General features: G+C 75.3%; 112 protein-coding genes, 4 tRNA genes and 1 pseudogene (1 of these 117 running past the window's edge). 89 read left to right on the forward strand and 28 right to left on the reverse strand.

All coding sequences use genetic code 11. The annotated features are described in order from the left end of the window. Window positions 1-120: 120 nt before the first annotated feature. Window positions 121-279 (reverse strand): hypothetical protein, encoded by a 159-nt coding sequence (locus ACI79D_RS15190; RefSeq protein ID WP_456919256.1) that lies wholly within the window; start codon window positions 277-279, stop codon window positions 121-123. Between the two features lie 258 nt (window positions 280-537). Between ACI79D_RS15190 and coaE the strand changes: the two genes are divergently transcribed. After that, window positions 538-1,134, forward strand: a complete 597-nt coding sequence (coaE, locus tag ACI79D_RS15195; RefSeq protein ID WP_456919257.1) for a dephospho-CoA kinase — start codon at window positions 538-540, stop codon at window positions 1,132-1,134. Window positions 1,135-1,279: 145 nt separating this feature from the next. On the opposite strand, the gene ACI79D_RS15200 is transcribed toward coaE, so the two are convergent. The 4 genes from ACI79D_RS15200 to ACI79D_RS15215 form a co-directional block, all read right to left on the reverse strand. Next, window positions 1,280-1,351 (reverse strand) — tRNA-Val (locus tag ACI79D_RS15200). Between the two features lie 32 nt (window positions 1,352-1,383). Continuing rightward, window positions 1,384-1,454: transfer RNA gene (locus ACI79D_RS15205), tRNA-Cys, on the reverse strand. A gap of 43 nt (window positions 1,455-1,497) precedes the next feature. Continuing rightward, a tRNA-Gly gene (locus tag ACI79D_RS15210) sits at window positions 1,498-1,570 on the reverse strand. A gap of 68 nt (window positions 1,571-1,638) precedes the next feature. Next, window positions 1,639-2,088, reverse strand: a complete 450-nt coding sequence (locus ACI79D_RS15215; protein WP_456919258.1) for an SsgA family sporulation/cell division regulator — start codon at window positions 2,086-2,088, stop codon at window positions 1,639-1,641. Between the two features lie 128 nt (window positions 2,089-2,216). Here ACI79D_RS15215 and ACI79D_RS15220 point away from each other — a divergent pair, with 128 nt between their 5' ends. The 23 genes from ACI79D_RS15220 (at window position 2,217) to ACI79D_RS15330 (ending at window position 23,121) form a co-directional block, all read left to right on the forward strand. Then, window positions 2,217-2,855, forward strand: a complete 639-nt coding sequence (locus ACI79D_RS15220; protein WP_456919259.1) for a sigma-70 family RNA polymerase sigma factor — start codon at window positions 2,217-2,219, stop codon at window positions 2,853-2,855. Beyond that, window positions 2,852-3,730, forward strand: a complete 879-nt coding sequence (locus tag ACI79D_RS15225) for an anti-sigma factor (RefSeq protein ID WP_456919260.1) — start codon at window positions 2,852-2,854, stop codon at window positions 3,728-3,730. The genes ACI79D_RS15220 and ACI79D_RS15225 overlap by 4 nt, the downstream gene beginning before the upstream one ends. A gap of 134 nt (window positions 3,731-3,864) precedes the next feature. Next, window positions 3,865-4,215 carry a TIGR02611 family protein gene (locus ACI79D_RS15230; RefSeq protein ID WP_456919384.1) on the forward strand — a complete coding sequence of 117 codons (351 nt, stop codon included), beginning with the start codon at window positions 3,865-3,867 and terminating at the stop codon, window positions 4,213-4,215. A 25-nt stretch (window positions 4,216-4,240) separates the two neighbouring features. Then, window positions 4,241-4,312, forward strand: a tRNA-Val gene (locus ACI79D_RS15235). Window positions 4,313-4,400: 88 nt separating this feature from the next. Then, on the forward strand, window positions 4,401-4,844 hold the full coding sequence (locus ACI79D_RS15240) for an HNH endonuclease (RefSeq protein WP_456919261.1): 444 nt from the start codon (window positions 4,401-4,403) through the stop codon (window positions 4,842-4,844). Beyond that, window positions 4,841-5,392, forward strand: a complete 552-nt coding sequence (locus ACI79D_RS15245) for an MOSC N-terminal beta barrel domain-containing protein (RefSeq protein ID WP_456919262.1) — start codon at window positions 4,841-4,843, stop codon at window positions 5,390-5,392. The genes ACI79D_RS15240 and ACI79D_RS15245 overlap by 4 nt, the downstream gene beginning before the upstream one ends. A gap of 107 nt (window positions 5,393-5,499) precedes the next feature. Continuing rightward, entirely contained in the window at window positions 5,500-7,524 is a 2,025-nt protein-coding gene (gene thrS, locus ACI79D_RS15250) for a threonine--tRNA ligase (protein ID WP_456919263.1), read from the forward strand. Then, window positions 7,521-8,105 carry an HIT family protein gene (locus ACI79D_RS15255; RefSeq protein WP_456919264.1) on the forward strand — a complete coding sequence of 195 codons (585 nt, stop codon included), beginning with the start codon at window positions 7,521-7,523 and terminating at the stop codon, window positions 8,103-8,105. Before thrS ends, ACI79D_RS15255 begins: the two co-directional genes overlap by 4 nt. Then, window positions 8,106-8,750 carry a phosphatidylinositol phosphate synthase gene (pgsA, locus tag ACI79D_RS15260; protein ID WP_456919265.1) on the forward strand — a complete coding sequence of 215 codons (645 nt, stop codon included), beginning with the start codon at window positions 8,106-8,108 and terminating at the stop codon, window positions 8,748-8,750. Further along, window positions 8,747-9,736, forward strand: coding sequence for a phosphatidylinositol mannoside acyltransferase (locus tag ACI79D_RS15265; protein WP_456919266.1), 990 nt, complete (start codon window positions 8,747-8,749; stop codon window positions 9,734-9,736). The genes pgsA and ACI79D_RS15265 overlap by 4 nt, the downstream gene beginning before the upstream one ends. After that, on the forward strand, window positions 9,736-10,968 hold the full coding sequence (locus tag ACI79D_RS15270) for a glycosyltransferase family 4 protein (protein WP_456919267.1): 1,233 nt from the start codon (window positions 9,736-9,738) through the stop codon (window positions 10,966-10,968). The genes ACI79D_RS15265 and ACI79D_RS15270 overlap by 1 nt, the downstream gene beginning before the upstream one ends. A gap of 11 nt (window positions 10,969-10,979) precedes the next feature. After that, complete coding sequence (locus ACI79D_RS15275) at window positions 10,980-11,531, forward strand: hypothetical protein (RefSeq protein ID WP_456919268.1); 552 nt, start codon at window positions 10,980-10,982, stop codon at window positions 11,529-11,531. A gap of 50 nt (window positions 11,532-11,581) precedes the next feature. Beyond that, on the forward strand, window positions 11,582-12,490 hold the full coding sequence (gene pdxS, locus ACI79D_RS15280; protein ID WP_456919269.1) for a pyridoxal 5'-phosphate synthase lyase subunit PdxS: 909 nt from the start codon (window positions 11,582-11,584) through the stop codon (window positions 12,488-12,490). After that, window positions 12,487-13,149 carry a pyridoxal 5'-phosphate synthase glutaminase subunit PdxT gene (gene pdxT / locus ACI79D_RS15285; RefSeq protein WP_456919270.1) on the forward strand — a complete coding sequence of 221 codons (663 nt, stop codon included), beginning with the start codon at window positions 12,487-12,489 and terminating at the stop codon, window positions 13,147-13,149. Before pdxS ends, pdxT begins: the two co-directional genes overlap by 4 nt. Next, window positions 13,146-13,898 (forward strand): YebC/PmpR family DNA-binding transcriptional regulator, encoded by a 753-nt coding sequence (locus ACI79D_RS15290; protein WP_456919271.1) that lies wholly within the window; start codon window positions 13,146-13,148, stop codon window positions 13,896-13,898. The genes pdxT and ACI79D_RS15290 overlap by 4 nt, the downstream gene beginning before the upstream one ends. A gap of 154 nt (window positions 13,899-14,052) precedes the next feature. After that, a complete protein-coding gene (gene ruvC / locus ACI79D_RS15295; RefSeq protein ID WP_456919272.1) occupies window positions 14,053-14,619 on the forward strand; it encodes a crossover junction endodeoxyribonuclease RuvC in 567 nt (188 codons plus the stop codon). Beyond that, on the forward strand, window positions 14,616-15,257 hold the full coding sequence (ruvA, locus tag ACI79D_RS15300) for a Holliday junction branch migration protein RuvA (protein WP_456919274.1): 642 nt from the start codon (window positions 14,616-14,618) through the stop codon (window positions 15,255-15,257). The genes ruvC and ruvA overlap by 4 nt, the downstream gene beginning before the upstream one ends. Further along, window positions 15,254-16,378, forward strand: coding sequence for a Holliday junction branch migration DNA helicase RuvB (gene ruvB, locus ACI79D_RS15305; protein ID WP_456919276.1), 1,125 nt, complete (start codon window positions 15,254-15,256; stop codon window positions 16,376-16,378). Before ruvA ends, ruvB begins: the two co-directional genes overlap by 4 nt. A gap of 162 nt (window positions 16,379-16,540) precedes the next feature. Continuing rightward, the gene (gene yajC / locus ACI79D_RS15310; protein ID WP_456919277.1) at window positions 16,541-16,891 is read left to right on the forward strand and encodes a preprotein translocase subunit YajC; all 351 of its coding nucleotides are present in this window, start codon (window positions 16,541-16,543) and stop codon (window positions 16,889-16,891) included. Window positions 16,892-16,905: 14 nt separating this feature from the next. Continuing rightward, window positions 16,906-18,597 (forward strand): protein translocase subunit SecD, encoded by a 1,692-nt coding sequence (secD, locus tag ACI79D_RS15315; RefSeq protein ID WP_456919279.1) that lies wholly within the window; start codon window positions 16,906-16,908, stop codon window positions 18,595-18,597. Continuing rightward, on the forward strand, window positions 18,594-19,991 hold the full coding sequence (secF, locus tag ACI79D_RS15320; RefSeq protein ID WP_456919280.1) for a protein translocase subunit SecF: 1,398 nt from the start codon (window positions 18,594-18,596) through the stop codon (window positions 19,989-19,991). The genes secD and secF overlap by 4 nt, the downstream gene beginning before the upstream one ends. Then, window positions 19,988-20,575, forward strand: a complete 588-nt coding sequence (locus tag ACI79D_RS15325) for an adenine phosphoribosyltransferase (RefSeq protein ID WP_456919281.1) — start codon at window positions 19,988-19,990, stop codon at window positions 20,573-20,575. Before secF ends, ACI79D_RS15325 begins: the two co-directional genes overlap by 4 nt. Before the next feature lie 89 nt (window positions 20,576-20,664). Then, the gene (locus tag ACI79D_RS15330; RefSeq protein WP_456919283.1) at window positions 20,665-23,121 is read left to right on the forward strand and encodes a RelA/SpoT family protein; all 2,457 of its coding nucleotides are present in this window, start codon (window positions 20,665-20,667) and stop codon (window positions 23,119-23,121) included. 103 nt (window positions 23,122-23,224) lie between these two features. Here the strand turns inward: ACI79D_RS15330 and ACI79D_RS15335 are convergent, their stop codons facing one another. The 3 genes from ACI79D_RS15335 to ACI79D_RS15345 are packed head-to-tail and all read right to left on the reverse strand — an operon-like array spanning window position 23,225 to window position 25,319. Next, window positions 23,225-23,788: a DUF3105 domain-containing protein gene (locus ACI79D_RS15335; RefSeq protein WP_456919284.1), complete on the reverse strand. Its 564-nt coding sequence runs from the start codon at window positions 23,786-23,788 to the stop codon at window positions 23,225-23,227. Further along, the gene (locus ACI79D_RS15340) at window positions 23,788-24,501 is read right to left on the reverse strand and encodes a peptidylprolyl isomerase (protein WP_456919285.1); all 714 of its coding nucleotides are present in this window, start codon (window positions 24,499-24,501) and stop codon (window positions 23,788-23,790) included. Before ACI79D_RS15340 ends, ACI79D_RS15335 begins: the two co-directional genes overlap by 1 nt. Next, on the reverse strand, window positions 24,498-25,319 hold the full coding sequence (locus ACI79D_RS15345; protein ID WP_456919287.1) for a peptidylprolyl isomerase: 822 nt from the start codon (window positions 25,317-25,319) through the stop codon (window positions 24,498-24,500). The genes ACI79D_RS15340 and ACI79D_RS15345 overlap by 4 nt, the downstream gene beginning before the upstream one ends. Before the next feature lie 165 nt (window positions 25,320-25,484). Here ACI79D_RS15345 and ACI79D_RS15350 point away from each other — a divergent pair, with 165 nt between their 5' ends. The 6 genes from ACI79D_RS15350 (at window position 25,485) to ACI79D_RS15375 (ending at window position 31,758) form a co-directional block, all read left to right on the forward strand. Next, window positions 25,485-26,180 (forward strand): MBL fold metallo-hydrolase, encoded by a 696-nt coding sequence (locus tag ACI79D_RS15350; RefSeq protein ID WP_456919288.1) that lies wholly within the window; start codon window positions 25,485-25,487, stop codon window positions 26,178-26,180. Next, the gene (hisS, locus tag ACI79D_RS15355; protein ID WP_456919289.1) at window positions 26,177-27,445 is read left to right on the forward strand and encodes a histidine--tRNA ligase; all 1,269 of its coding nucleotides are present in this window, start codon (window positions 26,177-26,179) and stop codon (window positions 27,443-27,445) included. Before ACI79D_RS15350 ends, hisS begins: the two co-directional genes overlap by 4 nt. An 82-nt stretch (window positions 27,446-27,527) precedes the next feature. Beyond that, window positions 27,528-28,517: an aldo/keto reductase gene (locus ACI79D_RS15360; RefSeq protein WP_456919290.1), complete on the forward strand. Its 990-nt coding sequence runs from the start codon at window positions 27,528-27,530 to the stop codon at window positions 28,515-28,517. Window positions 28,518-28,542: 25 nt separating this feature from the next. Beyond that, window positions 28,543-30,330 carry an aspartate--tRNA ligase gene (gene aspS, locus ACI79D_RS15365; RefSeq protein ID WP_456919291.1) on the forward strand — a complete coding sequence of 596 codons (1,788 nt, stop codon included), beginning with the start codon at window positions 28,543-28,545 and terminating at the stop codon, window positions 30,328-30,330. Between the two features lie 35 nt (window positions 30,331-30,365). Next, entirely contained in the window at window positions 30,366-31,457 is a 1,092-nt protein-coding gene (locus tag ACI79D_RS15370; RefSeq protein ID WP_456919293.1) for a pyridoxal-phosphate-dependent aminotransferase family protein, read from the forward strand. A gap of 1 nt (window position 31,458) precedes the next feature. Further along, window positions 31,459-31,758: a hypothetical protein gene (locus tag ACI79D_RS15375; protein WP_456919294.1), complete on the forward strand. Its 300-nt coding sequence runs from the start codon at window positions 31,459-31,461 to the stop codon at window positions 31,756-31,758. 18 nt (window positions 31,759-31,776) lie between these two features. Here ACI79D_RS15375 and ACI79D_RS15380 read toward each other — a convergent pair whose 3' ends face one another. Together ACI79D_RS15380 and ACI79D_RS15385 are read right to left on the reverse strand one after the other, a co-directional pair. Then, on the reverse strand, window positions 31,777-32,232 hold the full coding sequence (locus ACI79D_RS15380; RefSeq protein WP_456919296.1) for a CBS domain-containing protein: 456 nt from the start codon (window positions 32,230-32,232) through the stop codon (window positions 31,777-31,779). A gap of 79 nt (window positions 32,233-32,311) precedes the next feature. Then, on the reverse strand, window positions 32,312-33,169 hold the full coding sequence (locus tag ACI79D_RS15385) for an aldo/keto reductase (RefSeq protein WP_456919297.1): 858 nt from the start codon (window positions 33,167-33,169) through the stop codon (window positions 32,312-32,314). 34 nt (window positions 33,170-33,203) lie between these two features. On the opposite strand from ACI79D_RS15385, the gene ACI79D_RS15390 reads away from it, so the two are divergent. The 15 genes from ACI79D_RS15390 to nusB all read left to right on the forward strand — a co-directional run bounded on the left by ACI79D_RS15390 (window position 33,204) and on the right by nusB (window position 47,299). Next, window positions 33,204-34,547, forward strand: a complete 1,344-nt coding sequence (locus tag ACI79D_RS15390) for a replication-associated recombination protein A (RefSeq protein WP_456919298.1) — start codon at window positions 33,204-33,206, stop codon at window positions 34,545-34,547. 157 nt (window positions 34,548-34,704) lie between these two features. Continuing rightward, a complete protein-coding gene (locus tag ACI79D_RS15395; RefSeq protein ID WP_456919299.1) occupies window positions 34,705-35,130 on the forward strand; it encodes a DUF948 domain-containing protein in 426 nt (141 codons plus the stop codon). Next, window positions 35,130-35,417: a hypothetical protein gene (locus tag ACI79D_RS15400; protein ID WP_456919300.1), complete on the forward strand. Its 288-nt coding sequence runs from the start codon at window positions 35,130-35,132 to the stop codon at window positions 35,415-35,417. Before ACI79D_RS15395 ends, ACI79D_RS15400 begins: the two co-directional genes overlap by 1 nt. A gap of 53 nt (window positions 35,418-35,470) precedes the next feature. Beyond that, window positions 35,471-38,158 carry an alanine--tRNA ligase gene (gene alaS / locus ACI79D_RS15405; RefSeq protein ID WP_456919301.1) on the forward strand — a complete coding sequence of 896 codons (2,688 nt, stop codon included), beginning with the start codon at window positions 35,471-35,473 and terminating at the stop codon, window positions 38,156-38,158. A gap of 6 nt (window positions 38,159-38,164) precedes the next feature. Further along, window positions 38,165-38,845 (forward strand): Holliday junction resolvase RuvX, encoded by a 681-nt coding sequence (gene ruvX / locus ACI79D_RS15410; RefSeq protein WP_456919302.1) that lies wholly within the window; start codon window positions 38,165-38,167, stop codon window positions 38,843-38,845. Window positions 38,846-38,931: 86 nt separating this feature from the next. Continuing rightward, window positions 38,932-40,407 carry an endolytic transglycosylase MltG gene (gene mltG, locus ACI79D_RS15415; RefSeq protein ID WP_456919304.1) on the forward strand — a complete coding sequence of 492 codons (1,476 nt, stop codon included), beginning with the start codon at window positions 38,932-38,934 and terminating at the stop codon, window positions 40,405-40,407. Next, window positions 40,400-41,224: a shikimate dehydrogenase gene (locus ACI79D_RS15420; RefSeq protein ID WP_456919305.1), complete on the forward strand. Its 825-nt coding sequence runs from the start codon at window positions 40,400-40,402 to the stop codon at window positions 41,222-41,224. Before mltG ends, ACI79D_RS15420 begins: the two co-directional genes overlap by 8 nt. A 5-nt stretch (window positions 41,225-41,229) precedes the next feature. After that, on the forward strand, window positions 41,230-41,895 hold the full coding sequence (locus ACI79D_RS15425) for a prepilin peptidase (protein WP_456919306.1): 666 nt from the start codon (window positions 41,230-41,232) through the stop codon (window positions 41,893-41,895). Window positions 41,896-41,977: 82 nt separating this feature from the next. Beyond that, a complete protein-coding gene (gene aroC / locus ACI79D_RS15430) occupies window positions 41,978-43,156 on the forward strand; it encodes a chorismate synthase (RefSeq protein WP_456919308.1) in 1,179 nt (392 codons plus the stop codon). After that, window positions 43,153-43,722 (forward strand): shikimate kinase, encoded by a 570-nt coding sequence (locus ACI79D_RS15435; RefSeq protein ID WP_456919309.1) that lies wholly within the window; start codon window positions 43,153-43,155, stop codon window positions 43,720-43,722. Before aroC ends, ACI79D_RS15435 begins: the two co-directional genes overlap by 4 nt. Before the next feature lie 11 nt (window positions 43,723-43,733). After that, window positions 43,734-44,780 carry a 3-dehydroquinate synthase gene (gene aroB / locus ACI79D_RS15440; RefSeq protein ID WP_456919311.1) on the forward strand — a complete coding sequence of 349 codons (1,047 nt, stop codon included), beginning with the start codon at window positions 43,734-43,736 and terminating at the stop codon, window positions 44,778-44,780. Next, window positions 44,777-45,211 carry a type II 3-dehydroquinate dehydratase gene (gene aroQ / locus ACI79D_RS15445; protein WP_456919312.1) on the forward strand — a complete coding sequence of 145 codons (435 nt, stop codon included), beginning with the start codon at window positions 44,777-44,779 and terminating at the stop codon, window positions 45,209-45,211. Before aroB ends, aroQ begins: the two co-directional genes overlap by 4 nt. After that, a complete protein-coding gene (locus ACI79D_RS15450; RefSeq protein ID WP_456919313.1) occupies window positions 45,208-46,308 on the forward strand; it encodes a M24 family metallopeptidase in 1,101 nt (366 codons plus the stop codon). The genes aroQ and ACI79D_RS15450 overlap by 4 nt, the downstream gene beginning before the upstream one ends. Then, window positions 46,309-46,869, forward strand: a complete 561-nt coding sequence (efp, locus tag ACI79D_RS15455) for an elongation factor P (RefSeq protein ID WP_456919315.1) — start codon at window positions 46,309-46,311, stop codon at window positions 46,867-46,869. It begins immediately after the preceding gene. A 22-nt stretch (window positions 46,870-46,891) separates the two neighbouring features. Continuing rightward, window positions 46,892-47,299, forward strand: a complete 408-nt coding sequence (nusB, locus tag ACI79D_RS15460) for a transcription antitermination factor NusB (RefSeq protein ID WP_456919316.1) — start codon at window positions 46,892-46,894, stop codon at window positions 47,297-47,299. 105 nt (window positions 47,300-47,404) lie between these two features. Here nusB and ACI79D_RS15465 read toward each other — a convergent pair whose 3' ends face one another. Continuing rightward, entirely contained in the window at window positions 47,405-47,563 is a 159-nt protein-coding gene (locus ACI79D_RS15465) for a hypothetical protein (RefSeq protein ID WP_456919317.1), read from the reverse strand. A gap of 162 nt (window positions 47,564-47,725) precedes the next feature. Then, a complete protein-coding gene (bldD, locus tag ACI79D_RS15470) occupies window positions 47,726-48,277 on the reverse strand; it encodes a transcriptional regulator BldD (protein ID WP_135142216.1) in 552 nt (183 codons plus the stop codon). Between the two features lie 218 nt (window positions 48,278-48,495). Between bldD and pyrR the strand changes: the two genes are divergently transcribed. From pyrR to ACI79D_RS15535, 13 genes are all read left to right on the forward strand, one after another. Beyond that, window positions 48,496-49,194, forward strand: a complete 699-nt coding sequence (gene pyrR, locus ACI79D_RS15475) for a bifunctional pyr operon transcriptional regulator/uracil phosphoribosyltransferase PyrR (RefSeq protein ID WP_456919319.1) — start codon at window positions 48,496-48,498, stop codon at window positions 49,192-49,194. After that, window positions 49,191-50,111 (forward strand): aspartate carbamoyltransferase catalytic subunit, encoded by a 921-nt coding sequence (locus tag ACI79D_RS15480; RefSeq protein ID WP_456919320.1) that lies wholly within the window; start codon window positions 49,191-49,193, stop codon window positions 50,109-50,111. Before pyrR ends, ACI79D_RS15480 begins: the two co-directional genes overlap by 4 nt. Next, a complete protein-coding gene (locus tag ACI79D_RS15485; protein ID WP_456919322.1) occupies window positions 50,108-51,394 on the forward strand; it encodes a dihydroorotase in 1,287 nt (428 codons plus the stop codon). The genes ACI79D_RS15480 and ACI79D_RS15485 overlap by 4 nt, the downstream gene beginning before the upstream one ends. After that, window positions 51,391-52,560 carry a glutamine-hydrolyzing carbamoyl-phosphate synthase small subunit gene (carA, locus tag ACI79D_RS15490; protein WP_456919323.1) on the forward strand — a complete coding sequence of 390 codons (1,170 nt, stop codon included), beginning with the start codon at window positions 51,391-51,393 and terminating at the stop codon, window positions 52,558-52,560. Before ACI79D_RS15485 ends, carA begins: the two co-directional genes overlap by 4 nt. Window position 52,561: 1 nt before the next feature. Then, entirely contained in the window at window positions 52,562-55,861 is a 3,300-nt protein-coding gene (gene carB, locus ACI79D_RS15495) for a carbamoyl-phosphate synthase large subunit (RefSeq protein ID WP_456919324.1), read from the forward strand. Further along, window positions 55,858-57,228, forward strand: a complete 1,371-nt coding sequence (locus tag ACI79D_RS15500; protein ID WP_456919326.1) for a dihydroorotate oxidase — start codon at window positions 55,858-55,860, stop codon at window positions 57,226-57,228. The genes carB and ACI79D_RS15500 overlap by 4 nt, the downstream gene beginning before the upstream one ends. Continuing rightward, the gene (pyrF, locus tag ACI79D_RS15505) at window positions 57,225-58,103 is read left to right on the forward strand and encodes an orotidine-5'-phosphate decarboxylase (protein ID WP_456919327.1); all 879 of its coding nucleotides are present in this window, start codon (window positions 57,225-57,227) and stop codon (window positions 58,101-58,103) included. Before ACI79D_RS15500 ends, pyrF begins: the two co-directional genes overlap by 4 nt. 364 nt (window positions 58,104-58,467) lie before the next feature. Further along, a complete protein-coding gene (gene mihF / locus ACI79D_RS15510; RefSeq protein ID WP_456919329.1) occupies window positions 58,468-58,818 on the forward strand; it encodes an integration host factor, actinobacterial type in 351 nt (116 codons plus the stop codon). Between the two features lie 43 nt (window positions 58,819-58,861). Beyond that, on the forward strand, window positions 58,862-59,470 hold the full coding sequence (gene gmk, locus ACI79D_RS15515; protein WP_456919331.1) for a guanylate kinase: 609 nt from the start codon (window positions 58,862-58,864) through the stop codon (window positions 59,468-59,470). 59 nt (window positions 59,471-59,529) lie between these two features. Then, window positions 59,530-59,793 carry a DNA-directed RNA polymerase subunit omega gene (gene rpoZ / locus ACI79D_RS15520; protein WP_012949163.1) on the forward strand — a complete coding sequence of 88 codons (264 nt, stop codon included), beginning with the start codon at window positions 59,530-59,532 and terminating at the stop codon, window positions 59,791-59,793. A 153-nt stretch (window positions 59,794-59,946) separates the two neighbouring features. Continuing rightward, entirely contained in the window at window positions 59,947-61,158 is a 1,212-nt protein-coding gene (coaBC, locus tag ACI79D_RS15525) for a bifunctional phosphopantothenoylcysteine decarboxylase/phosphopantothenate--cysteine ligase CoaBC (RefSeq protein ID WP_456919332.1), read from the forward strand. 108 nt (window positions 61,159-61,266) lie between these two features. Beyond that, the gene (metK, locus tag ACI79D_RS15530; protein WP_456919334.1) at window positions 61,267-62,463 is read left to right on the forward strand and encodes a methionine adenosyltransferase; all 1,197 of its coding nucleotides are present in this window, start codon (window positions 61,267-61,269) and stop codon (window positions 62,461-62,463) included. 241 nt (window positions 62,464-62,704) lie between these two features. Beyond that, window positions 62,705-64,660 carry a primosomal protein N' gene (locus ACI79D_RS15535; protein WP_456919335.1) on the forward strand — a complete coding sequence of 652 codons (1,956 nt, stop codon included), beginning with the start codon at window positions 62,705-62,707 and terminating at the stop codon, window positions 64,658-64,660. Between the two features lie 22 nt (window positions 64,661-64,682). Here ACI79D_RS15535 and ACI79D_RS15540 read toward each other — a convergent pair whose 3' ends face one another. After that, a complete protein-coding gene (locus ACI79D_RS15540) occupies window positions 64,683-65,729 on the reverse strand; it encodes a hypothetical protein (RefSeq protein ID WP_456919336.1) in 1,047 nt (348 codons plus the stop codon). 56 nt (window positions 65,730-65,785) lie between these two features. Continuing rightward, complete coding sequence (locus ACI79D_RS15545) at window positions 65,786-66,430, reverse strand: response regulator (protein ID WP_456919337.1); 645 nt, start codon at window positions 66,428-66,430, stop codon at window positions 65,786-65,788. A 265-nt stretch (window positions 66,431-66,695) separates the two neighbouring features. Between ACI79D_RS15545 and ACI79D_RS15550 the strand changes: the two genes are divergently transcribed. From ACI79D_RS15550 to ACI79D_RS15575, 6 genes are read left to right on the forward strand one after another with little or no spacing between them, the layout of a single operon-like run. Continuing rightward, the gene (locus tag ACI79D_RS15550) at window positions 66,696-68,495 is read left to right on the forward strand and encodes an ABC transporter ATP-binding protein (RefSeq protein WP_456919338.1); all 1,800 of its coding nucleotides are present in this window, start codon (window positions 66,696-66,698) and stop codon (window positions 68,493-68,495) included. 42 nt (window positions 68,496-68,537) lie between these two features. Next, window positions 68,538-69,554, forward strand: a complete 1,017-nt coding sequence (locus ACI79D_RS15555; RefSeq protein ID WP_456919339.1) for a hypothetical protein — start codon at window positions 68,538-68,540, stop codon at window positions 69,552-69,554. Then, window positions 69,551-70,699 (forward strand): hypothetical protein, encoded by a 1,149-nt coding sequence (locus tag ACI79D_RS15560; RefSeq protein ID WP_456919340.1) that lies wholly within the window; start codon window positions 69,551-69,553, stop codon window positions 70,697-70,699. The genes ACI79D_RS15555 and ACI79D_RS15560 overlap by 4 nt, the downstream gene beginning before the upstream one ends. Then, window positions 70,696-71,670, forward strand: a complete 975-nt coding sequence (locus ACI79D_RS15565; protein WP_456919341.1) for a TauD/TfdA family dioxygenase — start codon at window positions 70,696-70,698, stop codon at window positions 71,668-71,670. The genes ACI79D_RS15560 and ACI79D_RS15565 overlap by 4 nt, the downstream gene beginning before the upstream one ends. 36 nt (window positions 71,671-71,706) lie before the next feature. After that, window positions 71,707-72,387 carry a DUF6875 domain-containing protein gene (locus ACI79D_RS15570; protein WP_456919342.1) on the forward strand — a complete coding sequence of 227 codons (681 nt, stop codon included), beginning with the start codon at window positions 71,707-71,709 and terminating at the stop codon, window positions 72,385-72,387. Window positions 72,388-72,417: 30 nt separating this feature from the next. Then, window positions 72,418-73,932: a hypothetical protein gene (locus tag ACI79D_RS15575; RefSeq protein WP_456919343.1), complete on the forward strand. Its 1,515-nt coding sequence runs from the start codon at window positions 72,418-72,420 to the stop codon at window positions 73,930-73,932. On the opposite strand, the gene ACI79D_RS15580 is transcribed toward ACI79D_RS15575, so the two are convergent. Continuing rightward, window positions 73,898-75,490 (reverse strand): flavin monoamine oxidase family protein, encoded by a 1,593-nt coding sequence (locus tag ACI79D_RS15580; RefSeq protein ID WP_456919385.1) that lies wholly within the window; start codon window positions 75,488-75,490, stop codon window positions 73,898-73,900. The two genes, ACI79D_RS15575 and ACI79D_RS15580, sit on opposite strands and share 35 nt — an antisense overlap. Window positions 75,491-75,712: 222 nt before the next feature. Here ACI79D_RS15580 and def point away from each other — a divergent pair, with 222 nt between their 5' ends. Genes def through ACI79D_RS15595 form a run of 3 tightly spaced genes read left to right on the forward strand, consistent with a single transcriptional unit; the run spans window position 75,713 to window position 78,575 of the window. Continuing rightward, a complete protein-coding gene (gene def / locus ACI79D_RS15585) occupies window positions 75,713-76,246 on the forward strand; it encodes a peptide deformylase (protein WP_456919344.1) in 534 nt (177 codons plus the stop codon). Next, complete coding sequence (fmt, locus tag ACI79D_RS15590; RefSeq protein WP_456919345.1) at window positions 76,195-77,169, forward strand: methionyl-tRNA formyltransferase; 975 nt, start codon at window positions 76,195-76,197, stop codon at window positions 77,167-77,169. The genes def and fmt overlap by 52 nt, the downstream gene beginning before the upstream one ends. After that, on the forward strand, window positions 77,166-78,575 hold the full coding sequence (locus ACI79D_RS15595) for an RsmB/NOP family class I SAM-dependent RNA methyltransferase (RefSeq protein WP_456919346.1): 1,410 nt from the start codon (window positions 77,166-77,168) through the stop codon (window positions 78,573-78,575). Before fmt ends, ACI79D_RS15595 begins: the two co-directional genes overlap by 4 nt. A 13-nt stretch (window positions 78,576-78,588) precedes the next feature. Here ACI79D_RS15595 and ACI79D_RS15600 read toward each other — a convergent pair whose 3' ends face one another. Then, window positions 78,589-79,215 (reverse strand): response regulator, encoded by a 627-nt coding sequence (locus ACI79D_RS15600; RefSeq protein ID WP_456919347.1) that lies wholly within the window; start codon window positions 79,213-79,215, stop codon window positions 78,589-78,591. Window positions 79,216-79,220: 5 nt separating this feature from the next. After that, entirely contained in the window at window positions 79,221-80,606 is a 1,386-nt protein-coding gene (locus ACI79D_RS15605; RefSeq protein WP_456919348.1) for a sensor histidine kinase, read from the reverse strand. A 114-nt stretch (window positions 80,607-80,720) separates the two neighbouring features. Between ACI79D_RS15605 and ACI79D_RS15610 the strand changes: the two genes are divergently transcribed. The 8 genes from ACI79D_RS15610 (at window position 80,721) to hisG (ending at window position 86,936) form a co-directional block, all read left to right on the forward strand. Further along, window positions 80,721-81,425, forward strand: coding sequence for a DUF1775 domain-containing protein (locus ACI79D_RS15610; protein ID WP_456919349.1), 705 nt, complete (start codon window positions 80,721-80,723; stop codon window positions 81,423-81,425). A 49-nt stretch (window positions 81,426-81,474) separates the two neighbouring features. Next, window positions 81,475-82,146, forward strand: coding sequence for a ribulose-phosphate 3-epimerase (gene rpe / locus ACI79D_RS15615; RefSeq protein WP_456919350.1), 672 nt, complete (start codon window positions 81,475-81,477; stop codon window positions 82,144-82,146). Further along, on the forward strand, window positions 82,143-83,231 hold the full coding sequence (gene ribD / locus ACI79D_RS15620) for a bifunctional diaminohydroxyphosphoribosylaminopyrimidine deaminase/5-amino-6-(5-phosphoribosylamino)uracil reductase RibD (RefSeq protein WP_456919351.1): 1,089 nt from the start codon (window positions 82,143-82,145) through the stop codon (window positions 83,229-83,231). The genes rpe and ribD overlap by 4 nt, the downstream gene beginning before the upstream one ends. A 2-nt stretch (window positions 83,232-83,233) precedes the next feature. Next, window positions 83,234-83,842: a riboflavin synthase gene (locus tag ACI79D_RS15625; protein ID WP_456919352.1), complete on the forward strand. Its 609-nt coding sequence runs from the start codon at window positions 83,234-83,236 to the stop codon at window positions 83,840-83,842. Further along, on the forward strand, window positions 83,839-85,149 hold the full coding sequence (locus tag ACI79D_RS15630) for a bifunctional 3,4-dihydroxy-2-butanone-4-phosphate synthase/GTP cyclohydrolase II (RefSeq protein WP_456919353.1): 1,311 nt from the start codon (window positions 83,839-83,841) through the stop codon (window positions 85,147-85,149). The genes ACI79D_RS15625 and ACI79D_RS15630 overlap by 4 nt, the downstream gene beginning before the upstream one ends. 76 nt (window positions 85,150-85,225) lie before the next feature. Continuing rightward, window positions 85,226-85,753: a 6,7-dimethyl-8-ribityllumazine synthase gene (ribH, locus tag ACI79D_RS15635; protein ID WP_456919354.1), complete on the forward strand. Its 528-nt coding sequence runs from the start codon at window positions 85,226-85,228 to the stop codon at window positions 85,751-85,753. After that, window positions 85,750-86,013, forward strand: a complete 264-nt coding sequence (locus ACI79D_RS15640; protein ID WP_456919355.1) for a phosphoribosyl-ATP diphosphatase — start codon at window positions 85,750-85,752, stop codon at window positions 86,011-86,013. Before ribH ends, ACI79D_RS15640 begins: the two co-directional genes overlap by 4 nt. Before the next feature lie 56 nt (window positions 86,014-86,069). Further along, a complete protein-coding gene (gene hisG / locus ACI79D_RS15645) occupies window positions 86,070-86,936 on the forward strand; it encodes an ATP phosphoribosyltransferase (protein WP_456919356.1) in 867 nt (288 codons plus the stop codon). 49 nt (window positions 86,937-86,985) lie between these two features. On the opposite strand, the gene ACI79D_RS15650 is transcribed toward hisG, so the two are convergent. Next, a complete protein-coding gene (locus ACI79D_RS15650) occupies window positions 86,986-87,996 on the reverse strand; it encodes a DUF2877 domain-containing protein (RefSeq protein ID WP_456919357.1) in 1,011 nt (336 codons plus the stop codon). Between the two features lie 363 nt (window positions 87,997-88,359). On the opposite strand from ACI79D_RS15650, the gene ACI79D_RS15655 reads away from it, so the two are divergent. From ACI79D_RS15655 to ACI79D_RS15665, 3 genes are all read left to right on the forward strand, one after another. Beyond that, window positions 88,360-90,216: a PucR family transcriptional regulator gene (locus ACI79D_RS15655; RefSeq protein WP_456919358.1), complete on the forward strand. Its 1,857-nt coding sequence runs from the start codon at window positions 88,360-88,362 to the stop codon at window positions 90,214-90,216. 19 nt (window positions 90,217-90,235) lie between these two features. After that, window positions 90,236-90,973: a DUF5995 family protein gene (locus ACI79D_RS15660; protein WP_456919359.1), complete on the forward strand. Its 738-nt coding sequence runs from the start codon at window positions 90,236-90,238 to the stop codon at window positions 90,971-90,973. A gap of 80 nt (window positions 90,974-91,053) precedes the next feature. Beyond that, window positions 91,054-91,812, forward strand: coding sequence for an SDR family NAD(P)-dependent oxidoreductase (locus ACI79D_RS15665; protein WP_456919360.1), 759 nt, complete (start codon window positions 91,054-91,056; stop codon window positions 91,810-91,812). 79 nt (window positions 91,813-91,891) lie between these two features. Here the strand turns inward: ACI79D_RS15665 and ACI79D_RS15670 are convergent, their stop codons facing one another. Beyond that, window positions 91,892-93,529, reverse strand: coding sequence for a helix-turn-helix domain-containing protein (locus ACI79D_RS15670; RefSeq protein WP_456919361.1), 1,638 nt, complete (start codon window positions 93,527-93,529; stop codon window positions 91,892-91,894). Window positions 93,530-93,614: 85 nt separating this feature from the next. On the opposite strand from ACI79D_RS15670, the gene ACI79D_RS15675 reads away from it, so the two are divergent. The 3 genes from ACI79D_RS15675 to ACI79D_RS15685 all read left to right on the forward strand — a co-directional run bounded on the left by ACI79D_RS15675 (window position 93,615) and on the right by ACI79D_RS15685 (window position 96,620). Then, entirely contained in the window at window positions 93,615-94,361 is a 747-nt protein-coding gene (locus ACI79D_RS15675; protein ID WP_456919363.1) for an SDR family oxidoreductase, read from the forward strand. A gap of 96 nt (window positions 94,362-94,457) precedes the next feature. Further along, a complete protein-coding gene (locus ACI79D_RS15680; RefSeq protein WP_456919364.1) occupies window positions 94,458-95,375 on the forward strand; it encodes a DMT family transporter in 918 nt (305 codons plus the stop codon). A gap of 564 nt (window positions 95,376-95,939) precedes the next feature. After that, window positions 95,940-96,620, forward strand: coding sequence for an amidohydrolase family protein (locus ACI79D_RS15685; protein WP_456919365.1), 681 nt, complete (start codon window positions 95,940-95,942; stop codon window positions 96,618-96,620). A gap of 52 nt (window positions 96,621-96,672) precedes the next feature. Here ACI79D_RS15685 and ACI79D_RS15690 read toward each other — a convergent pair whose 3' ends face one another. Together ACI79D_RS15690 and ACI79D_RS15695 are read right to left on the reverse strand one after the other, a co-directional pair. Then, on the reverse strand, window positions 96,673-98,724 hold the full coding sequence (locus tag ACI79D_RS15690) for a hypothetical protein (protein WP_456919366.1): 2,052 nt from the start codon (window positions 98,722-98,724) through the stop codon (window positions 96,673-96,675). A 291-nt stretch (window positions 98,725-99,015) separates the two neighbouring features. Further along, on the reverse strand, window positions 99,016-99,897 hold the full coding sequence (locus tag ACI79D_RS15695) for a universal stress protein (RefSeq protein ID WP_456919367.1): 882 nt from the start codon (window positions 99,895-99,897) through the stop codon (window positions 99,016-99,018). A 110-nt stretch (window positions 99,898-100,007) separates the two neighbouring features. Here ACI79D_RS15695 and ACI79D_RS15700 point away from each other — a divergent pair, with 110 nt between their 5' ends. Further along, on the forward strand, window positions 100,008-101,012 hold the full coding sequence (locus tag ACI79D_RS15700) for an Acg family FMN-binding oxidoreductase (RefSeq protein ID WP_456919368.1): 1,005 nt from the start codon (window positions 100,008-100,010) through the stop codon (window positions 101,010-101,012). Between the two features lie 16 nt (window positions 101,013-101,028). Here the strand turns inward: ACI79D_RS15700 and ACI79D_RS15705 are convergent, their stop codons facing one another. From ACI79D_RS15705 to malQ, 5 genes are all read right to left on the reverse strand, one after another. After that, window positions 101,029-101,862 carry a DUF998 domain-containing protein gene (locus ACI79D_RS15705; protein WP_456919369.1) on the reverse strand — a complete coding sequence of 278 codons (834 nt, stop codon included), beginning with the start codon at window positions 101,860-101,862 and terminating at the stop codon, window positions 101,029-101,031. Beyond that, window positions 101,850-102,308: a hypothetical protein gene (locus ACI79D_RS15710; protein ID WP_456919370.1), complete on the reverse strand. Its 459-nt coding sequence runs from the start codon at window positions 102,306-102,308 to the stop codon at window positions 101,850-101,852. Before ACI79D_RS15710 ends, ACI79D_RS15705 begins: the two co-directional genes overlap by 13 nt. Window positions 102,309-102,336: 28 nt before the next feature. Continuing rightward, window positions 102,337-102,537 carry a hypothetical protein gene (locus ACI79D_RS15715; protein ID WP_456919371.1) on the reverse strand — a complete coding sequence of 67 codons (201 nt, stop codon included), beginning with the start codon at window positions 102,535-102,537 and terminating at the stop codon, window positions 102,337-102,339. A gap of 73 nt (window positions 102,538-102,610) precedes the next feature. Beyond that, window positions 102,611-102,907, reverse strand: coding sequence for a hypothetical protein (locus ACI79D_RS15720; protein WP_456919372.1), 297 nt, complete (start codon window positions 102,905-102,907; stop codon window positions 102,611-102,613). Window positions 102,908-102,992: 85 nt separating this feature from the next. Beyond that, window positions 102,993-104,942 (reverse strand): 4-alpha-glucanotransferase, encoded by a 1,950-nt coding sequence (gene malQ / locus ACI79D_RS15725; RefSeq protein ID WP_456919373.1) that lies wholly within the window; start codon window positions 104,940-104,942, stop codon window positions 102,993-102,995. Between malQ and ACI79D_RS15730 the strand changes: the two genes are divergently transcribed. From ACI79D_RS15730 to ACI79D_RS15760, 7 genes and pseudogenes are all read left to right on the forward strand, one after another. Continuing rightward, window positions 104,923-105,840: a helix-turn-helix domain-containing protein gene (locus ACI79D_RS15730; protein WP_456919374.1), complete on the forward strand. Its 918-nt coding sequence runs from the start codon at window positions 104,923-104,925 to the stop codon at window positions 105,838-105,840. The genes malQ and ACI79D_RS15730 overlap by 20 nt on opposite strands. 622 nt (window positions 105,841-106,462) lie before the next feature. Continuing rightward, window positions 106,463-106,762 (forward strand): annotated as a pseudogene (locus ACI79D_RS15735) (HNH endonuclease); the annotation flags it as partial. Window positions 106,763-106,898: 136 nt separating this feature from the next. Continuing rightward, the gene (locus ACI79D_RS15740) at window positions 106,899-107,699 is read left to right on the forward strand and encodes an HNH endonuclease signature motif containing protein (RefSeq protein ID WP_456919375.1); all 801 of its coding nucleotides are present in this window, start codon (window positions 106,899-106,901) and stop codon (window positions 107,697-107,699) included. Then, a complete protein-coding gene (locus ACI79D_RS15745; RefSeq protein ID WP_456919376.1) occupies window positions 107,696-108,745 on the forward strand; it encodes a TIGR03885 family FMN-dependent LLM class oxidoreductase in 1,050 nt (349 codons plus the stop codon). Before ACI79D_RS15740 ends, ACI79D_RS15745 begins: the two co-directional genes overlap by 4 nt. 88 nt (window positions 108,746-108,833) lie before the next feature. Next, entirely contained in the window at window positions 108,834-109,004 is a 171-nt protein-coding gene (locus tag ACI79D_RS15750) for a hypothetical protein (protein WP_456919377.1), read from the forward strand. A 43-nt stretch (window positions 109,005-109,047) separates the two neighbouring features. Continuing rightward, window positions 109,048-109,578: a GNAT family N-acetyltransferase gene (locus ACI79D_RS15755; protein ID WP_456919378.1), complete on the forward strand. Its 531-nt coding sequence runs from the start codon at window positions 109,048-109,050 to the stop codon at window positions 109,576-109,578. A gap of 34 nt (window positions 109,579-109,612) precedes the next feature. Further along, the gene (locus tag ACI79D_RS15760; protein WP_456919379.1) at window positions 109,613-111,286 is read left to right on the forward strand and encodes an alpha-amylase family protein; all 1,674 of its coding nucleotides are present in this window, start codon (window positions 109,613-109,615) and stop codon (window positions 111,284-111,286) included. Here the strand turns inward: ACI79D_RS15760 and ACI79D_RS15765 are convergent. Both ACI79D_RS15765 and sbnB read right to left on the reverse strand, forming a co-directional pair. Next, window positions 111,232-112,032: a 4'-phosphopantetheinyl transferase family protein gene (locus ACI79D_RS15765; RefSeq protein WP_456919380.1), complete on the reverse strand. Its 801-nt coding sequence runs from the start codon at window positions 112,030-112,032 to the stop codon at window positions 111,232-111,234. The two genes, ACI79D_RS15760 and ACI79D_RS15765, sit on opposite strands and share 55 nt — an antisense overlap. Continuing rightward, window positions 112,029-112,601, reverse strand: the 3' portion of a protein-coding gene (gene sbnB, locus ACI79D_RS15770; RefSeq protein WP_456919381.1) for a 2,3-diaminopropionate biosynthesis protein SbnB. It continues 456 nt past the right edge of the window; the window shows 573 of its 1,029 coding nt (coding positions 457-1,029); the start codon falls outside the window, past its right edge — the gene reads right to left on this strand; the stop codon is at window positions 112,029-112,031. The genes ACI79D_RS15765 and sbnB overlap by 4 nt, the downstream gene beginning before the upstream one ends.

Below are 112,601 nucleotides of genomic sequence, written 5' to 3' on the forward strand. Positions count from 1 at the left end.
GGCCCGTGGACGTGCGTCCACGGGCCCTCTCTCGTCGTTCACGCGGACTCCCGGCCCCTGCGGGGACCTCACCGCGGGCGCGGCGCAGGGGAGTGCTCTACGAGCGGGCGGGATCCCTGCTCAGAGGCTGAGGATGATGGCGAACGCCGTGCGCGGCCGGCCACCGGCCTGGGCGAGGAACTGCCAGGTGTGCCGCCCGGCCGGGGCGGTGGCCGACAGCCAGCGCATGAACGCGTTGCGCGGGCGGACACCGGCGTTGCGCTCCAGCCGCTCACGCACGGCCGGCAGGTCGGTGCACCGCACACCGGCGGGGCGGTTCGCCCGGTGTCGGCCGGGACCCCGGCGGACAGCTGCGGGGGCCGACGAGGGAGCCGCGTGGGCGGATCGGGACATGGTCGGTTCTGCCTCTCTCGGCGGGGAAGTGCGCCGGGGACAGAGTTGCCGACGGGACGCGTGTGACTGGAGCGACGCGCCGGGCGGGACGGACAGGCGTTACCGGTCCGTGACCGTGCACCGCACGGTGGCTACTGTCCGTGCGTGCTGCGCATCGGGCTGACCGGCGGGATCGGATCGGGGAAGAGCACGGTGGCGGGGTTGCTGGCCGCGCGGGGCGCGCGGGTCGTCGACGCCGACCGCATCGCCCGCGAGGTCGTCGCGCCCGGCAGCGCGGGCCTGGCGGCGGTCGCGGACGCCTTCGGCCCGGACGTGCTCACCGCGGACGGCGCCCTGGACCGTCCCGCCCTGGCGGCGGTGGTCTTCGCCGACCCGCAGGCACGGGCGCGCCTCGACGGCATCGTCCACCCGCTGGTCCGCGCACGGGCCGCCGAGCTGGTCGCCGCGGCGCCGGCGGACGCCGTCGTGGTCCAGGACGTGCCCCTGCTGGTGGAGACCGGCCAGGCGGCGTCCTACGACCTCGTGTTGGTCGTGGAGGCCGCCCTGGAGACCCGGGTCCGGCGGCTCGTGCAGCGCGGGCTGCGGGAGGACGACGCCCGTGCGCGCATCGCCGCCCAGGCCACCGACGAGCAGCGCCGGGCCGTCGCCGACGTCGTCCTCGACAACAGCGGCACGCCGGAGGAGCTCGAGGCGCAGGTCGACCGCTTCTGGACCGAGCGGGTGGCACCCGTGCAGGGCTGACGGCTCTGGGACGCGGGCGCCGGGCGCGCGAGGCGACCCGGCGAGCCGGAGCCGCACCGGCCGAGCGTCCCGGGACAGGTGCCACGGACCGCGCCGAGACGCAGAGAGGCCCGGGTCCACCGGACCCGGGCCTCTCGATGTGTTGTGGGCGATACTGGGTTCGAACCAGTGACCTCTACCGTGTCAAGGTAGCGCTCTACCACTGAGCCAATCGCCCGTTTCCGCCTCACCAGGCTCGGCGAGACGCCGAGGTGGAGACGGGATTTGAACCCGTGTAGACGGCTTTGCAGGCCGTTGCCTCGCCTCTCGGCCACTCCACCGCACACACGGGCGCCGGTCTCGCGACCAGCGCCCGAGGTTCCGAGCGGACGACGGGATTCGAACCCGCGACCCTCACCTTGGCAAGGTGATGCTCTACCAACTGAGCCACGTCCGCGTTGCTGTCTTGCAGGGAGAACAATACAGGACCCGCAGACCGGGTTTCAGGGGGGTCCCCCCGAGGGGTCAGCGCCCGTTCGGATCGGCGCCGCCGTTGGACAGCAGGGTGGCCAGCTCGTCGTCCACGTCCAGCACGGACGCCTCCTCGCCGAGCGGCACGACGTTCTGGGTCAGGCGCAGGAACCCGGCGACCGTGCCGCGGGAGACCTCGAACAGCGCCTCGCCCGACGGGGCGCGCAGGTGGAGGAACAGGACGTCGCCGGCCGTGCGGGACGGCCACAGCCGCACGTCGCCCTCGCCGGCGGGGCGCTCGAGGCCGGCCTGGAGCAGCTCGCGCCCGACCAGCCAGGCGATGCCCTCGTCGTCGGAGGCCCCGGTGTCCCCGAAGGTGATCCGGACCGCGAAGGGGTCGCTGACGTCGTAGGACAGCACGGCTGGCACCTCGGTCCACGACTGCGGTCCGACGAGGTGCAGGGTCGTGGGGCAGGTGTACCCGGGCGTCGAGCGGCTGGTCATGTTCCGAACAACGACCTTTCCTGGCTGTGGTCACGCACCGGCCGCTCCGGGCGTGTCGCCCCCATGGGTGCCCGCTCCGGCCCCACCTGAACCGCGGGCTCTCCCGGGCACCGACGACGCGTGTGACGATGGGAGCCGTGAGCCGTCCTGCACGGCGCGCGGGGGACTCCGCCGACGCCGACCTCCTCCTGCGCGTTCGCGCCGGGGACCGCAGGGCCGTGGACGACCTCCACGACCGGTTCGGCCGGCCCGCCCTCGCGCTGACCCGCCGCATCCTGGGGGACGACGCGCTGGCCGAGGACGTCGTGCAGGAGGTGTTCCTCGGCGTGTGGCGCGACCCCGGCGCCTACGAGGCCGGGCGCGGGAGCTTCCCGGCGTGGCTCATGGCGCTGGTGCACCACAAGGCGGTGGACGCCGTCCGCCGGGAGGAGTCCCACCGCCGCCGGCGTAGCCGCGCGGAGGACGACCTGGCGCGGAGTGCGCCCACGTCGACCCGGGACGTCGAGGACGGCGTCCGGGCGCACGCGGTGGCCGAGCGCGTCCGGACCGCGCTGGGGACCCTGCCCCCGGCGCAGCGCGAGGCGCTGACCCTCGCCTACTACGGCGGGTACACCCAGAGGGAGGTCGCCGCCCTGACCGGCACCCCGCTCGGCACGGTCAAGACGAGGATGCTGGCCGGTGTGCGGCGGCTCCGGGAGGAGCTGGGCCACGCGTCGCTGGGCGGTGCCCTCGGTGAGGCCGCCCCGGTCGAGGGGCCGAGCCGGTGAACGACCCCCGGGGCGCCGCGCCGCGGCGTGAGGACCACGAGCTGTTCGACGAGCTGGCCGTGGGCTGGGCGCTGCACGCCCTGGAGCCGGAGGAGGAGACCCTCTTCGAGGCGCACCTGCCCGAGTGCTACCGCTGCCGGCACACCGTCGCCGAGACCAGCGAGGTGATGGGCGCCCTGGCCGACGAGCTGCCGCCTGCCGCGCCGTCCGCCGGGCTGCGGGAACGGCTGCGGACGGCGGTGGAGCACACCGAGCAGCTGCCGCCGCCCCCGTCCGAGGCGCCGCCCGCACCCGTCGCCGAGCCGCCCCGGCCCGCCCCGGCGCGGCCGGCCGGCGGCTTCCCCGACCCCGTCCTCGAGGCGCCCACCGCGCACAGCCGGCCCCCGACACCGTGGCGACGGGTCCTGCCCAACGCCCTGGTCGCCGCGGCGGTCGCGGCGATCCTCGCGCTGGGCACCTGGAACGTCGTCCTCAGCTCGGCGCGGGACGACGCGCAGGCCGCGGTCGCCGAGCAGGCGCAGGTGATCGACGCGCTCCTCACCCCGGGCCGCGCGGTCGTCGCGCCCCTGTCCGGGGACGACGGCACGCCGGTGGCCACCGTCGTCGCCCGCACCGGGCAGGTGCAGGTCGTCACCCACGGCCTGCCGGTCAACGACGCCCGCGGCCACACCTACGTCGTGTGGGGCCTCGGCGGGCAGGCGCCCGTGGCGCTGGGCACGTTCGACGTGCTCCGCCCGCAGATGGACCTCCGGGCCGTAGGCTCCGCGGCGACCGGTCTCGACGACCACCCGGAGTACGGCATCAGTCTCGAGCCCGGCCGTCAGGCTCCGTCGGCACCGACGGACGTCGTCGCGCGCGGGGAGGTGACCAACTGACCGGTCCGGACACGGCGCAGCCCGAGCGGGCGCGGCACCACCACCAGTCGGCCGAGGAGCTGCGGGCGCACTTCGCCGAGGACGGGATCCGCAGCCTGCGGGAGCGGGTCGCCGAGACCCGCTGGCGGCGGCGGCTGGCCGGCAGCCGGACCGTCGAGTCGACCTACCGGCTCTGCGTCGGCGTCGTCGGCGGCCTGATCGTCGCCGTCGGGCTGGCCACCATCCCCCTGCCGGGGCCCGGCTGGCTCACGGTGATCGCCGGCCTGTTCGTCCTCGCCACGGAGTTCTTCTGGGCCGAGCGGCTGCTCGAGTTCACCAAGAAGCACGTCAAGCGCTGGACCGACTGGCTGGGCCGGCAGCCGGTGTGGGTGCGCCTGGCGGTCGCCGCGGGCACGGCCGCCTTCGTCTACGGCGTCCTGGTCGTCACGCTGCACGTGATGGGCGTCCCCGACTGGGTCCCGGGGTGGGTGCCGCTCTGGCGGTGACCGTCTGGCACAATGGACCCCGCACGGGCGATTGGCTCAGTGGTAGAGCGCTTCGTTCACACCGAAGAGGTCACTGGTTCGAACCCAGTATCGCCCACTCCCGGCAGAGGCCCGGTCCGCGAGCAGCGGGCCGGGCCTCTGGCGTTCCCGCCCCGAGGTGTGTCTCGAGGGGGACCATGGGGGAGATGTCCCCGCGCCGGCGCCCGCCCGACCCCGAACCGGTCCGCCCGCGGGCGCCCGGGCGGGCCGAGCGGCTGGCCGCCGTCCTCGAGCGCGACGGCGGCACCTGCACCTGGTGCGGCCGCGAGCTCGGCGGCCTGGTGCGCGCCACCACCGAGCACGTCGTCCCGCGGGTGAAGGGCGGCCCCTCCTGGATCGAGAACGAGGTCGCCGCCTGCAGCCGCTGCAACGCCGAGCGCGGGCACCGCAGCCCGGTCGACTGGCTGGAGGAGTGCGAGCGGCGCGGCTGGCCGGTGGACGTCCCGCGGCTGGGCCGGTCGCTGACCGCGCTGGAGGCGGCCATCGCCCGCGAGGGCGGGCAGCGGCGCGCGCGGCCCTACCTCGACGCCCAGCTGCGCCGGCTCCGCCGCCGGTGCCCGGGGGTGCCGCGCCGTACGGTCGCCTCGTGAGTGCGGGCAGGGTCGAGCAGATCAGCGTCTACCCGGTGAAGAGCCTCGGCGGGCGCACCGTCGAGGAGGCCGAGGTCGGGCCGGCCGGCCTGGCCGGGGACCGCGCCTGGGTGGTGGTCGACGCCACGACGGGGGAGCGGGTGACGGTCAAGGCCACCCCTGCCATGGCCGGCGTCGTCGCCACGGGGGACGCCGGGGCCGACACGGTCACCCTCACCGAGGTCCTCGGCCGACCCGTGCGGCTGCAGCGGGCCGACGCTCCGCAGGTCGACGCGGCCGCGGTGCACCTGGTCAGCCGGGCGGCGGTCGAGCGGGCCGCCGCCGGCGACGTCCCCGAGGGCTGCTCGGCCGACGACCCGCGGGCCAACCTCCTGCTGGAGCTGCCCGAGGGCGCCGACGAGCGAGGCTGGGTCGGACGCACGCTGCGCGTCGGGGAGGTGCGGCTGCGGGTCACCCGCACCCCGAAGCACTGTCTCGGGGTCTACGCCGAGGTGCAGCGGCCCGGGCGGGTGCGCGTCGGCGACGCCGTGGAGGTCCTCGGCGCCTGAGGGCCGCGGCGGCGGCGCGGAGCCGGCCCCCGGAAGTGGACCCTGGGTGACGAGGGTCGCGCACTACGCTCGGGGGGCTGAGTCCGCCGATCCTCTGGAGCGCCCTCGTGTCGACCCCGCCCTCGCCCACCGCCGTCGGTCCCGTCCGGGTACCGGCCGGGACGACGGCCCAGGACGCGCTCAAGGAAGCCGGGGTGCCGCTCAAGGGCCCCGACGGTGCCGTCGTCGTCCGCGACCTGGCGACCGGGGACCTCAAGGACCTCGCCTGGGTGCCCGACGCCGACGCCGAGGTCGACCCGGTGCCCGCGGCCAGCCCGGAGGGCCGCGCGGTGATCCGGCACTCGACCGCGCACGTCCTCGCCCAGGCGGTGCAGGACCTCTTCCCGGGCACCCGGCTGGGCATCGGGCCGCCGGTCGAGAACGGCTTCTACTACGACTTCGACCCCGAGCGGCCGTTCACGCCCGAGGACCTCAAGGCCCTCGAGAAGCGGATGCAGGAGATCGTCAAGGCCGGCCAGTACTTCTCCCGCCGGGAGATCAGCGACGCCGATGCGCAGGCCGAGCTGGCGCACGAGCCCTACAAGCTCGAGCTGATCGGGCTGAAGGGCGGCGCCGGTGAGGCCGCCGAGGGGGCCGACGTCGAGGTCGGCGGCGCCCAGCTGACGATGTACGACAACCGCGACGCCCGCACCGGCGACCTGGTCTGGACCGACCTGTGCCGCGGCCCGCACCTGCCGCGGACGTCGAACATCCCGGCGTTCTCCCTGACCCGGTCCGCCGCCGCCTACTGGCGGGGCAGCGAGAAGAACCCGCAGCTGCAGCGGATCTACGGCACCGCGTGGGAGAGCAGGGACGCGCACAAGGCGTACCTGGAGCACCTGGCCGAGGCCGAGCGCCGCGACCACCGCCGCCTCGGCGTGGAGTTGGACCTGTTCAGCTTCCCCGACGAGATCGGCTCGGGGCTGGCGGTGTTCCACCCCAAGGGCGGCGTGGTCAAGCGGGAGATGGAGGACTACGTCCGGCAGCGCCACATCGAGGAGGGGTTCGACTACGTCGGCACCCCGCACATCACCAAGGCGCACGTCTTCGAGCTCTCCGGCCACCTGCCGTACTACGCGGACACGATGTTCCCGCCCATGGAACTGGAGAACGCGCAGTACTACCTCAAGGCGATGAACTGCCCGATGCACAACCTGATCTTCAGGTCGCGCGGGCGGTCCTACCGCGAGCTGCCGCTGCGCTTCTTCGAGTTCGGCTCGGTCTACCGGTACGAGAAGTCCGGCGTGGTGCACGGCCTGACCCGGGTGCGCGGGCTGACCCAGGACGACTCGCACAGCTACGTCACGCCCGAGCAGGCGCCCGGCGAGGTCCGCCACCTGCTGGCGTTCGTCCTCGGCCTGCTGCGCGACTTCGGCCTCGACGACTACCACCTGGAGCTGTCCACCCGGGACGACTCGCCCAAGTTCATCGGCTCGGACGAGGAGTGGGCCACCGCCACGGCCGTGCTCGAGGAGGCGGCCCGGGAGACCGGGCTGGAGCTCGTCCCTGACCCGGGCGGGGCGGCCTTCTACGGCCCGAAGATCTCCGTGCAGGCCCGCGACGCCATCGGCCGCACCTGGCAGATGTCGACCATCCAGTACGACTTCAACCAGCCTGCGGGCTTCGGCCTGGAGTACACGACGCCCGACGGCGGCCGTCAGCAGCCGGTGATGATCCACTCGGCGAAGTTCGGCTCGATCGAGCGGTTCTTCGGCGTCCTCACCGAGCACTACGCCGGAGCCTTCCCGGCCTGGCTGGCCCCGGTGCAGGTCGTCGGCATCCCGGTCACCGACGACCAGGTCGGCTACCTGACCGACGTCGCGCTGCGGCTGCGGGCCCGCGGGATCCGGGTCGAGATCGACGACTCCGACGACCGGATGCAGAAGAAGATCCGCACCGCGAGCAAGCAGAAGGTGCCGTTCGTGCTCATCGCCGGGGCCACCGACGCCGAGGCGGGCGCGGTCTCCTTCCGCTTCCGCGACGGCAGCCAGCACAACGGGGTGCCCGTCGAGCAGGCGGTGGAGGCGATCGCCGCGTGGGTGGCCGGGCGGGCCAACGTGGACCCGACCGCCGACGCGCTGGTGGCCGGATGAGCACCGGCGCGGAGGACAGCTTCCGGGTCGCCGTCTCCGCCGACGACGGCGGCCCGGCGACGGTGTTCGAGCACCTGTGGACGCCGTACCGGATGGCCTACATCCGCGGCGAGGGCAAGCCGACCGGCGCCCACGACTGCCCGTTCTGCCTCATCCCGCAGATGAGCGACGAGGAGGGGCTGGTCGTGGCGCGGGGGGAGAGCGTGTACGCGGTCCTCAACCTGTACCCGTACAACGCCGGCCACCTGATGCTCGTGCCCTACCGGCACGTGCCCGACTACACCGACCTGACCGAGGCCGAGGTCGTCGAGCTGGGCCGGTTCACCCAGACGGCGATGCGGGTCGTACGCGCCGTCTCGGGGGCGCACGGGTTCAACATCGGCATGAACCAGGGCTCGGTCGCCGGCGCCGGCATCGCCGACCACCTGCACCAGCACGCCGTGCCGCGCTGGGGCGGGGACACCAACTTCATGCCGGTCATCGGCCTGACCCGGGTGCTGCCGCAGGTGCTGGCGGAGACGCGGGCCCTGCTGGCCGCGCACTGGCCGGCCGCCGAGGCCGCCGCGATCCAGGGGGACTGAGTGCTCGGCGTCAACGCCCGTGCCGCCGTCGGGCGGTTCTGGGCTCCGGTGGCGGCCCGGCTGCTGCGTGCCGGGGTGACCGCGGACGCGGTCACGCTCGTCGGCACGTTCGGCGCGGTCGCGGGTGCGGTCGGGCTGATCGGCACCGGCCACCTGTTCTGGGGCGCGTTCACCGTGACGGTGTTCGTGCTCCTCGACATGCTCGACGGCGCGCTGGCCCGCGCCCGCGGCGGCGGCTCGGTGTTCGGCGCGGTGCTGGACTCCACCGGGGACCGGGCGGCCGACGCGGCGATCTTCGGCGCGCTGGTGTGGTGGTTCTCCGGCGAGGGGGACAACCGCCTGCTGGTGGCGCTGGCCCTGCTGTGCCTGGTGCTCGGCGTGCTGACCTCCTACGTCAAGGCCCGGGCCGAGGGGGTGGGCCTGCGCTGCGACGTGGGCATCGTCGAGCGCACCGAGCGGCTGATCCTCGTGCTGGTGGGCACCGGCTTCAGCGGGCTGGGCATCCCGTACGCCATCCACGTCGCGCTGTGGGTGCTGCTCGTCGGCAGCGCGATCACCGTGGGGCAGCGCTTCGCCGCCGTCCACCGGCAGGGCCGCGACCGATCGCTGCCCGCGTCGCCGCCACCGTCCGGCACCGCCCCGTGACCGACACCCGGGACGCCGGGTCGCCGACCGAGGTCCCGTCGACCCAGCCCGGCCGTCCCGGGCTGCGCTCCCGCGTCGGCGCACGGGTCACCGACCTCGGCTACGCGGCGGGGTGGGGTGCGGTCAAGCTGCTGCCGGAGCCGGTGGCCCGCGGCGCCTTCGACGCCGGCGGCCGGTGGGCGGCCGGACGGGAGGGCCGGGGCGTCCGCCAGTTGCGCGGCAACCTGCGGGTGGCCACCGGGGGCCGGCTGTCCGAGGCCGAGCTCGACGAGCTCACCACCCGCGCGGTGCGCTCCTACGCCCGCTACTGGCAGGAGGCCTTCCGGCTGCCGCGGCTGTCGGCCACGCGGATCGTCGCGGGCACCGAGGCCTGCGGCAGGGAGCACATGGAGAAGGCGCGGGCCGAGGGCCGGGGCGTGGTCTTCGCGCTGCCGCACAGCGGGAACTGGGACGCCGCCGGGGTGTGGCTCGTCGACTTCCTCGGCGGCCCGTTCATGACCGTCGCCGAGCGGTTGAAGCCCGAGTCGCTGTACCGGCGGTTCCTCGACTACCGGGAGTCCCTGGGCATGCGGGTGGTCCCGCTGACCGGCGGGCCGCGGCCGGGCTCGACCGTGCTGCGCGAGTGGCTCGCCGACGGCGGGTGGAGCTGCCTGCTCGTCGACCGCGACCTCGGGCAGGGCGGGGTGCCGGTGGAGTTCTTCGGGCGTACCGCGACCATGCCCGGCGGGCCGGCCCTGCTCGCCGCCCAGACCGGCGCGGCCCTGCACCCGGCGGTCTGCTCGTTCACCGAGCGCGGCTGGCGGTTCACGGTCCGCCCGGAGGTGCCGGTGGACGGCTCCGGCCGGCTGCGGGACCGGGTCGCCACCGCCATGCAGGAGGTGGCCGACGCCTTCACCGAGCAGATCGCCCTGCGGCCAGAGGACTGGCACGTGCTCGGCCGGATCTGGCCCGACGTCGCGCCCGACCCGGTCCGGGACCGGCGCTGATGCGCATCGGGCTGGTCTGCCCCTACCAGTGGGACGTCCCCGGCGGCGTCCAGTACCACGTGCGCGACCTCGCCGAGACGCTGCGCGGCATGGGTCACCACGTCGAGGTGCTGACCCCGGCCGAGCGCGAGGAGTCCCTCCCCGCCGAGCACGTCACCTGGGCCGGGCGGACCGTTCCGATCCCGTACAACGGCTCGATGGCCAGCGTGCAGTTCGGCCCGGTGTCGGCCGCGCGGGTGCGCCGCTGGCTGCGCGAGGGCCACTTCGACGTCGTGCACGTGCACGACCCGGCGCCGCCGTCCATCGGGCTGCTGGTCTGCATGATCGCGAAGGGCCCCATCGTGGCCACCTTCCACGCCGCCACCATCCGGTCGAAGTGGCTCGCGGCGTGGGGGCCGGTGATCCGCCCCTGGCTGGAGAAGATCACCGGCCGGATCGCGGTCTCCGACTTCGCCCGCCGGGTGCAGGTGGAGCACCTCGGCGGGGACGCGGTGATCATCCCCAACGGCGTCCACGTGGCCGCGTTCGCCGAGGGCCCGATGCTGCCCGGGCACACCCGCGGGGTCGACGGCCCCACGATCGGCTTCCTCGGCCGCTACGACGAGCCCCGCAAGGGCCTGCCGGTCCTGCTGGAGGCCATGCGCACCGTCGTCCGGCAGCACCCGGGCGCCCAGTTGCTCATCGCCGGCCGCGGCGACCCCGACGACGTGTACGAGCAGCTCGGCGACGACCTGCGACCGCACGTGTCCCTGCTCGGCGAGCTCTCCGAGGAGGACAAGGGCGCGTTCCTGCGCTCGGTGGACGTCTACTGCGCGCCCAACCTGCTGGGTGAGTCCTTCGGGATCATCCTCATCGAGGCGCTGGCCGCCGGGGCGCCGATCGTCGCCAGCGACCTCGACGCCTTCGCCCAGGTCCTCCAGGACGGCGCCGCCGGCGTGCTCGTGCGCCGCGGCGACGCCCGCGCGCTCGCCCGGGCGCTGAGCGACCTGCTCGCCGACCCGGCGCGCCGGGCGCAGCTGTCGGAGACCGGCCGCCGGGCGGCCGCGGCCTACGACTGGGCGGTCATCGCGCGGCGGATCCTCGACGTGTACGAGACCGTCGTCCTGCCCGGCGCCGGCGAGGTCACCGCCGAGGAGTCCGACGACGGCCTGGCCGACCTGCCGGCGATCGCGGACGACGAACTCGACGACGCCCCGCTGCGGTCGGCCCTCCGGCGGTGGGTGCAGCGCTAGCCTGACCCGTCGTGACCCCCGACGTCTGGCTGCTGCTCGCGGTCGCGACCGTCGTGGTGCTCCTGGTGCTGTGGTCGGGGTGGACGCTGACCCGGCTGCGCCGCCTGGAGGCGCGCGTCGACCGCGCCTGGACCGCCCTCGACACCCAGCTCCAGCGGCGGGTCGGCCTGGCCGCCGAGCTCGCCCGCGACCACGCCGCGGCGGTGGGCGAGGAGCGGGCGGCCCGGCTGGCCGAGGCGGCCCGCGAGGCGCGCGGCCCGCGGGCCGGCGACCGGGAGCTCGCCGAGAACGCGCTCGGCCGCGAGCTGCGGGACCTGCCGGCCGACCTGCCCGGCATCCCGGCCGCGCTGCGGGCCGACCTCGACGGCACCGCCACCCGGATCGGGCTGGCCCGGCGGTTCTACAACGACGCCGTCCGCGACACCCACCTGCTGCGCAGCCGCCGGCTGACCGCGCTGCTGCGACTGCACGCCGCCCGCCCGGTGCCCCGCTTCTTCGACATCGAGGACGGCCTGCGGGAGCTCACCAGCAGCGCGTCGGGCGGGGGACGGCCGCGGCCCTGAGCGGCCGTACCATGATCGCGCCCTCTCCGATCGACCCTAGGCAGCAACCCGTGGCAGAGCACACCCAGACCGTTCCCGGCACCACCGGCACCGAGAGCGTCAAGCGCGGCATGGCCGAGCAGCTCAAGGGCGGCGTGATCATGGACGTCGTCACCCCCGAGCAGGCGAAGATCGCCGAGGACGCCGGTGCGGTTGCCGTCATGGCGCTCGAGCGGGTGCCGGCCGACATCCGTGCGCAGGGCGGGATCGCCCGCATGAGCGACCCGGACATGATCGCCGGGATCATCGACGCGGTCTCCATCCCGGTCATGGCCAAGGCGCGGATCGGGCACTTCGTCGAGGCGCAGGTGCTGCAGAGCCTCGGGGTGGACTACATCGACGAGTCCGAGGTGCTCACCCCGGCCGACGAGGCCCACCACATCGCCAAGAGCGAGTTCACCGTGCCCTTCGTCTGCGGCGCCACCGACCTGGGCGAGGCGCTGCGGCGGATCGCCGAGGGCGCGGCGATGATCCGCTCCAAGGGCGAGGCGGGCACCGGCAACGTCGTCGAGGCCGTGCGGCACATGCGTGCCATCCGTGCCGGCATCCGCCGGCTGGGCACCCTCGATGCGACCGAGCTGTTCGTCGCGGCCAAGGAGCTGCGGGCGCCCCACGACCTGGTCGCCGAGGTCGCGCGCCTGGGCAAGCTGCCGGTCGTGCTGTTCACCGCCGGCGGCATCGCGACCCCGGCGGACGCCGCGATGATGATGCAGCTGGGCGCCGAGGGCGTCTTCGTGGGCTCGGGCATCTTCAAGTCCGGCGACCCGGCGCAGCGGGCCGAGGCGATCGTCCAGGCCACCACGTTCTTCGACGCCCCGGGCGTCATCGCCAAGGTGTCCCGCGGGCTGGGCGAGGCCATGGTCGGCATCAACGTCACCACGCTGCCCGAGTCCGAGCGCTACGCGACCCGCGGCTGGTGAGCGCGCCCGCCGTGACGCGGGCTCCGGTCATCGGTGTGCTGGCCCTGCAGGGCGACGTCCGGGAGCACCTGGCGGCCCTGCGCGCCGAGGGGGCCGAGGTCGTCGCCGTGCGCCGTCCCGAGGAGCTCGCCGGGATCGACGGGCTGGTCGTCCCGGGCGGGGAGTCGACGACCATGGCCAAGCTGGCCGTCCGGTTCGGCCTGCTCGAGCCGCTGCGTGCCGCGGTCGCCGCCGGTTTGCCGGTGTACGGCTCCTGCGCCGGGATGATCGTCCTCGCCGACCGGCTGCTCGGCTCACCGCCGGACCAGGTGACCGTCGGCGGGCTCGACGTCACCGTCCGCCGCAACGCCTTCGGCCGGCAGGTGGACTCCTTCGAGTCCGAGGTCCGGTTCGAGGGGCTCGGCGGCGACCCGGTGCACGCGGTGTTCATCCGCGCGCCGTGGGTCGAGGAGGCCGGCGAGGACGTGCAGGTCCTCGCCCGGGTCGTCGGGGGACACGCCGACGGTAGGATCGTCGCCGTCCGCCAGGGCAACCTGGTGGCCACCAGCTTCCACCCCGAACTCACCGGGGACCGCCGGGTGCACGCGTTGTTCGTCGACCTGGTGCGCAGAGAGATGGCGGACCGATCGGGCGCCGGGAACGAGAGGGGTACGCCGTGAGTGGCCATTCCAAGTGGGCGACGACCAAGCACAAGAAGGCCGCGATCGACGCCAAGCGCGGCAAGCTGTTCGCCAAGCTGATCAAGAACGTCGAGGTGGCGGCCCGCACCGGCGGCGGCGACCCGGCCGGCAACCCGACGCTGTTCGACGCCATCCAGAAGGCGAAGAAGTCGTCGGTCCCGAACGACAACATCGACCGCGCCGTCAAGCGCGGCTCTGGGGCGGAGGCCGGGGGCGCGGACTGGCAGACGATCATGTACGAGGGCTACGCGGCCGCCGGCGTGGCGGTGCTGGTCGAGTGCCTGACCGACAACCGCAACCGGGCCGCGTCCGAGGTCCGGACGGCGATGACCCGCAACGGCGGCTCGATGGCCGACCCGGGCTCGGTCTCCTACCTGTTCTCGCGCAAGGGCGTCGTCGTGGTGCCCAAGGCAGACGGCGTGGACGAGGACAGCGTCCTCATGGCCGTGCTCGAGGCCGGCGCGGAGGAGGTCCGCGACCAGGGCGACTCGTTCGAGGTCATCAGCGAGCCGACCGACCTGGTCGCCGTCCGGACCGCGCTGCAGGACGCCGGCATCGACTACGACTCGGCCGAGGCCGGGTTCGTGCCCAGCGTCACCGTCGAGCTCGACGAGGAGGCGGCGGGCAAGGTCTTCCGGCTCATCGACGCCCTCGAGGACTGCGACGACGTGCAGAACGTGTACGCGAACTACGACGTCTCCGACGAGGTGCTCGAGAAGGTCGGCTGAAGGACCTCCCTGCCCCCCGACCCTCGCAGGCTCGGGCCGGGACCCTGCAGGGAGGCCGTTCCAGCCCCTCACCAAGGCGTGTCGCGGCCTTGCGTCGTCCCGGGCGGTTAACCTCGGTCGAACACCAGTTCGGCTGACGGCGGGAGGCTCCTCCATGCGGGTGCTCGGCATCGACCCGGGCCTCACCCGGTGCGGGTGGGGGGTGGTCGACGGGCGTCCCGGAGCCCGCCCTGCGGCGGTGGGGGTCGGCGTCGTCCGCACCGCCGCGGAGCTCGACCTCGAGCTGCGCCTGCTGGAGCTGCACACCGCCGTGACCGCGCTGCTGCGCGAGCACCGCCCCGACGTCGTGGCGATCGAGCGGGTGTTCACCCAGAACAACAAGGGCACCGCCACCGGCACCGCCCAGGCCGCCGGCGTCGCCGCGCTGGCCGCGGCGCAGGCCGACCGGCCCGTCGCCTGGCACACGCCGAGCGAGGTCAAGGCCGCCATCTCCGGCAGCGGCCGAGCCGACAAGGAGCAGGTCACCCTCATGGTCACCCGGGTGCTGGGGCTGTCGTCCCCGCCCAAGCCCGCCGACGCCGCCGACGCGCTGGCGCTGGCCGTCTGCCACGCCTGGCGGGGGCCCGCGCAGCAACGGTTGCGGCACGCCGCGCTGGCCGGCGGCATCGGCGCCCCCGTGCGGTCGACGACCCTCCCGCGCTGGACGGGGGTGTCGCGGTGATCGCCAGCGTGTCGGGCCGGGTCGCGGCGGTGTCGCCGGACGGCGCCGTGGTCGAGGTCGGCGGCATCGGGCTGGCGGTGCAGTGCACCCCCGGCACGATCGCCCGGCTGCAGGTGGGGGAGAGCGCCCGGCTGTCGACCAGCCTGGTGGTCCGCGAGGACTCACTGACCCTCTACGGCTTCGCCGACGACGACGAGCGGCAGCTGTTCGAGCTGCTCCAGACGGCCAACGGCGTGGGCCCGCGGCTGGCCCAGGCGGTGCTGGCCATCCACCCGCCGCGGGAGGTCCGCCGCGCGGTGTCGATGGCTGACGTCAAAGCCCTGATGCAGGTGCCGGGCATCGGCAAGAAGGGCGCCGAGCGGCTGATCCTGGAGCTGCGCGACCGGCTGGGGGCGACCACCACCGACACCCAGCTCGACGGCGCGGGGGCCCCCGCGGGGCTGCCGTCGGTCACCCCCGTCGCCCCGTGGCGCGACCAGCTCGCCTCGGCCCTGGTGGGGCTGGGGTGGACCAGCAAGGAGGCCGACAGCGCCGTCGCCCAGCTCGCGCCGATCGCCGACGAGCAGGTCGCCGAGACCGGGTCGGTCGAGGTGGCGGTGCTGCTGCGGCAGGCGCTGCGGATGCTGGGTAGGCCGTGAGCAGCCCCTTCGACCGCGGCCTGTCCGCGGAGCCGGCCGAGGGGTTCACCCGCGACTACTCGGTCTCGGCGCAGGCCGGTGACGAGGAGCGGGTCGTCGAGTCGGCCCTGCGCCCCCACTCGCTGGCGGACTTCATCGGTCAGCCCAAGGTCGCCCGCCAGCTGGAGCTGGTCCTGGAGGGCGCCAAGCGACGCGGCCGGCCGCCGGACCACGTGCTGCTGTCCGGGCCGCCCGGGCTGGGCAAGACCAGCCTCGCGCTGATCATCGGCTCCGAGCTGGGCACGTCGGTGAAGATCACCAGCGGTCCGGCGATCGAGCGCTCCGGTGACCTCGCCGCGATGCTGTCCAACCTCGGCCCCGGCGACGTGCTGTTCATCGACGAGATCCACCGGATCGCCCGGCCGGCCGAGGAACTGCTGTACATGGCGATGGAGGACTTCCGGGTCGACGTCGTCGTCGGCAAGGGGCCCGGTGCGACCGCGATCCCGCTGGAGATCAACCCGTTCACGCTGGTCGGCGCCACCACCCGCGCCGGCCTGCTGACCGGCCCGCTGCGCGACCGGTTCGGCTTCGTCGGCCAGATGGAGTTCTACGAGCCGTCCGAGCTGCAGCGGGTGCTGGCCCGCAGCGCCTCTCTGCTCGGCGTCGAGCTCACCGAGGAGGGGTCGGCGGAGATCGCCGGCCGGTCCCGAGGGACGCCGCGCATCGCCAACCGGCTGCTGCGCCGGGTCCGCGACTACGCCGAGGTGCGGGCCGACGGCCGGGTCACCCGCGCGGTCGCCGAGGCGGCGCTGGCCCTCTACGACGTCGACCACCTGGGCCTGGACCGGCTCGACCGCGCCGTCCTGGAGGCCCTGGTGATGCGGTTCGGGGGCGGTCCGGTCGGGGTCGCCACGCTGGCGGTCGCGGTGGGGGAGGAGCCGCACACCGTCGAGGAGGTCTGCGAGCCGTTCCTGGTCCGCGCCGGCCTGCTGGCCCGCACGCCGCGGGGCCGGGTCGCCACCGAGGCCGCCTGGCAGCACCTGGGACAGCCCGTCCCGCGCGGCGGCATCCCCCTCGGGAGGGTCACCGTCGACCCACCGGTCCCCGGTTCGTCGTCAGAGACGCTGTTCGACGCCTAGACTGCGGAGCGCTGGCGCGCAACTCGTCCGGCCGCGGCCGCGCGCGTCCTGCCCGGTCGCTGCACGCGGATGACGCGGCGCGCCACAGCCGCCGTACCCGAGCGGTCCCGTCCCGGGCCGCACCCACCGCGGAACGCCGCGCGGTAGAGAGGCACATCTGTCGTGGAGCAGTACTTCCCGCTCGTCCTCCTGGCCCTGGCCTTCGTCCTGCTCATCGTGCTGCCCGCCCGGCAGCGCAAGCGGGCGCAGGCGCAGGCCCAGGCGATGCAGGAGTCGCTGACCCCGGGCACCCCGGTCATGACGACCGCCGGGCTGCACGGCACGGTCGCGCGCCTGGGCGAGGGCACCGTCGACCTCGAGATCGCCCCGGGGGTCGTGGTCACCTTCGCGCGGCAGGCCATCCTCGAGGTCCGCAAGCCCGCCGTGCCCGGCCCGGCGGTCGACGGTCCCGCCGTCCCGGGGGACGACGCCAACGGCCCGGCCGACGGCGGTCCCGCCGACCGGGCGCACTGAGCAGGTAGTCCTCCGTGGCCCAGCGTCAGCTCCCCGCGCGCCGGTACTTCGGCGCGTTCGTGCTGATCATCGCCGTCCTCTACGGCCTGATCTTCCTCACCGGTGACACCCGCACCCCGCAGCTGGGGCTGGACCTGCGGGGCGGGACGACGGTCACCCTGTCCGCGCGCACCCCGGACGGGCAGGCGCCGGCCCCCGAGGACCTCGAGCTCGCCCGGCAGATCATCGAGCAGCGGGTCAACGGCCTGGGCGTGGCCGAGGCCGAGGTGGTCACCGAGGGCGACTCGAACATCGTCATCTCCGTCCCGGGGGACGACGGCGAGCAGGCGCGGGAGCTGGGCCAGACCGCGCAGCTGCGGTTCCGGCCGGTGCTCGCCGGACCGGAGCCGGCCACCCCGGCCGCCGAGGACAGCGCGGCGCCGACCGACGGGACGACGCCCAGCGACGCGGCCACGCCCACCGACGGCGCCACACCGACCGACAGCGCGGCACCCACCGACTCGGCCGCGCCGACCGACGCCGCCACCCCGACCGATGCCGCGCCGTCGGACGGCGCGGTCGCCGACCCCTCCATCCCCGACCCGGACGCCCCGGCGGTGACCCAGGAGCAGGCGCAGGCCGAGTACGCCACCCTGACCTGCGACACCACCGACCCGGCGGCGGCGGTGGACCGGTCCCAGGACCACGTCGCGGCGTGCTCGGAGGACGGCCAGTTCAAGTACCTGCTCGGCCCGGCGATCCTCGAGGGCACCGACATCGTCGACGCCCAGGCCGGCACCCAGCAGGCCACCGGCGAGTGGATCGTCCTGCTGGACTTCAACTCCACCGGCCGCGAGACCTGGGCGACCTACACCGCCGCGAACATCGGCAAGAACGTCGCGTTCACCCTCGACGGCCGGGTGGTCTCCGCGCCCACCATCCAGGGGGCGATCAACGGGCAGACGACGATCACCGGCCAGTTCACGCAGCAAGAGGCCGAGCAGCTGGCCAACCAGCTGCGCTACGGCGCGCTGCCGCTGACCTTCACCCAGGCGACCGCCCAGTCGATCTCCACCGAGCTCGGCGAGGAGCAGCTGCAGGCCGGCCTGATCGCCGGCGCCATCGGCATCGCGCTGGTCTTCGTCTACGCGTTGGTCTACTACCGGCTGCTCGGCCTGGTGATGATCGCCAGCCTGGTGCTGTCGGCGGTGGTGGTCTACGCCGTCCTGGTGCTGCTCGGCCGGCAGATCGGGTTCACCCTCAGCCTCGCCGGCATCGCCGGGTTCATCGTGTCGATCGGCATCACCGCGGACTCGTTCGTCGTGTACTTCGAGCGGCTCAAGGACGAGATCCGCGAGGGCCGCACACTGCGGTCGGCGGTGCCGCGGGCGTGGGTCCGCGCGCGGCGCACGATCCTCTCCGCCGACGCGGTCAGCTTCCTCGCCGCGGCGATCCTCTACGTGCTGGCGATCGGCGACGTGAAGGGCTTCGCGTTCACCCTCGGCATGTCGACGGTGCTCGACCTGGTCGTCGTCTTCCTCTTCACCCACCCGCTGATGGCGGTGCTGGCGCGCTTCCGGTCGTTCGGCAGCAGCCGGTTCTCCGGCCTCGGCCGCAGTCTCGACCGGCCGGGCCGGCCCACCGGCCGCCGTCCCTCGGCCGGGCGCGAGCTCGTCGGCGCCGGCAGCGGGTCCGGCAGCACCGCGCAGGACAGGAGCGACTCATGAGCGGCCGCGACCCCCGTCACGAGGACGACGGGCTGCCCGTGGGCACCGCCGAGGACGAGACCCGCGACGCCGGCTCGGCCGCGGAGGACGCCGCGGCCGCGGCCGACGACACCGCCCTGGACGACGCCGGGCTGCCCCGCGAGGGCGACCGGGCCACCGTGCGTCCCCCGCACCGGGCCTCGCTGGCCCACCGGCTCTACAACGGCGAGGCCGGCCTCGACGTCGTCGGTCGCAGCCGGCTGATCTACAAGGTCACCGCCGTCGTCGTGCTGCTGTGCATCGCGGCCATCGTGTTCCGCGGCTTCAACTTCGGCATCGACTTCGCCGGCGGCAACAGCTTCCGCCTGCCGGGCACCGAGGCACAGCTGGGCGAGGTGCGCGCCGCAGCCGAGGACGCCGGCGCCGACGTGGCCAGCGCCCAGGTGGTCGGCGGGGACACCGTGCTGCTGCGCACCGGCGCGCTGGACAACGACGCCGAGCGCGCCGTCGTGGACGCGGTCGCCGACGCGGCCGGCATCGACCCGGCGCAGGTCAGCCCCGAGGCGGTCAGCGCCGAGTGGGGCCGCGACATCACCGACCAGGCGCTGGTGGCCTTGGCGGTCTTCTTCGTCGCGGTGGTGCTGTTCCTCGCCGTGCGGTTCCAGCCGAAGATGGCCATCGGCGCCATGGCCGCGCTGGTCCACGACATCGTCGTCACCGCCGGGGTCTACGCCCTGATCGGCTTCGAGGTGACCCCCTCGACGATCATCGGGTTCCTCACCATCCTCGGGTTCTCCCTCTACGACACCGTCGTCGTGTTCGACAAGGTCGACGAGAACACCCGGGACCTCACCAAGACCTCGCGCATGACCTGGGGCGAGGCGGCCAACCTCGCGGTCAACCAGACGCTGATGCGCTCGATCAACACCTCGGTCATCGCGCTGCTGCCCGTGGCCGGCCTGCTGTTCGTCGGCGCCGGCCTGCTGGGTGTCGGCACGCTCAAGGACCTCGCCCTGGTCCTTTTCGTCGGTCTGGCCGCGGGCACCTATTCCTCGATCTTCCTGGCCACGCCCATCGTGGCCGACCTCAAGGAGCGGGAGCCGGAGGTGCAGGCGCTGCGCAAGCGGGTGCTCGCCCGGCGCGCCTCCCGGGTGCGGCAGGGCGGGTCGGGCGCGACCGCCGGCCGGGGCCCGGTCGCCACCGCCCGCCGGGCCGGCGGCACCACCCGCCGCAGCGGCGGGGTCGCCGTCGCCGAACGGGAGGCCGACCTCGGGCCGGCCGCGGCCGACGTCGTGGTGGAGTCGCCGGAGTCGGTGCGCCCCGACGCCCCGCGCACCGGGGGGACGACGGCGCCGCGGCCGGGGGCCCGGCCGCAGCGGCCGGGTCGTCCCTCCGGCGGGAAGAAGCGCCGGTGACCGCGGAGCCGGCCGCGGAACTGCCTCTCGACGAGGTGATCGCGGGGCTGACCGTCGACGTCCCCGACCACCCGGAACCGGGTGTGCTGTTCCGGGACCTCACGCCGGTCTTCGCCGACGGCTCCGCGTTCCGCCGGGTGATCGACGGCCTGGCCGGCCCGGCACTGGCCGACCCGCGGGCCGCCGCGCTCGGGGCCGGCGGGACCGACCCGGGCTTCGACGTCGTCGTGGGGGTGGAGGCGCGCGGGTTCCTGCTCGCCGCGGCGGTCGCCCTGGACGCCGGCGTCGGGGTGGTCCCGGTGCGCAAGGCCGGCAAGCTGCCCCGCGAACGCGTGGCCGCCGAGTACGCGCTCGAGTACGGCACCGCCACGCTGGAGATGCACACCGACTCGGTCCGTCCGGGTCAGCGGGTGCTCGTCGTCGACGACGTCCTCGCCACCGGGGGCACGCTCGAGGCGGCGATCGCCCTGGTGGAGCGGCTCGGCGGGGTCGTGACCGCCGTGTCGGTGGTCGTCGAGCTCTCGGCGCTGGGTGGCCGCCAGCGGCTGGCGCCGCACACCGTCCACGCCCTCTGGACGACCTGAGGGATGGCGCCCGGCTCTCCGTGCGTTACCGGAGTGTCGTCCGACTAGCATGAGGAGGGTCGTTCCTCCTCCGGCCTGCAGGAGTCGCCATGGGCCCCGACGCCGCCACCAACGTGGCTGCTGCACGGGCTGACGCCCCGGCGCTCCCCGCCGGCACGGGAGCAGCCGCCCCGCCGGGCGGGGGAGACCGCCCGCCCCTGCCGAGCCGTCCGGTCGTCCGCCGTCCCGACGACGTCGTCGCCGAGCCGCCCGACGAGCGGGAGCCGGCGGGTGTGCCCCGGCGGCGGGTCCGCGACCGGCTGGCCCGCCGGATCGTCGCCGGGCAGCGCAGCGGCCTGGTCCGACCGGTGCTCGAGCCGCTCGCCGCGCTGCACCGGCAGAGCCACCCCAAGGCCGACCTGGCGCTGCTGCAGCGCGCCTACGACGTGGCCGAGACCGCGCACGCCTCGCAGAAGCGCAAGAGCGGCGACCCGTACATCACCCACCCGCTGGCCGTGGCGACCATCCTGGCCGGGCTGGGCATGGACACCACGACGCTGGTGGCCGCGCTGCTGCACGACACGGTGGAAGACACCGGCCAGACCCTGGAGTCGATCACCGAGGCGTTCGGCCCCGAGGTCGCGCACCTGGTGGACGGCGTCACGAAGATCGACCGCGTCAAGCTGGGCGATGCGGCGCAGGCGGAGACGATCCGCAAGATGATCGTCGCGATGGCCCGCGACCCCCGGGTGCTGGTCATCAAGCTCGCCGACCGGCTGCACAACATGCGCACGCTGCGCTTCCTCCCGCCGGAGAAGCAGGAGAAGAAGGCGCGCGAGACGCTGGAGATCCTCGCGCCGCTGGCCCACCGCCTCGGCATGAACACGATCAAGTGGGAGCTCGAGGACCTCGCGTTCGCCACGCTGTACCCGAAGCGCTACGACGAGATCGTCCGCCTGGTGGCCGAGCGGGCGCCGTCGCGGGACACCTACCTGGCCGAGGTCACCTCGACGGTCCAGGAGCAGCTGAAGGCGGCCAAGATCGAGGCGGTCGTCACCGGCCGGCCCAAGCACTACTACTCGATCTACCAGAAGATGATCGTGCGCGGCCGCGACTTCACCGACATCTGGGACCTCGTCGGGATCCGGATCCTGGTCGACTCGGTGCGCGACTGCTATGCGGCGCTGGGCATCATGCACGCCCACTGGCAGCCGGTACCCGGCCGCTTCAAGGACTTCGTCGCCATGCCGAAGTTCAACATGTACCAGTCGCTGCACACCACGGTGATCGGCCCGCAGGGCAAGCCGGTGGAGCTGCAGATCCGCACGCACGACATGCACCGCACCGCCGAGTACGGCATCGCTGCGCACTGGAAGTACAAGGAGAAGGCCAAGGCCGGCGGCAGGCCCGACGCCGGGGGCTTCGGCGCGGCCAAGGCCGGCTCGCCGGACGACATGCTGTGGCTGCGCCAGCTGCTGGACTGGCAGCGCGAGGCGCAGGAGCCCGGCGAGTTCCTGGAGACCCTGCGCTACGACCTCGGTCCGCAGGAGGTCTTCGTCTTCACGCCCAAGGGCGACGTGCTCAGCCTGCCCGGCGACTCGACCCCGGTCGACTTCGCCTACGCCGTGCACACCGAGGTGGGGCACCGCTGCATCGGCGCCCGGGTCAACGGGGCCCTGGTGTCGCTGGACAGCAAGCTGACCAACGGCGACGTCGTGGAGATCTTCACGTCCAAGTCGCCGACGGCGGGCCCGTCGAAGGACTGGCTGGCGTTCGTCGGCTCCTCGCGGGCGCGCACGAAGATCCGCCAGTGGTTCACCAAGGAGCGCCGCGAGGACGCCGTCGAGGCCGGCAAGGAGGCGCTGACCCGCGCGATGCGCAAGGCCGGGCTGCCGCTGCAGCGGCTGCTCGGCGGCGACGCGCTGTCGACCCTGGCCAAGGACCTCCGCCACGCCGACGTGACGGCGCTGTACGCGGCGGTGGGGGAGAACCAGATCTCGGCCTCGTCCGTCGTGGACAAGCTGCTCACGGCCCTCGGTGGCGCCGAGGGCGCGGTCGAGGACATCGCCGAGACCACCATCCCCATGCGGCGGCCGGCGCACCGGCGTCCGGCGGGCGGGGATCCGGGCATCGTCGTCCACGGGATGACCGACGTGTGGGCCAAGCTCGCCAAGTGCTGCACGCCGGTGCCGGGGGACGACGTCCTCGGCTTCGTGACCCGCGGTGGCGGGGTGAGCGTCCACCGGCGCGACTGCACCAACGCCGCCGACCTCGAGCGCAAGCCCGAGCGCCTGGTGGAGGTGGAGTGGGCCAGCCAGCCCGGCTCGGTCTTCCTGGTCGCCATCCAGGTCGAGGCGCTCGACCGGCACCGGCTGCTCTCCGACGTCACCAAGGCGCTGGCCGACGAGCGGGTCAACATCCTGTCCGCCTCGGTGCAGACCAGCCGGGACCGCGTCGCGATCAGCCGGTTCACCTTCGAGCTCGCCGACCCGGCGCACCTGGGTGCGGTGCTGCAGACGGTGCGCAACGTGGACGGCGTCTTCGACGTGGAGCGCGTCACCGCCTGAGAAAGGACCCCCTGCCCCCCGCCGCTCGCAGGCTCGCGGCGGGGCCCTGCAGGGGGCCATCGCGGAGTCAGGCCGATGAGCACCGCCTAGCCGCAGCGGCCCCTCAAGCCGTGCGCGGGGTGGCCAGGAACGCGGGGTTCTCGCAGGGGGCGCCGGGTTCCGGGGTGTTCTCGGGGTTGCCGGTGAGCAGCCGGGTGAACTCGACGAGCCGGGGGTCGTCGACGTCGTCGAGCCGCAGCGCGTGGTTCCAGGCCTGCAGCGAGACGGCGGTGCCCAGTCCCGGGTAGGGCGACATCATCAGGCCGTAGGTGCCCCGCACCGCGGTCGCCAGGACCGTCACGTCGTCCGCGGCCAGCAGGGCGGGGTCGTAGGTGATCCAGACCGCGCCGTGCTCGAGGGAGTGGACGGCGTTCTCCGGCCGGATCGCCACGTCGTAGACGCTGCCGGTGCAGTCGGCCCACACCGGGTCGTGCGGGCCGCCGACCGGCGGGGTCTCGGCGTAGTCGACCTCTGCAGCGGTGTGCTGCCCCGCCGCGTACTGCGCCACCCGGGTGTTCTCCAGGGTGACCGACGGGGCCGCCGGCTCCGGCGCACTCTGGGCACCCGTGGTGCAGCCGCCGAGGACCACGGTGGCCAGGACGGCGAGCGACCGGGTGCCGCGCCGCATCAGGCGACGGACATCGACGCGACGGTGACCGGCACCGTCGGGGCGCCGCCGCCGGGGCTGGGGTCCATCGAGCCGTCGTTGCCGTTGGCCGCGACCGTGTCGAGCACCGCCAGCCCGGCCTCGTCGACCGAGCCGACGACCGTGTAGTCCGGGGGCAGCTGGCTGTCGCCCCAGACCAGGAAGAACTGGCTGCCGTCGAAGCCCTGGCCGCTGTTGGCCATCGCGATCGTGCCGCGGGGGTAGGTCTCGTCGCCGGTGACCTGCGTGGGGAAGGTGTAGGTGGGGCCGCCGGCGCCGGTCCCGGTCGGGTCGCCGCACTGCAGCACCTGCAGGCCGGCGCTGTCGACCTCCCGGTGGCAGGGGGAGTCGTCGAAGAAGCCGCTCTCGGCCAGGTGGACCAGGCTGGCCGCCGCGCACGGGGTGCGCTCCTGGTCCAGGGTGAGGGTGAGGTCGCCGAGGTTGGTCGACATGACCAGGTCGGTGGTCCCCGTGGCCGGGACCTCGTCGTCCGGCGGCTCGACCTCGATGAGGTAGGGGTTGCCGGAGGGGGTGTCCGCCCACGCGCAGGTGGTCAGCGCGCCCGACGGCGCCGACCCGCCGGCGGCCGACCCGCCGTCCCCGCCCGAGGGCTCGGCCTCCCCGGTGGCGCCGCCGGAGCAGGCCGCCAGGGCCAGGGCCGCACCCGCCAGGCCGGCCAGCGCCCGCAGCCTCACGCGGCGACCGTCAGGGACTCGATGCGGACCTCCTGCGTCGGCGCGCCGTCACCCGGGCCGTTGGCGCCGTCGTTGCCGTTGGCGGCGATGGTGTCGAGGACGCCGAGGCCGGCCTCGTCGATGGTCCCGAGCACGGTGTAGCTCGGCGGGAGCTGGCTGTCGCCGAAGACGAGGAAGAACTGGCTGCCGTCGAAGCCCTGGCCGCTGTTGGCCATGGCCACCGTGCCGCGCGGGTAGGTCTCGTCGCCGGTGACCTGGGTGGGGAACTCGTAGGCCGGGCCGCCGCGGCCGGTGCCGCTGGGGTCGCCGCACTGCAGCACCTTGAGGCCCTCGCCGTCGGTCTCGCGGTGGCAGATCGTCCCGTCGAAGTAGCCCTGCTGCGCCAGGAAGGCCATGCTCGCCACCCCGCAGGGGGCGTTGGCGTTGTCGAGGGTCAGCCCGATGGCGCCGAAGTTCGTGGTGATGGTGACCGGGGTGGTGCCGGTCGGGTTCACCTCGGTGGGCGGCGTGCCGGAGTCGGCCTTCAGGTCGGGGTTGTTCGCGGTGTCGGCCGGGGTCCAGTCGCACGTCCCGTCGCTGCCGTCGACGGCGGCGGGGGTGGTCGGTGCGGCGCTGGTCGGGGTCGCGGCGGCGTCGTCGGTGTCGTCGCCGCCGACGCCGGTGATCAGCCAGACGGCCCCGATGACGACCAGCACCGCCACCGCGGTGACCCCGATGAGCAGGTTGCGACGGCGCTTGCGGGCGAGCTCGGCGCGGCGCTCGAGTTGGCGCTGCAGGCGCCGCTGCGCGGCCTGCCGCCGCTGCTTGTTGCTCGGCACGGGTGGTACTCCTCGAAGGGACGGGTGCTGCGGCGGGGCGCGGCGGTCGCTCCCGAGCGCGCCCGCTCACCGCTGGTCGATCCGCGAGTCTAGGCGGCGAACCTGCTCCTTCCCTGACAGCCGGGAAGCCCGGAGCGCCGACGGGGCCCCGCGTAACCTGCACGGGTGCTCATCCGCTCGTTCCCGGCCGGCGCGTTCGGCACGAACTGCTACGCGGTCGCCTCCGGTCCGCGGCAGGAGTGCGTGGTCGTCGACCCCGGGATGGACGCCGTCGAGCCGCTGGCCCGGATGCTGGCCGAGGACGGCCTCAAGCCGGTCGCGGTCGTGCTCACCCACGGCCACCTCGACCACACCTTCTCGGTGCTGCCGGTCTGCGACGGCTACGACATCCCCGCCTACCTGCACCCCGCCGACTCCGGCATGCTCGCCGACCCGGTGCGGTGGCACGGTCCGCAGCTGGCCCCGCTGATCACCGGCGTGCGGCTGCCCGACCCGTCGGACGTGCTCTCCCTCGACGACGGCGCCGTCCTGTCGCTGGCCGGCGTGGAGCTGACGGTGCGGCACGCCCCCGGCCACACGCAGGGCTCGGTGGTCTTCTCCCTCGACCTCGGCGAGGCGCCCGGCCTGCTGGCCGGCGACGTGCTGTTCGCCGGGTCGGTGGGCCGGGTGGACCTGCCGGGTGGCTCGTGGGAGGCGATGCTGCGCTCGCTGCGCGACGTCGTGCTGCCGCTGGACGACGAGACCGTCGTGCTGCCCGGGCACGGGCCGGCGACGACGATCGGGCGCGAGCGCGCGACCAACCCGTACCTGGCCGAGGCCGCCGTCGGAGCGGGCCCGGCCCCCAGGGGAAGAGGACTGTGACCAGCGAGATCATGCGGGCGCCGAAGGGCACCTTCGACACCCTGCCGCCGGAGTCGGCGCGCTTCCTGGCCGTCCGCGACGCGCTGACCGCGCCGCTGCGGCTGGCCGGGTACGGCTACGTCGAGACGCCGGTGTTCGAGGAGACCGCCGTCTTCTCCCGCGGGGTGGGGGAGTCCACCGACGTCGTCACCAAGGAGATGTACACCTTCGACGACCGCGGCGGCCGCTCGCTGACCCTGCGCCCCGAGCTCACTGCCGGGCTGATGCGGGCCTTCATCGAGCACCGCCTGCACACCGGCGCCCTGCCGGTGAAGCTGTGGACCGTCGGGTCGGCGTTCCGGTACGAGCGCCCGCAGGCCGGCCGGTACCGGCACTTCACCCAGGTCGACATGGAGGCCCTCGGGGTCGACGACCCGGCGCTGGACGCCGAGGTGGTGGCCCTCGGCGTGCAGGGCTTCCGCGACCTGGGGCTCACCGACTTCGCGCTGCTCCTCACCTCGCTGGGCGACGCGACCTGCCGCCCGCAGTACCGGGAGAAGCTGGTCGCCTACCTCGACAAGCTCGACCTCGACGAGGAGACCCGGCGCCGCGCGGAGATCAACCCCCTGCGGGTGCTCGACGACAAGCGGCCCGAGGTGCAGGTACAGCTCGACGACGCCCCGCTGATGGTCGACCACCTCTCGGACTCGACCAAGGCCCACTACGACGCCGTCCGCCAGCACCTGACCGACCTCGGCGTGACCTGGACCGAGGCGCCGAAGCTGGTCCGCGGGCTGGACTACTACACCAAGACGACGTTCGAGTTCGTGCACAACGGGCTGGGCGCCCAGTCGGCGATCGGCGGCGGCGGGCGCTACGACGGGCTGTCGGCGGCGCTCGGCGGCCCGGACCTGTCCGGCATCGGCTACGCCGTGGGGGTGGACCGCACGCTGCTGGCGGTGCAGGCCGAGGGGCTCGACATCGGCGTCGCACCGGGCGTGCAGGCGTTCGTGGTGCCGCTGGGCGCGCAGGCCAAGCGGCTGGCGGTGGAGCTGGTCGGGCAGCTGCGCCGGGCGGGCGTCTCGGCCGACACCGTGTACGGCGACCGCGGGCTCAAGGGCGCGATGAAGGCCGCCGACCGCTCGGGCGCCTCGCACGTCGTCGTCATCGGCGAGCGCGACCTGGCCGAGGGCGTCGGCCAGCTCAAGGACCTGCGCACCGGCGAGCAGCGGGCCGTCCCGGTGGGCGAGCTGTTCGAGACGGTGCGTGCGACGGTGGGGGAGTGACCTCGACTGTGAGAACGACGCCCGCGCGAGCATCGCAGGGAGCGCCAGGGACCGAGGAGCGGAACGAGGGCGGAGTCGAACGATGAGCACCATGGAGCAGCGACCGCTCGGGCGGACGGGGGCCGACGTCAGCGTCGTGGGCCTGGGCACCTGGCAGCTGGGCGGTGACTGGGGGGACGTCGACGACGACACCGCCGCCGAAGTCCTGGACGCCGCCCTCGACGCGGGCGTCACCCTGCTCGACACCGCCGACGTCTACGGCGACGGGCGCTCGGAGCAGCGCATCCGGGCGGCCCTGGCGGCGCGCTCGGAGCGGCCGTTCGTCGCCACCAAGGCCGGCCGGCGCGCCGACCCGTTCGAGGCGGCGCAGTACACCCCGGAGAACCTGCGCGCCTGGATCGACCGGTCCCGCCGCAACCTCGGCGTCGAGACCCTCGACCTGGTGCAGCTGCACTGCCCGCCGACCGCGGTCTACAGCGACCAGCGGGTGTACGACACCCTCGACGCGCTGGTCGAGGAGCAGGCGATCGCCGCGTACGGCGTCTCGGTGGAGACCGTCGCGGAGGGGCTGACCGCCCTGGAGCACCCCGGCGTGCAGTCGATCCAGGTGATCCTCAACGTCTTCCGGCGCAAGCCGCTGGAGGAGCTGCTGCCGGCCGCGGCCAAGGCGCAGGTCGGCGTCCTGGCGCGGGTGCCGCTGGCCAGCGGTCTGCTCAGCGGCCGCTACACCGAGGCGACGACGTTCGCGCCCGACGACCACCGCAGCTTCAACCGGCACGGCGAGGCCTTCGACGTCGGCGAGACCTTCGCGGGGGTCCCGTACGAGGTCGGCGTCCAGGCCGCCCGGGAGTTCGTCGAGATCTGCGGCGACCGGGTGCCCAGCGCCGTGGCGCTGCGCTGGGTGATCCAGCAGCCCGGCGTCACCTCGGTCATCCCCGGCGCCCGCAACGTCGGGCAGGCCCGCGGCAACGCGGAGGCGGCCGAGCTGCCCCCGCTGACAGACGCCGACCTCGCCGACCTCGAGCGGCTCTACGACGAGCGCATCCGCGCGCACGTGCACGACCGCTGGTGACCCCGTCCCGAAAGGCTCTCCTCTAGTGCTCCGCTCCCACGACGCCGGCACGCTGCGCGCGTCGGACGCCGGTTCCACCGTCACCCTCGCCGGCTGGGTGGCCCGCCGCCGCGACCACGGCGGCGTGGTCTTCGTCGACCTGCGCGACGCCTCCGGGTACGTCCAGGTCGTCGTCCGCGAGGAGGAGGCGCACGCGCTCCGCAACGAGTTCTGCGTGCTGGTCACCGGCGAGGTGCGCCGGCGCCCGGAGGGCAACGAGAACCCGGAGCTGCCGACCGGCGAGATCGAGGTGGCCGCCGCCGAGCTGCGTGTGCTGTCCCCGGCCGCGCCGCTGCCGTTCCCGATCGAGACCGACCAGGCCGCCAGCGACGACGTGCGCTACCGGTACCGCTACCTCGACCTGCGCCGGCAGGGCCCGGCCCGGACGCTGCGGCTGCGCAGCGAGATCAACCGGGTGGCCCGCGGCGTCATGGCGCAGCACGGCTTCGTCGAGGTCGAGACGCCGAACCTGACCCGCTCCACGCCCGAGGGCGCCCGCGACTTCGTCGTCCCCGTCCGGCTGCAGCCGGGCAAGTGGTACGCGCTGCCGCAGTCCCCGCAGCTGTTCAAGCAGCTGCTGATGATCGGCGGGCTGGAGCGCTACTACCAGATCGCCCGCTGCTTCCGGGACGAGGACTTCCGCGCCGACCGGCAGCCGGAGTTCACCCAGCTGGACTTCGAGATGAGCTTCGTCGAGCGCGACGACGTCCTGGCAGTGGTCGAGGACGTCGTCCGGGCGCTGTGGCGGGAGCTGGCCGGCTACGAGGTGCCCGAGATCCCGCGGATGAGCTACCGCGAGGCGATGGACCGGTTCGGGTCGGACAAGCCCGACCTGCGGTTCGGCCTCGAGCTGACCGAGCTGACCGGGTACTTCGCCGACACGCCGTTCCGGGTCTTCCAGGCGCCCTACGTCGGCGCCCTGGTCATGCCCGGCGGCGGGTCGCAGCCGCGGCGGGCGTTCGACGCCTGGCAGGACTGGGCGAAGTCCCGCGGCGCGCGCGGGCTGGCCTACGTGACCATCGCCGAGGACGGCACCCTCGGCGGGCCGGTCGCCAAGAACATCTCCGACAGCGAGCGCGAGGGCCTGGTCGCCGCCGTCGGCGCGAAGCCCGGCGACTGCGTGTTCTTCGCCGCCGGCCCGCGGCGTCCCTCGCAGGAGCTGCTGGGGGCGGCGCGCAACGAGATCGCCCGCCGGCTGGAGCTGATCGAGCCGGGCTCGTGGTCGTTCCTGTTCGTCGTCGACTTCCCGATGTTCGAGGAGACCGAGGACGGCGACTGGACCTTCATGCACCACCCGTTCACCTCGCCCACCCCGGAGTGGCGGGAGCGGTTCGCCGAGGACAGGGGCGGCGCCCTGTCCGACGCCTACGACCTGGTGGTCAACGGCAACGAGCTGGCCAGCGGCTCGGTCCGCATCTCCGACCCCGAGCTGCAGGAGCGGGTGTTCGAGACGCTCGGCATGTCGCGGGAGGAGGCCCGGGAGCGGTTCGGCTTCTTCCTGGAGGCCTTCGCCTACGGCCCGCCGCCGCACGCCGGCGCCGCCCTGGGCTGGGACCGGCTGACCGCGCTGCTGGCCGGGGTGGACTCCATCCGCGAGGTCATCGCCTTCCCGAAGACCGGTGCCGGGTTCGACCCGCTCACCGGCGCGCCGACGCCGATCACCGAGGCCCAGCGCAAGGAGGCGGGCATCGACGCGAAGCCGGAGGAGCCGGCGCTGCCGGCCGAGCCCGGGGCCCCCGGACCGACCTCGACACACGTGACGATCCGCCCATAGCGACCCTCGTCACAGGCCGCCGGTAGGTTGCGGGCATGCCGTTGCGTGCCCGCACCCTGCTCGGACCCGGTCCCTCCAACCCCTATCCGGAGGCGACCGTCGCCCTCGCCCAGCCGCTGCTGGGGCACCTCGACCCGGTCTTCCTCGGGATCCTCGACGAGACCTCCGACCGGCTGCGCCGGGTGTTCGGCACGACCAACCGGCGCACGCTGCCGCTGTCGGCGACCGGCTCGGCGGGCATGGAGGCGGCCTTCGTCAACACCGTGGGTCCCGGCGACGTCGTCGTCGTCGCGGTCAACGGCCTGTTCGGCGAGCGGATGGTGGACGTCGCCTCGCGCTGCGGCGCCGAGGTCGTCCGGGTCGACCACGACTGGGGGCAGCCGGTCGACGCCGACCGCGTGCTCTCGGCGTACCCGTCGCCGAAGCTGATCGCCGCGGTCCACGCCGAGACCTCGACCGGTGTGCTCTCCGACCTCGAGCCGCTGGCCGCGGGCAAGGGCGACGCCCTGCTCCTGGCCGACTGCGTGACCTCGCTGGGCGGCATCCCGGTGCGGCTGGACGACTGGGGCGTGGACCTGGCCTACTCCGGCTCGCAGAAGTGCCTGGGCGTGGCCCCCGGCCTCGCGCCGTTCACCATCAACGACCGGGCCTGGGAACGGCGGGTCGAGCAGCCGCGCAGCTGGTACCTCGACCTGGGCATGCTCGGCGGCTACGCCGGCGAGGCCGCGGGCTCCGGCGGGCGCACCTACCACCACACCGCGCCCACCGGGATGGTCGTGTCGCTGCACGCCGGCCTCGGCCGGATCCTCGACGAGGGCCTGGAGGCCGTGCACGCCCGCCACGCGGAGGCCGGGCGGCTGCTGCACGAGGGGCTGCAGGCCATGGGTCTGGAGCTGTTCGCCGCCGAGGGCTCCCGGCTGCCGGAGCTGACCACCGTGCGGGTGCCCGACGGCGTGGACTCCGCGTCGGTCCGCAAGGAGCTGCTGGAGCGCTACGACCTGGAGATCGGCGGCGGCGTCGGCGCGTACGCGGCCACCGTGTGGCGGATCGGGCTGATGGGTGCCAACGCCCGTCCCGACACCGTCGCGCTGGTGCTGGCCGCGCTGCGCGAGGTCCTCGGCCGCTGAGGTGATCGCCCCCTCGCCGGCGCCGGTCCGGACGGCGCGCCGGCTGCCGGCGTGGGGGCTGGTGACCTGGTTCGTCGGCCCGGCGCTGACCGCGGTGACCTACCTGGAGCCGTACCTGCGGCCGGGGGCGGGGCTGCCCCGCGGGCTCGGCGACGCCCTCGCCGGCGCGGTGCAGGTGTTCTGGCTCGCGGCGTCCCCGCAGGGCCGGCCGCTGCTGCCCTGGGTGGTGGCTGTCGTGGGCGCGGCGTTCGTCGCCGCCCTGCTGGCCGGCCGCCGTCCCGCGGCACCGCCGGCCGGCTGAGCCGTCCGCGGGCGGCGGCTACGCCTCGTCGTCCCGCAGGCCGTGCGACCGGCGGTCGGTCAGCAGCGCCCCGCAGACCACCGCCAGGTCGACCAGCCCCACCAGCCGACCCTCCTCGACCACCGGCGCGTAGGCGACCCGCGTCTCGAGCATCCGCTCGGCCACCTGCGGAACGGGCGTGTCCGAGGTGAACGTCACGACCTCGCCGAGGTGCAGGTCGGTGATCCGGGTCTCCTCGAGGTCCCGCCCGTCCGCGACCGCCTGGGTGACGTCGCTGTCGCAGATCACCGTGATCGGCCGGCGCTCGCCGTCGTCGCTGATCACCACGAGCGCGTTGTCGTGCGACTTCTTCATCAGGTAGGCGACCGCGGCGACGTGGGCGCTGCGCTCCACCGTCGTCACCGGAGGGCGCATCACCTGTGCGGCGACGAGCGGCCCGGTGCTGGTCGGGGCAGGAGACGGGGGAACGGCCATGTCCGCGATCCCTTCGGAGGGCCCGGTCGTGGGGCCATTGTGGGGGCTGCGGAGGCGGCAGCGGGAGGGCCGGCGGCGGTCAGCTGTCCAGGCGGGCCAGCTGGTCGGCGGTCAGCTGCAGGTCGGCCGCGGCCGCGGAGTCGACGATGGACGCCGGGCGCGACGCCCCCGGGATGGGCACGACCACCTCCGACTGCGCCAGGTGCCAGGCCAGCGCCACCCGGTACACCGACACGCCCAGCTCCGACGCCACCTCGGCGAACGCCGGCGCGGTGTCGTCCAGCGAGCCGGCCGCGGACACGCCGCCGAACGGGCTCCACGGCAGGAACGCCAGCCCGTGCGCCGCGCAGTGCGCCACCTCGTCGGCGGAGAACCGCCAGCCGGGGGAGAACTGGTTCTGCACGCTCACCAGCGCCGGGCCCACGATCGAGCGGGCGACGTCGATCTGCGCGATGTCGGCGTTGGAGATCCCGACCATGCGGACCAGGCCGTCGTCGGCGAGTTGGCGCAACGCGCCCATGGACTCCTCCCAGGGCGTGTCCGGGTCGGGCCGGTGGAACTGGTAGAGCCCGATCGCGTCCACGCCGAGACGCCGCAGCGACTCCTCGCAGGCCTTGCGCAGGTAGGCCGGCGTGCCGTCGAGCTCCCAGTCCGTGCCGCGCCGGGTGTGCCCGCCCTTGGTCGCCACCAGGACGTCGTCGGCACCGGACCCGTAGGAGGCCAGCGCGTCGGCGACCAGCGACTCGTTGTGCCCGAACTCCGCCTCGTCGCGGGCGTAGGCGTCGGCGGTGTCGATGAGCGTCACGCCGGCGTCGAGCGCGGCGTGGACGGTGGCGACGGCGTCCTCGGGGGAGGGCCGGTCGGTCTTGGTGGACAGGGGCATGGCGCCGAGGCCGATGGCGCTGACGGGGCGGTCTCCGATGCGTCGTTGCTGCACGGGGGTGTCGTGCCCCGCGGGTAGCGTCGCAACCGTGAGTTCGCTGTTCGACGAGGCGCCTGCGGAGGCCGTCGCCGTCGACCCCGGCGCCCCGCTGGCCGTGCGCATGCGGCCGCGGTCCCTCGACGAGGTCGTCGGCCAGCAGCACCTGCTCGGCCCGCGCGCGCCGCTGCGCCGCCTGGTCGAGGGCGACGAGCCGATGTCCCTGGTCCTCTACGGCCCGCCGGGCACCGGCAAGACGACGCTGGCGCACGTCATCTCGCTGGCCACCAAGCGCCAGTTCGTGCAGCTGTCGGCCCTGGACTCCGGGGTCAAGGAGGTCCGGGCGGTCATCTCGGCGGCGAAGCGGGAGCTGACCTACGCCGGGCGGCGCACGGTGCTGTTCATCGACGAGGTGCACCGCTTCTCCAAGACCCAGCAGGACTCGCTGCTGTCCGCGGTGGAGGACCGCATCGTCAGCCTGATCGCCGCCACCACCGAGAACCCGTTCTTCTCGGTGGTCAGCCCGCTGCTCTCGCGGTCCCTGGTGCTGGCGCTGCAGCCGCTCTCCGACGACGACGTCCGCACGCTGCTGCGCCGCGCGCTCACCAGCGACCGCGGGCTCGACGGCGCGGTCACGCTGAGCAGCGAGGCCGAGGAGCACCTCGTCCGCATCGCCGGCGGCGACGGCCGCAAGGCGCTGACGGCGCTGGAGTCCGGCGCCGGCGCCGCGCTGGCCGCCGAGCTGGCCGAGATCGACCTGGTCACCCTCGAGACGGCGGTCGCCCAGGCCGCGGTGCGCTACGACCGCCAGGGCGACCAGCACTACGACGTCGCCAGCGCGCTGATCAAGTCGATTCGCGGCAGCGACGTCGACGCCGCCCTGCACTACCTGGCGCGGATGGTGGAGGCGGGGGAGGACCCCCGCTTCATCGCCCGCCGGCTGATCATCTCGGCGAGCGAGGACATCGGCCTGGCCGACCCGACGGCACTGCAGACCGCGGTCGCCGCGATGCAGGCCGTGCAGTTCATCGGCATGCCGGAGGGCCACTTCCCGCTGGCGCACGCCGTGGTCCACCTGGCCACCGCACCGAAGTCCAACGCGGTCACCGTGGCCATCGGCGAGTCGGTCGCCGACGTGCGGGCCGGCCTCGGCGGGCCGGTGCCGCCGGGGCTGCGCGACGCCCACTACGCCGGGGCGAAGAAGCTCGGCCACGGCACGTCCTACAGCTACCCGCACGACGCGCCCGACGGGATCGTGCCGCAGCAGTACCCGCCGGACGCCCTGGTCGGTCGCGACTACTACCGGCCCACCAGCCGCGGAGCCGAGGGCCCGATCGCGGCTCGGCTGGGCAAGCTGCGGGCGATCGTCAGACGACAGCCGGGGCGCCGGGCCTGACCGGCGGCACCGTCCAGCCACCGCCGCCGGGCTCCGGCGGTGCGCGGACGGCGGTCTGCGGCCGCGACTACTGTGACCACGCCGGGCCGACGCCCGCCGGGAGCCCCGGGCGCAGCCCGGTTCCGGACGAGACAGCCGAGGAACAGGAGACCCGCGCGTGACCGCAGGAGAGTGGGCCGGATTGATCGCAGCGCTGGCGCTGGTGCTGCTGGTGCTGCTGCTCGCCGTCCCGATCCTCAAGCTGGGACGCACGCTGGACGAGGCGACCCTGACCATCCGCCAGACGCGGGAGCAGAGCGCGCCGATCCTGAGCCAGGCCTCGACCACGGTCGCGCACGTCAACAGCAACCTGGAGCGGGTCGACGACATCACCGGCAACGCCGCCAACGTCTCCAGCAACGTCGCCGCCCTCACCAGCGTCGTCGCCGCGACCCTCGGCAGCCCGCTGATCAAGGTCGCCGCGTTCAGCTACGGCGTCCGCAGCGCGGCGAAGAAGAAGCGGGAGGGCCAGGCGATCGCCGAGGCCGCCCGCCGCGACAAGGACGAGCGCCGCGCGCGCCGCGCCGCCCGGCGGGCCGCCTGATGCGCCGGCTGTTCTGGCTCGCCATGGGCATCACCATCGGGGCCCTCGTCGTCCGCAAGCTGTCGCGGGCGGCGGAGAAGCTGACCCCGCAGGGCATCGCGGGCGCCCTGGTCGAGGGCCTGCGCGACCTCGCCGACGCGATCGGCGAGTTCGGGGCCGACGTCCGGGCCGCCGCCAGCGCGCGGGAGCAGGAGCTGCGCGCCGGCACCGGCCTGGACGCCCCGCTGCCCGACGGCCGGCCGGCCCAGCTGCCCTACCGCCGGGGCGCGCACGCCGCCGACTCCTGACCCCCTCCCGCCCGCGGGGCCGACCGTCCCGCCCTCTTCCGACCGAGTAGGACATGCAGACCGCCGAGATCCGCCGCCGCTTCCTGGAGCACTTCGCCGCGCGCGGCCACACCGTCGTCCCCAGCGCCTCGCTGGTCTCGCCGGACCCGTCCCTGCTGTTCACGGTGGCCGGGATGGTGCCGTTCATCCCGTACCTGACCGGCCGCGAGCCCGCGCCCTACCCGCGGGCCACCAGCGTGCAGAAGTGCGTGCGCACCCTCGACATCGAGGAGGTGGGCAAGACCACCCGCCACGGCACGTTCTTCCAGATGAACGGCAACTTCTCCTTCGGGGACTACTTCAAGGAGGGGGCCATCCAGCACGCCTGGGACCTGGTCACCGGCCCGGTGGCCGACGGCGGGCTCGGCTTCGACCCGGAGCGCATCTGGGTCACCGTCTACCTGGACGACGACGAGGCGGCCGACGCGTGGAAGCGCATCGCCGGGCTGCCCGAGGAGCGGATCCAGCGCCGGGGGCTGAAGGACAACTACTGGCACACCGGCCAGCCCGGACCGGGCGGCCCGTGCAGCGAGATCTACTACGACCGCGGGCCCGAGCACGGCGCCGACGGCGGTCCGGTGGTCGACGAGGACCGGTTCCTCGAGATCTGGAACCTCGTCTTCATGCAGTACCAGCTCGACGACGTGCGGTCCAAGGAGGAGTTCCGCATCGTCGGCGACCTGCCGAAGAAGAACATCGACACCGGCATGGGCCTGGAGCGGGTGGCCTACCTGCTCCAGGGGGTGAACAACCTCTACGAGATCGACGAGGTCGCCCCGGTGCTGCGCCGCGCGGCCGACCTGGCCGGCGTGACCTACGGCCGCGATCACGAGGACGACGTCCGGCTGCGCGTGGTCGCCGACCACGTCCGCAGCGGCCTGATGCTCATCGGGGACGGCGTGACGCCGGGCAACGAGGGCCGCGGCTACATCCTGCGCCGGCTGCTGCGCCGCGCCGTCCGCTCGATGCGGCTGCTCGGCGTCGACGAGGCCACCCTGCCCGAGCTGCTGCCGGTCTCCCGCGACGCGATGAAGGCCAGCTACCCGGAGCTGGAGACCGACTTCGCGCGCATCTCCAGCGTCGCCTACGCCGAGGAGGAGGCGTTCCGGCGCACCCTCGCCGCCGGGACGACGCTGTTCGACACCGCCGTCGCCCAGGCCAAGCGGGCCGGGACGCCGGAGCTGTCGGGGGAGCAGGCCTTCTCGCTGCACGACACCTACGGCTTCCCGATCGACGTCACCCTCGAGATGGCCACCGAGCAGGGCGTCAGCGTCGACGAGGAGGGCTTCCGGGCCCTCATGCAGCAGCAGCGCGACCGGGCCCGCGCCGACGCCCGCGCCAAGAAGACCGGCTCGGTCGACGTCCTGGCCTACCGGCGGCTGCTCGCCGACCACGGGCCCACCGACTGGCGTGCCTACGACACGCTGCGGACCGACTCGCGCGTGCTCGGCCTGGTCTCCGACCTCGCCGCGGAGGAGGGGGCCGAGGTCGCCCCGGCCGGTCCCGGCGAGGTCACCCGGGTGGTGCTCGACCGCACGCCGTTCTACGCCGAGTCCGGCGGCCAGGTCGCCGACGCCGGCGTCCTGACCTGGGACGGCGGCCGCGCCGAGGTGCTCGACGTGCAGCGGCCGGTCAAGAGCCTGGTCGCCCACCAGGTGCGGGTTCTGGAGGGCGAGCTGCGCGAGGGCGCCGAGCTGGTCGCCGAGGTCGACCGCGAGTGGCGGCTGTCGGCCTGCCAGGCGCACTCGGGCACCCACGTGGTGCACGCCGCGCTGCGCCAGGTGCTCGGCCCGCAGGCGCTGCAGTCGGGCTCCTACAACCGCCCCGGCTACCTGCGGCTGGACTTCGCCTGGCAGGGCGCGCTCACCCAGCAGCAGCGGCACGACATCGAGGACGTCGCCAACGCCGCGGTCCGCGCCGACCACAAGGTCACCGCCAACTACATGACGCTGCCCGAGGCGCAGGCCATCGGCGCGCTGGCGCTGTTCGGGGAGACCTACGGCGAGCAGGTCCGGGTCGTGGAGATCGGCGGCCCGTGGTCGCGCGAGCTGTGCGGTGGCACCCACGTCCAGGGCAGCGCGCAGATCGGCACGCTGGCGCTGACCGGCGAGTCGTCGGTGGGCTCCGGCTCCCGCCGCGTGGAGGCCGTCGTCGGTCTGGAGGGCTTCCGCTACCTGGCCCGCGAGCGCGACCTCGTCCGGCAGCTCGGCGAGGTGCTCAAGACGCCGACCGACAACCTGGTCGAGCGGGTGAGCGGCATGCTCGCCCGGCTGCGGGACGTGGACAAGGAGCTGGCCGAGCTGCGCGCGCAGCAGACCCTCGCCGCGGCGGGGGAGCTGGCCGCCGGGGCGCGGGACGTCAACGGCATCTCCGTGGTCACCGGCGCGCCGGGTGGACTGGCGGGCGGGGACCTGCGCACGCTGACCCTCGACGTGCGCGGGCGGCTGCCCGGCGACCGGCCGGCGGTGGTCTTGCTCGCGTCGGAGACGGCGGGCAAGGTGGCCGTCGTGGCGGCCCTCAACCCGGCCGCCGTGCAGCGGGGGCTCTCCGCCGGCGACCTGGTCCGGGTCGCCGCCGCCCAGGTGGGCGGCAAGGGCGGCGGGAAGGCAGACGTGGCCCAGGGGGGCGGTACCGACCCCGCGGGCATCCCAGCGGCCCTGCAGGCCGGCGAACAGGCGGTCGCGACCGCCGCAGGGAGGTAGGCAGGCGTGGCCGGACCCCAGTACCCCAGCCCCGACGAGACCGGCCCGGTGGGCGAGCGGCGGGTGCGCCGCCCGGCGGTGCCCCCGCCGCCGGCCCGCCCGCGCCCGGCCCCGCCGGCTGCGCCGCAGGAGCCGGGCCACCACAGCACCGAGGCCATCGACCTGACCGCCGGCTTCCCGCCGGTGCGCCACGAGACGGCGCAGATCGACCTGTCCGGCGGGCTGCCGGGCGGCCTGCCGATCCCGCCGCGCCGACCGAAGCAGGGCCGGCGGCTGGGCATCGACGTCGGCACGGTGCGGGTGGGGGTGGCGATCTCCGACCCGACGGGCACCCTGGCCAGCCCGCTGGAGACCGTCCAGCGCCGGCGCGACGAGTCCGACCTGGACCGCATCGCCGACCTCGTCGTGGAACACGAGGTGACAGAGGTGATCGTGGGGGAGCCGAGGCACCTCTCGGGAGCGTCGGGCGCCTCTGCGCGGGAGGCACGTGCTTACTCTCGGGCACTCGCCGGGCGCATCGGCTCCGTGCCCGTGCACCTCGTCGACGAAAGGCTCTCCACCGTGACCGCAGCCAGTTCCCTCCGGGCGAACGGTCTCGACAGCCGACAGCAGCGCTCGGTGATCGACCAGGCCGCCGCCGTGGTCATCCTCCAGGCCTATCTGGACGCCCAGCGGGAGCAGTCGTGACGGGTCCGACCCCGTCCTCGCGGCGGGGTCGGCACGCGTCCCCGGACCTCCCGAGCGGCGTCCCCGCCACGGCGTGGATGGCCTCGATGCCGCGCTCCCCGGGCGGCCGCGCCGCCGCCCCCGGCGACCGCAGCACCGGCCCGCTGCCCGGTCCCGGCGGCGGACTGCCCCGGCTGACCGCCTCCCGGGACGAGGAGGGCTCGACGCACCCCTCGGCCCCGCTGCCGGACCTCCCACCGCGGCCGGCGGGCGCCTGGTCGCGCATGCCGCGGCGCGCCGACGCGGCCGACGACGACCAGACCGTGGCCCAGCCCCTCGGCGCGCAGCCGGCCGTGCCCGGCGATCCCTCCGACGACGAGGGCACCGCCGACCGCGACCTGCACGGCTGGGACGAGGACGACGACGCCACCGGCGGCCTCGAGGTGATCGGCGCCGCCGGGTCCGACGACCCGCGCCGCTCCCGGCGCCGGCGGGACGGCGACGGCGACGGCGGGCGCCGGGGCGGCCGAGGCGGGCGGCGCAGCCCGCTGGCCGTCGTCCTGTCGCTGGTCGTGCTGGCCGGTCTGGTCGCCGGCATCGTCGTCGGCGGCAAGGCGCTGATCAACCTGGTCAACCCGCCCAGCGAGGACTTCGCGGGGCAGGGCACCGGCAGCGTCGAGGTGCGCATCGCGGTGGGCGACACCCTCAGCGACATCGGCCGGACCCTCGTCGACGACGGCGTCATCGCCTCGGTCGGCCCGTTCATCGAGGCCGCCGAGACCGAGCCGGCGGCGACCGGAATCCAACCCGGCGTCTACGCCATGCGGTCGCAGATGAGCGGCCAGGCGGCGCTCGACCTGCTGCTCGACCCGGCCACCCGGCTGTTCTCGCGGGTGACCATCCCCGAGGGCTTCACCGTGCAGGCGGTCCTGGAGCGGCTCGCCGAGGCCACCCAGACCCCGCTGGAGGAGGTGCAGGCCGCGGCGGCCGACCCCGCCGCCCTGGGCCTGCCGGCCTACGCGAACGGGACCCTGGAGGGCTATCTCTTCCCGGCCACCTACGACTTCACCCCGGACGACGAGCCGGTCGACATGCTGCGCGCGATGGTCGCGAAGTTCACCGAGACGGCGAACGGCCTGCAGCTCGAGCAGCGGGCCGCGGCCGCCGGCCGGTCGGTGCACGACGTGGTCACCGTGGCCTCCATGGTCCAGTCGGAGACCCGGCTGGACGAGGAGCGGACCGACGTCGCCCAGGTCGTCTACAACCGGCTGGGCCAGGGCATCCCGCTCGGGGTCGACGCGGCGCTGGCGTACGGCCTGCAGAAGAACGGCAACGAGCTGACCGTCGACGACCTGCAGACCGACAGCCCGTACAACACCCGGACCCGCGCCGGCCTCCCGCCGACGCCGATCAGCTCGCCGGGTGAGGCCAGCCTCGAGGCGGCCCTGGCGCCGTCGTCCGGGGACCTCCTGTACTACGTGCTGGAGAACGCCGACGGCCACCACTTCTTCACCGCCGACTACGCGGAGTTCCAGGCGGCCCGGGAGCGCTGCGCCAGCGCCGGCCTCGGCTGCGGTGGCTGACGGGGGGACGCGGCAGCACGGCACCCACCGGGCGGCGGTCCTCGGCCGCCCGGTGGGGCACTCGCTGTCCCCGCTGCTGCACCGGGCGGCGTACGCGGCGCTCGGGCTGACCGACTGGACCTACGACGCGCTGGACATCGGCGCGGAGGACCTGCCGGTCCTGCTCGCCGGGCTCGGGGAGGAGTGGCGCGGCTTCTCGGTCACCATGCCGTGCAAGCAGGCCGCCGTGGACGTCGCCGACGTCGTCGACCCGCTCCCGCAGCTGCTGCACGCGGCGAACACGCTGGTCCGCACCGAGGCCGGGTGGCGGGCGGAGAACACCGACGTCACCGGCATCGGCATGGCCCTGCAGCTGGCCGGCGTCGAGCAGGTGGACCGGGCGGCGATCGTCGGGGCCGGGGGCACGGCGGCCGCCGCCGCGGTCGCGCTGGCCTCGCTGGGAGCCCAGCACGTGGACGTCGTCGTCCGGCAGCCCGCGCGGGCGTTCGACCTGCTGCGGGTGCTGGAGACCCTGGACGTGCCCACGACGGTGCGCTCGCTGGAGGGCGCGGTCGTCGACGCCTCGGTCGTGGTGAGCACCGTGCCGGTCGGCGGGCAGCCGGTCGTGTCCTCGTTGCCGTGGCGGGCCGGGCAGACCGTCCTCGACGTGCTCTACGACCCGTGGCCCACCCCGCTGGCGCAGCGCGTGCAGGAGGCCGGCGGCACCGTCGTCGGCGGCCTGGACGTGCTGTTCTGGCAGGCCACCGCGCAGGTGGAGCTGATGACCGGGCACCCCGCGCCGATCGAGGCGATGCGCGCGGCGCTCGACACCCGCTGACCCCGGTGCCGGTCGGGGAGCTCCCGGGCGCCGTCGTCGCGGTGCTGGCCGCCGTCCCGGCGCTGGCGCTCGGGCCGTGGCTGGCCCGCTGCACCGTCCGCCTGGCGCACCGGGACGACGCGGCGTCGGCCGGGCCGGGGCGGACGGCGCTGACCTGCGGGCTGCTCGGCGCGGCGTTCGCCGGGGTGCTGCTCCTCGCGGGGCTGCGTCCGGCCACGGCCGGTCTCGCGTGGGCCGCCGCGGCAGGGGTCGTGCTGGCCGGGGTGGACCTCGCCGTCCACCGGTTGCCCGACCGGGTCACCTTCCCCGCGTACGCCGTGGTCGGCGCCGCCCTGCTGGCCGACGCGGCCGTGCTGGGCACGTGGCCGGCGCTGCTGCGCGCGGTGCTGGCGGCGGCCGTCGCGTTCGGGCTGGCCGCCCTCGGCGCGCTGGCCTCGCCGCAGGGGCTCGGCTACGGCGACGTGAAGCTGCTGGGCCTGCTCGGGCTGGTGCTCGGCTGGGTGGGCTGGGGCGCGCTGCTGGCCGGGGTGTTCCTCGGCCTGCTCACCGGCGCCGCGGTGTCCCTGGCGCTGCTGGCAACCCGCCGGGCCGGGTGGCGCACCGCGCTGCCGTTCGGACCGCCGCTGCTGGTCGGGGCGGCGCTCGCGCTGGCTCTGGAGGGCCCCTGGTGACGAGCTGCGACGGCCACCCTCCAGGGGCCCGCCCGAGCCTGCGCGGGAAGGGGTGGACGGCGGTCCTTCTACACTCCGGGGCATGTTGCGCTGGCTGACCGCCGGTGAGTCGCACGGCCAGCAGCTCACCGCCATCCTCGAGGGCCTGCCCGCCGGCGTGCGGGTGCAGACCTCCGACCTCGACGTCGACCTGGCCCGTCGCCGGCTCGGCCACGGCCGCGGCGCGCGGATGTCCTTCGAGCAGGACGTCGTCACGCTGACCGGCGGGGTGCGCCACGGCCTGACGCAGGGCGGGCCGATCGCCGTCCAGGTCGGCAACACCGAGTGGCCCAAGTGGGAGACGGTGATGTCGGCCGACCCGGTCGACCCCGAGGTGCTCGCGGGCCAGGCCCGCAACGCGCCCCTCACCCGGCCGCGCCCCGGCCACGCCGACCTTGCCGGCATGCAGAAGTACGGCTTCGACGACGCCCGTCCGGTGCTGGAGCGGGCCAGCGCGCGGGAGACCGCCGCCCGCGTCGCCCTCGGTGCGGTCGCCCGCGCGTTCCTGCGCCAGGTGCTCGACGCCGAGGTCGTCAGCCACGTGGTCGGCATCGGGCCGGTCGTCGCGCCCGACGGCCTCGTCCCCGGCCCGCAGGACAACCCCCGGATCGACGAGGACCCGGTCCGCTGCGCCGACCCGGCCACCAGTGAGCTGATGGTCGCCGAGGTCGACGACGCCCGGAAGAACGGCGACACCCTCGGCGGGGTCATCGAGGTCGTCGTCCACGGCCTGCCGCCGGGCCTGGGCAGCCACGTGCACTGGGACCGCCGGCTGGACTCCCGGCTGGCCGCCGCCCTGATGGGCGTGCAGTCGGTGAAGGCGGTCGAGGTCGGCGACGGCCTGGAGACCGCCCGGCGCCGCGGGTCGGTCGCCCACGACGAGATCGTGCTCGCCGACGGCCGGGTCCAGCGGACCACCGACCGCGCCGGCGGCATCGAGGGCGGTATGACCAACGGCGAGGTGCTGCGGGTCCGTGCGGCGATGAAGCCGATCTCGACCGTCCCGCGGGCGCTGTCCACCGTCGACGTCGCCACCGGTGAGCCGGCGGTCGCGATCAACCAGCGCAGCGACGCGTGCGCGGTGCCCCGCGGCGCCGTCGTCATGGAGGCGATGGTGGCCCTCGTGCTGGCCGACGCCGCGCTGGAGAAGTTTGGCGGCGACTCGCTGACCGAGACCCGCCGCAACGCGCAGGCCTACCTCGACGCGCTGGCGATCCGTTGACCCCCGCCGAACCCGGGACCCCCGCCGACCCGACGACCCGCCCCGTCCTGGTCCTCGTCGGCCCGCCGTCGTCGGGCAAGACCACCGTCGGCACGGCGGTCGCCGAGATGCTCGGCGTCCCCTTCCGCGACACCGACGCCGACATCGAGGACGTCACCGGGCAGACCGTCGCCGACCTGTTCGTCGAGCGCGGCGAGCCGTTCTTCCGCTCCCTCGAGGAGCAGGCCGTGGCCCGGGCGCTCGGCGCGCACGAGGGCGTCCTGGCCCTCGGCGGCGGAGCGGTGCTCAGCGCCGCGACGCGGGAGCTGCTGGTCGGCTACGGCCGGGCCGGCGGCACGGTCGTGTGGCTGGACGTCGACCTCTCCTCCGCGGCCGAGCGCGTGGGCCTGGGCCGCACCCGCCCGGTGCTGGGCATGAACCCCCGGGCCACGCTGCGCAACCTGCTGCTGGCACGGGCACCGCTGTACGAGGAGGTGGCCTCGCTGCGCGTCCCCACCGGCGGCCGTGAGCCCGGCGACGTGATCGCCGACGTCGCCGCCGCCCTGCGCACGCGGACCAACCGATGACGCTGCGGCGGGTGACCGTCCCGGGCGGCAAGCCCTACGACGTCGTCATCGGGCCGGGGGCGCAGGTCGAGCTGGGGCTGGTGCTGGCCGGCACCGCGCGGGCGGCCGTCGTCCACGCCCCGCCGCTGGCCGGGCTCGCCGGCGCGGCGGTGGAGACGCTGCAGACCGCCGGGGTCGCCGCGGAGGCCGTCGTCGTCCCCGACGGGGAGGCCGCCAAGACCGCCGAGGTCGCCGCCCGCGCCTGGGAGGAGTTCGGCCGCCTGGGGCTGACCCGGTCCGACGCCGTCGTCGGGGTCGGCGGGGGAGCGGTCACCGACCTGGCCGGGTTCCTCGCCGCCACCTGGGTCCGCGGCGTCCGCGTCGTCCACCTGCCGACCAGCCTGCTGGGCATGGTCGACGCCGCCGTCGGCGGGAAGACCGGCATCAACACCGGCGCCGGCAAGAACCTCGTCGGGGCGTTCCACCCGCCGGCCGGGGTGCTGGCCGACACCGACGTCCTCGCCGGGCTGCCGGAGGCGGAGTTCCGCGCCGGGCTGGCCGAGGTCGTCAAGTGCGGGTTCATCGCCGACGCCGCCGTCCTCGAGCTGCTCGAGGCCGACCCCACCGGCCGCCGCGACACCGTCGAGCTCATCGAGCGCGCGGTGCGGGTCAAGGCCGAGGCGGTGGGCGAGGACCTGTTCGACACCGGCCGCCGCGAGTTCCTCAACTACGGGCACACCCTCGCCCACGCCATCGAGCGGGTCGAGGACTTCGGCTGGCGGCACGGCGAGGCGGTCGCCGTCGGCCTGGTGTTCGCCGCCGAGCTGGCCGGGCAGGCCGGGCTGCTGACCCGCGCCGAGGTCGACCGGCACCGCGAGCTGGTCGCCGCGATGGGGCTGCCGACCCGCTACGCCGGGGACTGGACGCGGCTGCAGTCGGTCATGCGGGTGGACAAGAAGGCCCGCGGGGCGTCGCTGCGGTTCGTCGTCCTCGACGGGCTGGGCCACCCGCGGATCCTGGCCGATCCGGACCAGGCCTGGCTGGACGCGGCGTGGGCCGCAGTAGCGGAGGAAGCGTGACGATCCAGGTGCTCAACGGCGCCAACCTCGGCCGGCTCGGCCTGCGCGAGCCCGAGAAGTACGGGACGACGACGTACGCCGAGCTGGTCGAGCTGCTCGAGGGCACCGGCCGGGACCTCGGCGTCGAGGTACGGGTGCGGCAGACCGACAGCGAGGGCGAGCTGCTCGGCTGGGTGCACGCCGCCTCCGACGCCGGCGAGGCCGTGGTGATCAACCCCGGCGGGTGGTCGCACACCTCCGTGGTGCTGCACGACGCCCTGGCCGCGCTCAACGGCCCGCTGGTCGAGGTGCACATCACCAACATCCACAAGCGGGAGGAGTTCCGGCACTTCTCCTACGTCTCCCGGGTGGCCGACGGCGTCATCGCCGGCCTCGGCGTGCAGGGCTACGTGCTGGCGCTGCAGTGGCTGGTCGCCCGAGGTCACCGGTGAACCACGCCGCCCGACGGGACGCGCTGCGGGCGACCGCCGCCGAGCAGGGGCTGGACGCCGTCCTGGTGACCAACCTGCTCAACGTCCGCTACCTGACCGGCTTCACCGGCTCCAACGGCGCGCTGCTGCTGCGCACCGATGGCGGGGACGTCTTCGGCACCGACGGCCGGTACACCACGCAGGCCGGCGTCCAGGTGCCCGACGTCGAGCTGCTCGTGGACCGCGCCACCGTCGCCTCCCTCGCCCGCGAGGCGGTCCGCCGGAAGGCCGCCCGGATCGGCTACGAGAGCCACCACCTCACCGTCGACGGGCTGCGCGCGCTCGAGGGCGTGCTGGCCGACGCCGCCGCGGGGGGCGCCGTGCCGGAGCTGGCCTCGGTGCGCCGGGCCGTCGAGGCGCAGCGGGCGGTCAAGGACGACGACGAGATCGACGCGCTGCGCCGGGCCTGCGCCGTGGCCGACTCCGCGCTGGCCGAGCTCGCCGGCGAGGGCGCGCTGCGGCCGGGGCGCACGGAGCTTCAGGTCGGCCGCGAGCTCGACGCCCGCATGCTGGCGATGGGCGCCGAGGCGCCGTCGTTCGAGACGATCGTGGCCACCGGCGCGAACTCGGCCATCCCGCACCACCGCCCCGACACCACCGAGCTGCGGGCCGGCGACTTCCTCAAGCTCGACTTCGGCGCGACCGTCGACGGGTACCACTCCGACATGACCCGCACGATCGTCCTCGGGCACGCGGCCGACTGGCAGCGCGAGGTGTACGAGCTGGTCGCGGCGGCGCAGGCCGCCGGCCGGGCCGCGCTGGCGGTCGGCGCCGACGTGGTGGCGGTCGACGCGGCGGCGCGCGACGTCATCGCCGACGCCGGCCACGGCGACCACTTTCCCCACGGCCTCGGCCACGGGGTCGGGCTGGAGATCCATGAGGCGCCGGGCATCGGCCAGCTCGGCGCGGGTACGCTGGCCGCCGGCATGGCCGTCACCGTGGAGCCCGGCGTCTACCTGCCCGGCCACGGCGGTGTCCGGATCGAGGACACGCTGGTCGTCACGGACGACGAGCCGGAGTTGTTGACCCTCACGAGCAAGGAACTGCTGGTCCTCTAGATGGCTACCACCAACGACCTCAAGAACGGCATGGTCCTCAACCTCGACGGCCAGCTCTGGACCGTCACCGAGTTCCAGCACGTCAAGCCGGGCAAGGGCGGCGCGTTCGTCCGCACCACGCTGAAGAACGTGCTCTCGGGCAAGGTCGTCGACAAGACCTTCAACGCCGGCACCAAGGTCGACACCGCCACCGTCGACAAGCGGAACATGACGTACCTGTACAAGGACGGCACCGACTTCGTCTTCATGGACGGCGAGACCTACGACCAGATCCACGTGCCGGCCGAGACCGTCGGCGGCGGCGCGGACTACCTGCTGGAGAACACCGAGGCCGTCGTCGCCGTCCACGAGGGCACCCCGCTCTACGTCGAGCTCCCGGTGACCCTGGAGCTGGTCGTGCAGCACACCGACCCGGGCCTGCAGGGCGACCGCTCCACCGGCGGCACCAAGCCCGCCACCCTGGAGACCGGCGCGCAGATCCAGGTGCCGCTGTTCGTCAACACCGGCGACAAGCTCAAGGTCGACACCCGCGACGGCCGGTACCTCGGCCGCGCCAACTGACGCGGGCGGGCGGGCAGGTCGCATGGCTGCACGGTCCAAGGCGCGCAAGCGGGCGGTCGACGTCCTCTACGCCGCCGACCTCCGGAGCCGGGACCCGCGGGAGCAGCTGGCCGAGGAGGTCGCCGCCGGGCAGCCGCCGGTCAACGACCACACCGTCCGGCTGGTCGAGGGCGTGGTCGAGCACGCCGCCCGCATCGACGAGCTGATCGACCGGCACGCCCGCGGCTGGTCGATCGACCGGCTGCCCGACGTCGACCGCGCCATCCTGCGGATGGCCGTCTTCGAGCTGCTGTGGGACGACGACGTCCCCGACCCGGTGGTCATCGACGAGGCGGTGGAGCTGGCCAAGCGGCTGTCCACCGACGACTCGCCGGCCTACGTCAACGGCGTCCTGGGCGCCATCCTCGAGGCCGAGCTGCCGACCAGCTGACCGCACCACCGACGCGATAGGGCCCGCTCCGATCGACGGAGCGGGCCCTGTCGCGTTCCGGGGTCGCGCCGCCGCCCACTGCTGGGCCGAGCGCCGGGGCGGGCCTCAGCCCGGCAGATCGGGGCCGGGACCGGCGGCCACGAGCATGGCGGCGACCCGGGCGGCGGACCGCTGCCGCTGGACGCGCCGCAGGGCGGCCCGCCGGCGCGCGGCGAGCAGGAGATCCCGGTCCAGCACGACGGGGACCGGGACGGGCTGGGACATGGCGGACTCCTCGGCGGTCGATGCGACGCCGCGGACGCTAGGACCTCCTGCTGACACTTCCCATCCCCCAATGCGGAGGAGCGGTCGCAGGGAAGGGACCCCGGGTGCGCGAGAGGCCCCCGACCGACGGGTCGGGGGCCTCTCGCGTTTAGGAGGTCGCTCTCAGCGCGGGGAGCGGCGGCGCTCCCAGTTGGGGTTGACCTCGTCCTCGTCCTCGTCACCGCCGAAGCCGACGACGCTCTCCATGCCGGGGGAGAGCACCCCCCACTCGATGAGCCGGCTGGTCAGCTCGTCGGGGCTCATGTCGTAGATGATCGCCAGCGACTTGAGGTCCTCCGCGCGGATGGAGAGCACCTTGCCGTTGTAGTCGTGCCGCTGGGCCTGGATGGTCGAGGCGTACCGGGCCAGCGGTCCGGCCTCGTCGGCGGGCAGCGAGCCCAGCGACTCGAGGTTGAGCACGATCTTCGTCGTCGAGGTGACCGCCGAGCTGGGCCGCGGGTCGGGCAGCAGCTCCGAGACCGGCACGCCGTAGAAGACGGCCAGCTCGGACAGGCGCTGCACGGTCACCGCGCGGTCGCCGCGCTCGTACGAGCCGACCACGACGGCCTTCCAGCGGCCGTGCGACTTGTCCTCGACTCCCTGGAGCGAGAGCCCCTGCTGGTTGCGGATGGCGCGGAGCCGGGCACCGAGGGCCCGTGAGTAGTCGGTGCTCATCGCTTCCTGCTCACTGTGCGTCGTCGTGGGCGAGTTGTCGTCACGGAGCGTACTGGTCGAGCCGGATCGGCGACACCAGGACACTCCTCCGGGTGCAATGGCCCCACATCGTGGCCCAACCAGCCGCGATGCGGGTCACATCCGGGCGTGCAGTACCGTCGGCCCCGGTCCGACCACTCCTTTAACGACCCGTCCCGTGAGGCGGGGAAGGAGGCCCCATGGCCAGTTCACCCGAGCCTGCCCGGGAGCCGGCACCGGCGTCCGCCGGTGCGCCCCCCGCAGCACTCCTCTCCGCCGCCGACGTGGCCCGCGTCCTCGACCGGATGGCCCACCAGGTCATCGAGCGTGCCGCCTCGGCCAGCCCCGACTCCGCGGACGGCGGTCTGTCCGACGTCGTCCTGATCGGCATCCCCACCCGCGGCGCCCCGCTGGCCCGCCGGCTGGCCGCCCGCATCGAGGCGTTCTCCGGGACGGCGGTCGACGTCGGCACCGTCGACATCACCCTCTACCGCGACGACCTGCGGCGGCGCGGCGTCCGCGCGCTGGAGCCGACGACGCTGCCGGAGGCGGGCATCGACGACCGGCTGGTCGTGCTCGTCGACGACGTCCTCTACTCCGGCCGCTCGGTGCGGGCCGCGCTCGACGCGCTGCGCGACCTGGGCCGGCCGCGGGCGGTGCGGCTCGCCGTCCTGGTGGACCGCGGGCACCGCGAGCTGCCGATCCGTGCCGACTACGTGGGCAAGAACGTGCCCACCTCCCGCACCCAGCAGGTGCGCGTCCACCTCACCGAGGTGGACGGCGCCGACGAGGTGCTGCTCACGGAGGAGCCAGGAGGGCGACAGGGAGTGAGCATCGCAGCGAGCTCTGCGAGCGAGGAGCGGAGCGACCGCGGAGCCGACCAGGGGAGCAGAGCGTGAAGCGCCACCTGCTGGAGGCCGCCGACCTCGACCGCGCCGACGCGACCCTGGTGCTGGACACCGCCGCGCAGATCGAGCAGGCGCTGGCCGGCCGCGAGGTCAAGAAGCTGCCGACGCTGCGCGGCCGCACGGTGGTCAACCTCTTCTACGAGGACTCCACCCGCACCCGCATCTCCTTCGAGCTGGCCGCCAAGCGGCTGTCCGCCGACGTCATCAACTTCTCGGCCAAGGGCAGCAGCGTCTCCAAGGGCGAGAGCCTCAAGGACACCGCGCTGACCCTGGAGGCGATGGGGTCCGACGCGGTCGTCGTCCGGCACAGCGCCTCGGGCGCGCCGCACCGCCTGGCGCACTGGGTGCGCGGCAGCGTCGTGAACGCCGGCGACGGCACCCACGAGCACCCCACGCAGGCACTGCTGGACGCCTACACGATCCGGCACCGGCTCGGCCGGCTGGAGGGCGTGCGGGTGGCCGTCGTCGGCGACGTCCTGCACAGCCGGGTGGCCCGCTCCAACGTGCGGCTGCTGCACACCCTCGGCGCGGAGGTCACCCTCGTCGCCCCGCCGACCCTGCTGCCGGTCGGCGTGGGGAGCTGGCCGGCGGAGGTCTCCTACGACCTCGACGCCGTGCTGCCCAAGGCCGACGTCGTGATGATGCTGCGCGTCCAGGCCGAGCGGATGAACGCCTCGTACTTCCCCAGCGCCCGGGAGTACAGCCGCCGCTACGGGCTCGACGCCCGCCGCATGGGGGTGCTCGGCGACGACGCGATCGTCATGCACCCCGGCCCGATGAACCGCGGGATGGAGATCGCCGCCGAGGTGGCCGACTCCGCCCGCTCCACGATCGTCGAGCAGGTCGGCAACGGGGTCTCCGTGCGCATGGCCGTGCTCTACCTGCTCCTGGGAGGCGCCCCCTCATGACCGTCCTGATCACGGGGGCCCGCCCCTACGGCGAGGACGCCGCCGACATCCTGGTCGAGGACGGCCGGATCGCCGCGATCGGCGAGTCGCTGTCGGTCCCGGGCGCCGACGTCGTCGACGCCGCCGGCCTGATCGCCCTGCCCGGCCTGGTCGATCTGCACACCCACCTGCGCGAGCCCGGCCGGGAGGACGCCGAGACCGTCGAGACCGGCAGCCGGGCGGCGGCCCTGGGCGGCTACACCGCGGTGCACGCCATGGCCAACACCGATCCGGTCGCCGACACCGCCGGCGTCGTGGAGCAGGTGTGGCGGCTGGGCCAGCAGGCCGGGCTGGTCGACGTCGTCCCGGTCGGGGCGGTGACCGTCGGGCTGGCCGGCGCGCGGCTGGCCGAGCTGGGCGCGATGGCCGACTCCGCCGCGCGGGTGCGGGTGTTCTCCGACGACGGGCACTGCGTCGCCGACCCCGCGCTGATGCGCCGGGCGCTGGAGTACGTGAAGGCCCTGGACGGCGTCGTGGCGCAGCACGCCGAGGAGCCGCGGCTGACCGTCGGCGCCCAGATGCACGAGGGCGACCGGTCGGCCCGCCTCGGCCTCACCGGCTGGCCCGCGGCGGCGGAGGAGGCGATCATCGCCCGCGACGTGCTGCTGGCCGAGCACGTGGGCGCGCGGCTGCACGTCTGCCACGTCTCGACGGCGGGCTCGGTGGAGATCCTGCGCTGGGCCAAGTCGCGCGGGGTGCAGGTGACCGCCGAGGTCACCCCGCACCACCTGCTGCTCACCGACGAGTGCGCCGAGAGCTACGACCCCGTGTTCAAGGTCAACCCGCCGCTGCGCACCGACGCCGACGTGCAGGCGCTGCGGGCCGGGCTCGCCGACGGCACGATCGACGCCGTCGCCACCGACCACGCCCCGCACGCCGTGGAGGACAAGGAGTGCGAGTGGGCGCAGGCCCGGCCCGGGATGCTCGGGCTGGAGCAGGCGCTGTCGGTCGTGGTCGACACGATGGTCGACACCGGCCTGCTCGACTGGCGCGGCGTCGCCGACCGGATGTCCGCCCGCCCGGCCGCCATCGGCCGCCTGGACGGGCACGGCCGCCCGCTCGCCCCCGGCGAGCCGGCCAACCTGCTGCTGCTCGACCCCGCCGCCCGGGTCACCGTCGACCCGGCCGCGCTGGCCAGCCGCAGCCGCAACAGCCCCTATGCCGGCCGGGAGCTCCCCGGCCGGGTGGTCGCCACGTTCCTGCGGGGGACGGCGACCGTTCTGGACGGGAAGGCAGTTCGTTGACAGACGCGATCCTCGTGCTCGAGGACGGAAGGACGTTCCGCGGCGAGGCCTACGGCGCGGTCGGCACGACGCTGGGCGAGGCGGTGTTCGCCACCGGCATGACCGGCTACCAGGAGACGCTGACCGACCCCAGCTACGCCCGGCAGATCGTCGTCATGACCGCTCCGCACATCGGCAACACCGGCGTGAACGAGGAGGACGACGAGAGCCGCCGCATGTGGGTGGCCGGGTTCGTCGTCCGCGACCCCGCCCGCCGCCCGGCCAACTGGCGGGCCACCGGCAGCCTGGACGACGAGCTGGTCGCCCAGGGCGTCGTCGGCATCAGCGGGATCGACACCCGGGCGCTGACCCGCCACCTGCGCGAGCGCGGTGCGATGCGCGCCGGCATCAGCAGCGAGGGGCTGTCGGCCGAGGAGCTGCTCACCCGGGTGCGGTCCTCGGAGAGCATGACCGGCGCCGACCTGGCGCCCGCGGTCACCGCCAACGACCCGTACGTCGTGCCGGCGGTGGGGGAGAAGCGGTTCACCATCGCCGCGCTCGACCTCGGCATCAAGACCGCCACCCCCCGGCACCTGGCCGAGCTCGGCGTCGAGACGCACGTGCTGCCGGCCACCGCCACCGCCGAGGACCTGCTCGCCGCCGGGCCCGACGGGGTGTTCCTCTCCAACGGCCCCGGTGACCCGGCCGCCGCGGACTACGCCGTCGAGGCGGTGCGCGGGGTCCTCGACGCCGGCCGCCCGCTGTTCGGCATCTGCTTCGGCAACCAGATCCTCGGCCGGGCGCTGGGCCTGGGCACCTACAAGCTGCGCTTCGGCCACCGCGGCCTCAACCAGCCGGTGCTCGACCGGGTCAGCGGCACGGTCCGGGTGACCAGCCACAACCACGGCTTCGCCGTCGACGCCCCGCTCGACCGGCCGACCGACACCCCCTACGGGCGGGTCGAGGTCAGCCACGTGGGTCTCAACGACGACGTCGTCGAGGGCCTGCGCCTGCTGGACGCCCCGGCGTTCAGCGTGCAGTTCCACCCCGAGTCCGCCGCCGGCCCGCACGACGCGGCGCCGCTGTTCGGCCGGTTCGTCGACCTCATGGAGACCGCCCGGACCGGGGACGGGCACGCCGGTGGGCCGCCGCCCCAGGTCACGCACAGCACGGGGGAGAAGGCCTGACATGCCCAAGCGCACCGACATCTCGCACGTGATGGTGATCGGCTCCGGGCCGATCCTCATCGGCCAGGCCGCCGAGTTCGACTACTCCGGCACCCAGGCCTGCCGGGTGCTCAAGGCCGAGGGGCTGCGGGTCAGCCTGGTCAACAGCAACCCGGCGACGATCATGACCGACCCGGACGTCGCCGACGCCACCTACGTGGAGCCGCTCACGCCGGAGTTCGTCGAGAAGGTCATCGCCAAGGAGCGCCCCGACGCGCTGCTGGCCACCCTCGGCGGACAGACCGCGCTGAACATCGCCATCGGCCTGTACGAGAACGGCGTCCTGGAGAAGTACGGCGTCCGGCTCATCGGCGCCGACGTCGACGCGATCAACCGCGGCGAGGACCGGCAGATGTTCAAGGACATCGTCCGGTCGATCGGCGCCGACGCGCCCCGGTCGAAGGTGTGCGCGAGCGTCGAGGAGGCGCTGGCGACCGCCGCCGAGGTCGGCTACCCGGTGGTCATCCGGCCGTCGTTCACCATGGGCGGGCTGGGCTCGGGCATCGCCACCGACGAGCCGATGCTGCGCCGCATGGCCGGGCACGGGCTGGCCGACTCGCCCGTCCACACCGTCCTCATCGAGGAGTCGGTGCTCGGCTGGAAGGAGTACGAGCTCGAGCTCATGCGCGACCGCAGCGACAACGTGGTCGTCATCTGCTCGATCGAGAACGTCGACGCGATGGGCGTGCACACCGGCGACTCGGTGACCGTCGCCCCCGCGATGACCCTCACCGACCGCGAGTACCAGCGGATGCGCGACGTCGGCATCGCCGTGCTGCGGGCGGTCGGCGTGGACACCGGCGGCTGCAACATCCAGTTCGCCGTCCACCCGGAGACCGGCCGGCTGGTCGTCATCGAGATGAACCCGCGGGTGTCCCGGTCCAGCGCGCTGGCGTCGAAGGCCACCGGTTTCCCGATCGCCAAGATCGCCGCCAAGCTGGCCATCGGCTACACCCTCGACGAGATCACCAACGACATCACCGGGGTCACGCCGGCGGCCTTCGAGCCGACGCTGGACTACGTCGTCGTCAAGATCCCGCGGTTCGCGTTCGAGAAGTTCCCCGGCGCCGACCCGCGGCTGACCACGACGATGAAGAGCGTCGGCGAGGTCATGGCGCTGGGCCGCAACTTCCCCGAGGCGCTGGGCAAGGCGATGCGGTCCACCGAGACCAAGGCGGCCGGCTTCTGGACCGGAGCAGACGACGGGTCGACCGCCGAGGAGCTGCTCGAGGCGCTGGGCACCCCGGTCGACGGCCGGCTCTACCTGGCCGAGCGGGCGCTGGCGGCGGGCGCCACCGTCGAGCAGGTCTCCGCGGCCAGCGGGTTCGACCCGTGGTTCGTCGACCAGATCGCCCTGGTCGCCGAGGTGGGCCGGGAGGTCCGCGAGGCGCCGGCGCTCACCTCGCAGCTGCTCCGCCGCGCCAAGCGGCACGGCCTGTCCGACCGGCAGATCGCCTCGCTGCGGCCGGAGCTGGCCGGGGAGGACGGCGTCCGGACGCTGCGCCGCCGGCTGGGCATCCGGCCGGTCTACAAGACCGTCGACACCTGCGCCGCGGAGTTCGCCGCCCGCACCCCGTACCACTACTCCTCGTACGACGAGGAGACCGAGGTGGAGCCGCGGGAGAAGCCGGCGGTGCTCATCCTCGGCTCCGGACCCAACCGGATCGGGCAGGGCATCGAGTTCGACTACTCGTGCGTGCACGCCGTCCAGGCGCTGCAGGACGCCGGCTACGAGGCGGTGATGGTCAACTGCAACCCCGAGACCGTCTCCACCGACTACGACACCGCCGACCGGCTGTACTTCGAGCCGCTGACCTTCGAGGACGTCCTCGAGGTGGTCGAGGCCGAGCGCGCCGCCGGCCCGGTCGCCGGCGTCATCTGCACCCTCGGCGGGCAGACGCCGCTGGGCCTGGCGCAGCGGCTCAAGGACGCCGGCGTCCCGGTGCTGGGCACCTCGCCGGAGTCGATCGACGCCGCCGAGGACCGCGGCGCCTTCTCCCGCGTGCTCGCCGACACCGGGCTGCTCGCCCCCAAGCACGGCACGGCGACGACGTTCACCGAGGCCCGCGAGATCGCCGCCGCCATCGGCTACCCGGTGCTGGTCCGGCCCTCGTACGTGCTCGGCGGGCGGGGCATGGAGATCGTCTACGACGACGCGACGCTGGAGGCCTACATCGCCAAGGCCACCGACGTCAGCCCCGAGCACCCGGTGCTGGTCGACCGGTTCCTCGAGGACGCCGTCGAGGTCGACGTCGACGCGCTCTACGACGGCTCCGAGCTGTTCCTCGGCGGCGTCATGGAGCACATCGAGGAGGCCGGCATCCACTCCGGCGACTCCGCGTGCGCGCTGCCGCCGATCACCCTGGGCGCCACCGACCTGGTCCGCATCCGCGCGGCCACCGAGCAGCTGGCGGCCCGGATCGGCGTCCGCGGGCTGCTCAACGTCCAGTACGCGGTGAAGGACGACATCCTCTACGTGCTCGAGGCCAACCCCCGGGCCAGCCGCACGGTGCCGTTCGTCTCCAAGGCCACCGCCGTCCAGTTGGCCAAGGCCGCCGCCCGCATCGCGGTGGGGGAGTCCATCGCCGACCTGCGCGCCGCCGGCGTGCTGCCGGCCACCGGTGACGGCGCCGACCTGCCCCCGGACATGCCGATCGCGGTCAAGGAGGCGGTGCTGCCCTTCCACCGGTTCCGCACGGTCGAGGGACAGAACGTCGACACCGTGCTCGGCCCGGAGATGAAGTCCACCGGGGAGGTCATGGGCCTCGACACCGGCTTCGGGACGGCGTTCGCCAAGTCCCAGGCCGCCGCCTACGGGCCGCTGCCGACCACGGGGACGGTGTTCGTCTCGCTGGCCAACCGGGACAAGCGCTCGGCGATCTTCCCGGTCAAGCGGCTGGCCGACCTCGGCTACCGGGTGCTGGCCACCTCCGGCACCGCGCAGGTGCTGCGCCGCAACGGCGTGGCCTGCGAGGTGGTCGGCAAGTTCAGCGAGGGCCCGGGCAACGTCGTGGAGCGGATCCTCGCCGGGGACGTCGACATCGTGGTCAACACGCCCTTCGGGTCGCCGGGCAACAGCGGGCCGCGGCTGGACGGCTACGAGATCCGCACCGCCGCCGTCGCCGCCGGGATTCCGTCGATCACCACGGTGCAGGGGCTGGCGGCCGCGGTGCAGGGCATCGAGGCGCTGCGCCAGGGCGGCGTCGGCGTCCGCAGCCTCCAGGAGGTGCACGCCGCGCTGGCCGCGACGCCGCGCTCGTGACCGCGGCCCCCGCTGTGCCCGCTGTCCGCCGGGTCCGCGAGGACCTGGTGGGCCGCGGTCTGCTCGACGGGCTGACCGACGCCTTCCTGGCCGGCGTCACCCGGTTCGCGCGCCCGCCCCGGCCCGAGCTCGACGCGCTGGCCGCCGCGGCCCGCGGGCTGGCCGGCCGGCTGGCGGCCGGGACGGCCGGGGACGAGGACCTGCCCCTGCTGACCCGGGTGCTGTTCTTCGCCGGGCACGGCGGCGTGCTCGCGGCCGCCGGGGTCCGGACGCCGGCCTACGACGTCCTCGGGTCCTACCAGGACAACCTGGCCACCCCGGTCGGCCCCAGGCTGCCCGAGCGGCCGGTCGCGGCCGGGCGGCGCTGGCGGGTCCTCGGCCGGGAGGTCGGCTTCCCGATCGGGGTGCCCGCGTGCGTGCTGAACGGCGGCGAGCAGTGGGTGCGCCACTTCGCGGGCAACGGCTACAGCGTCCTGACCTACAAGACCGTCCGCAGCTGCGCCTCCGTGCCCAACCCGCAGCCCAACTGGGTCTTCGCCGCCCGGGAGACCGCGAGCCTCCCGGCGGGCGCGGCCGCCGAGGTGACCGCCGACCCGTGGGACTGGGTCGCGCCGGGCTCTCCCGAGGTGAGCACGGTCAACTCCTTCGGCGTCCCGTCCCTCGCCCCCGACGAGTGGGTGCCCGACCTCGAGCGGTCGCTGGCCGCGCTCGGCGACGACCAGCTGCTGCTGGTCAGCGTCATGGGGGAGGGGGACGGTCCGGCCCTGGTCGACGACTTCGCCCGGACCGCGGTGCTGGCGCAGCAGGCCGGTGCGCCCGTCGTCGAGCTGAACCTCTCCTGCCCCAACACGCTGGACCGGTCCGCGGCCGGGGTGAAGCCACCGCTGTGCCTGGACGCCGACGCCACGGTGGCCGTCGTCGAGGCGGTGCGGCGGGCGCTGGACGACCGCACCGGGCTGGTGGCCAAGCTCTCCTGGCTCGACGGGCCCGGCCTGGCCGCTCTGGTGCCCCGGCTGGCCCCGCTGGTCGACGGCGTCGCGGGCATCAACACGCTGCAGAGCCGGGTCCGCCGCAGCGACGGCGAGGCGACCTTCCCCGGCCGCGAGCTGGCCGGGCTGTCCGGCGCCGCGGTGCGCGGGTCGGCGCTGGACTTCACCCGGCGCCTGGTGGCCCTGCGGGAGGACGGCGGGCACTCCTTCGACGTGCTGGCGATGGGCGGGGTCACCGACCCGGCCTCGTTCGCGGCGCTGTTCGCCGCCGGCGCCGACGCGGTGCAGTCCGCGTCGGGGGCCTTCGCCGACCCGTTCCTGGCCCGCGACTGCATCGCGACGCTGGGGGAGACCCTGCCCCGGGCGGTGCGGTCGTGACGGCCCCCTTCGGTCAGCGGCTCGCCGACGCCGTCGCCGCCCGCGGGCCGCTGTGCGTGGGCATCGACCCGCACGTGCCGCTGCTGGAGCGCTGGGGGCTGGCCGACAGCCCGGAGGGCCTGGCCCGGTTCACCGACGCGGTGGTGGACGCGCTGGCCGGCACCGTCGCCGTCCTCAAGCCGCAGCTGGCCTTCTACGAGCGGCACGGCTCCCGCGGGCTGGCCGTGCTGGAGGACGCCGTCGCCCGCGCCCGGGCCGCCGGGGCCCTGGTGCTGCTCGACGCCAAGCGCGGGGACATCGGCTCGACGATGGACGCCTACGCCGACCACCTTCGCCCCGGGCACCCGCTGTACGCCGACGCCATGACGGTCAGCCCCTACCTCGGGCCCGGCTCGCTGCTGCCGGCCGTCGACACCGCCCGGCAGCACGGCGGCGGGCTGTTCGTGCTGGCCCGCACGTCCAACCCGGACGCCGGGACGCTGCAGCACGCGCGGGTGGGCGAGCGGTCCGTCGCGCAGGTCGTCGTCGACACCGTCCGCGGCTGGAACACCCCGGGCTGGGTCGTCGGCGACCCGCTGCCCGACGTCGCCGCGGTCCGCGACCTGAGCAGCCGGTTCGGCGCGGCCACCGGCTCGTTCGGGGTCGTCGTCGGCGCCACCCTGCCCGCGTTGGACGTCGACCTCGCCGGCCTGGGCGGCCCCGTGCTGGCGCCCGGCCTGGGCGCCCAGGGCGGCTCGGTGGCCGACCTGCGGCGGCTGTTCGGGTCGGACGTCGCCGTCGTCCCCACCGTCTCCCGGGACGTGCTCGCCGCCGGGCCGGACGCCGCCGGGCTGCGGGCCGCGGCCGACCGCTGGGCGACCGAACTGGCCCGGTGAGCCGGCCGGCCGACCCGTCGGCCCGGCGCAACGACCCTCGCTCCCCGGGCGGACCTGCGGTTTCCGAAATGCGTCGGCGTGTCGTCGTCGGTGTGTCGGACGGAACCGTCCGCAAACGGGGCGTCGGCGCGGACGGTAGGAACCCCCCGGTGACCTGCGCGTATGACGGACGGTCATCGCCCAGGCAGACGGACGGTGAACGGGAGGTCACCGAAAGTCGGATTTCGGTGGTTCAGAGGGACGTGACCTGCGCATATACCGGGAACTAGGTTGGCCGACAGGCTCAGCAGCGAGCCTTCCCCCGACACCGCACCGAGCCCGCCGGTCGAGACGAGCGCCGGCGACGACACGATTGGGTCGCACCATGCCCCTTCCTGACCTGACCCCCGAACAGCGCGCCGCCGCACTGGAGAAGGCCGCCGCGGCCCGCAAGACCCGTGCCGAGCTGCGGGAGCGGCTCAAGAGCAAGGGCGCCACCGTCGGCGACGTCCTCCGCCAGGGGGAGACCGACGAGGTCATCGGCAAGATGCGTGTCTCCGCGGTCCTGGAGTCCCTGCCGGGAGTCGGCAAGGCGCGGGCTGCCAAGATCATGGAGCGGCTCGAGATCTCCCCGACCCGCCGGGTGCGTGGCCTGGGTGCCAACCAGCGCAGAGCCCTCGAAGCGGAGTTCGGTGGCGAGAAGGTCGCCGCCGACCAGGTCTCCGCGGAGGGCTGACCCGCTCGACGAGGCACCCGGAGGCCGAGGACGACGACGAGTGGTGAGTGCTGCCGAGGACCGCACCCCGGCCCGGCTGACCGTGCTGTCCGGCCCCTCAGGGGTCGGCAAGGGCACGGTCGTGGCGGAGGTCCGGCGCCGGCACCCCGAGGTCTGGGTGTCGGTGTCGGCCACCACCCGTCGGCCCCGCCCCGGTGAGGTCGACGGGGTGCACTACCACTTCGTCACCGACGCAGAGTTCGACCGGCTGGTCGCCGAGGACGGGCTCCTCGAGTGGGCCGAGTACGCCGGCAACCGCTACGGGACGCCGCTCGCCCCGGTGCGCGAGCGGCTCGCCACCGGGGCGCCGGCCCTGCTCGAGATCGAGCTCCAGGGCGCCCGCCAGGTCCGCGCCCGGGACGCCGACGCGCAGCTGGTCTTCCTGGCGCCCCCGTCGTGGGGCGAGCTGGTCAGCCGGCTGGCCGGCCGCGGCTCCGAACCGCCGGCCGTGCAGGAGCGCCGGCTGGCGATCGCGCAGGCCGAGCTGGACGCCGCGGGGGAGTTCGACGTGGTCGTGGTCAACGACGACGTGGTCCGGGCCGCGGACGAGTTGGTAGGATTGCTGACTGCGCCGTCGCCCGGCACCGTTCCGAGCAGCGACGCCTCAGAGTGACGGGCCCGGTCCCGCCGCCCGACACTCCCGCCTGACGATCGCAAGGAGCACGCCCCAACGTGTCCGGAGTCGCACCCGCCCCCGAGGGCATCACCAACCCGCCGATCGACGAGCTGCTCGAGCGCACCAGCAGCAAGTACGGCCTGGTCATCTTCGCCGCCAAGCGCGCGCGGCAGATCAACGCCTACTACAGCCAGCTCTCCGAGGGCCTGCTGGAGTACGTCGGCCCGCTGGTCGACACCGCCCCGCAGGAGAAGCCGCTCTCCATCGCGCTGCGCGAGATCAACGAGGGCCTGCTGACCCACACCGCCGGCGAGAACTGAGGAAGGGCCCCTCTGCCCCCCACGCCTCGCACGCTCGGCGCGGGCCCCTGCAGAGGGGCCGACCGCTGGTGACGTCATCGACGTCCCCGCCAGTTGTGATGACGCCTCCGGTCCGCGCCGGGGGCGTCGTCGCGTCTGGGGGAGGATGACCGCATGAGCCGGATCGTCCTGGGGGTCAGCGGAGGCGTGGCCGCGTACAAGGCGGCCCTCCTGCTGCGCGCGTTCACCGAGGTCGGGCACGAGGTGCGGGTCGTCCCGACCCCGGCCGCGCTGAACTTCGTGGGCGCGGCCACCTTCGAGGCGCTCTCGGGCAACCCGGTCACCACCGGCGTCTGGTCCGACGTCGACGAGGTGGCCCACGTGCGCATCGGGCAGACCGCCGACCTCGTCGTCGTCGCCCCCGCCACCGCCGACCTGCTGGCCCGCGCGGCCGCGGGCCGGGCCGACGACCTGCTCACCGCCACGCTGCTCACCGCGCACTGCCCGGTCGTCTTCGCCCCGGCCATGCACACCGAGATGTGGCTGCACCCGGCGACGCAGGACAACGTCGCCACCCTCCGCCGGCGCGGCGCGATCGTGCTGCCGCCCGCCGTCGGCCGGCTGACCGGCCCCGACTCCGGCCCCGGCCGGCTGCCCGAGCCCGCCGACATCGCCGCCCTGGCCGGCGTGGTGCTCACCGAGGGCCCCGCGGCGCTGGCCCAGGACCTGGCCGGGCGACGGGTCGTCATCAGCGCCGGCGGCACCCGCGAGCCACTGGACCCGGTCCGCTACCTCGGCAACCGCTCCTCGGGCCGGCAGGGCTGGGCGCTGGCCCGGGTCGCCGCCGCCCGCGGCGCCGAGGTGGTGCTGGTCGCGGCCAACGTCGAGCTGCCGGCCCCGTTCGGCGTCCGCGTCGTCCCGGTCGGGACCGCCGAGGAGCTGCGCACGGCGATGCTGGCGGAGGCCGCGGACGCCGACGTCGTCGTCATGTCCGCCGCCGTGGCCGACTTCCGGCCGGCCGCCGTCGCCGGGACCAAGCTGAAGAAGGACAGCGCCGCCGAGCCCAGCGCGGTGCCGCTCGTGCGCAACCCCGACGTGCTCGCCGAGCTGGTCACCAAGCGCCGGACCGGTCAGCTGGTCGTCGGCTTCGCGGCCGAGACGGGGGACGACGAGGGCGACGTCCTCACCCACGCGCGGGCCAAGCTCGCCCGCAAGGGCGCTGACCTGCTCGTGGTCAACGACGTGTCCGGCGGGCGGGTCTTCGGCCGGCCGGACAACGCCGCGGTCGTGCTCGCCGCGGACGGGACCGCGACCGACGTCCCCGAGGGCGGCAAGGACGCCGTCGCGGCGGGGATCTGGGCCGTGGCGGCCGCCCGGCTGCCCTGAGCGCCCCGGCGGCGCGGCGCCCCTCCGGCGTGCCGCGCCGGTAACGTGCACCCGAAGCCCCCGCCCGCGCGGCGGGGCCCACCCGTTCCCGAACACTAGGAGCCCCCAGTGCCACGCCGTCTCTTCACGTCCGAGTCGGTGACCGAGGGCCACCCGGACAAGATCGCCGATCAGATCAGCGACTCGATCCTCGACGCGATGCTCGAGCAGGACCCGCGCAGCCGGGTCGCCGTCGAGACGCTGATCACCACCGGCCAGGTCCACATCGCCGGCGAGGTCACCACCGCCGGCTACGTCGACATCGCCGACATCGTCCGCCGGACGATCCTCGCGATCGGCTACGACTCCTCCCGCAAGGGCTTCGACGGCGCCTCCTGCGGCGTCAGCGTCTCGATCGGCTCGCAGTCCCCGGACATCGCCCAGGGCGTCGACACCGCCTACGAGGCCCGGACCGCCGGCACGACCGAGGACGAGATCGAGCGCCAGGGCGCCGGCGACCAGGGGCTGATGTTCGGCTACGCCACCGACGAGACCCCCGAGCTGATGCCGCTGCCGATCGCGCTGGCGCACCGGCTGTCGCGGCGGCTGTCCGCGGTCCGCAAGGACGGCTCGGTGCCCTACCTGCGGCCCGACGGCAAGACCCAGGTCACCGTCGTCTACGAGGACGACCGCCCGGTCGGCGTCGACACGGTCGTGGTCTCCTCCCAGCACGCCGAGGACATCTCGATCGAGCAGCTGCTCACCCCCGACGTCCAGGAGCTCGTGGTCGAGCCCGAGCTGGCCGCCCTCGGCCTGCCCACCACCGGCTACCGGCTGCTGGTGAACCCGACCGGCAAGTTCGTCATCGGCGGCCCCATGGGCGACGCCGGGCTGACCGGCCGCAAGATCATCGTCGACACCTACGGCGGCATGGCCCGCCACGGCGGCGGGGCCTTCTCCGGCAAGGACCCGTCGAAGGTCGACCGCTCCGGCGCCTACGCGATGCGCTGGGTGGCCAAGAACGTCGTGGCCGCGGGGCTGGCGCGCCGCTGCGAGGTGCAGGTGGCCTACGCCATCGGCGCGGCGCACCCGGTCGGCCTGTTCGTCGAGACCTTCGGCACCGGGGCGGTGCCCGACGACGTGCTGGAGAAGGCGATCGGCACGGTGTTCGACCTGCGCCCCGGGGCGATCGTGCGCGACCTGGACCTGCTGCGGCCGATCTACGCGCCGACGGCCGCCTACGGCCACTTCGGCCGCACCGACGTCGAGCTGCCCTGGGAGCGGCTGGACCGCGTCGACGCCCTCCGCTCCGCCGCCGGGGTCTGACGAAGGACTCCGTCCTCCTCACCGCTCGCGAGCTCGGGGCGAGCCTCTGGACGGGGCCGCCGCTGCGCCCCGCCACCCGCGAGCTCGCGGCGGGACCCAGCAGCGGGGCCAGGGGCGTCACGGCGCCGTCGTACCCCTCGGAGACACTGCCGGGCACGACCACGCCCGAACGGAGATCCCGCTGACCTCGGCCCCCACCCGACCCGCCTCGGGCGACGACCCGGGCGCCCGCACCCCGCGGGTGGCCCGGGTCGTCGTCGACGTGCCCCTGGCCCACCTGGACCGGCCGTTCGACTACGCCGTCCCCGAGGAGCTGGCCGGCCAGATCCGCCCCGGCTGCCGGGTGCGGGTGCGCTTCGCCGGCCAGCTGGTCGACGGGTTCGTCGTCGAGCTCGTCGACACCAGCGAGCACGGCGGCAAGCTGGCACCGCTGGCCAAGCTGGTCTCCCCGGAGCCGGTGCTGACCCCCGAGGTGCTCGCGCTGGCCCGCTCGGTCGCCCAACGCTGGGGCGGCACGGTGACCGACGTGCTGCGGCTGGCCGTCCCGCCGCGCCGCGCCGCCGCCGAGAAGCGGCCGCCGGCCGAGCCGCCGCCGCCCCCGGCCGCGCCCGACCCGGCCGGCTTCGCCCGGTACCAGGCCGGCCCTGCGCTGCTGGCCGCGGTCGCCGAGGGCCGGCCGGCCCGGGCGGTGTGGACCGCGCTGCCCGGCGAGGACTGGCCGGCCCGGCTGGTGGAGCTGTGCCAGGCCGCGCTGTCCGGCGGGCGCGGCGCCCTCGTCGTCGCCCCCGACGGTCGCGACCTCGACCGGTTGGCCGCCGCGGCGGAGGCCCGGCTGCCGAAGGGCTCCTTCGTGGTGCTCCGCGCCGATGCCGCACCCGACGCCCGGTACCGGCGCTTCCTGGACGCCGCCCGCGGCAGCGCCAGGGTCGTGCTCGGCACCCGGGCCGCGGTCTTCGCGCCGGTGGCCGACCTCGCGCTGGTCGCCGTGTGGGACGACGGGGACGACCTGCACGCCGAGCCTCGGGCCCCCTACGCGCACGCCCGCGACGTCCTCGTGCACCGCGCGCACCTGGCCTCCTGCGCCGCGGTCGTGGCCGCCACCGCCCGGACCGCGGAGGCGCAGCTGCTCGTGGAGAGCGGGTGGGCGCACCAGCTGGTCGCCGACCGCGCCGTCCTGCGGGCCGCCATGCCGCGGGTGCACGCGCTCGGCGCCGACGCCGAGCTGGCGCGCGACCCGGCCGCGCGCACCGCACGGCTGCCCAGCCTGGCCCACCGGGTCGCCCGGCAGGCCCTCGCCGACGGCGCCCCGGTGCTGGTGCAGGTGCCCCGCGCCGGGTACGCGCCCGGGCTGGCCTGCGACCGCTGCCGGGCGCCGGCCCGCTGCCCGGCCTGCTCCGGGCCGCTGGGCATCTCGCCCACGCCCGGCCCCGGCGGCTCCCGGGTGCCGGCCTGCCGCTGGTGCGCCCGCCCCGCGGCGACGTTCGACTGCCCGCACTGCCACGGCACCAAGCTGCGGGCGTCGGTGGTCGGCGCCGCCCGCACCGCCGAGGAGCTGGGGCGGGCGTTCCCCGGCGCGGCGGTGCGGGTCTCCGGCCGGGGCTCGGGCGTGCTGGCCTCGGTGCCCGCCGGACCTGCGCTGGTCGTGGCCACACCCGGCGCCGAGCCGGTTGCCGACGGCGGCTACGGGGCGGCGCTGCTGCTGGACTCGTGGGCCCTGCTCGGGCGGGCCGACCTGCGGGCGGGGGAGGAGACCCTGCGCCGCTGGCTCAACGCCGCGACCCTGGTCCGCCCGGCGTCGGCCGGCGGGCAGGTCGTCGTCGCCGCGGACGCCGCCCACCCCGTCGTCCAGGCGCTGGTCCGCTGGGACCCCGCGTGGCTGGCCGACCGGGAGCTGGCCGACCGGCGGGCGCTGGGCTTCCCGCCCGCGACCCGCATGGCCGCCCTGTCGGGGACGGCGCAGGCGCTGGCGGAGTTCCTCGAGGCCGCCCGGCTGCCCGGCGACGCCGACCTGCTCGGCCCGGTGCCCGAACCACTGCGCCCCGGTCAGGACGGCGACCGGGAGCGCTACCTCGTGCGGGTGCCGCGCACCGAGGGGGTGGCGCTGGCACACGCGCTGGCGGAGGTGCAGGGGGTGCGCAGCGCGAAGAAGGCGCCCGAGCACGTCCGCGTGCAGCTGGACCCGCTCGACCTGGTCTGAGCGACGGCCCCGGCGGAGGTGGTCAGTCCGCGCCGGCCGCGGTCTCGACGGCCTCCTCGACGGCCGCCTCGGCGACCGGAGCGCTCTCGACGGGAGCCGCATCGGTGGGAGCCGCCTCGACGGGAGCCCCCGTCGCCGGGGCGGCCGCCGCCCCGGTCGCGACCGGCGCCTGCACGGCCCCGGGAGGGCACGGCCCGGTGCGGTCGGGCCCACGGCCCGGGTCCGCGCCGTGCCACCCGGAGCCGTCGTCGAACCGGTGCCGGTCGCGGTCCCCGTCGTGGTGCCGGTCGCCGTGCCGGTCACCATCGCCGTGCCGATCACCGTCGCCGTGCCGGCCGCGGTCGCCGTGCCCGTCGCGGTCGCCGTGCCCGTCGCGGTCCCCGGGGCCGTCCCGGCCGGGACCCGGGGCCTCCGGCTCGACGGGCGCCGGGCTGCCGGGGCTGGGAGCCGGGGGATCGGTGCCGGTGACCGGAGCAGGTTCCGGCCCCGAGGGGGCCGCCGCGGGCGGCACTGCAGGGTCCGGCGTGGCCGGGCGGATAGGCACTGGGTCGGCCGCCGGCGCCGCCGGGGGTGGCTGGGCCGCGGTGGCCGCCGCGAGCGGCGGGACCGCGGCCGCACGGGCCGGCGGCACGGGGACCTGCGCGGCGGCCCCGGCCGGGAGGTCGGCCGGCGAGGCGGGTGCCACCTCGGGCGCGCGCTCGCGGGTGGCCGCCGCCGGCCGGAGAACCGCCCCGGACGAGGCGGGCGGCACGACCGCGACGACCTCCCCGGGCGGCGGGACGGCGTCCCGAGGGCGCGGCGCGTCCCGGCCGGACGACGGCCCGCTCCCGGGCAGGGGGAGCGCCACGGCGGGCCCGGAGCGGTCCGCGACGCCGGGACCGCCGACGAGGGACAGCCCGGTCCACGTCCCCAGCAGCAGGACGAGCAGGAAGGCGCCGGCGATCGTCAGCGTGCCGGCCGTCACCCGGACGACCCCGGCCCACTCGTGCCGCGGCCGGAGGACCACCGCGCGCCCCACCACCACCGGCCGGTGCCGGCTGTCGACGAGGAAGGGCGGGACGCCGGGCACCTGCCGATGCCGCGGGGCCCGGGACCCGCGACGGTGCCGCGGGGCGCTCCGGGACATCAGACGCCCCCTTCCTCGGCCCGGCCGGGACGCAGGTGGCGCTCGGCCCACAGCGCCGCCTGCGTGCGGTCGGCGGCCCCCACCCGCTGCAGGATGTGGGTCACGTGGGTCTTCACGGTGCCCTCGGCGATCCGCAGCCGGCGGGCGATCGCCTTGTTCGAGTGCCCCTGGCGGAGCAGTTCGAGGACCTCACGCTCCCGCTCGGTGAGCACCTCGCTCTGGCCGCGGTCCCGCAGCGCGGAGATCACCGACGGCGCCACCTGCGGGTCGATCGGGCCGCCCCCGGCGGCGACGGCCCGGATGCCGTCGAGGATCGCGTCGGACGAGGCGTGCTTGAGCAGGTAGCCGTCGGCGCCGGCGTCGAGGGCCTCGAGGACGCGGGGACCCTCCCCGTACGAGGTCAGGACCAGGATCCGGGCGGGGTCCTCGCGGGCCCGCAGCCGGCGGATGACGCTGACGCCGTCCTCTCCCGGCATCGAGAGGTCGAGCATGACGACGTCGGGGCGCAGCTGCTCGGTCAGGCCGAGGGCACCGTCGGCGTCCCCTGCCTCCCCGACGCACTCCATGCCAACGCCCTCCTCGAGGAGGCTCAGCAGTCCCTGGCGGACGACCGCGTGGTCGTCGACGACAAGGACCCGGATCACGACCGCGACCTCACTGCGGTGACCCGGGACGCCGCCACGGGGACCGGCAGTTCCGCCGGCCACCCCCGCGGCCGTGACGTGGTCCAGGTCACGCCGCTGAGGATAGGACGAGCGCGGCTCGAAATGGGTCTCCGCGGTGCGGCGTGCACGGTCCCGCGTGCCGGGGACCAACGGTGTACGTCCAGGGACGGATGGATACTCCACCCCCCCGAGGCGAACGCTGGGCGGCATGCCGGAGCAGACGACATCACGGGTCCGGGGGACCGTGCGAGTCGCCGCTCCCTTCATCCGGCCTCAGGCTCGGCTCTTCGGGCTGGCCGCCACGGCGGCGGCGCTCCAGGTCACCGCGTCCCTGCTGAGCCCGTGGCCGCTCGCCCTCGCGGTGGACCACGCTCTGGGCGGTCGGCCGCTGCAGGGTCCCCTGCACGTCCTGTCCGGCCTGGGGCCGGTGGGGCTGCTCGTCGTCGCCGGGCTGGCCCTGATCGGCCTGAACGTCCTGGGCGCCCTGCTCGCCGTGATGACCGACGTGTGGGCCGAGCGGGCGGCCGAGCGGACGGGCGGCGCCATGCGGGCCGCCCTGTTCCAGCGAGCCGTGACGCTGTCGTTGCGATGGCACGACCGCATGCGCACCGGAGAGGTCGTCTCCCGGCTGACCTCCGACGTCGCCCGCGTGCTCGACGCCATCGTGCTGGGCTTCACGTCCCTGCTGCCCGACCTGCTCCTGCTCGGCGGGGCGCTGGTGCTGCTGTTCGCGGTGGACCCGTCCCTGGCGTGGCTCGGGCTCGTCGTCCTGCCCCTGCTGGCCTGGCTGACCACGCACCAGCGTCGACGGATCCGTACCGCGGCCGGCGAGGCCCGCAGGGCAGCGGGACGGCTGTCCGGGACGGCCACGGACCTGCTGCGCAACGTGCGGGCCGTCCAGGCGTTCGGCCGGACCGATCGGGCCGAGCGGATGTTCGCGGAGCCCAACGAGGAGACCGTCGCCGCGCAGACCCGGGCGGCGATCACCGAGGCGCGCTGGGGTCCGGTGCCCAGCTTCCTGCTCAGCATCGGCACCGGCATCGTCCTCGTCGCGGGCGGGCTGCAGGTGCTGGCCGGCGCGCTCACCGTGGGTCAGCTGCTCGTGGTCATCTCCTACCTCGGCAAGCTGCAGTCGCCGGTGCGGGGGCTGGTGCGCCTGGTCGGCGTGGTGGCCAAGGCCAACGCCAGTGCCGAGCGCATCCACGACGTCCTGTCCTGCGCCGAGGCGGTACCCGAGCCCGTCGACCCCCGGCCGGTGCCCCCCGTCCGGGAGGGCCTGCGGCTGGAGTCGGTGAGCTTCGCCTACAGCTCCGACCGTCCGGTGCTGCGCGACTTCGACCTCGACGTCCGCGCGGGCGAGACCGTCTGCCTGTTCGGACCCAGCGGCGCGGGGAAGAGCACGGTCCTCTCCCTGCTGTTGCGGCTCTACGACCCGGACGCGGGCCGGGTGGTCGTCGACGGCGTCGACATCCGCGACGTCCCGACCGTCGAGCTGCGGCGGCAGATGGCCTTCGTGCCGCAGGACCCGTGGCTGCTCGACGGCACCGTCGCCGACAACATCGCCTTCGGGAACCCGGCCGCCACCCGTGCCGACGTCCTGGAGGCCGGCCGGGCGGCCTGGGTGGACGAGTTCGCCGCCGCCCTCCCGCAGGGCTACGACACCCCGCTCGGCGAGAGCGGCATCCTGCTCTCGGGCGGTCAGCGCCGTCGGGTGGCCCTGGCCCGCGCGGTGGTGTCGCCCGCGCCGGTCGTCCTCCTCGACGAGCCGACGACGTCGCTCGACGCCGAGGCCGCCCGGCAGGTCGTCGGCGCTATCCGATCGGCCACGCGGGGCCGCACGGTGGTGCTGGTCACCCACGACCCGGTCCTGGCGGCCATCGCCGACCGGACCGTCCACATCGCCCCGCACCACCGGACCCACCGGGCGCCGCCATCCGGGGGGAACGGGACCCGGCGGCGGCCGCCCGGACGACGTCCCGGGGCGACCGGCTACGCCGGGAACGCGGCTGCGGCAGAGGAGCAGCGCGAGATCGACCACACGTGAAGCGCAGGGATCCGGTCCGAGCCCCTTCCCGGGAGGCCAGTGATGCACCCGCTACCGGACGTCAAGTGGAGCTATGTCACCCGCAGGCTGGTCGACCGTGGCGCGGTCCGGCTGGGGGGCCTCGATCGGAAGCCGCGGTTGGGGGACCTCGCGGCGGCCAGGGTGGTGGAGGTGCGGGCCCACGACCACCTGGAGGACACCAACGGCCGGCAGGTCCGGCTGTACCCCGGGGACGTCGTGGTGGGGGCCTTCGGCAACCGGTATGCCACCGACTACTACGAGGGGTACCTGCCGACCGGGCCGGGAGCCCACCTGCTGACCGCGGGTGGTGTGGTCGGGCAGGTGGCCTCGGCGCACGCCCGTCGGGGTGAGCCCACGGTCCTGGACCTGCTGGGGTTGCTGACCGATCGCTCCGGCCGGCCGTTGTCGCTGGACGACCTCGCGATGGCGGCTCCTCCGCCGGGGCGGCCCGAGCTGGGCACCTTCGTGGTGGTGGGGTCCTCGATGGGGGCGGGCAAGACCACCACGGCGGCGGCGCTGGCGCAGGGGTGGTCACGCGCCGGGGTGCGCGTGGGCGCGGGCAAGGTCACCGGCTCCGGCAGCGGCAAGGACCGGTGGATGTACCAGGACGCCGGGGCCGCCGAGATCGTGGACTTCCTGGACTTCGGCATGGCCTCGACGTTCGGTTACCCACCGGAGCGACTGTGGGCCACGATGCTCGGGATCCGGGACGCCCTGGTCGAGCGGGGCGCGGCGGTGGTGGTCCTGGAGATCGCCGACGGGCTGCTGCAGGAGGAGACCCGGGAGCTGGCCGCCGGCCTGGCGGCGTTCGCCGACGGCGTGGTGCTGGCGGTGGGCGATGCGCTCGGCGCGGTCGCCGGGGCCGGGATCCTGGCGGACCTCGGTGCCCCGCTGCGGGCGGTGAGCGGCCTGGTGTCGTCGAGCCCCCTGGCGTCGCGGGAGGCGGCGGCCGCGACCGGCCTCCCGGTGGTGTCGCCGGAGGAGCTCATCGCCGGTGGTGCGCTGGCCCTGCTGAGCGGCGCGGAGGTCCCGGCATGACCCGCGCGGCGGTCTACCTGCCCGACCCGCGCGGCTGGGCCGAGGGCCGGGTCGGGCCGGGGCAGCTCGCGGAGGTCGACCTGGACGTGCTGGAGGTCGGTCCGGCGGAGGTCGTCCTGCCCGAGGCCACCGTCCGCGACGAGCGCGGCGGGGCGCTGTTCGGCGACGGCGAGCTGGTGTGCGACCCGTCCGCCGGCGGTGGCCCCTGGGCCGGTGCGGCGGCCGACCGGGCGGCACGGGCGTTCGGCGTGGTCAACACGGCCTTCCACACCCAGCGCGCACTGCGCTACGTCGGTGGGCTGCTCGGGCACCCCCTGCCGCGGCTGGTGGTGCGCATCGGGGTGCACGACCAGCCGCGCCGGTGGGCGGGCGGGCACTACCGGCTGCCCGGCACCGGGGTGGGGTCCGACCCGGAGGCGGTGAGCCCGACCGGAGAGGTCCACCTGGGCGGCGGCGCGGGTGCCGTCGCCACCACCGGCACCGGCCGGTACTTCCGCGCGCCGGCGCACAACCCCGCCATCGTCTGTCACGAGGTCGGCCACCACGTGTGCCGGCACACCGCGGACTTCCGGCTCAACCGGCTGCGCCCGCCGGACCAGCAGACCAGCAAGAAGCGACCCGTGGACGAGGGCACCGCCGACGCGATCACGGCGGTGCTGCTGGGCACCCCCGACATCTACGGGTGGCACCGCCACGGCATCCCACCGACCGACCGGCGACGCCGCCGGCTCGACCCGCGCTGGACGATGGCCGACTTCCAGGGCGGCCGCTACAGCGACCCCCACGCCGACGGCACCATCTGGGCCTCCGCGTGCTGGAGCGCCCGCCGGCGGGTCAGCGACGCCGGCGCCGACGCCACCCGCTTCGACCGGATGCTGCTGCGCGGGCTGGAACTGGCCGGGCAGGACGAGCCCGCCGACCGCACCGGCGGCGCCCTCCTCGAACGGCGCCACTTCTCCCGCCTCCTGGCCGCCATGGTCCGGGCCGACCCCGCCCTCGCGCCCGCCGTCCTGGCCGCCATGGCCGACCACGGCATCCACCTGGGCGTCAGCAACAACGAGCTCTCCCGGGCCGCGCGGGCGAAGGCCGGCCGACCGATGGCCGCGCACGGGCAGCGGCTCCTCGCCCGGGGGTGTCCCACGTGACGACGACCGCGCCGGCGAGCAGCGTCGTCTCCCTCGCGGCGGACGGCGGACGGTCCTGGTGGGCGGCGGAGGGAGCGGCCATCGGGGCGGCTCTTGCCGACTCCCTCGGCGCCGGCGTCGCGGCGGAGGCGCTTCCTCCTCCGCCCGACCCCGCGGCCCTCCGCGCGCTGCTCCGGGACGTCGCGCCCCGGCTGACCGCCCTGTCCGACCGCATCCGCGCGGCCTTCGACGCCGACGGGGCCTGCGCGGTGGTGGTGCCGGCGGTCGGCCTGGGCGAGGTGGGCCTCGACGCCCAGCGCACCGGCGTCTTCGCGCTCTCCGTGCTGCTCGGCGACCCGACCCCCAACATCCCGTTCGACCGCGTGGTGTGGGACGTCCGGAACCGCGGGGACGGGTCCTCCAGCCACACGAGCTTCTCGGAGAACGACCTCGAGGCGCAGTACCACACCGACAGTGCGGTCCTGCCCGTCCCGGAGCGCTTCTTCCTGCTGTACGCCGTCCGGGCCGCCCGGTGCGGCGGCGGGGTGTCCCTGCTCCGCGACGGCCGCGATGTCGTGCGCCGGCTGGAGCAGGCCCCCGGCGGTCGGGAGGCGGTGCGGCTGCTCACCGGGACGCCGCTGCCCCGGCGGGTCCCCCGGGCGTTCCGGGAGCACACGGACGTCGCTCCGGACGGCCACCTGTACGCGCCGGTGCTCGCCGACAGACCCCTGTGGCGCTGGCGGGAGGACTCGATCCGGAAGGGGATCGCCGCCCGTCCCGAGTACGCGACGCCCGAGGTGCACCACGCGCTCGACGCCGTCACCGAGCAGCTCACCCACGGCCCCGGGGAGGTCCGGCAGGTCATCCCCACCGACGGCCTGCTGGTCGTCGACAACCACATCGCCCTGCACGGGCGCACCGCGTTCACCGACCCGGCACGCCATCTCCTGCGCCTGCGCTTCCACGAGCCGTCCACCGCGCCGACCGGATAGCGGCACAGCCGCCGCTGCCCCAGGGAGGGCCACGCCATGACCGACGCCATGACCCACGAGCAGCGCTCCGACGAGTACCACGACCTGGTGGACGCCTGGCTGCGCGACTACGTCTCTGCCCCGGACCGCAGGGTGGGCCGGACCGGCCCGGTCTGCCCGTTCATCCCCCGTGCCCTCGTCGAGGGGGCCGTGGACATCTGCGTGCGGTACGACATCGACGGGTCGGACGAGGCGGAGCTGTACGACGAGCTGGCGGCCGAGATCCGCCGGTTCGGGGAGCTCGGCCGACCGCCGCACAGCTCCGGGGTGTCGCTCGACAGCAGGTTGATCGTCCTGCCGCGCATGGACCCTGCGGGTTGGGACCGCCTGGACGCGGTCTACTACGCGCGCCTGAAGGACTTCGCGGTGCAGTCGGGGCTGATGGTGGGGCAGTTCCACCCGCGCTGCGACGAGCGAGCGGTCCGCAACCCGGAGTTCCGGGTCTCCGTCGCGCCGGTGGCCCTGCTCGCGATGCGGTACATGGCGCCGCACGACATCCTCTTCCTCCACCCGTCCAGCCGGTGGTTCGAGCAGTACGACCTGCGCTTCGGTCCGCACTTCGAGCGCGGCCGGATCCGCGATCCGCTCCTGCTCGCGCTGTACCGCGAGGCCTGCGATCGGCACCGGGTCCCGACGGGGTCGACTCCGCCGGTCCACGGCGGCGAACGGCACCCCTGACGTCGTCCTCGACACGGGAGAAGGCACACCATGCACGTCGACGAACGCACCGACCTGCTCGTGAGCGACGTCTGGGAGGAGTTGCCCGCGCAGCTCCGCGACGAGTTCGTCACCCGCCGCGCGGCGTCGACCGGATCCGGGTGGGGCACCAACCCGCGGCAGAAGGCGGACAGCCGGCGCTGGGAACCGCTCCGGCCGGTCGTCATCGACGAGTCCGCCTACCGCGGTCTGGAGTTCCTCGCCGCCCGGCTGCTGCGCCTGGCCGTGGACGCCTGCCGCCGCCGCGCCTCGACCCTGGGCGAGCTGTACCGGGTCCTCCGCTTCCCCCACGCCCTCCCGCTGATGGACCCCGACCGCCCGCTGCGGGCCGCCGAGCTCATCCGGTACGCCCGTCCCGACCTGCTGCTCGAGCACGGCCGCCCCCGCCTCCTGGAGACCAACAACAGCACCCGGCTCGGCGGCACCGTGGTGACGCCCGAGCTCGCGGAGGCCTACGCCGCGTTGTGCCCGCAGAGCGGTCTGCACCCGCCGCCTTCCAGCGTGACCGCGCGCGCCGCGGCGCTGGCCCGGACGCTGCGCGCCGGGACCGCCGGCAACGGCAACGGCAACGGCAACGGCAACGGCCACGGGGGCCGGTTGCTCCTGCCGCTGTACTGGGGGATGGACAACCCCCGCACCTGCCAGCGCTTCGCGACGGCGTCGAAGCCCCTCCTGGCCGATCTCAGGCGGCTGGGTGTCGACGTCGTCGAGGCCGACCTCGCCGAGCTGCGCGTCGATGCCGCCGGTCGGCTGCTCGCCACCGACGTGCCGATCGACCTGGTGCTGCTCGAGTGGGGCGGCAACCGCATCGTGAACGACCGCGGCGGGTTCGACGCCCTGCGCGCAGCCGACCGGGCCGGGACCGTGCAGCTGTTCCCGCGCACCGAGACGGCCATCCTCTCCTCGAAGGCGGTCCTGGCCTGGCTGCACGGGGACTGCGACGCCGGGCTGCTCTCCGCGGCGGACCAGGCCCTGGTCCGCACCCACGTCCCGTGGACGGCGTGCCTGGGCCTGGACGGCGATCCGGCCGCGGAGGAGGAGCTGCTGCGCAGGACGACCGGCGAGCGGGACCTCCTCGTCGCCAAACCCGCCGTCGGCAACTCCGGGCGGGCCGTGGTGTTCGGGGACCGGCTGTCGGACCAGGAGTGGTCGGATCTCCTCTCCTCCGCCGCCGAGTCGCCGCTGGTCCTGCAACGCCGCGTCCGGTCGGACCGCGTCGCGATCCCGTTCCGCGACCAGGACTCCGGGCGCCAGGTCGAGGTGCAGGTGCCGTTCGTGCTCAGCCCGTACATGATCGACGGCGCGGCCGCGAGCGTCGCCGTGCGCCACATGGGCCCGGGTGTCCCCGACGGGGACGTGGTCATCAGTGCCAGCCGGGGGGCCTACCAGAGCACGGCCGTGCTCGCGCCCGTGGTGCCGCCGGGGTGTCCGGGAGCGCTCGGGGCTGGGGAGGACGCTCCTCCTGCACGGCTCAGCCGGACATCACCCGCTGGTGGAGGTGCGTGACCACCGCCCGTGCCGAGAGGAACGCGCCGGCCTGCCAGGAGATGAGGTGGGTCAGCCAGTCGCCGGCGAAGTAGACGTTCCCGGCCGGCTCGAGGAGCAGGTCGTAGTCCCGGCGGCTGTCCGGCGGCCACGACATCCAGCCCCCCTCGATGTACGGGACGCGGTGCCAGGCCACCGAGAACGACGAGGAGAGCTCGTCGCGGTAGCTCGCGCCGAAGATCTCCGCGCCCAGGGCGACGGCCCGTCGGGCGCGGGTGGCGGGATCGAGACGGCCGTAGCTGACGGCGTCCTCGCCCCTGTTGTAGTAGCCGAGGAGCACGCCCCCTTCGCCCAGGTAGCCGTGGGAGGGGAGCCAGATCTCCCGGAGGTCCATGTCGGTCCGGGTGATGCCACCGAAGATCCGCGCGTCCTCCTCCCACCACCGGCGGCCGTACTCGAGGCCCAGCTTCCCGACCGGCAGCGGCCGCGGCCGGGTGAGCGCGGCCTGCACCGAGGGGGCGAGGTTGGTCGGGATGCGGGCCATGAGGTGCGGCGGCAGCGTCGCCACGCAGAAGTCGGCACGCTCGACCTGCTGTCGGCCGGCGGCGTCGCGGTAGACGACCTCCACGCCGTCGGGCAGATCGGTCACCCCTACGACCTCGCACCGGTACCGCAGCCGGTCGGCTCCCACGGCCCGCTGCAGCGCGTCGACGATGCGGTCCATGCCGCCGACCGGCTGGAACATCATCATCGCCTGGCCGTACTCGAGCTCGAAGAAGAACTCCCGGCCGAACCCGCTGGCGAGCACGTCGGCCAGGGAGGGCGGCGGGCCGGCGACCACCCCGGCCTGGTTCCCGGCGCCCGGGTCCACCACGTACCCCCGCCGGTCGGTCCCGGTGTACGCCCACCCGTCCGTCCTGCCGCCGATGGCACCGAAGCCCCGCAGGAAGTCCAGGAGGCGGTCCTTGTCCGCGGCGCTCAACTCGGCGTCCAGCGCACCCTGGTCCGTGGCCTTGGCCAGCAGCTCCGAGACGTAGCCGTACACGTCGGCCCGGGCCGTCCGGAAGCGGATGGGCGTGCCGGCCTGCGCCGCGGAACCCTGGTGGTAGATGAAGGCGTCGGCGTTCTGGTTCGCGAACGGCTCGATCGCCACGCCGAGCTCGCGGCAGTAGTCCAGGGTGACCATCCACTGGGCGATGCGAGCCGCCCCTGCGTTCAGGTACTGGCCGTCGGCGAAGGACGCCGTCTGCGTGTGCCCGTCGAGGTCACGTTCCGTGCTCCCGTTCCGCACGGTCCAGCTCCGGCCCCCCGGCCGGTCCTTGGCCTCCAGCACCACGCAGTCGTAACCCGCCTTGCCCAGCTCGTAGGCGGTCGTCAACCCGGCGATCCCGGCCCCCAGGACGAGGACCTTCTTGCTGGAGCGGCCGGTGAGCGTGAAGTCGGACCGCCGAGGTGCCTGGAAGTCCGCGTCCGCCGCGGCGGGGGTGGGCGCCAGCCCGAGGGCGCCCATGGTCTCGAACAGGACACCGGCTCCGCCGGCCACACCCACGGAGCGCAGGAAGCTGCGCCTGGACATCATCGAGGTCACAGAGTTCCCCCTCGGAGCGGACGCGCGGTGACCGGTGGACGGCGGCGCGTCGACGTCAGGTGGATAGACCGTGCTTCTCGTTCGTTCGGCGTGATGGAGGGCGCTCCGAGGCTACGCACCAGGGCCGCCCGGGACGAGTACTTCCGGACCCGCTCGGTCCCGAACCCGGTCCGGCGCGTCGAGTGCGGCTCGGGCGCCACCTAGGATCGACCGGTGAGCGTCACCCCCATCCGGCTCTACGGCGACCCCGTGCTGCGCACGCCGGCCGCGCCCGTCGTCGACTTCGACAAGGAGCTGCGCGGCCTGGTCGCCGACCTGACCGACACGATGCTCGCCGCCGGTGGCGCGGGGCTGGCCGCTCCGCAGATCGGCGTCGGCCTGCGGGTGTTCACCTGGCTCGTCGACGGCGAGCTTGGCCACCTGGTCAACCCGGTCGTGACCCCGGTGGGGGAGGAGACCCAGGAGGGCCCCGAGGGGTGCCTGTCGATCCCGGGGTTCGCCTACGACTGCCGCCGGCACCTGTACGTCGCCGCGACCGGGTTCGACCTGCACGGCGAGCCGATCCGGGTCGAGGGCTCGCACCTGCTGGCCCGCGCGGTACAGCACGAGGTCGACCACCTCGACGGCGTGCTCTTCGTCGACCGGCTGGCCGACGCCGCCCGCGCGGCCGCGCTGGCCGAGATCGCCGCGGCCGAGTGGACGGGCATGGAGGCCTGGGTGCCGCGCGTGGAGGTGAGCCCCCACTGAGGCTCCTCTTCGCGGGGACGCCGGACGTCGCCGTCCCCGCCCTGGACCTGTTGCTCGACTCCGCGCACGAGGTCGCCGCCGTCCTCACCCGGCCCGACGCCCGCTCCGGGCGTGGCCGCAAGATGAGCCGCTCCCCGGTCGCCGAGCGGGCCGACGCCGCCGGCGTGCCGGTGCTGCAGCCCCGCTCGCCCCGCGAGCCCGAGTTCCTCCAGCAGCTCGCCGACCTCGCCGTCGACTGCGCGCCGGTCGTCGCCTACGGCGCCCTGGTGCCGCAGGCGGCGCTGGACCTGCCGCGCCACGGCTGGGTCAACCTGCACTTCTCGCTGCTGCCCGCCTGGCGCGGCGCGGCGCCGGTGCAGCACGCGGTCATGGCCGGCGACGAGGTCACCGGAGCGTCGACCTTCCGCCTGGAGGCCGGCCTCGACACCGGGCCGGTCTACGGCGTGGTCACCGAGCCGATCGCGCCGCGGGACACCGCCGGCGACCTGCTGGGCCGGCTGGCCGTCAGCGGCGCCCGCCTGCTGCTGGCCACGCTCGACGGCATCGAGGCCGGCACGCTCGCGCCCGAGCCGCAGCCGGCCGAGGGGGTCAGCCTGGCGCCGCGCATCGAGCCGGCTGACGCCCGCGTCGACTGGGCGCTGCCGGCGCACGTCGTCGACCGCCGGGTCCGCGGGGTGACGCCGGCGCCCGGCGCCTGGACCACCTGGCGCGGCGACCGCCTGCGGCTGGGCCCGGTCGAGCCGCTGCCGTCGTCGCTGGGCCTCGCGCCCGGGGAGCTGTCGGTGGGGTCCACCGGCGTGCTGGTCGGCACCGGCCGCGGCGCGGTGCGCCTGGGCGACGTGCAGCCGGCCGGCAAGCGCGTGCTGCCGGCCGCCGACTGGGCCCGGGGCGCCCGCCCGGCCCCCGGCGAGCGGGTCGGATGACGCGGCCCCCACGCCGGCCGGGCCGGCCGCGGCCGGGACGGCGCGACGGACGGCGGGCGCCCCGGCCGCAGCTCGACGGGGCGCGGCTGACCGCCTACGACGTCCTGGACGCGGTGTCCTCCCGCGAGGCCTACGCCAACCTGCTGCTGCCCCAGCTGCTGCGCGAGCGCGAGCTCGACCCGCGCGACGCCGGCTTCGCCACCCAGCTGACCTACGGCACCCTGCGCGCCCGGGGCACCCTCGACGCGGTGCTGGCCGGGCTGGTCGACCGGCCGCTGGCCGACCTCGACCCGCGGGTGCTCGACCTGCTGCGCCTGGGCGCCCACCAGCTGCTCGACCTGCGGGTGCCCGCGCACGCGGCGGTCGCCACCACCGTCGACCTGACGCGGGCCGTCGTCGGCGCCGGGGCCTCCGGGCTGGTGAACGCGGTGCTGCGCAAGGTGGCCGCCGGCGGCGACCGCGCGGCCTGGCTCGAGCGGCTCGGCGGCGACGAGGAGCATCGGCTGGCCCTGGCCACCGACCACCCCGGCTGGATCGTGCAGGCCTGGCGGGAGGCCCTCGGGGGAGACGACTCCTCCGACGCCGCCGAGCTCGAGCCGGCGCTGCTCGCCGACGACGCGGCGCCCGAGGTGCACCTGGTGGCCCGCCGGGTGGCTCGCGACCGGCTGGTCGAGGAGTCCGGCGGCACGCCGGGGCCGTGGTCGCCCTACGCCGTCCGGCTGGGCGGCGGCGACCCCGGGCGGGTGCCCTCGGTCCGCGCCGGGACCGCCGGCGTCCAGGACGAGGGCAGCCAGCTGGCCGCGCTGCTGCTGGCCCGCGCGCCGCTGGAGGGCCCCGACGCGGCCTGGCTGGACGTGTGCGCCGGCCCCGGCGGGAAGGCGTCCCTGCTCGCCGCGGTGCGTCCCGAGGGCGTGCGGCTGACCGCCGCCGACCGCTCGCCGCACCGCGCCGAGCTGGTGCGGCAGGCGCTGGCCGCCGAGGACGACGTCGAGGTGCTCGTCGCCGACGGCCGCCGTCCGCCGTGGCCGGCCGCCGCCTTCGACCGGGTGCTGCTCGACGCCCCGTGCACCGGGCTGGGCGCGCTGCGCCGCCGTCCCGAGGTCCGCTGGCGGCGGACGCCCGCGGACGTCCCCCCGCTGGTCGAGCTGCAGACGGCGCTGCTGGCCGCCGCGCTGGAGTCGGTGCGGCCTGGGGGCGTGGTGGCCTACGTGACCTGCTCCCCGCACGCGGCCGAGACCGTGGCGGTCGCCGACGCCGCGGCCGCCCGCGACGACGTCGAGGTGCTGCCGGTGGCCCCGCTGCTGCCCGACGTCCCCGGGGTCGCCCGCGGCCGGTACGGGCAGCTGTGGCCGCACCGGCACGGCACCGACGCGATGTTCATGGCGCTGCTGCGCCGCACCCGCTGACGGCCGCCTCCGGTCAGCCCCGCGTGGGCCGCAGGTTGCGCTCGGCCCACAGCGCGGCCTGCGTGCGGTCGGCCACGCCGATCCGCTGGAAGATGTGCGTGACGTGCACCTTGACGGTGCGCTCGCTGATGGCCAGCCGGCGGGCGATCAGCCGGTTCGGGTAGCCCAGCCGGATCAGCTCCAGCACCTCGGTCTCCCGGTCGGTGAGCGGCACCGCCGGCCCCGCGCCGCGGTCCCGGACGTCGCGCAGCAGCGAGCGGGCCACGGCCGGGTCGACCGGCGCGCCCCCGGTCGCGACGGTGCGGATGCCGTCGAGGATCTGCTCGGCCCGCGCCTGCTTGAGCAGGTAGCCGTCGGCGCCGGCCGAGACGGCGTCGAGGACCAGCCCGGCGTCGCTGAACGAGGTGAGCACGAGCACCCGCGTCAGGTCCCCGAGGGACCGCAGCCGGCGGATCACCGCGACGCCGTCCGCACCGGGCATCGACAAGTCCAGCAGGACGACGTCGGGCCGGTGCTCGGCGATCATGACCAGCGCCTGGTCGCCGTCGGCCGCCTCCCCGACGCACTCCATGTCGGCAGCGGTGCCCAGCAGGTGGGTCAGCCCCCGGCGGACCACGGTGTGGTCGTCGACCACCAGCACCCGGATCACCGGGCGACCCCGACGGAGGAGGGTGCCTCCGCGCCCCGGGGGAGCACCGCGGCTCCGTCGAGCGGGACCTGGGCCAGGACCCGGGTGCCCTGCCCCGGCGCACTGGCGATGGTCAGCGCGCCGCCCGCGGCCTGCAGGCGGTCCTCCAGGGCGCGCAGGCCGAGGTGGCCGCGGACGCTGCTGGCGGCCAGGCCGACCCGGTCCATCCCGCGGCCGTCGTCGTCGACGCTGAGCACGGCCTCGGTGGGCGTCCGGCTGACGACGACGGCGACCCGGTCGGCCCCGCTGTGCGACCGCACGTTCCGCAGCGCCTCGAGGGCGGCGCGGTAGAGCAGCGAGGCGACCGGTTCCGGCAGGTCGTCGGCGGCCGCGGCGTCCAGGTGCACGGTGAGGCCCTCCCTTTCCAGGCCCTCCGCGAGCACGGCCAGCGCGGGCGCCAGGCCCGCCTCCGGCAGCCGCGGCGGGTTGAGGTCGACCAGCAGCGAGCGCAGCTCGGTCACGCTCTGCCGCACCCGCTCGGCGGTGCGGGCGACGAGCTCGGGGTCGGCGTCGGCGGCGTCCAGCCGGGCGACGTCGAGGTCGTAGGTGAGGCCGGTGAGGTCCTGGACGACGCCGTCGTGCACCTCGGCCGCGATCCGCCGGCGCTCGTCCTCGGAGGCGTCGACGACCGACTGGAGCAGCCGGGTCTCGGCCTCCTGGTGGCGGCGCAGCCGGCGGGCGAGGTGCCACGCGATCGGTATCTGCACCGCCTGCAGCAGCAGCAGCGCGCCGAGGGCGGCGGGGGCGAACCGCATGTAGGCCGCCCGCGCGGAGTCCTGCACGACGTCGTAGCCCTGGTAGACCTTGACCAGCAGCCGCCGCCCCGCCGCGTCGCGCACCCCCACGTGCACCTCGAGGAGGGCCCGGTCGGGCGACTCGAAGCGGTTCTGCGGCGCGGTGAGGTCGGTGACGTGCGAGCCGACCGTGCCGTCCTCCAGCGCGGCGCGCTCGAGCCCGTCGAGGGGCGCGACCATGCCCACCACCCGGGGCTCGTCGGACCACAGCACCCGGCCGCGGCCGTCGAGGACCTCGATCCGGCTCACCGGGCCCGACGCGGCGACCGTGGCGACGGCCGTACCCAGCCGGGCGGCGGCCTGCTCGTCCCCGCTGCGCAGCTCCGGGGTCAGCAGCGGCGCGACCACGCCGTGGCCGACGACCCGGGCCACCCGCTCGGCCGACCGGATCCCCTCCTCGACGCCGGCCCGCCGGGACAGGGAGGCGATCAGCAGGGACAGCGCGAGCGTCGCCACCACACCGGCGACGGTGAAGCGCGTGACGGAGGCCGCCACGGAGATCCGGCCGTGGCCGGTGCCGGAGTACCGGCTCGAGGGAGTGCGTCCCACGGGGTCAGGCTAGGTCCGCCCGCCGACATCGTGGGACTCCCGCGTTCCGCTTCCTGAGCCGGGGCGGGGCCGTCCGCCGGGAACCAGCGGGCCCCGGGGGACGACTACAGCCCCGTGACGACCCACAGCGCGGCCGTGCGCCGCTCCCTGGCCACCGGTGTCCTGACCGCCGTCCTGCTCGCCGTCGGCACCGGGCCGGCGGCCGCGCACGTCGAGGTGAGCGCGCCGGGCGCCACCGCCGGCACCGGGCCGATGACGGTGACCTTCTCCGGCGCGGCCGAGAACCCGTCCGGCGTCGCCGGCCTGCGCACGCAGCTGCCCACCGGCATCGACCCGGCCACCGTCTCGCTCGCCTCCGGACCGGCCGGCTGGGCGCTCACCGCGACCGCGGACGGCTTCGAGGTGGGCGGCCCGCCCCTGCCCTCGGGGCAGGACGCCGAGTTCGCGATCACCGTGGCGCAACTGCCCCCGGGGGTCACCGAGCTGGTCTTCCCCACGATCCAGAGCTACGCCGACGGCACCGAGGACGCGTGGATCGAGCAGGCCGCGCCGGGCGCGCCCGAGCCCGAGCAGCCGGCCCCCGTCCTGACCGTCGCGCCGGGCGCCCCGGCCCCGGCGTCCCCGCCCGCGACCGAGGCCACCACCTCCGCGGCGCCGGAGACGTCGGCGGGGGAGACGGCCGCCACCGCCACCACGCCGGCGGTCGAGGAGGAGGACGACGGCGGCGTCGGCGCCGGCTGGCTGGTCGCCCTGGGCGTGCTGGTGGTCGCCGGCGTCGCCGGGGGACTGTGGGTGCGGCGGTCCCGCGCCCGGCCCTGACCTGCGCCGGGGCCGGAGGCCGGCCCGCCGCCGCTTAGACTCCGCAGACGTGTCCCGCACCCCGATGATCGCGCCCAGCCTGCTGTCGGCGGACTTCGCCCGCCTCGGCGAGGAGGCGCACCGGGTGGCCGACGCCGACTGGCTGCACTTCGACGTCATGGACGCGCACTTCGTGCCCAACCTGACCTTCGGCCTGCCGGTCCTGCAGGCGCTGCAGGCGGTCAGCCCGGTGCCGCTCGACTGCCACCTGATGATCGAGCACCCCGAGCGGTGGGCCCCGCGCTACGCCGAGGCGGGCGCGCGCAACGTCACCGTCCACGCCGAGGCGTGCACCGACCCGCGCGCGGTCGCCCGCGACCTGCGCGCCGCCGGGGCGCTGGCCGGCCTGGCGCTCAAGCCGGGCACCCCGCTGGAGGAGTACCTCGACGTGCTCCCGGACTTCGACACCCTGCTGGTCATGACCGTCGAGCCCGGCTTCGGCGGCCAGGAGTTCCTGGCCGAGGTGCTGCCCAAGGTGCGCCGCGCCCGTGAGCTGGTCGACACCGGACACCTGACGCTGCTCGTCGAGGTGGACGGCGGGATCAACGCCGACACCATCGAGCAGGCCGCCGCGGCCGGTGCCGACGTGTTCGTCGCCGGGTCGGCGGTCTACGGCGCCGAGGACCCCGCGCGCGCCATCGCCGGTCTGCGCGCGCAGGCGGCCGCGGCGATGACGGGGTGACGGCCACCCCGGCCGAGCGCAGCGCCATGGCCCGTGCCCGCGAGCTCGGCGCCGCGGTCCTCGGCACGACCAGCCCCAACCCGCCCGTCGGCGCCGTCGTCCTGGCCGCCGACGGGACGCCGGTGGGGGAGGGCGCCACCGCCCCGCCCGGCGGCCCGCACGCCGAGGTGCAGGCCCTGGCCGCGGCCGGGGAGCGGGCCCGCGGGGGCACCGCCGTGGTCACCCTCGAGCCCTGCGCGCACACCGGCCGCACCGGCCCCTGCGCCGACGCCCTGCTCGCCGCGGGCATCGCGCGCGTGGTCGTCGCCGTCCCCGAGCCGACCGAGCTGGCCGGCGGCGGGGCGCAGCAGCTGCGCGACGCCGGGGTCGCCGTCGAGCTCGGGGTCGAGCAGGCCGCGGCGGAGGAGGGCGCGCTGGCCGCGTGGCTCACCGGCATCCGGGAGCGCCGGCCGTACGTGGTGTGGAAGGCCGCCGGCACGCTCGACGGCCGGGTCGCCGCCGCCGACGGCAGCAGCCGCTGGGTCACCGGGCCCGAGGCCCGGGCCGCCGTCCACCGGCTGCGCGCCACCTGCGACGCCGTCCTCGTCGGCTCGGGCACCGCGCTGGCCGACGACCCCCAGCTGACCGTCCGCGACGCCGAGTTGCCACCCGGCCACCCGGCCGCCGACCGGCAGCCGCTGCGGGTGGTCCTCGACCGCCGCGGCCGGCTGCCGCGCACCGCCCGCGTCCTCGACGGCGCCGCCCCGACGCTGGTCAGCGCCGCGGCCGGACCCCGCGACCTGCTGGCCGAGCTGTTCGACCGCGACGTGCGCCGGGTGCTGCTCGAAGGCGGCCCCACGCTGGCCGCGGCGTTCCTGCGCGAGGGCCTGGTCGACGAGGCCGTCGTCCACCTGGCGCCCAAGCTGCTCGGTGCCGGCGCGCCCCTCGTCGGCGACCTGGGAATCACCTCGATCGGGGAGGCGCTGACCCTGTCGGTCGCCGACGTCACCCTCCTGGGCGGGGACGTCGGCATCCGGCTGCGACCGAACCGGCACACTGGTGCACGTCGGTCCGCGGACAGCCCGGGCGCGACCGGAGGGAGTTGATCGTGTTCACCGGGATCGTCGAGGAGATCGGCACCCTGCTCGTCCGCGAGGACCAGGAGGACGCCGCCCGGCTGCAGATCCGTGCGCGCCGGGCGCTGGAGGGGGTGGCGCTGGGTGACTCGATCGCGGTCAACGGCGTCTGCCTCACCGTCACCGGCGTGGACGGCGACGTGTGGGCCACCGACGTCATGGCCGAGACCCTCCGCCGCAGCAGCCTCGGCGCGCTCGGCGCCGGTGACCCGGTGAACCTCGAGCGCGCGGTGACCCCGCAGACCCGGCTCGGCGGCCACCTGGTGCAGGGCCACGTGGACGGCGTCGGCACCGTGCTCGCCCGGACCCCCAGCGAGCACTGGGAGGTCGTCCGGGTCGCGCTGCCCCGCGAGCTGGCCCGCTACGTGGTCGAGAAGGGCTCGGTCGCCGTCGACGGCGTCTCCCTCACGGTGAGCGCGGTCAGCGCCGTCGACGACCCCGAGCCGTGGTTCGAGATCAGCCTCATCCCCACCACCCTGCGCGAGACCACGCTCGGCGCGGTGCCTCCGGGGAGTCCGGTCAACCTGGAGGTCGACGTGGTCGCCAAGTACGTGGAACGTCTGTTGGGAGCACGTCGGTGAGCGAGCCCAGCACGCGCCTGGACACCATCGAGGCCGCCATCGCCGCCATCAAGGACGGCCGCCCGGTGGTGGTGATCGACGACGAGGACCGGGAGAACGAGGGCGACCTGATCTTCGCCTCGGAGCTGGCCACGCCGGAGCTGGTGGCGTTCATGGTCCGCTACACCTCCGGCTACATCTGCGTGGCCGTCACCGAGGCCGACGCCGACCGGCTGGACCTACCGCCGATGTTCCGGGTCAACCAGGACCGCCGGGGCACCGCCTACACGGTGACCGTCGACGCCCGCGAGAGCATCACCACCGGCATCTCCGCGTCGGACCGGGCGCACACCATCCGGCTGTTGGCCGACGCGGACACCGACCCCACCGACCTCGCCCGGCCCGGGCACATCGTGCCGCTGCGGGCCCGGGACGGCGGTGTGCTGCGCCGGCCCGGGCACACCGAGGCGGCCGTGGACCTGGCGGTGCTGGCCGGGCTGCGCCCCTCCGGGACGCTCTGCGAGCTGGTCAGCGAGAAGGACCCCACCGGCATGGCCCGCGGGGAGGAGCTGCGGCTCTTCGCCGACGAGCACGACCTGCCGCTGGTGTCGATCGCGGACCTGATCGCCTACCGCAAGCGGTTCGACAAGCTCGTGGAGCGGGTCGCCGAGGCCGCCGTGCCGCTGGCCCCGGGCCTGTTCACCGCCGTGGGCTACCGCTCCTCCTACGACGAGCGGGAGCACGTCGCCTTCGTGTACGGCGACCTCGCCGAGGGGGAGGACGTGCTGGTCCGCGTCCACTCCGAGTGCCTGACCGGCGATGTGTTCGGCTCGCTGCGCTGCGACTGCGGGCCGCAGCTGCAGGCGGCGCTGGCCGCGGTCGCCCAGGAGGGCCGCGGCGTCGTCCTCTACATCCGCGGGCACGAGGGCCGGGGCATCGGCCTGCTGCACAAGCTGCAGGCCTACCAGCTGCAGGACGCCGGGGTGGACACCGTCGACGCCAACCTCGACCTGGGGCTGCCCGCCGACGCCCGCGACTACGGCACCGGGGCGCAGATCCTGGTCGACCTGGGCGTGCACACCATGCGGCTGCTCACCAACAACCCGGCCAAGCGGGCCGGGCTGGAGGGCTACGGGCTGAAGATCACCGGCCGGGTGCCGCTGCCCAGCCACGTCACCGCGGAGAACCTGGCCTACCTCAAGACCAAGCGCGACCGGATGGGCCACCTCCTCGACATCATCGAGCCCGAGACCGAGTCCGGTCCGGCCGACGTCCCCACCGTCCCGGGCACCGACGTGCCCCTCCGCCAGCAGGAGCAGAAGCTGTGAACGAGCTCGCGAGTTCACCGATGGGCATGGCAGTGGGCCCGCGAACGCGTCCGACGAGCGCCAGCGAGGAGGCCGCGTGAGTGGGAAGGGCGCCCCCGAGGCGCAGCCGGTCGAGGCCGCGGGTCTGACCCTCGGCATCGTCGCGACCACCTGGCACGCCGAGATCACCGGCGCGCTCCTGGACCGCGCGGTCGCCGCTGCCGCCGCCTGCGGCATCCCCGAGCCGACCGTCGTCCGGGTGCCGGGTGCGGTGGAGCTGCCGGTGGTCGCCCAGGCGCTGACCGAGCGGCACGACGCCGTCGTCGCGCTGGGCGTGGTCATCCGCGGCGGGACGCCGCACTTCGAGTACGTGTGCGACGCGGTCACCGCCGGCCTCACCCGGGTGGCCCTCGACGCCGGCACGCCGGTCGGCAACGGCGTCCTCACCTGCGACACCGAGCAGCAGGCGCGCGACCGCGCCGGGCTGCCCGGCTCCGCGGAGGACAAGGGTTTCGAGGCGACGGTCGCCGCGCTCGCCACCGCGCTCACCCTCCGCTCGCTGCGCGGGCCCTCGCGGCCCACCGGCTTCACCGTCACCCCGGCCGCCGACGGGAGTCGCGCGTGAAGACCTTCGACTCGCTGTTCGCCGAGCTCGCCGCCAAGGTGGCCGCCGGTGACCCCGCCTCCGGCACGGTCACGGCGGTCCGCGACGGGGTGCACGCAGCCGGCAAGAAGGTCGTCGAGGAGGCCGCGGAGTCCTGGATGGCCGCCGAGCACGAGGGCGAGGTCCGGACGGCGGAGGAGATCAGCCAGCTTCTCTACCGGGTGCAGGTCCTCATGCTGGCCCGCGGCCTGACGCTGGACGACGTCTACGCCCACCTCTGAAGCGGCCCACCTCCGATCCACGCTCGACCCCCACCGACCTCCCGAGGAGACCCCCCGTGCTGCGCATCGCCGTGCCGAACAAGGGCGTCCTGAGTGAGCCCGCGGCCGCCATGCTCGCCGAGAGCGGGTACCGGCAGCGGCGGAGCACCAAGGACCTCGCCGTCTACGACCCCGACAGCGACACCGAGTTCTTCTACCTGCGGCCCCGTGACATCGCCGTGTACGTGGCCGCCGGCACGCTCGACGTCGGCATCACCGGCCGCGACATGCTGCTGGAGACCGCCCCCGCCGACGGGAAGGGTGCCGCCGCCGTCGAGGTCATGCCGCTGGGCTTCGGCCGCTCGTCCTTCCGGTTCGCCACCCCGGTCGAGTCCGGCATCGGCACCGTCGAGCAGCTGGCGGGCAAGCGGATCGCCACCGCGTACCCGGTCCTGCTGCAGCGGTACCTGGACGACCAGGGCATCCGCGCGGGCGTGGTGAAGCTCGACGGCGCGGTGGAGACCGCCTGCCGGCTGGGCGTGGCCGACGCCGTCTGCGACGTCGTGGAGACCGGGACGACGCTGCGCGCCGCGGGGCTGCACATCATCGGCGAGCCGGTGCTGACCAGCGAGGCGATCCTGGTCCGGCGGGCGGGCGCGGAGGAGATCCCGGCCGTGGCCCAGCTGCGCCGCCGGCTGCGCGGTGTGCTGGTGGCCCGGCAGTACGTGATGCTCGACTACGACTGCCCCAACGAGCTGCTGGAGAAGGCGACCGCGCTGACCCCCGGCCTCGAGGGCCCGACGGTCAGCCCGCTGCAGACCGAGGGCTGGTCGGCGGTGCGGGCGATGGTGGCGCAGACGGAGACCAACCGCGTGATGGACGAGCTGTGGGAGCTCGGCGCCCGGGCGATCCTCGTCACCAGCATCCACGCCTGTCGCATCTGACGCGACGAGGCCCTCCCCGGCGAACCGGGGAGGGCCTCGTCGCGTCGGCTCAGCGGTGGCGGGTCGTGCGGTCGACCAGGTCGATCGCGGTGCACAGGCCGAGCGCCATGGCCCGGCCGCTGGTGGACCCGGTGGCCAGCAGCCCGGCGATCGCCGGGCCCAGCGGCCGCTCGCCGACCAGGCCGTGCAGGACGGCGGCGTACTCGCCGCTGACCCGGCCCGCCGCGGCGTGCCGCAGCAGCGCCCGCGAGAGCTCGGTGGTGCGCCCCGCGGCCAGGGCGTAGACGCCGGCGGCGAACCGCTCGGCCGCCGGGTGGCCGAGCAGCACCAGCCCGGCCATGGTCCCGGCCATGACGTCGTCCCCGGCCGGGGTCAGCCCCGGGCCCAGGCCGACCAGCCGGGCGGCGGTGCGCAGGGCCGCGTCGAGGTCGGCCCGGCGCACGGCGCCGCGCAGCGCGGCCAGCGGGCCGCCCGGACCGGCCGGCAGGCCGGGCAGGGTGAACGCGCTGTGCGGGACGCCCTCGCCGTAGAGCGCGTTGCGCAGCTGGCGGACGCCCTCGGGCAGCAGGGCGGGGCGGGTGCTGGGCAGCCGGGGGCGCGGGTCCCACCACGCGGCCGCGCTGACCGCGAGGTCGCCGACGACGATCCGGCCGCCCCCCACCTCGGCCGGTGCGTCACTGGGCAGGGCCACGAGGGGCCGGCCGTTGCTCGGGCGGAAGAGCACGCAGCCCAGGGGCAACCGGGCCGCGTCACTGGTGAGGACGCCGACGACGTCGCCGCCGCGATCGGTGGGGACGTACAGGTACACCGCGGCGGGGACGCTCATCAGCACCCGCGCCGGGCGCACCGGACCGCGGAGCAGGTCGGCGACACCGGTGCTGGCGGACGCGGGGACCGCCGTGGCTGCGCGCGCGGGACGGGCGGTGCGGGCGGTTGCCTGGGCCGACTCCCGGGGGAGGGGGATGGTCGGCACTCCGGCCCGAGCGGCGCGGCCGCGCGGGGAGGTCGGGGCTCCGGGACGCGTGTCGCCCGGGCCGGCGGTCTCGTCGATGGTGCGCATGGCGGCCTCTTCACCGTGGGAGCTACGGGAGGCACCGTGGCTCGAGACCCCCCGCCCGGCCCCGCTCCTCCACCGGAGGGACTCGGCGGCACCGCGGTGCGGTGGTCGGCCTACCATCCAGCGGGCGGAAATGGATCCGGGAGTCGAACCTAAGCGGCGCGTCGCATGCCCCTGTATGGCGGAAGTCGCCAAGAATGGGGTCGTTGGTCCAGGCACTCCTGACAGGATGCCGTGGTATGGCCAGAGGGAAGGGCGACTGGGACAGTGGATGCCGTGACCCACAGTGAGGCCACGCCGCCCGCCCGAACGAAGAGTGATGGTGCGACTCCGATTCGTCGCCACCTGTCGGCAACGGAGGCGCCGGTGACCGAGAACCGACCGGAGCGGCCCAGCTGGCTGGAGCGCATGGGCCTGACCCTCGAGGAGGCGCTGCAGCTGCCCGCGCTCGAGGGCACCGAGGTCGTCGCCGGCGCCCGCGGGCTCGACCGGGTGCTCCGCCACATGGTCGTCGACGACCCGGCCGACCCGCTGGCCGTGGCCGGCCCCGACGTCCTCGTCGTCCTCGGGGCACGGCTGCCCCCGGCCGACGCGGCCAACTACCGCGCGCTCGTCGAGCGGCTGGACTCCATGGGCACCACGGCCCTGGCCTTCCGCCGCGGCGAGGGCCCCGGGCCGGTGCCTGACGAGGTGCTCGCCGAGGCCGACCGGAGGTCCTTCCCGGTGCTCGCGCTGGCCGCCGGGGCCCGCACCGAGGAGCTGGTCTCCGAGGTGCTCGGCGCGGTCGTCGGCAAGCAGAGCGAGGCGCTGGCGCTCTCCTACCGCATGCACGACCAGTTCATCGACGTCGCGCTCAGCGGGGGCGGGCTGGCCGAGGTGACCGAGCAGCTCGCGCACGCGCTCGACGGCGCCGCCGTCCTGGGCCTGGGGCCCGACCGCGAGATCGTCACCACCGCCGGCCCGGCCGAGGACGTCGCCGAGATCAGCGACTGGCTGTGGCTGCTGGACGCCGAGGCCGAGGACGAGCTGGCGCTCATGGCGCCCTCGCGCCGGCTGTCGGGGCTGCGCGCCGACCAGACCGTGGTGACCCCCGCCGACGTGCTCGCCGACGCCGACCTCTCCCCGGCCGACGGCATCCTGCTGGTGCCCGGGCACCACGAGCTGCCCGGCGGGGTGGGGGAGTACGCGGTCGCGCCGATCATGGCCGGCGACCAGCGGCACGGCTGGCTGGTCGCCGTCCACCGGTCCGGGCCGATGATGGTCGGCGCCGGCGGCGTGCTCGAGCGCGCGGCGGTGGTCTCGGCGCTGTCGGTCATCCGGCAGCAGGCCGTGCACTCCGTCGAGCTGCGCTTCCAGGGCGACCTGGTCCGCCGGCTGGTCGCCGGGTCGCTGCGGCACACCGAGCGGGCGCTGGCGCAGACCCGGTCCTTCGGGTGGCGGCTGGACGGGCCGGTCGTCGTCCTGGTGACCGCGACCGAGACCGCCGCCGACCCGCAGGCCGACCCGACCCGCGCCCTCGACGTCCTCGACCGGCTGGCCGACGGCTGGCGCTCGGCGCTGGAGTCCGAGGTCTCCGGTGCGGCGGTCGCCGGGCTGTCCACCGAGATCGTCACCGTGCTCCCGCTGGACGGGCGCACGCCGGAGGAGATCACCGCCCTGGTGTCGGCGGTGACCTCGCGGGTCAACGCCCGGGTGCGCCGCGTCGGCCGGGTGCTCGGCACCGGCATCGGCCGGACGGCGGGCTCGCTGTCGGCGCTCGGGGAGGCGCACCAGCAGGCGTCCCGGGCGCTGAGCGTGGGGCAGGAGATCCACGGTGCGCAGGCGGTGACCCACTTCGACCAGCTGGGCGTCTTCCGGCTGCTGTCGCTGATCCCGGACAGCACCGAGCTGCGCAACTACGTCGACGAGGTGCTGGGGTCGCTGGCCGACGCCGCCGACCCGGACTCCGCCGACCTGCGCGAGACGCTGCGGGTGCTGCTGGAGACCAACCTCAACGTGGCGGAGTCGGCCCGGCGGCTGCACTTCCACTACAACACCATGCGGTACCGGATCGGGAAGCTGGAGCGGCTGCTCGGCCCCTTCACCACCGACCCGACGCTGCGGCTGAACCTGCTGCTGGCCCTGCACGCGGCCCGCATGCGGGGCCTGGACCAGCCGCACCGGCCGCCGGTGGACGCCGCGCTGAGCCTCCCGCCGGACGAGGGTCTGGACGCACTCATCTGAGCCCGCCATGGTCAGCGGCGTGGACACGGGCGTCGCCGCGCTGATCGGGCACATGACCGGCCTCCAGGCGCCCCTGGAGGCCGACGGCGACCCGGCCCGCTTCTTCCACGGCGTCTACCTGCGGACGACGGAGGCGGTCGCCGCGGCCATCCGCGGCGGCGAGTTCGAGGACCCGTCCTGGGTCGAGGAGTGGGACGTCGACTTCGCCGGTCTCTACCTCGACGCGCTCGCCGCCCACCGCCGCGACCCGGCCGCGCCGCCCCGGCCGTGGCGGCTGGCCCTCGGGGCCCGGCCGGCGCTGCCGCCGGAGGCCCACGTGCTGCTGGGCATGAACGCGCACATCAACTTCGACCTGCCGCAGTCGCTGGTCCGGGTCATCCCGGTGGCCCACTTCGACGACCCCGCGGTGCTCGCCCGGCGCCGCCGCGACCACGAGCGGATCGACCGGGTGCTGTCCGCCCGGGTGGCCGCGGAGGACGCCGAGCTGCACCGGGCCGGCGGCCGCCGCACCCGCCTCGACCGGGTGCTCTCCCCGGCCAACCGCACCGCCAGCCAGGTGTTCCTGCGCGAGTCGCGGCGCAAGGTGTGGGCCAACGCCGTGCGCCTGGACCGTGCCCGGCGCCGCGGGCCGGACGACTACACCCGACTGGTAGGCGAGCTGGAGCAGGCGGCCGCGGCGCGCGTCAGCGACCTGCTGCGGCCCGGGCCGGTGCTGCTGCGGCTGGCGGTCCGCGGGTTCGGCGTCCGTCTCACCTGACCCTCCGCGCGCCGGGCCGGGCCGGATCGGCGAGGCTGGGGCGCGGGTCCGCGCGGCGCGGCCCGGGAGGGAGAGCACGCATGACCGAGGTCACCCGTCCGCTCGAGGGCAGGGTCGCGCTGGTCACCGGCGCGTCGTCCGGCATCGGGGAGGCCACCGCCGTCGCCCTGGCCGAGGCCGGCGCCGCGGTGGCGATCGGCGCGCGGCGCCGCGACCGGCTCGACGCGCTGGCGGGCAAGCTGCGCGACGCCGGCGCCCGGGTGCTCCCGCTCGACCTCGACGTCACCGACGAGGCCTCCTGCGCCGACGCCGTCCGCAGGACCCGGGAGGAGCTCGGCGGGCTCGACGTCCTGGTGAACAACGCCGGCGTGATGCTGCTCGGCACCATCGTCGGCGCGGACCCCGAGGACTGGCGCCGGATGGTGCAGACCAACGTGATGGGCGTCCTCTACATGACCCACGCGGTGATCGACGGGATGCTCGAGCAGGGCTCCGGCGACGTCGTGAACATCTCCAGCGTCGCGGGCCGGACCGCCCGCAAGGGCGCCGGGGTCTACAACGCCAGCAAGTGGGCGGTGAACGCGTTCAGCGAGTCGCTGCGCCAGGAGGTCACCGCCCGCGGCGTGCGGATCTCGCTCGTCGAGCCGGGCGCGGTGGCCACCGAGCTGTCCAGCCACATCACCCAGCCCGAGGCGCTCGAGGCCTCCCGGCAGATGGCCGCGAGCATGCGCACCCTGCAGGCCGACGACGTCGCCCGGGCGATCGTCTACGTCGTCACCCAGCCGCCGCACGTCGCCGTCAACGAGGTGCTGGTCCGCCCTACGGATCAGGAGCGATAGGAGACGTCCACACGGGTGTGGCCCCGGTGCAGGGGCCCGCGCCGAGCTCGCGAGGCGTGGGGGGCACCGGGGTCCTTTCTCAGTCGCGGAAGACCTCGATGCGGGCGCCCATCTCCACCAGCCGCTCGTAGAGCTGCTCGTAGCCGCGGGCGATGATGTCGACGTTGCGCAGCACCGACGTCCCCTTGGCCGCGAGCATCGCCAGGAGGATGCAGACCGCCGGCCGCAGTGCGGGCGGGCAGACCACCTCGGCGCTCGACCACCGGGTCGGGCCGCTGACCAGCACCCGGTGCGGGTCGAGCAGCCGGACGTCGGCGCCGAGCCGGGTCAGGTCGGAGAGGTGGATCGCGCGGTTGTCGTAGACCCAGTCGTGGATCAGCGTCGACCCGCTCGCCGCCGCCGCGATGACGGCGAAGAACGGCAGGTTGTCGATGTTGAGCCCCGGGAACGGCATCGGGTGAATCTTGTCGATCGGGGCCCTGAGCTCCGAGGGCTGGATCGTGACGTCGGCCAGCCGGGTGTGCCCGTTGTCGGCGAGGTACTCCGGGGACAGGGAGTAGCGCAGGCCCATCTCGGCGAGGACGGCGAGCTCGATCTCCAGGAACTCGATCGGGGCGCGCTCGACGGTGAGCTCCGAGCAGGTGACGATGCCGGCGGTGAGCAGGCTCATCGCCTCGACCGGGTCTTCGCTGATCGTGTAGTCGACGTCGGCGTCGAGCACCGGCTTCCCGCGGACGACGAGGGTGGTGCTGCCCAGGCCCTCGATGCCGACGCCGAGCAGCTGCAGGTACAGGCAGAGGTCCTGGACCATGTAGTTGGAGCTGGCGTTGCGGATGGTCGTCGTGCCGTCGGTGCGGGCGGCGGCCAGCAGCGCGTTCTCGGTGACGGTGTCGCCGCGTTCGGTGAGCACGATGGTCCGGTCCGCGGTGGCCGGCGCGGTGACCGTCGCGTGGTACTCGCCGGCGCGGGCCTCCACCTCCAGGCCGAACGGGCGCAGCGCGATCATGTGCGGCTGCACGGTGCGGGTGCCGAGGTCGCAGCCGCCGGCGTAGGGCAGGTCGAAGCGCGGGGCGCGGTGCAGCAGCGGGCCCAGGAACATGATGATGCTGCGGGTGCGGCGGGCGGCGTCGGCGTCGATGCCGGCCAGGTCCAGCTCGTCGGGGACCTGCAGGGTCAGGTCGCGGCCGGCGCCGTCCCAGGTGGCCGAGACGCCGATGGAGCGCAGCACGTCGAGGATGCGCTCGACCTCGACGATGCGGGCGACGTTGCGCAGCGTCGTCCGGCCCCGGTTGAGCAGCGCGGCGCACAGCAGGGCCACCGCGGCGTTCTTGGAGGACTTCACCGCCACCCGTCCGCGCAGGGGGGCGCCGCCGGTGACCCGCAGGTGCGTGGGGCCGGCCGGCCCCACGCTGAAAAGCTCGCGGTCCAGGGCGCCGGACAGCCGGCCGAGGAGGTCGAGGGTGAGGTTCTGGCCGCCCTGCTCGATGCGGGCGATGGCGCTCTGGCTGGTGCCCAGGCGCTCGGCGAGCTGCTGCTGGGTGAGACCGTGATGGCGGCGGGCGTCGCGGACGAGGAGCCCGATGCGCTGCATGGCGCTGGACTCGTGCGCCGGGGTGTCGGCGCTGGCCTCGTGCGCGGGGGACTCGGCGCTGGCCTCGTGCGCGGGGGACTCCGGGGTGCTCGCGGTGTCGGGGGGAGCCGGGTCGAGAGCGGTCATGGCAGCAGTATCTCGCATGTGAGATACGGGCGGGCGCAGGCGCGCCGCGTGCGCGGGACGAACCGGTCCGGCCAGACTGCGGGGCATGGACGTTCTCGTGACGGGAGGAACCGGTCAGCTCGGCCGGCGGGTCGTCGAGCGGATGCAGGGCGCCGGGCACCGGGTGCGGCAGATGTCGCGCCGCGGCACCGGGCCCGGCGGGGTGCGCGGTGACCTGGCCACCGGCCGCGACCTGCCGGCGGCGCTGGCCGGCGCGGAGGTCGTGGTGCACGCCGCCAGCGACGCACGGGGGGACTTCTGGCAGACCGACGTCGCCGGCACCCGCCGCCTGGTCCAGGCCGTCGACCGGGAGCGGCTGCGCCACCTGGTGTACGTCTCCATCGTCGGTGTCGACCGCGTCCCGTACGGCTACTACCACGCCAAGTTCGCCGCCGAGCAGGTGCTGCTCGCCTCCGGTCTCCCGGTCACGCTGCTGCGGATCACCCAGTTCCACACCTTCGTCGACGAACTGCTGGCCACCGCCCGGCGCGGGCCGGTGCTGCCGGTCCCCATGGGCTGGCGGGCCCAGCCGGTCGACGTCGGCGAGGCCGCCGAGTACGCCGCGGCGGTCGCTGCCGGGGCGCCGGCCGGGGACGTCGTCGAGTACGGCGGGCCGGAGGAGCTGACCGCCGCGGAGATGGCCCGGACCTGGGCGGCCGCCCGCGAGCCCGGCGCGCACGTGGTGGCCACGCCGGTCCCCGGGCGGCTGTCCAGCGCCTTCCGGGACGGCGCGGCGCTGCCCACCCGCGGCGACCGCGGCCGGCGCACCTACGGGGAGCACCTGCAGTCCTGAGGAGAGCGCGGCGATCCGGCCGGGATCCGCAACGGGGAGGACGACGTCCGGAAGCCGCCGGAGCGACGTCGGTACCCGGCCCTAGGGTCGCCAGACGTGGAGAGTTCCCGCGCCCCCGTCCTCGCCGCCGTCGCGGTCACCCTGCTGGCCTGGGCGTCGGCGTTCGTCGCGATCCGCGGGGTGGGCGCCGACCTCTCCCCGGGTGCCCTCGCGCTGGGCCGGCTCGCGGTCGGGACGGCGGTGCTGACGCTCCTCTGGGCGGTCTCCGGCCGCGGCTGGGTGCGGCCCACCGGGCGGGAGTGGGGGCTGCTGGTGGTGTGCGGGGTCGGCTGGTTCGGGGTCTACAACCTGGCGCTCAACGCCGCCGAGCAGCACCTGGACGCCGGGACGACGGCGATGCTGGTCAACATCGGACCGATCCTCATCGCCGTCCTCGCCGGTCTGCTGCTGGGGGAGGGCTTCCCGCGCCCGCTGCTGGCCGGCATCGCCGTCGCCTTCGCCGGCGTGCTGCTCATCGGGCTGGCCACCCGCGGCGCCGACGCCGACGTGCTGGGCGTGGTGTTCTGCCTGGTGGCCGCGCTGACCTACGCGGCCGGCGTGGTGGCGCAGAAGCCGGTGCTGCGCCGGCTGCCGCCGCTGCAGGTCACGCTCGTCGCCTGCGCCATCGGCGCGCTGTGCTGCCTGCCGTGGGCCGGGGCGCTGGCCGGCGAACTGGCCGCCGCGCCGGCCGGGTCGATCGCCGGGATGGTCTACCTGGGCGCGGTGCCCACGGCCCTGGCGTTCAGCACGTGGGCGTACGCCCTGGCCCGGATGGACGCCGGCACGCTGGGGGTCACCACGTACCTGGTGCCGCCCCTGGTGATCGCGCTGGGCTGGCTGCTGCTCGACGAGGTGCCGCCCGCGTTGGCCGTCGTCGGCGGCGCGGTGTGCCTGGCCGGGGTCGCGCTGTCGCGCCGTCGCGCCCGGGTCCGCCGGCCGGTCCCCGTCCCGCAGGAGGCCGGCACCCCGTCGTGACCTCCGCCCGGGGGCCGCGGCTGCCAGGCTGCCGGTCATGACCCCGCTGGTCGTCACTGAGGCCCGGCTGCGCGGCGGCGACGTCGTCGACGTCCACTGCGCCGACGGGCGGGTGACCGCCCTGCCGCCGGCCGGCGAGCTGCCCGTGCCGCCGGGCGCGCACGTCGTGCCCGCCGACGGCGGCCTGGTCACCGAGCCGTTCGTCGATGCGCACCTGCACCTGGACAAGGTGCACACCCTGCCGCTGGTCGGGGACGCGGCGCTGCGGGCCTACACCGACGACGGCATGGCCTCCTCGGCGGCCGCGATCGACCTGGCCAGCGCGGTCAAGCGGCACTACACGGTCGAGGGGCTGCTGCCGGCGGTGCGGCAGGCGCTCGCGGACGGGCTGGCCCACGGCGTCCTGCACGTGCAGGCGTTCGCCGACGTCGACACCGCCGCGGGGCTGGCCGGGGTGCAGGCGGTGCTGGCCGCGCGCGAGGAGTTCCGCGGTCGGGTGGACGTCTCGGTGGTGGCGTTCCCCCAGGACGGCGTGCTGCGCGCGACCCGGGGGCGGCCGCGCTGGTGGAGCAGGCCCTGGCGCTGGGCGCCGACGTCGTCGGCGGCATCCCGTGGATCGAGGCGACCGAGGCCGACCAGCAGGCGCACGTGGAGTGGGCCTGCGGACTGGCCGCCCGTCAGGGACGCCGGGTGGCGATGCTGACCGACGACGCGCCGGACCCGCGGTTCGCGACCACGGCGATGCTGGCTGAGACGATGCTGCGGTACGGCCTGGCCGGGCGCGGCGTCGCCTGTCACGCGCGAGCGCTGGGGCACTACGCCGAGGACCGGCTGGCCGGCGTGCTCGCCCTGGCCCGCCGGGCCGGACTGGGCCTGGTGAGCGATCCGCACACCGGGTCGGTGGCCCTGCCCGTGGAGCGGGCGCTCGCGGCCGGCGTCCCGGTGGCGCTGGGGCAGGACGACATCGAGGACGCCTACTACCCGTTCGGCCGGCACAACCTGCTCGAGGTCGCCTTCCTCGCCGCCCACCTGCTCGACATGCGGTCGGCTCCCCAGCTCGAGGTGCTCGTCGACCTGGTGACGACGTCGGCCGCCCGGGTGCTGGGGCTGCCCGGCGCCGGTCTGCGGGTGGACGGACCCGCCGACCTGCTGGTCCACGAGGCCACGCGGACCGTCGACCTGCTCGCCCGGCACGCCCCGCCGCGGGTCGTCGTGCGGGCCGGGGCCGTGCTGGCCGGCGGCTGACGCGGGCGAGGGCCCTCCCGCCTGGCGGGCGGGAGGGCCCTTCCCGGTCAGCTCACCGGCGGGACGTGAACGTCACCCCCGTGAGCAGTCCGCCCTTGGTCGACTCGACGAGGAGCCGGGTCGCGCCGCCGGGGGCCAGGCCCCGGTTGCGGATGTCCCAGGCACCCGTCGCGTCGACCGTCACGCTGCCGACCAGCGCGCCCTTCGAGCCGTCGGCCCGCTGGAGGTAGACCGAGACGGTGTTGAGCGCGGTGACCGTCGAGGTGCCCGCCACCCGCCACTCGTTCTTCCCGGTGCGCAGCTCCGCGGCGGTCATCCGGAGGACGTCGGTGTTCGGCGTCACCGTCACCGTGTCGCGCACCGTGGTTCCGCTGGGCGAGGTCACGGTCACGGTGAACACCACCGGCGCGTTGGGCGCCGCGAAGGTGAGCGACGGCCCGGACAGGTCCAGCCCGCCGATCGTCGGGCCGGAGTCCTGGGCCCAGGCGTAACTCGCCGCGTTGGTGGCCGTGGCGGTGAGCGTGACCTGGGCGCCGACCTCCGGCGTCTCGGTCGAGGCGACGGCGTCCACGGTCGGCTCCACCGCCGCGTCGAGGACCTCCACCGTGTGCGTGGCGGTCTTCGTGCCCTCCGGGCCGGTGGTGCTCAGCTCGAAGGTCAGCGCCCCGGCGGCCGCCGGCGTCGTGAAGGTGAGCGTCGGGCCGGCCGTCGGACCGTCGATCACCGGCGTGCCGGCGGTCTGGGTCCACGAGAAGGCGGTCGCGTTGGTCGAGGAGCCGCCGTCCAGCGTGACCGTCTGACCCTGCGCGGCCGACGAGACGCCGGCGACGACCGCCGTCTGCGGCACGAGCGTCCCGGCGGTCGCTCCCTGGACCAGGATCGGCGCGGTGTCCGTGCCGCCGGCCGACGAGGTCACCGTGATCGTCGCCGGGGGAGCGGCCAGCCCGGTCAACGTGGCGGTCCCGCCGGTGAACGACAGCGCGGTCCCGCCGACGGAGCCGGCGAGGGTGGTGCTGCTGTCGCTGGACTGCGCGGTCACCGTCAGCGTGCCGTCCAGGTAGGTCGCACCGGTGACGACGACGTTGTCGGTGACCGGCACGACCTTCTCCGCCGCGGGCTGGTCGCTGGCGTTCACGACGGTCACGCTCTCCGGGAACGTGTCCGCCGCGACCGGGATCCGGGCGTAGTAGGTGGTCCCGGTGCCGGCCAGGGTGGTCAGCGGGACGCTGCCGCCGGAGACCTGGACCGAGTCGTTCTCGCCCGCCGTGGCGTAGACGTCGACGTAGTCCTGGCCCTCGGCGGCGTCGATCCGGTAGGCCGCCACGCCCTCGATGCCGGAGTTGGTCGAGACCTTGCCCAGCAGGGTGAACAGGTCGTTGCGCTCACCCCCGGCGGCCAGGCCCGGCCCGGTCACCGACACGTGGTTCGTGCCGAACGCCGAACCGGTGACCGCGGTCTCCTCGGCCGGGTCGCCGATGTAGGTGCCGGTCGCCGTCTCGTGCAGGCCGTCGGCGTCCACGAGGAACGGCGCCACCCGGGAGCCGAGGGCCAGGCCGAAGTTGCCGGGTGCCGGCGTCTTGTCCTCGGTGAAGTTGATCTCCCCCTCGGCGTCCGCCTCGAACGTGTCGACCCCGTACGGGTGCGTGACCGTGTAGGTCTCGCCCGGGGTCAGCCCGTCCACCCGGATGCGGATCCGGCCGAACACGACCTGGTCGCCATCCACGGCGGCCTCGTTGGCGAAGGTCGCCTCGAGGGCGGAGGTGAAGTCGACCGACCCGCCGTTGGACAGGTCGTAGACGTTGAGCGCCTGGTAGTAGAACGACTCGCCGGGGAAGTTGCTCTCGGCGGCCGCGTCGCCGATGTGCAGCGGCGCGTTCGGGTCCAGGCCCTCGTCGACGAGGAAGGCCGGGTCGCACAGGGCCTCGGCCACGTCGAGGCACTGCTCGAGCCGCAGCTCCTTGTCGTCCTCGTACCAGACGGGGAAGCCGTGCACCCCGCTGGTCGGCCCGACCGCGGCCAGGCTCGTGGTGTTGGGCGTGGTCACCTCGGCGATCGCCATGGTCGTGCCGCCGGCGACGACGCCGAGCGCCGTCACCGCCACCACGCCGCGGCGTCCTGCCCTGCGCCTGCTCGTCGTCCCGGCCGTCGCGGCGTCGGTGCCCGTGCTGGCTCCGCCCCCGCGACGACCCTGCTGGGGTCGTCCTCGTGTCATCCGGCTCTCCGTGGTCGTCGGAACGCGCCACCCCTCTGTAGTGGGTGAGCGATCCGCTGACTCTGCGTGACGCCGGAACGTCCAGGCAGACACCGCGTGGGGGAGCACCATCCCCCAAAGCGGGGGCGCAGCCGGCGCACGGTTCCCGCCGGCCGCCCAGCTCGGGCGGCCGGCGGCGCGGTGTCAGCCCTCCGCGGGCAGCGAGGTGGGGACGATCAGCACCGGCCGGTGGGCGCCGTGCAGGAGGGTCCGCGCGACGCCGCCGACCAGCATCTCCTTGCTGGCCGACTGCCCCCGGGTGCCGACGACGATGAGGCCCGCGCCGCGGTGCACCGCGGTCTCGGCCAGCGTCGAGGCGGTGGCGCGGGCGCTGCCGGGCCGGCCGGCGCAGGGCACGGTGAGCAGCTCGGCGCCGTCGGGGGCGTCCGGGCCGGGGCCCTCGCCGGGCTCGGCCACCGCCACGAGCAGCCGCCGGCGGCCGGGGAACAGGCGCTCGGCGGCGGCGATCGCCTGCTTCGCGCCGGCCGAGCCGTCGGTGCCGACCACGACGGGGCCGGAGGCGGCCGCGGACCACTCGGCCGTGGTCAGCGGGTAGGGGACCACGAGCACCGGCACCGGGCTGACCTGCACCACCAGCTCGGAGAAGCTGCCGAGCGCGGCCCGGATGCGGCCGAGGCCGCGGGACCCCACGACCACCAGGTCGGCCTCCTGCTCCTCCGCCGTCCGCGCGAACTGGTAGCCGTCACCGCCGAACGTGCGCTTCACCAGGGGCTCGGCCTCCCAGCCCGCGGCGCGGGCCAGCGAGACGCCGTTGCGGGCCAGCCGCTCGGCCTCGGCGCGGCCCTCCGTCTCGAGCAGGTCGCCGAGGGCCTGCAGGTTCCCGGCGCGGCCGGCCAGCCGCTGCCGCAGCTCGGGGGAGGTGAACGGGGGCTCCCACAAGTGCAGGACCGATGCCGTGGCCGACGGCAGCAGGCAGGCCGCCGCCTCGATGGCGTTGACCGAGCTCGGAGAGCCGTCGTAGCCGACCAGCACGCGCAGGGACCGTCCGGGTTCTGGGGCGCTCATGGCCACATCTTCCCCGACCGGAGGGCCCGTCGTGCAGGTCACGTGCGGGCCCGGCGGGCGATGGGGTAGGCAGGACGCGGCGACCGGCCGACCCGCACGGAGGTGCAGTGATGGACGAACAGGGCTGGACGACGGTGGTGGCGGCCGCGATCCGGGCGCCGTCGATCCACAACACCCAGCCCTGGCGCTTCACCGCGGCCGAGGACCGGCTGGAGGTGCACCTGGACCGGGAGCGCGCGCTGCCCGTGCTCGACCCGACCGGGCGGCAGCAGGTGATCAGCTGCGGCGTGGCGGTCGAGTTCGCCGCGGTGGCCCTGCGCGCCGCCGGCGTCGAGGCCGACGTCGACCTGCTGCCCGAGCCGGCCGATCCCGACCACCTGGCCACCGTGCGCGCGGGCGCTGCCCGGGAGAGCGCGCCGGAGGACCGGCCGCTGGTCGAGGCGATCGACCGGCGGCACACCGAGCGGGCACCGTTCCTGCCGCGGGCGGTCCCGGCCGACCTGGTCGACCGGCTGCAGACCGACGCGGGCCGGCACGGCGTGTGGGTCAAGCCGATCACCGAGTCGGAGGAGGAGGTCGCGACCGTCTTCCTCATCTCGCGGGCCGAGGAGATGGAGCAGCGCGACCCCGAGTACGTCGCCGAGCTCGAGCGCTGGCTGCGCACCGACCCGTCCGCGGTGGACGGCGTCCCGGTCGACGCCGTCCTGAGCGAGGACCCGGCGACCCGGCCGTCGAACTGGCTGATCCGCGACTTCGTCGTCGGTAGCCGGGGCGCCCACTCCGCGTTCCTGCCCGAGGGGGCGGCCGACGCGCCTCCGCCGGCGGTGGAGCGGCCCACCGTCGTCCTGCTGGGCACCGACAGCGACGACCGGGCGGCGTGGCTGCTGTCCGGGCAGGCGCTGGGCCGGCTGCTGCTGCGGGCGACCGCCGAGGGGCTGGCCGCCTCGCCGCTCACCCAGGCGCTGGACTGGCCGTCGACCCGGACCCGGATGCGCAGCCGGCTGTCGCTGGTGGGCTATCCGCAGATGCTGCTGCGCATGGGCTACCCGTCGACGGAGGGGACGGCGCACTCGGGCCGCCGGCCGGTGGCGGACGTGCTCTCCTTCGCCGGCTGAGGCGGCGGGGGCCGCTTCAGTCGCGGCGGCCGGGGGAGGCCCAGGGGTCGTCGGGGTCGAAGTCGTCGTCCGGGTCGGCGGGGGCCATCGTGCGGGTCTGCTCGGTCCGCGGCTGCTCGGTGCTCGGCCGCTCGGTCCGCGAGGCCGCGGCCTCCAGCGCGGCGTCGCGCTCACGGGACCGCTCGGCGCGGGCGGCCCGTTCCTGCTCGCGCAGCTCCCGCCGCGACGGCGCGGTGGCGCCCGGCCGGCGCTCCGGGCGGTCGCGCAGCCGCCACAGGCCCGCGCCGGCGAGCGCGAGCCCGATGGGCAGCACGTAGGCGGCGGCGCGCTCGGTGCCCCCCTCGCCGAGGTAGCCGGTGATCCCGGCGACGAAGAAGACCGTCATCGCGGTGCCGACCAGGCCGAGCAGGGCCAGCGTGGTGCCCAGTGCCTCCGACCGCGGCCGGACGGCGTAGGCCAGGGCGATGAGCCCGATCCCGCCGCCGACCAGGTGGAGCCACGCGCCGACCCCGTGCAGCGTCGTCTGGCCGTCGAGGGGGAACAGGCCCACCAGCAGCACGCCGACGGCGGCCGCTCCGAGCAGGACCGTGGCCACCACGGCCCCGGTCCCGGTCAGCGCCGGGCGCAGCAGCCACACCCCGGCCCCGATGAGCGCCGCCTGGACCACGAACGAGGCGTTCATCAGCAGGTGACCGGGGGAGACCGCCGTCCCGAGGTCGCTGATCAGGTCGTCGGCGCGGGAGTAGCCGGCGGCCTGCAGTTGCACGACGGTCTCGACGACGAAGAACTGGAGGGTCAGCAGCCAGGCGGTCGCGCCCCAGCGGTACCGGGAGGGAGTCACGGAGGCCATGGTCCCAGCTCCGTCTGGGCGCGTTCGCCGCCCGGCAGGTGGGCCAGGACGGCGGCGAACTGGCCGGGCGAGAGCCAGGAGGGGTTGCTGCCGGCGGGCATCCGCAGCACCTCGGCGTCGGCCGCCGCCGGGTCGGCGAGCAGGTCGGCCCGCGGCACGGGCGTGGCCAGCCGCACCAGCCGGACGGCGACCACCGGGCCGCCGTCGCGCTCCTCGGGCTCCGCGGCCAGCTCGCCGAGCGCGTGCACGCCGGGTGCGGTGCGGCCGCTGACCCACAGCAGGCAGGGCCCGCCCGGCGCCATGAGGTCCAGTCGGTAGGAGCGGCGCACGCAGCGGGTGAGCTCCCGGGCGCCGCCGACGGGCCAGCCGGGGTCGATGACGTCGGGCGGCCGGGTCGACTTGAGCACCCAGCAGGCGACGTCCCCCGGCGCGAGGCGGCTCGTCATCGCTCCGGGGGGCGGCGCCTGGCCTTCCTCAATCCGTCGCGGAGTGCTGCTCCGCGCCGGCGGGGTCGGCGTCGTCGGAGTCGACCAGCTGCCGCTCCTGCTCGGTGCGGTGCTGGAGGGCGTCGTCGTTGGGCCGGTCGTAGCCCCCGGCGTGCTGTGCACGGTCGCGGGGCGCGGACTCCGTCGTGTCCATGACGTCGTCGAGGTTGGGGCGGTCGGGCTCGCTCATGACAGTTCTCCGCTTCGTCGGGGACGTCTCGTCACGGAGGGCCATAGCCAGGGTGCCGGAGCGCCAACCGTGATCAGCGTTGCTCCAGCAGCGCCGCCGGCACCCAGCCCTCGACGAGCAGCGGACCGTGCGGACCGGCCACCGCGTACGTCACCCGGCCCTGCCAGCCGCCCTCGCCCTGCCGCCACTCGACGAGCAGCCCGGGCCACACCCCGGGCGCTCCGGGCGGGTCGTGCACCCAGCAGTGCCGCCCCCGGCCCTCGCCGTGGCGACCCGCCGGGCGGACCGGCTCGGACGGCGTCACCCCGGACGAGGCCGCCCGCTCCCCGAGGGAGCGGCCCGACCGCCCGGGGTGCATGCCGCCAGCCACGCGGGAAGTGTCGCACGAGGTCGAACGCTTGTTCGACAGGAGGCGACGGGCGCCCCGCGCGTCGTCCGCGGAGCGCCCGTCGCGGCTAGGAGCTCTTCCGGACCGCGTCGCCGAGGGTCTGGGCCACGGCCTGCAGCAGCGGGTGGTCGGGCAGCTCCTCGACGGCCACCGGCAGCGGCAGGGACCAGTTGGGCCGGTCGGTGGTGCCGGGCATGTTGGGCCGGCGCCGCTCGGCGACCGCGTCGTCCAGCGTGGCCGACAACAGCAGGGACGGTGCCGTCGCCAGCCGCTCGTGCGCCCGCTTCACCGCCGTCTCCGGCTTGGCGTTCGACCGGACGCCGTCGAGCTTCTCCAGCAGCGAGCGGCGGCCCTGCTCGAGCTCCTCGTCGGTGCCGGTGCCGTACTCACGCTGCTCCTCGACGTCCGCCCCCGTCCACAGCCCCGCCACGGTGGGCAGGTCGTGGGTGGTGACCGCGGCCATCGCCGTCTCCGGCCACTGCGCGGGCTCGTCCTCCTCGAACCACAGCAGCCGGTAGCTGAGGATCCCGTGCTCGGCCAGCGCCTCGCGGACGCCGTCCTCGACGGTGCCGAGGTCCTCGCCGACGACGACCGCCTGCGCCCGGGTGCTCTCCAGCGCGACGATGTCGAGCAGGTCCTCGGCCGGGTAGCGCACGTAGGCGCCGTCCGCGGGGCTCTCGCCCTGGGGCACCCACCACAGCCGGAACAGGCCCATGACGTGGTCGATGCGCAGGCCGCCGGCGCCGGCCATCGTGGCCCGGATCGACTCGATGAACGGCTCGTAGTCGGCCGCGCGCAGTTGCCACGGGATGAGCGGCGGCGAGCCCCAGTCCTGCCCCTGGGCGTTGAAGGCGTCCGGCGGCGCCCCCACGGAGGCGCCGTCGGCGAGGACGTCCTGCCAGGTCCAGGCGTCGGCCCCGCCGCCGGCGACGCCGATCGGGAGGTCCTGGATGACGGTCATGCCCTCGGTCGCGCGCTCCAGCTGCAGGTGCAGGCACCACTGCAGCCAAGCGTGGAAGGCGACGTCCCGCTCGTGGTCGGCGACGAAGCGGGCGACGGCGTCGCTGCGGGGGTCGCGCAGCTCCTCGGGCCAGGCGTGCCAGTCGGGACCGTGCGCGTCGGCCAGGGCGCACCAGGTGGCCCAGTCCTGCAGCTTCTGCCCCTGGTGCCACCACCAGTCGGGGAAGGCGGGGTCGTCGCGGCCGGCGGCGTCGAACACCCGGCGCAGCACCTCGCGCTTGCGGGCCCAGATCGCGTCCCGGTCGATGAGCTCGGCCTCGCCCAGGTCGCGGCCGGCGTCGTCCGCGGCGTCCCCGGCGCCGGGCACCTCGTCGACCCGCAGGTACACCGGGTTGCGGAAGCGGCGGGTGGCCGGCAGGTAGGGGCTGGCCTCCTGCTGCGGCGTGGGGGCGACGGCGTGCAGCGGGTTGATGAGGACGAACCCGGCCCCCTGGGCGGCGGCCATCTCCCGGACGGCGCGCAGGTCGGCGAGGTCGCCGATGCCCCAGCTGCGCCGGCTGCGTGTGGCGTAGAGCTGCACGGCCCAGCCCCAGGCGCGGTCGTCGGGCAGCCAGCAGCGGCCCGGGGAGACGATCAGCCGCCGGCGGTGCCCGCCGGGCGCCTGGAGCCAGTGGTAGCCCAGCGGGAAGTCGTCGGGTAGTTCGCCGTCGACGTGCCGGGTGGTGCCGTCCTCGAGCGTCACCTCGGCCTCGTCCACCTCCAGCGCGTCGCCGGGGCGGGCCACGATCGGGGCGCGGTCCTCCAGGTCGGCCGGCGGCGTGCCGATCACCTCCCGCAGTCGCTCGATGGTGGCCTGGTCGACCTGGTGTTCCTCGTCGAGGGCGTCCAGCCAGCTGGCGTCGATGCCCCACTCGTCCGTCGGCGTGCGCGTCACGCCTCCGATACTCCCCAGCGCACCCGCCGCCCACACGGCAGGGGGTGAGTGGTGCCGCTCTCCGTCTGGACCCTCCAGCGGCTGGAGGGTCCAGAGTGGCGGGATGGACGACGACGTGCTCACGATCGGCCGCCTGGCCGACCGGATCGGCGTCCCGGTGCGGACGGTGCGCTTCTGGTCCGACGAGGGGCTGGTCGACCCACCGGTGCGCTCGGCCGCGGGCTACCGCCTGTACGACGCCGCCGCGGTGGCGCGGCTGGACCTGGTCCGCACGCTCCGGGAGCTGGGCCTGGGCCTGCCGGCGATCCGCGAGCTGCTGGCCCGGCGGCGCACGGTCGCCGAGGTGGCGGCCGAGCACGTGCGCGCGCTGGACGCCGAGATCCGGCTGCTGCGGCTGCGCCGGACCCTGCTGCGGGTGCTCGCCGCGGGCGCGACGACGACGGAGGAGATGGGGCTCGTGCACGACCTGGCGACGCTGTCCGCGCGCGAGCGGCAGCAGCTGATCGACGACTTCGTGGCGCGGGCCTTCGCCGGCGTCCCCGAGGACGCCCCGGGCGCCGGCATCGCCGCGGGCATGCGGACGTTGCCGGCCGAGCTGCCCGAGGAGCCGACCCCCGAGCAGATCGGCGCGTGGCTGGAGCTCGCGCGCCTGGTGGCCGAGCCGGCCTTCGCCGACCGGGTGCGGGAGATGGCGCTGGCCGGCGCCGCCGCCACCCCGGAGGACCCCGACGCGTCGGTGGTGGACGCGGGGCGCCTGGTGGCGCTCGGCCGGGACGCGCTGGCCGCCGGCGTCGTGGCCGGGACGCCGGAGGCCGAGGCGCTGGTCACCGAACTGCTGGCCGACGGGCGGCCGGACAGCCCGGGCCGGCGCTGCGAGCTGGCCGACCGGCTGGCGACCTTCACCGACGCCCGGGTCGAGCGCTACTGGCAGCTGCTCGGCGTTCTCAACGGGTGGCCGCCGTTCGAGCCGTCCGTGCCGGCGGTGGAGTGGTGGATCGGCGCCCTGCGCGCGGGCCACTGACGCGGTGTCGCGGTGTCGCACCCAGTGCCTGACGGTTCGGGGCGCTGACGGACTTCCGAACTCCGATCGGACATCTTCGCTGGTGAGGGGCCGGAAGGTGTCGTACCCCCGGCCTGGGTTGAGGCCATGTTCGGTGGCAGCGGGTTCGGGGTGGGGCTGACGGTGGCCCCGCTCGAGCTGCCGGCCGGCGTGCCGGTGGATCCGGTGCCGGTGCAGTTGTCCGACGCGTTGCCGGTGCACGCGCGGACGGCGGAGGAGAAGGCGGCCGAGTTGCAGCGGCTGCAGCAGCTCAAGGCGATGCTGGCCGCCTACGAGCTCGATCTGGTCGCCGGGCTGGCCGCCGACCGGCCGGACACGTTCGATCGCAAGCCCGGCCGGCCCGGTGCCGCGGCGGGTGAGCGGGGCGGCCCGGGGCAGCCGGCGGGGGTGTCGGAGTTCTTCGCCGACGAGCTGGCGCTGGTGCTCAACACCTCCCGCGCGGCGGCCAGCGCGCTGATCGACCAGGCCACGGCGTTGAGCGGAACGCTGCCGGGCACGCGGGCGGCGCTGGCCGCGGGCCCGGGCGATCGCCGCCGAGCTGGGGTGGAAGGCGCGGGCCACCGATCCGGCGATCCTGGCGGCCGTGGAGGCCGCGGTGCTGCCCCGGGCCGGGGAGCTGTCGATCCGCCGGCTGAGGGCTCTCGTGCAGGCCGAGCTGACCGCGCGGGACGCGGCCGCGGCCGACCGCCGCCGGAAGGATGCCGAGCGGGGGGCGAACGTGGTGGTGCGCCCGGTCGGGGACGGCATGTCCGAGCTGGTGGCCACGATGCCCCACGAGCTGGCCGCCGCCTGCCGGGCCGCGGTCGACGGCCTGGCGCGGGCGGCCAAGTCCGCCGGTGAGGACCGGCCACTCGGGATGCTGCGGGTGGGCGCGCTGGCCGACCTGGTGCTGCGCCCGTGGGCGGCGGGGCGGGAGCCGGTGACCGCGCAGCTGACCGTCACCGCCCCCCTCGAGGCGCTCATCGAGGTTCCTGGCCGAGGGCGGCCCGGCGCCGGCGGTGTGGGCGCGGCCGGGCACGGTGGCTGCGCCGACCGGCGAGGTCGACGGGCAGCCGATCACCGCCGCCCACCTGCGGGAGCTGCTGGCCCAGCTGGACGCGGTCTGCCCCGGCGGACTGCAGCCCCTCACCGGCGGCACCCTCACCGTGGCGCTCACCGACGCCGCCGGCGGGCTGCTGGCCACCACCACCCGCGCCGAGCTGCAGCGGCTGGCCCGCCGCGGCTGCCCCACCCACCCCGACGGGAAGTGCGGGTACCCGCTGCTGGGCCGGCCCGCCGCGACCGACGGCTACGCACCCACCGCGGCCCAGCGCCGCTGGCTGCAGGCCCGCGACCACACCTGCCGCCACCCCGGCTGCGCCACCACGGCCGGCCGGGCCGACCTGGACCACGTCACCCCGCACGGCTGCGGCGGGCAGACGTCGTGCGAGAACCTGTGCTGCCTGTGCCGGCGCCACCACCGGCTCAAGACCTTCGCCCGCGGCTGGACCCACGCCCTGACCCCCGACGGCGTCCTCTCGGTCACCCCCCCAGCGCCGTCACCCGCACCAGCCGACCATCGGGCACCGACCGGCCCGCACTGCCCCTCACCGGACCCCGCGTCCTGGCCCAACCCCCACCACAGCCACCGGCGCCCGACCCGGACGACGACCCACCGCCCTTCTGACCCGACCCCGGCATGCCCCACGGCGAGCACGCCCGCCCGCCGTGGGCTGCCGGCGCGGGACCGGACCGGCCGGACGCTGTGGAGCCGGGGCCGCCGGTCGCCGTCGACGATGCAGGTAGACGCCGGGGAACGCGGGGTAGTGGGCCGCGCATGACGGTGATCGGCTTCCACAACTCGCACGAGCAGGTGCACCCCGCCGAACTGCTGCGGGCGGTGCAGCACGCCGAGCAGGTCGGGTTCACCGCCGCGATGTGCTCCGACCACCTCGAGCCGTGGAACGAGCGGCAGGGGCACTCGGGCTTCGCGTGGTCCTGGCTCGGTGCCGCACTCGCGACGACCGGCCTGCCGTTCGGCGCGGTCAACGCCCCCGGCCAGCGCTACCACCCGGTGATCGTCGCCCAGGCCATCGCCACCCTCGGCGCGATGTTCCCCGGCCGGTTCTGGGTGGCCCTGGGCTCGGGTGAGGCGATGAACGAGCACGTCACCGGCCACGTCTGGCCGCGCAAGGACATCCGGGACGCCCGGCTGCGCGAGTGCGTCGACGTCATCCGCGCGCTGCTGGCCGGCGAGGAGGTCAGCCACGAGGGCCTGGTCACCGTCGACCGGGCCCGCATCTGGACCCTCCCCGAGCAGCAGCCGGCGCTCATCGCTCCCGCCGTCACCGCCGCCACCGCTCGCCGGCACGCCGAGTGGGCCGACGGCCTGGTCACCATCAACCAGCCGCACGACACCCTCCGCGAGGTCATCGGCGAGTACCGGGACGCCGGTGGCCAGGGCACGCTCACCATCCAGGTGCACGTCAGCTGGGACCCCGACCCCGACCGCGCGGTGGCCATCGCCCACGACCAGTGGCGCAGCAACGTCTTCCCGCCGCCGCTGTGCTGGGACCTCGACACGACCCGCGCCTTCGACCAGGCCAGCGCCCACGTGACCCCGGAGGCGGTCGGCCAGGCGGTGCGCATCTCCGCCGACCTCGGTCAGCACGCCGCGTGGATCCAGGAGTACGTCGACCTCGGCTTCGACCAGGTCTACCTGCACCACGTCGGCAAGGAGCAGATCGGCTTCCTCGACGCCTTCGGCGAGCACGTCCTGCCGCGGCTCGACGTCACCGCGCCCGCGCCCGCCGTGGCCATCGACCCGCGCGGCCCGGCCGAGCCGCTGCGGCCGCACCAGGAGCCGCAGCCCGCCGTCCTGCCCTGAGGAGGGAGCCCGCCGGCGTGCATCCGCCGGCGGGCCGGACGCCGAAGAAGGACCGGACGGCGGAGGGCGCGCGGGGGACGGGGACGGCATGACCGACGTGGACGACGTGATCCGGCTGGTCAACACGGGCGAGGCGTTGTCGGCGCCAGAGCTGCGGCAGGCCGCGGCGCTGCTCAACCACCACGCGTGGTCCGGCCGGCCCGGGCTCGCCGAGGCCCGCGTGCGCGTGGCCGTCCTGCTGGAGAAGCTCGGCGAGTGAGCCCGCGGCGACCCGACGCCGGCGCGGCCTAGGGTGCGACGGCGTGTCCGTCACCGTGCGCACCCTGACCGAGGACGACGTCCCGGCCCTCACCGGGCTGCTGGTGGCCAACCGCGTGTTCCTCGCGCCGACCAGCCCCGACCGTCCCGACGAGTACTTCACCGAGGACTTCCAGCGCCGCGAGGTCGCCCGCCTCCTGGAGCAGCACGCACAGGGCACGGCCATCCCCGGCGTCGTCCTGCTCGACGGCGAGCTCGTCGGCCGGGTCACGGTGAGCAACGTCGTCCGCGGTCCGCTGCAGTCCGGCAACCTCGGCTACTGGGTCGCCGAGGAGGCGGGCGGCCGCGGGGTCGCCACGGCCGCGGCGGCCGCCATGGTGGCGATCGCGTTCGGCGAGGCCGGCCTGCACCGGCTGGAGGCCGGCACGCTGGTCGACAACCTCGCGTCCCAGCGCGTGCTCGAGCGCAACGGCTTCGAGCGGATCGGCCTCGCCCGGCGCTACCTGCGCATCGCGGGGGAGTGGCGCGACCACGTGCTGTTCCAGCGGCTGGCCGACGGGCCCGGCGTCCGGTAGGGACGACGACACACCCCAGCGAGAGGACGCCGGCATGCGGATCACGGACACGAGCGACCTGTGGTGGAAGACCGCCGTCGTCTACTGCCTGGACGTCGAGACCTACCTCGACTGGAACGGCGACGGCTGCGGCGACTTCGCCGGCCTCGCCCAGCGGATCGACCACCTCGCCGACCTCGGCGTCACCTGCCTGTGGCTGATGCCCTTCTACCCGACCGCCGAGCGGGACGACGGCTACGACATCACCGACTTCTACGGCGTCGACCCGCGGCTGGGCACCCACGGCGACCTGGTGGAGGTCGTCCGGACGGCGAACGACCGCGGCATGCGGGTCATCGTCGACCTGGTGGTCAACCACACCTCGATCCAGCACCCGTGGTTCCAGCGCGCCCGCCAGAGCCGGGACGACCCGTTCCACGACTTCTACGTGTGGCGCGACGACGAGCCGCCGGACACCTCCGACCAGGTCGTCTTCCCCGACCAGGAGGACAGCACCTGGACCTTCAACGAGCCGACCGGCGAGTGGTACCAGCACCGCTTCTACAAGCAGCAGCCCGACCTCAACGTCACCGACCCGCGGGTCCGCGACGAGGTCGCCAAGATCATGGGCTTCTGGCTGCAGCTGGGCCTGTCCGGCTTCCGCGTCGACGCCGTCCCGTTCTTCCTGGAGGTGCAGCCGGAGGACGCCGAGAAGCTCCCGGACCCGCACGAGTACCTGCGCGACCTGCGCTCGTTCCTCGGCCGCCGCACCGGCGACGGCATCCTGCTCGGCGAGGTGAACCTCCCGCACGAGCAGCAGGCGGGGTTCTTCGGCGGCGCCGACGGCGACGAGTTGACCATGCTGTTCGACTTCATCGGCATGCAGGCGCTCTACCTCTCCCTGGCCCGGGCGGACGCCGGGCCGCTGGCCACCGCGCTCACCGGGCGGCCGTCGGTCAACCCGGACAGCCAGTGGGCGACGTTCGTCCGCAACCACGACGAGCTCACCCTCGACAAGCTCAGCGACGAGGAGCGCCAGGAGGTCTTCGCCGCGTTCGGCCCCGAGGAACGCATGCAGGTCTACGGCCGGGGCCTGCGCCGGCGGCTGCCGCCGATGCTGGACGGCGATCCGCGGCGCATCCGCATGGTCTACAGCCTGCTGTTCTCCCTGCCCGGCACCCCGGTGCTGTTCTACGGCGAGGAGATCGGCATGGGGGAGGACCTCGACGCCGAGGGCCGGCTCGCCGTCCGGACGCCGATGCAGTGGACCTCGGGCCCGCACGGCGGCTTCTCCACCGTCGAGGACCCCGACCGGCTGCCCGGCCCGGTCGTCGACGGCGGGTTCGCCCCCGAGTTCGTCAACGTCGCCGACCAGCGGCACGACCCGGACTCGCTGCTGTCGTTCATGAAGCTGCTCATCCGGCGCTACCGGGAGTCGCCCGAGCTCGGCTGGGGCGCCTTCACGATCCTCGAGCAGCCGCACCCCGAGGTGCTGGCCCACCTGTGCACCTGGGACGACGGCGCGCTGGTCGCCGTCCACAACCTCGGGCCGGAGCCGCGGAAGGTCCCCCTGACGCTGGCCGACTGCAGCGCCGAGCACCGCCTGGTCGACCTCCTGCAGCCGGGCGAGGAGCAGCTCGGGGAGGACGGCGGGGTGGAGCTGGCGCTCGACGGCTACGGGTACCGCTGGCTGCGCGTGGTGGCCCCGGACAGCCGCCGGCTGGTCTGATCCAGCAACAGCCCGGCGTCGCGGTGCGCCACCTCGGCCGGCGGGGACCCCAGACCGGCCAGCGCCCCCGCGAACCCCGGCGGGGCGGGCAGGTCGCGCAGCCACACCTCGCCGGCGCCGGCCCACCGGAGCACACGCGGGGGCTCCGACGGGGCGGAGACGACCAGCTCGCCCAGCGTCGCGCCGAGGCCCTGCCCGGTCGCCTTGAGCACCGCCTCCTTGCGCGTCCAGTAGGTGGTGAAGGCCTGCGCCCGCGCGGCCGCCGGACGGCGGGCCAGCTGGTCGCGCTCCTCGGCGGCGAGGACCGCCTCGGCGAGCTCGTCGAGCTCGCGGGGGTCGAACCGGCCGACCTCCTCGACGTCCACGCCCACCGGGGCGCCGGCCTGGACGGCGACCACGACGCAGCTGCCCGAGTGGCTGACCGACAGGTGCACCTCGGGGGCGTCGCGCAGCCGCGGCTTGCCGTGCGCGGCGCCGCACTCCGGGCAGGTCCGGTCGATCCCCAGCTCGGCCGGGAGCACGGCGAGGGCGGTGCCCAGGACCGCGCGGACCACGGCCGCGGCCGCGGTGCTGCGCTGCTGGTCCTCGGCGCGGGCCAGCCGCGCCCGTCGCTCGAGGTCGGTGGGGGCGAGCAGCACGTCGTGCTCCGGCCGCAGCGTGCTCGTCGCCGTCCACCACACCTGGACCGCGCCGGGCCGGAGGCCGCCCGCGGCCAGAGCGGCGGCCTGCCGGCCCGGCAGACTCATCCGTACCGGCGCAGCTCGGAGAAGAAGTCGTCGACGACCCGCAGGTCGCCGGCCCGGACCACCTCGTCGTAGACGTACTTGCCGACGGCGAGGTCGAGCACCCCGAGGCCGAAGGGGGAGAAGACCACCGGGCGGTCGGCCGGGATCTCCACCTGCCCGGCCATCACCTCGGCCAGCGTGCCCGCGAGGAAGTCCCGGCTGCCGGTGAGCTGCTCGACCAGGTGCGGTGAGGTGTTCGCCTTGAGGCAGTGCTCGACGTCGTCGACGACGTTGACCGAGCGCAGCAGTACCTCGGGGGCCAGGTCGCGCAGCGAGACGTGCAGCACCAGCGGGGCGTGGTCGAACCAGGACGGGTCGCTGACGTGCGGCTCCCCGGCGATGGTCGCGAAGACCACCAGGTCGCTGCCGCGGATCAGCTCCTCCGCACTGCCGTGGACGGTGACCCGGCCGGGCGTGCCGGACGAGTGCAGGTAGGAGCCGAACCCGGCGGTGCTGTCGGGGGAGAGGTCGAAGACGCCGATCTCGTCGAAGACCCACCCGGTGCCGGCCAGGAAGGTGTGGATGTATCG

Source organism: Geodermatophilus sp. SYSU D00708 (assembly GCF_054050115.1).

What these genes read in the sequence shown, in the direction of transcription:
- ruvC (WP_456919272.1), top strand. Translation starts at nt 14,053, where the DNA reads ATGCGGGTGCTCGGCATCGACCCGGGCCTCACCCGGTGCGGGTGGGGG.
- carB (WP_456919324.1), top strand. Translation starts at nt 52,562, where the DNA reads ATGCCCAAGCGCACCGACATCTCGCACGTGATGGTGATCGGCTCCGGG.
- ACI79D_RS15715 (WP_456919371.1), bottom strand. Translation starts at nt 102,537, where the DNA reads ATGAGCGAGCCCGACCGCCCCAACCTCGACGACGTCATGGACACGACG.
- ACI79D_RS15330 (WP_456919283.1), top strand. Translation starts at nt 20,665, where the DNA reads ATGGGCCCCGACGCCGCCACCAACGTGGCTGCTGCACGGGCTGACGCC.
- ACI79D_RS15760 (WP_456919379.1), top strand. Translation starts at nt 109,613, where the DNA reads ATGCGGATCACGGACACGAGCGACCTGTGGTGGAAGACCGCCGTCGTC.
- bldD (WP_135142216.1), bottom strand. Translation starts at nt 48,277, where the DNA reads ATGAGCACCGACTACTCACGGGCCCTCGGTGCCCGGCTCCGCGCCATC.
- ACI79D_RS15595 (WP_456919346.1), top strand. Translation starts at nt 77,166, where the DNA reads ATGACGCGGCCCCCACGCCGGCCGGGCCGGCCGCGGCCGGGACGGCGC.
- ACI79D_RS15360 (WP_456919290.1), top strand. Translation starts at nt 27,528, where the DNA reads ATGAGCACCATGGAGCAGCGACCGCTCGGGCGGACGGGGGCCGACGTC.
- ACI79D_RS15485 (WP_456919322.1), top strand. Translation starts at nt 50,108, where the DNA reads ATGACCGTCCTGATCACGGGGGCCCGCCCCTACGGCGAGGACGCCGCC.
- ACI79D_RS15255 (WP_456919264.1), top strand. Translation starts at nt 7,521, where the DNA reads ATGAGCACCGGCGCGGAGGACAGCTTCCGGGTCGCCGTCTCCGCCGAC.
- ACI79D_RS15730 (WP_456919374.1), top strand. Translation starts at nt 104,923, where the DNA reads ATGGACGACGACGTGCTCACGATCGGCCGCCTGGCCGACCGGATCGGC.
- ACI79D_RS15695 (WP_456919367.1), bottom strand. Translation starts at nt 99,897, where the DNA reads ATGAGCGCCCCAGAACCCGGACGGTCCCTGCGCGTGCTGGTCGGCTAC.
- coaBC (WP_456919332.1), top strand. Translation starts at nt 59,947, where the DNA reads ATGAGCCGGATCGTCCTGGGGGTCAGCGGAGGCGTGGCCGCGTACAAG.
- ACI79D_RS15220 (WP_456919259.1), top strand. Translation starts at nt 2,217, where the DNA reads ATGGGAGCCGTGAGCCGTCCTGCACGGCGCGCGGGGGACTCCGCCGAC.
- alaS (WP_456919301.1), top strand. Translation starts at nt 35,471, where the DNA reads ATGCAGACCGCCGAGATCCGCCGCCGCTTCCTGGAGCACTTCGCCGCG.
- ACI79D_RS15560 (WP_456919340.1), top strand. Translation starts at nt 69,551, where the DNA reads ATGACCCGCGCGGCGGTCTACCTGCCCGACCCGCGCGGCTGGGCCGAG.
- ACI79D_RS15335 (WP_456919284.1), bottom strand. Translation starts at nt 23,788, where the DNA reads ATGCGGCGCGGCACCCGGTCGCTCGCCGTCCTGGCCACCGTGGTCCTC.
- ACI79D_RS15465 (WP_456919317.1), bottom strand. Translation starts at nt 47,563, where the DNA reads ATGTCCCAGCCCGTCCCGGTCCCCGTCGTGCTGGACCGGGATCTCCTG.
- ACI79D_RS15705 (WP_456919369.1), bottom strand. Translation starts at nt 101,862, where the DNA reads ATGGCCTCCGTGACTCCCTCCCGGTACCGCTGGGGCGCGACCGCCTGG.
- ACI79D_RS15745 (WP_456919376.1), top strand. Translation starts at nt 107,696, where the DNA reads ATGACGGTGATCGGCTTCCACAACTCGCACGAGCAGGTGCACCCCGCC.
- ACI79D_RS15380 (WP_456919296.1), bottom strand. Translation starts at nt 32,232, where the DNA reads ATGGCCGTTCCCCCGTCTCCTGCCCCGACCAGCACCGGGCCGCTCGTC.
- mltG (WP_456919304.1), top strand. Translation starts at nt 38,932, where the DNA reads ATGCCGCGCTCCCCGGGCGGCCGCGCCGCCGCCCCCGGCGACCGCAGC.
- ACI79D_RS15670 (WP_456919361.1), bottom strand. Translation starts at nt 93,529, where the DNA reads ATGACCGCTCTCGACCCGGCTCCCCCCGACACCGCGAGCACCCCGGAG.
- aroC (WP_456919308.1), top strand. Translation starts at nt 41,978, where the DNA reads ATGTTGCGCTGGCTGACCGCCGGTGAGTCGCACGGCCAGCAGCTCACC.
- secF (WP_456919280.1), top strand. Translation starts at nt 18,594, where the DNA reads ATGAGCGGCCGCGACCCCCGTCACGAGGACGACGGGCTGCCCGTGGGC.
- ACI79D_RS15570 (WP_456919342.1), top strand. Translation starts at nt 71,707, where the DNA reads ATGACCGACGCCATGACCCACGAGCAGCGCTCCGACGAGTACCACGAC.
- ACI79D_RS15765 (WP_456919380.1), bottom strand. Translation starts at nt 112,032, where the DNA reads ATGAGTCTGCCGGGCCGGCAGGCCGCCGCTCTGGCCGCGGGCGGCCTC.
- ACI79D_RS15710 (WP_456919370.1), bottom strand. Translation starts at nt 102,308, where the DNA reads ATGACGAGCCGCCTCGCGCCGGGGGACGTCGCCTGCTGGGTGCTCAAG.
- ACI79D_RS15650 (WP_456919357.1), bottom strand. Translation starts at nt 87,996, where the DNA reads ATGCGCACCATCGACGAGACCGCCGGCCCGGGCGACACGCGTCCCGGA.
- efp (WP_456919315.1), top strand. Translation starts at nt 46,309, where the DNA reads ATGGCTACCACCAACGACCTCAAGAACGGCATGGTCCTCAACCTCGAC.
- ACI79D_RS15270 (WP_456919267.1), top strand. Translation starts at nt 9,736, where the DNA reads ATGCGCATCGGGCTGGTCTGCCCCTACCAGTGGGACGTCCCCGGCGGC.
- ACI79D_RS15240 (WP_456919261.1), top strand. Translation starts at nt 4,401, where the DNA reads ATGTCCCCGCGCCGGCGCCCGCCCGACCCCGAACCGGTCCGCCCGCGG.
- ACI79D_RS15750 (WP_456919377.1), top strand. Translation starts at nt 108,834, where the DNA reads ATGACCGACGTGGACGACGTGATCCGGCTGGTCAACACGGGCGAGGCG.
- ACI79D_RS15370 (WP_456919293.1), top strand. Translation starts at nt 30,366, where the DNA reads ATGCCGTTGCGTGCCCGCACCCTGCTCGGACCCGGTCCCTCCAACCCC.
- ACI79D_RS15580 (WP_456919385.1), bottom strand. Translation starts at nt 75,490, where the DNA reads ATGATGTCCAGGCGCAGCTTCCTGCGCTCCGTGGGTGTGGCCGGCGGA.
- ACI79D_RS15665 (WP_456919360.1), top strand. Translation starts at nt 91,054, where the DNA reads ATGACCGAGGTCACCCGTCCGCTCGAGGGCAGGGTCGCGCTGGTCACC.
- pyrR (WP_456919319.1), top strand. Translation starts at nt 48,496, where the DNA reads ATGGCCAGTTCACCCGAGCCTGCCCGGGAGCCGGCACCGGCGTCCGCC.
- nusB (WP_456919316.1), top strand. Translation starts at nt 46,892, where the DNA reads ATGGCTGCACGGTCCAAGGCGCGCAAGCGGGCGGTCGACGTCCTCTAC.
- ACI79D_RS15700 (WP_456919368.1), top strand. Translation starts at nt 100,008, where the DNA reads ATGGACGAACAGGGCTGGACGACGGTGGTGGCGGCCGCGATCCGGGCG.
- mihF (WP_456919329.1), top strand. Translation starts at nt 58,468, where the DNA reads ATGCCCCTTCCTGACCTGACCCCCGAACAGCGCGCCGCCGCACTGGAG.
- ACI79D_RS15575 (WP_456919343.1), top strand. Translation starts at nt 72,418, where the DNA reads ATGCACGTCGACGAACGCACCGACCTGCTCGTGAGCGACGTCTGGGAG.
- ACI79D_RS15215 (WP_456919258.1), bottom strand. Translation starts at nt 2,088, where the DNA reads ATGACCAGCCGCTCGACGCCCGGGTACACCTGCCCCACGACCCTGCAC.
- ACI79D_RS15675 (WP_456919363.1), top strand. Translation starts at nt 93,615, where the DNA reads ATGGACGTTCTCGTGACGGGAGGAACCGGTCAGCTCGGCCGGCGGGTC.
- ACI79D_RS15400 (WP_456919300.1), top strand. Translation starts at nt 35,130, where the DNA reads ATGCGCCGGCTGTTCTGGCTCGCCATGGGCATCACCATCGGGGCCCTC.
- ACI79D_RS15555 (WP_456919339.1), top strand. Translation starts at nt 68,538, where the DNA reads ATGCACCCGCTACCGGACGTCAAGTGGAGCTATGTCACCCGCAGGCTG.